Raw genomic sequence first — 114403 nt, 5'->3', positions numbered from 1 at the left:
TCTTGAAGGTCTGCGGGCTTGCGCGGTCTTGGCATGGTGTAAACCCTCATGCGTCATTTTGTGGACGTGGAAGTTATGGTTCCCCGCCGGCCCTGTATCCGGTCGCGAGAAACCTGTTCGCGGCCCCCCGCCCAGCTTGTGCTAGCCGTTAGAAAAACTTGCCAATTAGCATTGGGTGACCTCGACGCCGGTCCTGCTGGTGTCGCCGCTCTAGGCCAAGTCGCCCCCCCCCCCCGTCTCCGCCCTTCAGTGCGACGCGACCATCTCACGCCATGCAGCGTCAACGGCATCCCGCATCGCCTCGCGTAGGTCTGCGATAGCCTCGCGCTGTTCCTCTCCAATTGCGCGCGCTTCGTCAGGTAGACCGCCCTGGAGTTCAACCATCTCTTCAGCTTCGAGAACGATGCGCTCCTCCACCGCTTCTAGCGCGGCATCAACGCGGGCGTAGGCTTCCTCTCTGGTGATCGTCACTTGGAGCACTCCTGTGTGGGCGGGGCTGACTTCACAGCCAGTTGCCAGCCGTCGCCTTTGCCTGGGATCGCGCCCGGCTCAACGTCTTGAATGGCAACCCACAGAGCACCGCCGTGGGTGACGGCAGCGTTCCGCTTGTAGCCGAGCGCCCGCTGATAGACGCCAGAGTAGTGAAGTGCCCTGGATTCAAAGAACTTCACTCTGCTCTCGAAACCCGCCATGCGCTCTAGGATCGGGCCGAGCTTGCCCTCCACATACTCCCGGATAATCGCGGCTTGCGCACGGGCGTATTCAGTTTGGTCCATGCTTATGACTGCCTGTCTTGCGAGGCGGGGTGCAGCCTTATCGCCTCGGGCACACGCCCGGGGTCAATCGCTTCGAGGCGCTCAATGATCGGCGCCGCAGTCATCTCGACATATTCGCGGATGACGGCGGCAACTTCGTGGAGGACGTTTTGCGCCCCCGGTAAAAGCTGAATGCTCACGGCTTCTCCTTCACGCCTTGCCCCGCTTCGGCTTGGCTGCGGCGAAACAGGCTTGCGCAGCGTTGAGGTGCCCCAGGATGTGCGGTACCATCACAATAATGGGTTCATCGAGCCGAAAGCCGGCTGCCTTTGCTTTGCTCTGAAGCGTGACAGACAGCGCAAGGAACGTCTTGAGGTCGTCCACTTCTTGCCCGAACCGGCGCGTAAGGGATTCGGTGTAGCGCCCCATCACATCGTTGAGCTGGTCGCGCACCCGTTCGCGGTGTTCCCGTTCGATTGCCGCCTTGCCCTCCGCCGCCTTGCGCTCCTCCACTTCCGTAGCCCGCAGAGCCTCCGCGAGCGCATCGAGCTGCGAGTGTGAGATTGCCGGCGCTTGGCCTGCCGGCGTTGCCGCATGGGTCGAGCGTGCGGCCTCGTATTGCTTCGACGCCTCGGCCCGCGCCGCCTCCGCACGTTCAAGCGCTGCTTTCGCGCCGCTCAGCTCGGCGGGATCCGGCGGCACGCGCATCGCCTTGAGCAGCGTTTGCCAGTTTTCTTGCGTCGCCTCAGTCATCGCTCGGGCCTCGTTGTTCATGGGCCGAGGATACGCCCTCGCTCAGCGCGAAGAACGTAATGCGTCACGCAAAACTTCTGCGATCGCCCGCGTTAGACTCTCGAGGTCGTCACCGTCCGTAACGCCCAAAGCGCCAACATCAAAAAGGCGCTCGATCATGCCGTCATTCACCGGGAGAGGGACGATTTGGATTCCGTCGCGTTGCCGCTGCCGATAACGAGCTTGCCGCCGGGCGGCCGACGAGCGCTCCGCTTTCGCGATCTCAGAAACCTTCGCCAAATCGGTGGATGAGGATCGATCAGCCAAGCCGCATCTCCTGCGCCAGGCGGGCAACGCGATCGGCGAGGTCGAACAGGCAGCCCACGGTGGCGTCTGCCTCAGTCGCTGCCTCCCATCGATTTCTCAGTCCACATTGCCCCGCCTCAGTAGTCCGCACCCACAAAGGGGGTGCGGCAACTGCGGCACTGGGGCAGGCACGGTGCCCTGGTTGTGCCCCAGTAGAACTGCGGCAACTGCGGCAAGGGCTCATTGTCCATTCCCTTCATGGGGTGCTGAGGGCACATCCGTCACCGGTGCAAGGAACGGGTCTGGCTTGCCGGGGACGATGAACTTCTTAGCCATCCGCTTCTCGTCAAACCCATCAACTACCTTCAGGGCGCCGGACTTAAGCCACATGGCGAGGGACGCCTTCACGCGCTTCCTGTCCGCCGGGTTCTCCAGTTCCGCGCCGATCACTTCGGCAATCATGCGCCCGATCCAGGCCGGAGACTGCACCGCCTCGCGATAGCGCTCCGGCCCTTCCTTCTCACCAGCACGCCGCACAACCTCGTCCAGGTGCGTGACGGTGATGCCAGACGTCGGGTTGGGCAGGGTGAAGGGTGTAACGACGCCCACGTTGTCGCCGTTCGGCAGGTTGATCGAGGCGTGGGCAAACCACTGGGAAGCCTCGGCCCGTGGCGCATAATTCGCCTTGCCGTTTGTCGCGCGGAAGTAGCGCCAAGCCTCCTTGAGGCCGAAGGCGACCGCCTCGTCTTCCGTCATCGGGTTGAGGGCCCTAGCGGCGCGGGCCGCATTCACAAGTGCGCTGGCACCGCGGGATGCCTCCACCGTCGCCTCTACACCCCGCAGCTTGGTCGTGTGATGCACCAAGTGAACAGCGCACCCCGCATCGTTCGCGACGCGCGCCCACTCTTTCGCCACCAGGTCGATCTGGCCGTTGTCGTTCTCGTTGACGTAGTGGGTCGAGACGAACGGATCGACGACCAGGACGTCCACCTTCAACCGCTTCACCTCGGCAACAATCTGATCCGTAAAGAGGCGCACGATCTTGGCGCCGGTGCGGTCAGCGGTGGCGATGCGGCACGGCATGTCGAAACCGTTGTCCACGACGAGGCCGTCCACATCGCCCTTGATGCCGAAGTGGACGCACGAGGCTTCCAGGCGGCGGTTCAGCTCATCCTGGTCTTCCTCGAGGTTCCACAGCCACACCCGCAGCGGCGTCGGTATAGCGTCGTGCAGGAGCTGGCGGCCCGTCGCCATTGCCAGCGCCTCGGTGGCACCGGTGAGAGCTGACTTGCCGACGCCGCCGGGCGCAACCGTCACCGTCACCTTGCCGCGCTGTAGTAAGCGGCCGTAGAGGAACTGACGTGCAGGCATGGTCAGCAGGTTCTGTCGCTTCCAAGGCGTGCCAACAATGCTCTTTCCCGCGGCGGCAGTGGGCTGCCCACCCGCCCGCCCCGCCGTAGCGGGGCGATTGACTTCGACCTTTTCCATGTCGGGCTGCTTCACGGCGCCACCTCATGGTGGCCGCACCAGTTTTCTCGGAGGACGACCGGCCACACGGCGCCTCTATCGAGAGCAGCCTGTAAGCAGATCGGCGCCCGTTTCCGGCATTCGCCAAACCGGTTTTTGGGAGTGAGCCTGCCGACAAGGTGAGCCGGAATTATCTCCGGGGCAAACCAGCGGCAATTCGTGCAGCAGGGAGACGTGCTCATTCCATCGCCTCCGCAAGAACACCGGCCATTGCCGTGCAGGCCGCGCCGAAGTAAAAAGACGGTGCTTGCCGCACATTGATATCGTCTGCGACGCCTCCGGATGCCGGTCCGGGGGCGTTTCGCATGTCAGGAGGCTTTCTCATTCGGCCTCCGGTCTTTGCCGCGGATCTCGACTCCCCAGCTGTCCAGGCGCAGTTTGAAGGCTTCCTGGCTCGCGTAGAGCGCGGCATCGGCGTGGCAGTCGAACTCGCGGTGAAGGAGGCCGTAATCGTCGACCACGACCCACGTGTCGGGGCGATCTTTCAGCCGTCCGATTTCGATCTGAACTGCATCCATCACAACGCCCTCGCGCGGATCAGTTGCGCCTCACGGATCGCCTGGCACGCCTGCTGGGCCGTCAGCCCGAAGTCTTTGCGCAGAGCCGGAACGATCGGCCGAGGGAGTGCGTCCTGAGGCGTGGTCGCGAGCCAGCGGGCCGCCCCGTCTACGGCAGCGACAGCCGCCGAGGGGTGGTCGCCAAATCGAGACTCTGGGCTTGCGCAGTCGTCTGTTGCGGCGGTCGCTGAGTTGCCGCCTGCACCCGGCGCCGGGCATTCCTCCTTTGCCGTCATCATTCGGCACTCTCCGTAGCCAAGCTCTTGGCGAAGGCGACCATGAACGTGGCATCCAGAAGTTCGAGATCCGGGACGTTGGCGATGATGTGGTCCGCGCGGCGGCGAATCTCGTCGAGGTCCTGCGGCCGGTAGGTGCATAGGCGCCAGAGCGCATCGGCCTCGAACTCATGAGCCCGCTTCTGCGCAGCTATCCGCGCTTCCTCCTCCAGCTTCACGGCCGGATCGGTGCGGCGCCGCTCGAATGTCTTGCGGTTCTCGAATTCGGCGAAACGGTCGCATGCTTCGTCTTCGAGAACGCGGATCGTGCTGTCCACCATCACGCCACCTCGGCGTTGCGGCGGGCCACGCGCTGCGCCACCCACTGCTCGATCTCGGAAACCACGAAACTCTTGCGGCCCGGCACGATCTCGACGGGTCGCGGAAACTTTGGCTCCTTCAACAGCTCGTAGAAGGTGCTTCGGCCGACGCCGATCATCTTGTGCGCCTCTTTCAGCGGCACAACGATCGGTCGCAAGGTCTCTGAATGATGGTCCATGACTGCCCTTTTGTGTCCGTGGGACAGTCGCAAACCTGCTTGGACGCGCCCGACTCGTCACGGGCATTCAAATCGGGATTTCGTTACCTGCCGCCAGCCTCCAGCCGCGCCAGCCGCTCGCGCTCGCGCTCGTGAAGGTCTTCTAGTATTCCCGGCCAACGCTTGTTGAAAACCGCCACCCGATCCTTCAGCGCCTCTATGTCTATGTTCCCATACTCTGGTCGGCCCGCCATAGCAGCATAGGCATCCTTCGAACTGAGGCCGCATTGACCGCGAAGATGGTAGTAATCGAGGCCAATACTAAACCAGCGCTCGTGAGGCAGTCCTTTGCGCTCTCCTCGTTTCCGAGGCGGAGCGGTGAGCGCATCGGCGATTGCGTCCCGCAGCTCCGGCACCATCGGATCGCCGCGAAGGATCGCTTCGGCTGCCTTCTCGCGCGCCCTTTCGAAGTCGCGGCGCGTAAGCTCGTGCCGGATCATAGATGCGTAGATGCGGGCGCTGTTCTCGTCCGGCGTCCGGCTCACGATGCGCCCCCACAGAACGCGGCCCATCCATCCATCAGCGCCCGTCGCTTGGCGAAGAAGTCCGACCGGGCATAGGCCCGCTCCACCTTGTCGCCCACCGCGTGTGCCAGCGCGGCCTCGGCGACTTCCCACGGCGCATCGGAACACTCCTGCGCCCACGTGCGGAAGCTGGTTCTGAAGCCGTGCACATCCGCGTTGAACCCCAGCCCCTTGATGAGCTTGGAGAGCGTCATGTCGCTGATGACGAGGCCGCGGGCGGAGGGGAACACAAGCTCGGAGCCGTTGCCCGCGTCCGCGGCCAGATCGATTATGGCGATGGCACGGTCGGAAAGCGGGATGCGGTGCGTCCGACTCGACTTCATGCGTTCGGGCGGAACAGTCCAGACGCGGGCCTTGCGGTCCATCTCCTCCCATCGGGCGCCGCGCACCTCGCCGGATCGGCTCGCGGTCAGCACCAGGAACTCCAGGGCCAGCTTCGTGGTGGAGTGTGCCCCCGACGCATGGACGGCGGCAACGCAGTCCTTCACGTCCGCGTAGGGCAGCGCCTTCCGATGGTTCTTGCCGGCCTCCATCCGAGGAAGTGCGAGGGCCTGCGGCGTCGCCGGGTTGTCGTCCCGAAGCCCTTCGGCGATGCACCACTTGAACACCGCCGACGTGCGGAAGGACAGCTTGCGGCCGATCTCCGGCGTTGCCGCGCGAGCGGCGAGGATGGCCTGTCGGATGTCGGCCGACGTGACGTCCCGCACGGACGCCTCGCCGAACCGCGGGAAGGTCCACTTCTCGTGTGATGCAAGGAAGGCGTCGCGATCGCGCTGGTTCTTCCACGTCGGCGCCAACTCCTCATGAGCGCGTCGGGTCGCTTCGGCGAAGGTGACGGGTTTTGCCTTGCGCCGTTCGGCGAGGGGGTCGATGCCTTCTCGGGTCGCGCGCTTGTTGTCGAGCGCGGCGTCGCGAGCCTCGGCGAGGGAAACCAGCGGCCATGAGCCGAGGCCGATTTCACGTCGCCGTTGTGCGACGATGATCCGTTGCACCCACGCCTTGCGCCCGGCCTTGTCCACCTTCAGGAACAAGCCGCAGCCGGTTCCGTCGTGGTACTTGCCCGGCACTCGCGCGGCCTTCACGGTCGCCACCGTGAGCCGCCCGCCGCCTCGGTGCACCATATCCCCCATCCCCCAATCTATCCCCCAACGCGGGCCGGATAGGTGTGGACGATGATGGATGAAAGCGGACGGCGCAAGGTGACTACGCGCGGAAACCCCTAATTTTCGTGGACGCTTGTGGGCGAAGATGGCCAAGCATGGACGCGGGTTCTATTCCTGTCGGGTGCGCCATCTTACAATCACCCCCGCAAAACGCCTCTAATGCCTTAAAAGGCATGGCGATTTTGGGTGTTCGAAGTCCTTCCCCGCGGCGGTAGGCAATCCGCTCCGAAAACGCCAATCTTAGCACCGTTCGCTTCAGTGCCAGGCTGTCGGGAGCCCATAATTTCCAAGGGTTTGAGAGAAACGATAGCGCGAGTTCGAACGACTCCTCAAAGGTACGTCGCGGCTTCGCTGTTTCGGCAAGCCGTTCGGCGACCACCGCCTGCTCTCGCTGGAGCTTGGCGATTCGTTGCTCGTAGGCCTTCGCGACGCTTGTGTTTGCGGTGTCGACAATCCGGTCTAGCAACTGATCGATCTGCTTTTCAAGATCGGCGAGCTTCGCCTTGATCGACGCCGTGGCCTGGCTGGCCTGCGCCAGCCGTGCGTCCCACGCGTCCTTGAACATGGCGCGCGCCACCGCGACGAGATTCTCGGCCGGACGCAACGCGTGCAGCAGCGCCTCGAAGTCCCCTTCGAGATCGGCGCGGGCGATGGATTTGCGATAGCTTGCGCAGCCCTTTGTCGAGCACAGATAGTAGGGGTAGCGTTTCGTCTTTCCTTTGGACCAGCAGGCTGTCAGCGGGCGCTCGCAATCATCACAGAGGATGAAGCCCCGCAGCGGAAAATCCGCGTTGATGTCCTTCCGCGCGGGCGCTTTCGCCCCCTCCTTCAGCCGTGCCTGAATCCGCTCGAAAGTCGCGAAGCTGATCAGCCCCTCGTGCTTGCCGGGTCGAAGGGAGACGTCCCAGTTCCGTACATCGATGTAGCCGGCGTAGACGACACGGGTCAGAAGCTCATAGACGCGCTGATTGCGGATCAGCCCGCCCGGCATGTCTTTCGGGTAGTCCGGCTGCGCTTCAAGGAAGCGCTTGACCTCCACCTGTGTCTCGAAACGGCCTGATGCGAACCCTTCAAGAGCCTCTGTGAGGATTGACGCGCAGGGCTCATCGCGCACCAGCAAGTTGCCGTGGCCCGCGGTGCGGGCGTAGCGATACCCGACGGGCGCCTGGAATACCCAGTAGCCGTTCAGGGTCCGTGCCCGCATGCGGTTGATTGTCTGCTCGCCGTTTTTCTGCCGCTGATGCTGCGACACCGACGCGAGCAGATTCTCGACCAGGATGGAGTCGGAGTCTTCGCCGAACTCGATCGAAGGGCTCTGCAGGACCCCACCCGCCGCGCCGATCGCGCTGCGGAGCTGAAGGTGGGCATCGAGCCCGCGAGCGAGCCTGGAGATATCGTCGATGATCACGACATGCGGCTCGGCGCGATTGCGGTCGAGGAACGCCAGCATCTCACGCATGCCGGGTCGGTCGATCATGCTGCCGGACATGTCGTCTTTGAAGACGTGCTTGACCTGATAGCCCTTGTAACGGGCGAACTCGCGGCAGCGCGTTTCCTGGGAGGACAGACCATCGCCGCGCGTGGTCTGCTTAGCGCTAGAGACCCGGCAATAGATGACGGCAAAGGCGTATTGAGTATTGGTTTGAAGCAGTTGGACGTTCATCTACACGGTCTCCTTTTCTTGGGCGTTTCTGACCCCGCATTTTACCAGATCGCCGGAATCGCTGCGAATTTTTCCGTCTTCGACCTGTTGAAGCGGATGCACGCCGAAGCCGAGGTCGACGAAGGCGACGATGATCGACCAGAGCGCTTCCAGAAACTGCCCCTTCTGCGCCTCGGTGAGGTCTGAGCCTTCAAGCAGCGCGGCGTAGCGCGCGACATCGAACTCGGCCCGCCGCGCCGCGGCTTGCACCGTCAGCCCGTCGAGAACCTCGATCGCCTCGTTGTCTGTTGTCTTGCCCGCCATGGCGCACACCTCCTTCCATACTGATCGCAGGCGTCATGTGTACGGGCGCGCCAACGAAAAAGCGGGCGCTTTCCAGGAAAGCGGCCCGCTGATTTGCTTCGAATTGTAGTTTTTATTGCTGAGATTGTCAAGAACAAATAAAGAACATCATTTGCGTCGACTGCTCCGTGTGTTTGGCGAGCGACGGGTTGGCGTCGCCGATTCCGGCCTCTCTTCTTCCTCCTCGTGATCGATCAGTTCGTCATAGTCGAAGTCGTACGGGATCACCGGCAGATCGGGCCCAGGCCGGCGCACGGAAAGGATCAGAAGGATAAGGAGCGCCAGCGGCAGCGCGTCCACCGCGATGGCGACACCCCAGGCGAACGGGACCTTCTCGGCATAGCGCATCACCGCCGCTGACCGATCGAGCGGTTCATATGCGGTTACCTCCACCGGCGCGGAGAGATCGAGCCCGCCGGTGGTCGCGTTGCGCAGGCGGCTGAAAATTTGTTCGACCTGCGGAATGCGGCTCGTGGTGGCGAAGCCCGCCATGAGCGATTGTGCATTCAGACCTTCCGCGGCGCGAAGCCCGTTGGAGGCCGCGTTGATCGCGGCGCCGAAATTGTCCTCGTCGCCACGCAAGTTCGCACGGCGTGCCCGCTCGATCTGCTCGCGAACCTGGGCGAGCAGGGTCGGCCGGCGGGCGAGGCTGGTGTCGAACTCCTGCGCCTGCGCCTGAAAAGATCGCGCGACTTGTTCCAGACCGCGGGTCACCGTGCCTGAGCCTGGCGTCCCCGACAGACACCCCTCGCGCACCTCACAAGAGATCAGCCCGTCAATTGCGGTTTGCGCCTGCACCAGCTCCCCGCGAAGGGCTCGATCTCTTTCGCTCTTTTCCGCAAGGGATGAAGCTGCGGCCGTGAGATCGTTCAGCGTCTGGTATCGATGGTGCTGAAGCGCCGTGGCGCCGCCGATGGCCGTTGCCATGAACAGACTCGAAGTCAGCACGTGGGCGACCACGAGCCCGCAGCCCGACGCAAGAAGCCAGCTGTGCTTCGGCCGGTTCTCGGGCGACCTCGCAGCGGTGGCAAGCAGAACATGCCAGGCCCCGGCCAGCGTTAAGGCAAGTGCCACGGCGAGGGCCAACGGGATGATCCACGCGCTCATGCCGCCTTCGCTGCCGAGCACATGTCTTAAGCCGAAGAAGGACGTCAGACCGATCATGCCGCCGACCCCGGCGGCAAGGCGTTGGAAGTTGCCGAGGTTCATCGCATCGATGAGGCGGTTCGCCTCATCGTTCGAAGCTGGACCCGCGGAGAGGTCCAGCCGCTCGACTATGGCTTTGGTTTGCCTATCTCGTGGCCGCCCACCGCGGGGCAGCCGGGGCAATTCATTCATCACGTTCTCCTCCTGGTTCATTGGTGATGGACGGAGTCCTACGGGAGGAGACGGCGACCGCCGGGCGCCTGCTGGGAAGCCGCTGGGAGACTCCTGCGCACCGCATGTGCGTCGGCGGCAATGTCGCAATAAAGCGCGATCAGGCGCAGACGCGGAATGATCCGGCAGTGTGTGCGTGGCAGAAGACCGCTTTCGTCGGCGGCAAGAAAATCGGACATCCACCGGTTTTCTGGATCAGGGAAAATGTGGTGAATGTGCGGGAGTTCGAGGACGCGCCCGCTCGGCCAGAACACTTGAGCTTCGTAGAGAAACACCAGCGTCAAGGCGTCGAGCCATGGAACGCGGGCGATTCCCTTTGCTTTTGCCGGGCGCCAGATCCGCTCGACATAGATTTCAAAGTCGCGGATTTCCCAGTCCGCGAGAACAACATAGTGTTTCATGATGCGCCTCCTTGCGCTGACCACACCGGATTCCGGGCGGAGTCCCGGCTTTTCGGTTGGCGCGCTTGGCGCTTTTCAGGAGGCAAGAAGAGGGTAGAACCGCTGCAAGATGGTTCCAAGACGGCTCAGCGCGAAGTAAGTCGAATTCGACGCGAACGGCTTCTCTCGAAGCGCTAAGCGGTTGATTTTCCGCCTGTCGCGAGTTGGGGGTTTAGCGGAGGGGCGAGTGGCACTGATCGAAGGCATCCGCATTGCGGACGACTCAAGCCAGAGAATTGTCCGCGGTTTTGCCTACGGCGAGCCGATGACCGGCCTTGCCAAAGAGGCCGGGGTCTCCCGCAAGAGCGTCATTTCGATCACCTTGGCGCTTCGTCCGAGGCTCCTTGCGCCACCATTCTTTCGGTGGCACAGCCCCGGCGATCTCTTCAGCACCCATCGCCTCAACTACGAAGAGGTCGTCACGCGTGCCGTCTACGGCGTGATCTCGCTTTGCTACGAGAACAAGCGATGCCGGTCGAACTTCGTGCAGGGCCGTCGGCAGGACCGCATCTGCCGCGGATGCCCGATCACGGCCATATTCGAAGACGAGGAGGCACTTCGCCATGCCGTCGACTTCAACGACACGATCGCCGATTTTTATCGGCGGCTTGGGATTGGTGGCGAACGGGGCGAGGACCGCACCCTCATCATGAAACAGCGGTGGTCGCATACGATGATCGTCGGACGCGCGATGACTGCCTCGGGCGAACTCGAACCTACGATCCCGCAATCCGGCGAAGGGCCGTCGCACGATGCAGCAAAGCTGCACGAGGTTCTGATCGAGGAGCTCAGACAAGATCCGCTGCAGATTTCGCTGACCTGAGACCCCGACTTTCCCGGAAAGCGCCCGGCCTCGGCGCTTGGTGCTGAGAGGATGCGAGCCTCAACACCAATGTGGAGGCTTTTGCGAATGCTTCAGACACCTCAAACCAAGCACAAGCTCGGCTTGGCGGGTGCCAGTCAGCCGGCCGGCTCGCCGTTCCTCGACCCGCAGCTCATGCTCGCGCAGCAGGCGCAGATGCGCCCCAAGCGCGGACGGACCATCATGCTGTGGGTCGTCGTGGCGGTGGTCGCACTACAGGTGGTCGGCCCCGATGACATCAAGCCGTCGAAGATTGCAGGCGGTGCGGCGGGTGACTTCTACGGCGGGATCATGCACGCCGACAACGAGAAGAACCTCGATCTTGCCGAGCAGATTCCCGTGGCCGAGGCCCGTGGCGGGCTGGAGCGATCTCAGGCGCAATGGAACGGCATCTGTGCCGCTTCCATGTTCCTCGACCCGCAACTCGCCATGTACTGCCAGGCAATGGCGAACGCCTACTTCAATGAGACCCTGCCGAACGCGCGCACCTATCGCAAACGCTATGGGGAGGGCCTCTGATGCGCTCGATCAGCTCTTTTGCAAAAGAGATCCATGGTGCGGACGCCGGCAGTAAGCCGGCGTTCGACAAAGCGGTTGAAGGCCGCTACAGGCCGCTCGGAATCGACAGCGGCGGAGAGGCGCAGGGGGCCGGCTGGGCTTCCATGCGCGGCGACGGGCAGCGCCTTTCCGATATCCGCGCATCTTCGAAGCGCCGCTACAGGGGCTTCGATTTCAGTCTATGAGCATCACATCAAACTTTCCGCGCGGCACGCTGCCGCCCGGTCAGGCGACGCCCACCGCGACAGCGCGGTGGGCTTTTCCTCATGAGGTCGCAGCGCATCGCTATCAGGACGGCGATATCTGGCTCGGCGTCCTTCCGATTCCGCACGCGGACGCATTGATTGTCATTCAGCGCCTCGGTGAACTGAAGCAGACGCTGGCGGCCATTCAGAACCTCGACCCCGCTTGGCTCGACAACGTATCCCGCCAGCTCGACGCGCATGTGTCGGCGCTGGAGGAGACCGACGAGATCGACATCGGCATCGATGACGATCGCCACATGGTGACTGACGGCGGCACCCGCGGGGGTAAAGGCACATCGCGGATCATCCCGAACCTTTGCCTCTATCCGGGCTCTGTGATCTGCATCGACCCGAAGGGCGAGAACGCGAAGATCACCGCGTCCCGTCGGGGCATGGGCTCAAAACACTGCGACGGCCTCGGCCAGACGGTGGCGGTGCTCGACCCCTACGACACCACCAAATTGCCGGACGGCTACAAGGCATCCTGGAATCCGCTCGACACCCTGGACCCGGCCGACCCGCAGATGATCGACCGGGCGACGTCCATCGTCGAGGCGCTGATCGTGCGCACCAACCCGGAGCACGCACACTTCGACGACTCCGCCCGGAGCCTCATCAAGGGCATCCTGCTCTATGTGTGCGTCGCCTACGCGGGACGGCCGGACCGCAATCTGATCACGGTCTACGACCTCCTCACCCGCGGGGCCTGGGCGCAGCTCCAGGCCGACCAGGACGCACACGGCGCATCGGAGCATGATCCCGACGCGTTCACCTACCTTCTCTACCTCATGAAGCGGCGGGAGGAGTTCGGCGGCATCATCTCGGCCGCGGCCTCCATGGTGCTCGACATGGGTGACCGGGAGCGCGGCAGCGTCCTCTCCACCGCACGGCTCAGCCTGGAGTTCATCGAGCGCCCCGCGATGCGCGAGGTGCTGCGCACGTCGAGCTTCGACATGGACAGCATCAAGACCGACAAGAAAGGCGTGACGCTCTATCTCTGCCTGCCGCCGCAGCGGATGAACGACTGCGGGCGTTGGCTTCGGCTTGTTATCAACGCATGCCTCAACCGCATGTACGAGATCGACGCCGAGCCCGCCACCGGCAAGCCGGTGCTCTTCTTGCTGGAAGAATTCGCCAGCCTCAAACACATGGCGATCATCGAGCACGCCGCGGGATATGCGGCAGGCTTCGGTGTAAAACTCTGGGTGATCGTCCAGGACATCCCGCAGCTGAAGCGCTACTACAAGGAAGGCTGGGAGACCTTCCTCGGCAACGCCGGCGTGGTCGAAGGCTTCGCCAACTCAGACGAGACGTCACTCGGCTTCTTCTCGAAAAAGCTCGGCGAGGCGGAAGTGGTGCAGCGCGTGCAGAACGTCAGCACCAATTTCACCGCGACCACGAACGAGCCGGCGGCGTTCCAGCACGTCCAGGGACTCTTGCAGTCGCGCTCGCCAATGGCCCTGATGACGGGCCCACTCAGCTTCATGACCGACCAGTCGTCGCACGGCCAGAGCGCCAGCACCTCTACCTCGGCCAACGAGCAGGTGCAGAAGGCGCCGCTGCTACTCCCCGACGAGATCGAGCGGCACTTCCGGCGCGAGGCGATGACGGCGCTGGTCACGATCAAGGGCGAACGACCGATCGCGCTCCGGCGAAAGAACTTCTTCGACGATCCAACGTTCGCCGGTCTCTACGACCCGATCCGCGAGCCGTTCTTTACCAACGCGGAGGCGCTCGCGGCCGCCGAGAATAACCGCAAGGCGTTTGCCGACCACCGCAGGCGCGTGATCGATAACGCAGAGCTCTTTGCCGACGAACTCAAGAAGATCTTGGCAAAGGCGTCACGCTCTCAAGGGTGACGCCCCTCGCTTGGCCGCGGTTTAATCGCTGCCACCGGCTCCATCACCGAAGAAGCCGCCGCATCAACTAACCGTGCGGCGGCTTCTTTCATTTTTTAAAGAGACAGGGTTTCTAATGCTGCGCTGTTATCGGTACGCGTAAAGCGTCCCGATAAGGCGATGTCTGCGGCCCCAGCAGCGGCGGCGAAAACTTCTGGTGTGAATTTATAGGAAACGCCCAGCGGCAACGGCTGACCACGTTCGAGTACGAAAGGGGCGCGCGCGAGATCGGCTTCTATCCGCTCTTTCGGAATCAGGAGATGGGTCAGGCATTGCTTGCGTGGCGACCAAACAGCAGGAGATGAGAAAAGCCTTGCATCAATGTCGCGACGGCAGAGCGCGTCAATCATCGGCACAATTCCCAGCCTGAAACGGCTGTGCGCAGCGGTGTTGTATATTCGCTCCAAGGCCAAACCGTCACGCGTCGTGTCGTATGAAACGATCATGTGACCATCTGGGCCGGCAAGACGGGCCAGGTGAGTCAACGAGCCTCTCAAAACGTCGTGCGCTTCGTCGACGGTGGGGTCAGTGATGAGATTGCTGATCGTCGCCCCAATGCAAAGCACGCTGCCTGGAGTAACAGGCCAGGGCCGAGCCGCGTTCATGAAATCAGCGGCAAGCGCCGAGACCTTCAAGCCAGGGAAAGCATCAGCCACTGTGGCGCGCCCCGCCTCAGCGTGCTCGGGCCATAGATCGTTGGCGGTATAACTCGTTGGTCGTAGTTCTCTAACCAAAGGGACAGTCTTCGCCCTGACCGCAGACGCGGTGCCGCAGCCGAGCTCGATCATGTGTCCGCCCATGCCGACAGTCTCGGCGACGTCTGGGGCGACGTCCTGGATCAACCGCGCTTCATCATCGGTGACGTGATAAGCGTCGTCGTCCAGCACATCGTCGAATCCACGGAACAAATATTTGAGAAGCTGCCCAGTCGGATCACCCGAGGCGGCCGAAGCTAAATCGGCTTCAAATCCGGCGGGAAGTACATCGATTGGGAACGGTGCGTCTCTGACAAGAAGTTGGGTCATGCGCCCTCCGCGACGAACGGTTTCGCACGCTTCCAGGCGGCGAAGAAAAAGTTACGGAAGGCCTCATGAATACGGGGGCTGTCGATAACGGATACCCAAACGTCATTTTCCTTGAACTCGATGATCCCCGTCTTGTTGCCATAGAGGTAAAATGGGATATCTGAAAAACTTTCGGTGTCGATGCATCGATATTCGACATCACCGTATGACGCGGAGGCGTTTTTATCGCCTTCCCGAATGATCGACTTCATGGTGAAGTTGTTCAATTCGCTCATGCGGTCGTGATGTTCTTTGGCCTTGGGACCAAGCCATTTCAGGAAGACAGCATCATCCACGCCGCTGATCAGGATCGAGCCGCCGCTCGCCCGCACGGTCTCGTAGATGTCGTCGTAGAAGGCCCAGAAGCCGCTTTGTCCTTTGAATTCTCGGATGTTGGAGCGGCGGAGCCGTGCTCCGCCTTCGATGAACTCGACGCCCTGATGCTCAAGCCACCCCTGGATATCTCGAAGCCGCGCGGCTGGAATTGCGGCCTTGCCACCGAAGTAAGAGTAGACCGTTCCTTCCGGGATACTTAGCGCGGCGGCGATTTCCTTGCGGCTGCGGCCTATAAGACCGAGCGCGGCATCAATTTGGTTAAGTTCAATCATAGTAAGTTTTAATAAAAATTATGATAATACGTCTATTATTCTGATTTATTAATCTAATTTTAACTCTTTGTCTATAAATATCTATCCTGTTGCTGTTATGAAAATTGTTTCACCGCCGCAATATTTTAAATTCGAGAGGATAATTTGATGGACTATATGGAATGCAAAGCACTGTCCGAGATCGCTGAACTCAATACGCAACTCGCGCTGGCGTGTTTTATCGCCGAGATGCGAGCTGGAAAAAGTATCGAGACATCGAGATCAACATGGATGGCGTGCTTGTTGAGCGCGTCGGCATGGGATCAGTTCTTCGACGCATACGATATTTGTATGTCGGAATGTCCGGACGAATGGAAAAACCCCGGATACGCAAAAGCTGCATAACCGGACCAAGCCCATACTTTAAATCATAAGGAGACTACACATGAAATTATCTACGAACTACAGACCAGAGCGATTGCTGAAGCAAGTCATCAGCAGCGCTCATGCCCACATTGATTCGACCGCATACCTCTTACGAGAGGCGTCGATCGATGCCGGAATTGCGGCGGGGCAGCTATCATCAAGCCTGGAACTCCTCGATCAGGCCACTTCGAATGATGCGGATGACCATTCCCAGGAGCAGATCACTCGCCAGCTTCTCGTTCACACACAACAGCAGGTGAACGGGACAACCGACCTACTTAGGGAAGCGTCAATGGATGCAGGCATCGCCGCCGCCGAGCTCTCAGCTGCGATGAAGATTGTCGACGGGACGCCACCATTCGCGGCCGCTCAGAAAACCGGAACCTGATCCCAAAGAGTGCCCCACTCCTTGCGGCTGGCGACAAACTCGCTGGCCGTTTTTTTGTGCGCTATCAGGAGCCATAGGACGACGCAGCTAGGCCACGAGATCGAACGTCAGGACACGGAAATTACGGCGAAGCCACGAGCCGCAAGATGTGTGCTGTACTACAGCACCCTCTTGGCAAGGGGGCCCGCTGGCGCGCCCCCGTTGCATCCCCCCGGCCCATGGCTCCGTCAGAGCATTGAGCTCTGGCCAGAGCTAGCAGACTGTATAGCCGGTCAATCCCTGGCAGGGCTTGGAGACGTCCCTCTCCACCTGCACCGAACGATGGACGAGGCGTCTGGCCGCTCAACTGCGATTTGCGAGGGAGCCTCCGCGCTCCCCCGAAGATCCCCATGGCGATTTCCTCGAAAACGAAGGAGACGTCTCTCTCCCTGCACTCCATCGATCAAACGGCATTCCTGCCCCGCCGATCCCTGACGCTTTCATGGAGACCGGCCCTACGCAGCCTGGACCAGTGCCAATCCGCCAGCGACACTACCGCACGTACTTTCGAGCCCCTGACCCCGCAGGAGAGAAGAGGATCGAACGCCGTGCCACTGGACAACGAAAAAGCTACCTATATTGGTGAGCCGACAAACCCGTGTCTGTAGGAAGAGAGACTGAAATCCAACCTGAAACCGCACGTTGCGAGAGAATGTGCCGAATTTGGAGTGAGAACACCAAGCCAGAGCTTGTTGTTTGTCGCCTTCTGCATATGTTCAGCTATCAGACTTCTTTGAGCCAGCAACTCACAAAAACCGTGAACCAAACTCGAGTACGTGATAAGTATATGCTATGACGCAAAAAAGCCTCCATTTTGATGTCAGTACAGGGCTCAAAAGAGTACTCGGTCAAGAGCTAATAACCGATGATGAAGTCGCCATCTTTGAGCTGGTCAAGAATTCCTTCGATGCTGGTGCAACCGAAGTAAAAATATTGTTCGACGAAGATCTGATCGTTGTTGCAGACAATGGCTCTGGTATGTCTTACGACGATCTCATCAATCGATGGCTTTTCGTTGCATATTCAGCCAAGCGTGATGCATCCGAAGACGACTTTCGTGACCGCATTGCGAATCGGACGCATTATGCCGGCAGTAAGGGGATTGGCCGTTTCTCCACGGACCGTCTCGGCGAGGACATCGTCCTTCAAACCAAATTAAAAGGGCGAGAAGAGCGAATACATAGGCTTGAAATTAATTGGGCACTTTTTGACCAAAATATAAAGGCAAAATTTGAATCAATACCTGTTATGTACGAAGAACGAAACGAGTTCGAAGTCCTCAATCATCTTAAATCATTCAAGGAATCTTTAGTCAGCGGCACAATCATTGAGATTAAAAATTTGCGTTTTGAATGGAACAGAGATGAAATTAAGAATCTCAAATCCTCATTAGCTAAGCTCATCAATCCGTTTGGTTCGGATGTGGACGAATTCTCGATAGATATTATTGCTCCACACGAAGAAGATAGAGATCATGAGGCTCGACTTAGAGCAAAATCAAAAGGAGTTCCCCTATCGAGCCGTGACATCATTAATGGAAAAGTCGGAAATTTCATATTTAGCGACTTACAAGAGAAGACTACTTTTCTTATAGTAGAAATTATCGATGATAAAATTGAAAGCGCGCTAACAGACCGCGGAGAATTAATATACAAAATTCGTGAACCCAATCCATATCCCGATTTAGAGGGTTCTGGATTTAGATGCGAGATGTACTATTTAAACCATTCAGCCAAACTAACATTCGCTCGACGTGTTGGATTGCCATCGGTTCAGTTTGGTTCGGTTTTTTTATTTCGAAATGGGTTTAGAGTCTATCCGGTTGGCGAAGATGGTGACGACTGGTTCGGGTTTGCAAGAAGAAAACAGCAAGGCCATAGCCGCTATCTTGGCACGCGCGAGGTAATAGGCCGCATCGACGTCTATGGTGACAATGAAGATTTTCAAGAGTCTTCAAGTCGCAACCAAGGATTAATTGATACGCCGGCGGTCAGGCAACTTCAGAAGTGTGTCATGGACCATTGTCTAAGGCGTCTGGAAAAATATGTTGTTCCGGTTTCTTGGGTAGATAAAGCGGAGGCGGAAACTAACGATTTATCACGATTGCTCACTGATCCGGGGCGAGCCAGAGTATCGGCGGCGGTCGCTGCACTCGTAGATAATGATGACGTAGAACTTATTGATTTTAGCCGTCGGTTGGTGGGCCTTCTCAACGAGCGCTCGTCGCAGTTCGAGAGTAGCCTAGTCGATCTTCGAACGATCGCTGGCAAAGTCGGTGACAGAGAATTTCTTAAGGGTATTGATCAGGCCGAAAAGCGGTTTGAAGAACTAAGAACATCTGAATCAGAAGCCAGAAAGGTCGCTGACCGGCAGCGGGAGATTGCTCTAAGAGCTACCGAGCGTGCTGCAGTTGCTGAGGCCGCTGTCGAAGTCGAAAGGCGTAGATCTCACTTCCTTGAAGCTGCAGTCAATTTAGACACAGCCACAATCGTCAATCTACATCATCAGGTGACTATCTACTCTGTCGACATCAATCAGCAGATCGAAAATCTCATCACCGACACTCAAGGGCAGGAGACCGTTCCCCGCGAGGCCCTGCTTCAAGCTCTAGAGCAGATCGCTTTCTTAAATAGAAAAGTTCAAGCGGTTGCCAGATTCGCGACGAAGGCGAATTTCCAACTTGATTCTGAGAAGATTGAAGCTGATTTAGCATCGTTCATTGAAGAGTATATTGATGGTATTGCTAGAGGCGCTGGTGGTGCGCGTTTACGGGTTGTCGTTGAAAATGATCATCCTGAGTTTAGGAAACGTTTTAATCCAATCGACGTGTCAATTGTCGTGGACAATCTTGTCAGTAATGCGCGACGCGCGAAGGCATCGGAGATTCGGTTCACGCTGCGTCAAAGTGCGAGTAAAGGGTTGCTGATCAACGTCTCTGACAATGGACGAGGTTTTGCGAAGGGTGTCGATAGAGGTAGAATTTTCGAAATGGGCTATACCACAACGCATGGCTCTGGCCTTGGTCTTTACCATGTTCGGCAGGTACTTGGTCAGATGGGCGGAAGTATCGATGTTGTTAATGAACACCCGATGTCAGGAGTCGGCTTCTCGATTATTATCGCAAAATCTGGGAATAAAAAATGAGGTTAGATTTTAATGTTTTGTGGGTTGATGACCAGCCGGACAGGATCGACGCGCAAATCAGGGCGATAAAGAATGCTATGCGCGATGAGGGGTTCGAATTTTGTGCGACGAAATGCAATTCGGTTCCTGAAGTTCGTGAAAAGGTTGCCGACAACATATTTTGCGATGAGATAGACCTTGTTCTTGTGGACTGGGATTTAGGTTCCGGTGTTCAGGGGCAAGACGCTATTCGAGAAATCAGAGAGCGAATTCCTTATAAGGATGTAGTATTTTATTCAGCTATGACCGAAGCTCACGAGCTCCGAAAACTCGTTTTCGATAATAATCTGGAGGGTATCTTTTGCGTTCGCAGAGCTGATTTAGTCGATGAAGTGGTGGGTGTTTTTGAATCTTTAGTAAAAAAGGTTCTAGATTTGGATCATACCCGTGGAATTGTAATGGGTGCGACGAGTGATATAGACCTTTTAGCGGGTCAATGTTTAAGTGCATTACACCAAGCCCTCGATGAACGAGGGAAGGCAGCCTTCATCGCTGACGCCCTTCAGAGGGTATCAAACAAAGTTAAAGAAATGAATGAGCGCTCGGAGGCACTACATATATCGTCTGACTTCGTAGAACTTTTGAAGTCACATATGCTATTTACCGCCAACGATAGACTTCGGATGCTTAGCGCCATGCTTAAGACACATAGCAGTGGGAGCGGGTATCGTGATGCCGTTACGGCTTATATCAACAACGTGGTTCCGAGAAGAAACAATCTCGGTCATCAGGTGCTAAATCCGAAGAGCCAGCAATTGTCTGATGTAGTGGAGGACAATGCCTCAATTACAGTGGACGATATGCGAGAACTTCGTTGCACAATTCTTGACCTACGCAGTCAATTTCGAGAGCTTCATACGATCCTGACTCGAGTGGGCACTACATGATTTTTCTTGGCTACATATTTTCTGCGCAATGTCGAGCAAAGCAATGCCAAAGACCTCTGCGACAACAGGAGGAACAGCGTTTGCGACCTGGGTGAAGCGGGGAACTTCGTATTTTCTTCGTTCGCCACCGGTTGTATATTTCCCTTTGAACGAAAACCAGTCGGGAAAGCTCTGCAGCCTAGCATTTTCACGTACGGTTAGTGCTCTGGGCTCAGAATAATGCAGAAGATCATCGGGCATGCTCGTGATAGTAGGAGATGGGCGATCAGGATCAAGGACTCGAATAGCTTTCTTCTTTATACCAAGTTGACCCTTTAATTCTCCATCAATTACTGTATTTAGCCGACCAATCCGATGGCTATGTTCAATAATAATTTCAAATCGCTTTGCGATTTCATTTGAGTGCCTTGCCAATCGCAAACTATCAATCGTTGCGCAATCTGTAGACAGATATTTTTGATAGGATGTGGTGGAGTGCGTGGGGCATATCTCCATAAATCCCTTTGTTTCTTTAGACGCACGGATCCCACCCTTACTTATTTCTAAGCTAGAGAGCGCCTCTTTCGCAGTAACCGGATTGCGAAGATTGTTTCTCCGCAAAAATGTCGGAACTACGTCGTCAATAATGTGAAAGGGATTTTCTGCATTGAGGCCTTTTCGATGTGCGATCAGAAAAAAACGCGTACGTGCTTGCGGTACACCAAATTCGGATACGTTATAGAGTTTTTGATAAACGTCATAATCCAAAGACAGACGCTCGGCCAGCGCTAAAGAATAGTTTTTTACGGAAGATTTTTTGGTGAAATCAGAGGTGAACCCACGAACATTCTCAATTAGTATAGCATTTGGCTTCAATATATTAACGAGATCCAAATAGCGCTCGAACAACTTATTCCGTGGATCGTGATGCAGCCGCCTTCCAGCAGACGAAAAACCCTGGCAGGGAGGCCCACCTGCTATTAAGTCTACTTTTCCGCGAAGATCTAAAAGCTCGTCGCGGTATTCTGAAATTATTTCATCTATATCATGCGCTCTCTTTTCAAGCCATTTAGGCCATTTAAAGCTACTTGAGTATCGGCCTTCGATGAGGTTGTGCTTATATGTTGAGAATGCATCATCGTTTTTCTCGATAGCAAAAGAACATTGCCATCCTGCACGCATTAAGCCTAGGGATAACCCTCCGCAGCCTGCAAAGATATCGATAAATAATTTTGGTGCAGTGTTGTTCTCCATAGAAATACTATGCCTTAGTTCGACAGCTAGCGCCAGGCTAAATTTTTTTGAAAAAAGGTAGGTGGCGCGTCGGAGCGTCCGGGCTGTCTTTGCCTCTTTTTTAATTAGGGGCTGCCGCCCCCCTGCCGTCAAGGCAACCTGCAGCAAGCTGCAGGCGTGACCGGCGGTCTCCCCAACCTTCCTCCTCCTCGTTCCTCGTCGTCGTGCAGGCCGGGTGATCCCCCTCCGCCGGCCACGGCCTTGACGGCATCCCCCCGCTCATTGGCGCGGACCTAGTCCCTGTTGCAGGCGCAACCGGTTTTTAGATTAGGAAAGGAAAGACCAATGACGACAGACGTTTACGAGAAGATCACCACGCAAATCATTACCGAACTCGAGAAAGGCGTACGGCCCTGGCATCAACCCTGGGCGGCCGGGCATCTGGCGGGGCCAGTGAGCCGCCCCGTGCGGAGTAACGGCGAGCCCTATAGCGGAATCAACATCCTGGGCCTTTGGGTTACGGCCATGCAGAAGGGGTACGGTGCACCGATCTGGATGACCTTCAACCAAGCTAAGGTGCTTGGTGCATCGGTCCGCAAGGGCGAGAAGGGTGCGCTGGTGGTCTATGCCGGTGCGATCACCCGCTCAGAGACCAACGAGAAAGGCGAAGACCAAGAGCGGGATATCCCGTTTCTAAAGGGCTACACCGTGTTCAATGTCGAGCAGATCGATGGGCTGCCGGCGCACTACACTGCGTCACATCCGGTGCGGCTCAACGAGGACGAGCGGATTGCAGCCGCTGAAGCGTTTTTTGCCGCGACCGGCGCCGTTTTGGCGCATGGCGGGAGTGGCGCGCATTACACGCCCGCATTGGACCGGATCCAAATGCCCGACTTCGCGGCTTTTCGAAATGCCGGGGCCTACTACGCTACCCTCGCTCATGAGACAACGCACTGGACCGGACACAAGAGCCGGCTCGATCGGAATCTCGGCGGCTCTCGATTTGGCAGTCAGGCGTACGCGATGGAAGAACTTGTCGCGGAGCTCGGCGCGGCGTTTCTATGTGCCGATCTCGGCCTCGAGCCTCAGATCGAAGAGGATCATGCGCCGTATATCAGCAACTGGCTTGAGGATTTAAAGTCCGACAAGCGGGCAATCTTCACCGCGGCCAGTCAGGCGCAGAAGGCCGCCGATTTTCTGCATGGCCTTCTGCCCCGCACCAACGAAGACCCTGCCGAACCGCTTTGCGAAGCCGCTGCATGAATTGATTGACGGTAGCGCCGCTGCGCGGCGCTACCTGTTACATCTCAGGGCCTGAGCGTTCGGCGTCCTCGCAGGCAATCCCCTTGCGCTGTGTGGCTTCTTTCTGACCGGCGGCGCGGCGTTGTTCGGTGAGAATGCTGACGCGGCTTTCCCTCTGGCGCTTCAGCCGCGCCGCGTCCTCGCGTTTTCCGCGCTCCGCGCGGGCGTTCGCATTAAGGATCGCGGTGACAGACCCGTATAGTCGGTCACCAAGATCGGTGATCGAATATTCGGCCGGGTTGATGGGGCAAGGGCGGATACCCATCGCTCAAAGCTCCTGTTCCAGGCTTGGACTGCGTAGCTGACGGTGCCGCCGCGCCTCCTCCAGCACGCTCTCGCGCTTTGCATGCGCCTTAAAACCGCGAGAGGGTTCGCCGGTCCCCCTCGTCAGCCGTTCATCCGCGCCTTCGCTGTAGGCGCCAAGTCGGCTGAGTGCATTTTGCTCGCGCTCCGGCCGACGATCGGCATCTTGCTTTGACCATCGCCGCATCGCCCGATCGACCCGGCTGTTCGCTTCATCGTATGCGCGGCCGAGTGCCATGCCGCGCTGATCCCTGAGATCGCGCTCGTATGAGGCTGCCGCATGTGGGCTGACCCGTGCCACTTCTTTGACTTCGCGGTCCTCCAACGCTTCCCGCTTCTCCACCGCCGCCTCATGAAACCTGGACAAGACGCCCATCGCCTCGGCCCGAGCCTCATCCTTGGCAACGGATGGCCGGCCTTCCGGCCAGAATACCAACGGCGCCTGAAACCCCTTGCGGTCCCATTCGTGTTGCCTCTCGATTTTCTCCAGATACGCCGTCAGGCGGTACTCGGTGACCGCCTCTTTGCGGTCGAGTGGCGCTCGTCTGGTTTCAATAGGAGGGGCCGTTTTCAGCGTCACGCGCGTTCTCCTTTTGATTTGAATGGCTGGCGTGATCAAGCTCGTGGCGGGGTCGCTCGACCTCGCGACCAGACCAGACGGCATAGGTCGCGACATCTTCGCGGAGTGAGCTCATCTCTTCGTGTTGCAGCGCGCGAATTGCCTTTATCTCCGTTTGTAGCGCGCGGCGTTCGTTAAGCTGGGAGACGCCGAGCGCTTCACGCTCAACACGGTCGCGCCGCTCTGCATCCTTTGCTTCGCGCTCGTTCAAAACCTGGGTCTCGCGATGACGGCCGCTGACCCGGTCCCATAAGCCGCGCACGCCGGGCCGGAAGCGCGCAGCGCGCGCGCTGACTTCCCCCTTCCACCGGGCATCTTGCCGGGCGACGAGATCGTCGCGCTCGGCGACATGCCGCTCCTTCAGTTGCGCTGCCTTGAAGCGAACGGTGGCTGCGCTCCGCTCGATATTTCGCCGAACGTCGGCAACGTATTGCCGAAGCACCGGCGTCATCCGGTCGGCAATGTTCCGCTTCGCCTCATCGACGCCGGGAAGTGCCTCCGGATCACCAACCCGCGCCCTGACCTCCTTGGTCTTCACACCCGACCACCGAGCAAGCGCATAGACTTCACCGCGATAGTCTACAGCGACGGCACCACGGCGGTCTCCTCGCGCCAGAACAAGGCCTCTCTCTGCGAGTGCAGCCTTCAGGCTTTCCGCATTGTCGCTGGCCGCCCAGCACGTCGCGAACATCCGCTTTAGCGCCTTGGCATCCTGACCGACACGCTTGGCTTGCTGCCATTCCGCCCGGCTGAAGGTCGCCGGGTCGCGCTCTGCAGGATCGCGAAGACCTGCCGGCATCGACCAGCCGTGGTGCAGGAAGAGCTCACGCGAGACGTCCTGCATCTTGCGCTTGGTGTAGGGCAGATTGATCGCCGTCATCGTGTCAGCGTTGATCCTGGACCAGACCGCGTGCGCGTGGCGCCGCCCTTCCTTCTCATGAATGACGATGGCGCGGGGTTGGCCAGTAAGGCCGAGCTTGTGCTCGACGAAGTCGGCCGCTGCGAGGAGATCCTCCGGCTCCACTGTCGCCCGTTCCGGCGGGTTGAGGCTGAGGGAGAAGAGGAACTGGCGGCAGCGCGTCCCCTTCGAGATCGCCAGCGTTTCTCGCATCGCCTCTGCCAGGGTCGCCGCAGAGAAGCCGCGCAACTCGTGCACACTCACATGGTCGTTGTCGCGGTCATTGAGGAGATGCCGCGCAAGCTGGACCGCGCCAGCCCGTTGATTGCCCTTCAGGATCATAGGCACTCTCCTCGAAGGCCGAGCGCCTGGAGGAGATGCTGACGCATGTCCTGGACCGCCCGGCAGGCTAACCGGACCTCTTCTTCCGTTTCGATGGAGAGAGGCAGTGCGCCAAGATGCGCGAGGCGGGCGATCTGATTTAGGTTGTTCGCGATGCGCGACTGACCGAGCGCGGCCAACACACGACCGAGTGCAGCGTGATCTTTGACCGGCGCGCGCCCTTGGGTGCGGCGCGGTGTCAGATCACCACCGAACAGCCGCTCCCGAATATAGGTTCCCAGCGGCATGCCGCCGGCCGCGCATTCGAGCCGTTCGCGCTCCTCCACACTGAGGCGCAGCGAGAAAGGGGCGGCAGATGTCGCCCGCTGCCGCTTCGCAGCCGCGCTCTTCATGAAACTCTGGCGCGCATTCATGGCCGGACCTCCGTCCCGGCCGCCTTGTCGATCGCTGACAGATCAAGATGGCGAAGCTGCGCTTCCCAGTTTGCGAGCTCTTCGAAGACGGCATCGAGATCGGGCAATTCTCCGCCGTCCGGGACCGAATCCAGGTTCGATCCTTTTCCGGCCAGGCGCACCAAATCTTTCAACTCCATCACCATTGTTCCGCCGGGCAGCTTAGCGTGGCGCGCTAGCGGTCAGCGCGGCGGGCTCTTCTTCGCGTCTGCGGCGGTGATGGCCGGCCAGTGCGCGGCTTCCTCGCGGGTGATGGCGGTGACATCGGCGGCCACTTCGGCCGTTAGCGTGACCTTGTCGTAGGCTTCGCCGCGGGGGCCGTCCGGGCGGTTCATGCGGGGGTGCCGGGTCCAGATCCGGGTGAGGGCGTCCACCTCGCTGTCACTGAGGTCCAGAAGGGGTTGGAGTGCGGCGGCAATGGTTTGCGGCGCGGCGAGCATTTCCGGCTGAAACACGTCAACACAGCGCGTGCCCAGCCGGGGCCGCACCCTGCGCCAGCTTTGCTGGCAATTGACCCAGCGCTGGGCCGTATTGCGCTCATTGCCCGTCACCTGGCCCGGCCACAGCGCAAGGCTGGAGCGCACCGCGGCTTCCGGGGGGCGATAAAGGAAGATGTAGCGCGCATCCGGCCACAACCTGTCGATCAGAGGCACCGCACGGACCTGCAGGAGATCCGGCGTCTTGTCGATCCAGGTGGTGTCGGCAGGGTCCGCCTGCGACGAGTAAAGCTGGTTGGTGAGAGCGCGGAATGCGTCCAGCACCGTGTCCGGCGCACCCTCTTCGTGCAGGATCGAATTTGCGTTGAATTCGCCCGCGGCAATCCGGTTCAGCGGTCCGGCAAACAGGTAGATGAAGTGCCCTTCAGGCCCGTACCCGCCAAAACGCTTGAGCCGGGCGATGGCGTTTGCCATGGCGGTCGTGCCCGATCGCGGGAACCCCAGGATGAACAGTGGACCCAAAGCCAAAGCCTTTCCGCGCCGTGCCATTGCCGTGCTTGAGGCCCGGAAGGCGCGATCCGGACCGGCAGGCTGGGCCTTCATGCCACAGGGAAAGCGCACATGCTGCTGCAATCTGCTAGTCTTGGCCGATATGCTGCGCTGAGTGCAGCGGAAGGTCCCTGATGCCACGCCACCTCGAAACCCTCCGCCTGATTGAAGACGTTGCCCGCGCGGGGTCCATCCGCAAGGCGGCGGACGATCTCAACCTCACGTCCTCCGCACTCACCCGGCGCATCCAGCGGTTCGAGGAGGAATTCGGGGCGCAGGTGTTCGAGCGGTTGCCACGGGGGGTGCGGCTCAACGCGGCAGGCGAACTTCTGGTCCATCATTACCGGATGCAGCGGTCCGATTTCGAGCGCGTGCAGCGCCAGGTGGCGGACCTTTCGGGCGTGCGGCGGGGGCATGTGTCGATTGCGTGCAGCCAGGCGGTTCAGCCCTATTTTCTGCCGCGGCAGATTGCGCGCTACCGGGCGCTCCACCCCGGCGTGACATTCTCGGTGCATGTGCGCGACCGGGCGTCGGCGGAAAAGGACCTCGTCACCTTTTCCAGCGATCTGGCGCTGGTGTTCGAGCCGCTGCATCTGGCCGATTTCGAGGTGATCGCCAGTGTGCCGCAACCGGTCTACGCAATGATGGCGGAGGACCACCCGCTTGCCCGCCACACCGCCGTCCGGCTGCGCGATTGTCTGGCCGGCCCCTATGTCATGCCCACTTCGCCGCTTGGCGTGCGCCACCTCATCGGGCTTGCGGCCGCCAAGATCAGCGGCGTGCCAAAGCCGGTGGTGGAGTGCGACAGTTTCGAGCTGGCGCGCCATTATGTGCTGGAGGAGCAGGCGGTCGGTTTTCAGATCCCCATCGGCCTCGACACCGGGCGCCGCGACGGTCTCGCCATCCGCCCGGTCAGCCAGCGCGATATTTCGGCCGGGCATCTCCTTTTGGGGCAGATGCGCCGGCGGGCGCTGCCTGTGGCCTCCGCGCAGTTTGCATTGCAGCTGACCACCGCGCTTGCCGCCATGGAGGTGGAAGCAGCCGAGGCGCTTTCGGCCTGAGCGGGTTCTGGCGCGGGCGCTGCGCCGGATGCAGCGGGGCGCGCCGAACACGGCAGCAGCGCACAGCACCGATTGGCCGGTAGGATCGGCACAGACCACGCCAGGACAATGCCGATGCCAATCCTTCAAGCAGAACCCGATCCGCTCGACTTTGACCCCGCCCGCACCGCGCTCATCGTCATCGACATGCAGCGCGATTTTCTGGAGCCGGGCGGCTTCGGCGAGATGCTTGGAAACGACGTGAGCCTCCTGCAAGCCGCCGTGGGGCCATGCGCCGCGGCCCTTGCATCCGCGCGGGCGGCCGGCATGATGGTGGTCCACACCCGCGAGGGCCACCGGCCGGACCTGTCGGACGCACCGCCGCAGAAGCTTTCCCGCGGCGCGCCAGCCAAGCGGATTGGCGATGCCGGGCCGATGGGCCGCATCCTCATCCGCGGCGAGGCTGGCCACGACATTGTGCCGCAGCTTGCGCCAGAGGCCGGCGAAGTGGTGCTGGACAAGCCCGGCAAGGGCGCCTTCCATCAGACCGATCTTGCGCAAATTCTCGCAAACCGCAGCATCGACACGCTGATCGTCTGCGGCGTCACCACCGAAGTGTGCGTCCACACCACTATCCGCGAGGGCAACGACCGCGGCTACCGCTGCGTGGCGCTGGGCGACGCCTGCGCCAGCTACTTCCCGGAATTTCACCGGGTGGGCCTTGAGATGATCAAGGCGCAAGGGGGAATTTTCGGCTGGGTGACCTCGACCGGCGCGTTCACGGCCTCGCTCGGCTGACGGAGCGACCGAACCGCTGCACTGAATGCAGCGGTTAGATGCGAAATTAGCAGAAGACAGCAGCGGCAGGCACATGCTTGCTGGCCCGAGTGATGCAGGCACAGGCCTGACAGATTCCCGCTCGGAGACCACATCATGCACCGCAAGCCGCTATCGTCCGCCATCGCTGCCGGTTTCACACGTCGCCGCTTCCTGCAGACCACGGCCGCCGCTGGCGCGTTCGCCACCCTTGGCGCCCGCGCAGCGTTTGCCGCCGATCTCACCATCGGCTTCATCTATGTCGGCCCGAAGGATGATTACGGCTACAACCAGGCCCACGCCGAGGGCGCGGCCGCGGTGAAGGCAATGGATGGCGTCACCGTCATCGAGGAAGAGAACGTTCCCGAGACGGTGGACGTCCAGAACACCATGAAGTCGATGATCGAGTTCGACGGGGCGTCGCTCCTGTTCCCGACCTCGTTCGGCTACTTCGACCCGCACATCCTCAAGGTCGCGCCCGAATACCCCAACGTGCGTTTCGAGCATTGCGGCGGCCTGTGGCAGGCGGGCGTCCACCCGGAAAACACCGGCTCCTATTTCGGCTATATCGGCATGGGCCAGTACCTGAACGGCATTGCGGCCGGTCACGCGACAAAGACCAAGAAGATCGGCTTCGTCGCCGCCAAGCCGATCCCGCAGGTGCTCCTCAACATCAACTCGTTCCTGCTGGGTGCCCGCGCGGTGGACCCCGAAATCACCTGCCAGGTGATCTTCACCGGCGAGTGGTCGCTGGCGGTCAAGGAGGCCGAAGCCGTCAATGCGCTGGCCGACCAGGGCGCCGACGTCATCACCTGCCACGTCGATGGCCCCAAGGTGGTGGTGGAAACCGCTGCGGCGCGCGACTGCTTCGTCTGCGGCTACCACACCGACCAGAGCCCGCTGGCGCCCGAAAAATACCTCACCGGCGCCGAGTGGAACTGGTCCAAGGTCTACACCGACATGGTGGGCAAGACGCTTGCGGGCGAGCCGATCGACAACTTCGTGCGCGGCGGCCTTGCGGACGGCTTCGTCAAGATGAGCCCGCTCGGCCCCGCCGTCAGCGACGCGGCGCGCAAGCAGTTCGAGGCCGTCAAGGCCGAGATCATGAAGGGCGGGTTCTCGGTCATCAAGGGGCCGCTGAAGTCCAACACCGGCGCTGTGGTTGCCGAGGAAGGCCAGGCCTTCGCCGAAGACGACGTGACGCTGGAGAGCATGGACTACCTCGTCGAAGGCGTCATCGGCTCCACCTCCTAAGGCCCCCCGATGACCGCCATTGCCGCAACGCCATCCGCCCCGCCAGTCTGGCTGGGGCGGCTTGCCCGCCGGGCCGAGGCGGTCGTCATCCCGGTCGGCGCGCTCCTTGTGGGGCTCGCCGCCTTCTCGCTGTTCCTGATTCTGGTCGGCAAGCCGCCGGTCACCTTTTTCCAGCTGGTCGCCAAAGCCGGCTTCGGCACCTCTTTCTCGTGGACCAACACGCTTTCCCGCACGGCGCCGCTGCTTCTGGCGGCGCTCTGCGTCGCGCTTCCGGCGCGGCTCGGGCTGGTGGTGATCGGCGGGGAGGGGGCCATCGTGCTCGGCGGCGTCGCGGCCGGGGCGATCGGTGCTGCGCTCACCGGCTTTCCGGCCATCATCGGCATTGCGTTCATGCTGGTTGCAGGCGCGGTCATCGGCGGGCTGTGGATCGGCGCGGTCGGCTATCTCCGCCATGCCCGCGGCGTCAACGAGACGATCTCTTCGCTGCTGATGGCCTATATCGCCATCGCGTTGATGAATCATCTCGTCGAAGGCCCGCTGCGCGACCCCGCCAGCCTCAACAAGCCCTCCACCGCGCCGCTCGATGCCGCGCTTCGCATCGGCGATATTCCGGGCCTCGGCGTCCACTGGGGCCTTGCCGCTGGCGTTCTCGCCTGCATCGCCGCATGGGTGCTGATCGAGTTCACCACCACGGGCTTTGCCGCCCGCATTGCCGGCGGCAACGTGCGCGCGGCCGAAATTCAGGGCCTGCCGGTCGGCCGTCTCATCATCGGCTTCTGCGCGCTGGCCGGGGCCTGTGCGGGGCTCGCGGGCGCGTTCGAGGTTGCGGCGGTGCACGGCTCGGCCAACGGCTCGCTGGCGGCGGGCTACGGCTACACCGGCATTCTCATTGCGTTCGTGGCACGGCAGAACCCGCTCGCGATCATCCCCGTGGCGATCCTCCTTGCCGGCTTCGAGGCGTCCTCCGGCCTTGTCCAGCGGCGGATGGACGTGCCGGACGCCACCGTCCTCGTCCTCCAGGGCTTCGTCCTCATCTCCATCCTCGCGTCCGAAACCCTCTACGGCCGCTTCAAGATCTTCGATCCGGCGCGCTGGGGCGGGGAGGCGCGGCCATGACCGAACTCGGCCTCTGGGGCGTGCCGCTCGCGATGCTGGGCGGCGCCATCCGCGTCTCCACGCCTTTCCTGTTCGTGTCGCTGGGCGAATGCCTCACCGAGCGCTCCGGCCGCATCAACCTCGGCCTTGAAGGCACGCTCGTGTTCGGCGCAATGTCCGGCTACGCGGTCGCCTACCTTACCGGCTCGGCGTGGGCCGGTGTCGGCGCCGCGGCGGTGGCGGGCATCCTGTTCGGCCTCGTCCACGGGCTTCTCTGCTCGCTGCCGCGGGTCAACGACATTGCCATCGGCATCGCGCTGATGCTGACCGGCATGGGCCTCGCCTTCTATTTCGGCAAGCCGTACATTCAGCCCGTCGCGCCGGACCTGCCGGCGATCCCGCTCGGCTGGTGGTCGGACCAGAGCCAGGTGCAGGCGGCGCTGCGCGTCAACGTCCTCTTCGTCATCGGCGCGGTTCTGGCCGTTGCCATGGCGTGGATGTTCAGGAACACCCGCATCGGCCTCACCATCCGCGTCGTCGGTGATTCGGCCGATGCGGCCCGCGCGCTCGGCATCGGCCCGCGCCGGGTGCGCATCCTCTCCACCGCCGCGGGCGGTGCGCTCGCCGGCATCGGCGGCGCCTACCTCTCGCTCTATTATCCGGGCTCGTGGACGGAGGGTATCTCGTCCGGCCAGGGGCTGATGGCGGTGGCGCTGGTCATCTTCGCGCGCTGGAGCCCGATCAACTGTTTCTGGGCAGCGCTCCTCTTCGGCGGCGCGGGCGCGCTTGGCCCCGCGCTCCAGTCCGTCGGCGTCTCGGAAGGCTACTACCTCTTCTACGCCGCGCCTTACGTCCTCACGCTCGGCCTCCTCGTCGCCACCTCCTCGCGCACCCGCGCTTTGACCGGCGCACCGGGCGAACTCTCGATCACGAAATAGGAGCAACATCCATGAACGGTCTCGGTGGTCTCAACAAATCGCCCAACGGCGTCGTGATCGGCCTCGTCCAGCTCAAGCTCCCGCTTATCGAGACGCCGGCACAGCTCGCCGCGCAGGCGGACCGGATCGTGGAGATGGTCGGCAAGGCGCGCCGCAACCTCGGCACCATGGACCTTGTCGTCTTCCCCGAATACGCGCTCCAGGGCCTGTCGATGAACACTGCCGACGAGCTGATGGTGACCATGGACGGCCCGGAGGTCGCGGCCTTCAAACAGGCCTGCATCGACAACGCCATCTGGGGCTGTTTCTCGATCATGGAGAAGAACCCCGGCGGCTACCCCTACAACACCGGCATCATCATCGACGATCACGGCGAGGTGAAGCTCTACTACCGCAAGCTCCACCCCTGGGTGCCGGTGGAGCCGTGGGAGCCCGGCGACATTGGCATTCCGGTGATCGACGGCCCCAACGGCTGCAAGCTGTCGCTGATCATCTGCCACGACGGGATGTTCCCCGAAATGGCGCGGGAATGCGCCTACAAGGGCGCCGAGATCATGCTGCGCACGGCCGGCTACACCGCGCCGATCCGCCAGTCCTGGCGCTTCACCAACCAGGCCAACTCGTTCCAGAACCTGATGGTGACGGCCAACGTGTGCATGTGCGGCTCCGATGGCACGTTCGATTCCATGGGCGAGGGCATGATCGTCGACTTCGACGGCACGGTGATCGCCCACGGCGAGACCGGCCGGCCCGACGAGATCATCACCGCCGAAGTGCGCCCCGATCTGGTGCGCGAGGCGCGCGCCAACTGGGGCGTCGAAAACAACATCTACCAGCTCGGCCATCGCGGCTTCACGGCGGTGAAGGGCGGCGCGCAGGACTGTCCCTACACCTTCATGGAAGACATGGTGGCAGGCCGCTACCGCGTGCCGTGGGAAGATGAGGTGAAGGTGACCGACGGCACCAGCTGCGGTTTTGATGCGCCGACCCGCACCTACGCCGGCCCCCTCAAGGAAGCCGCCGAATGAGCCTTGCCGCCACAACAGCAACGGTGGCCTCCACCCCCTACGCGTGGCCGTGGAACGGCGACCTGCGGCCGGAGAACACCGTCCTCATCGTCATCGACATGCAGACCGACTTCTGCGGCGAGGGCGGTTACGTCGATGCCATGGGCTACGACATCGGCCTCACCCGCGCCCCCATCGAACCCATCGCCCGCGTCCTCGCAGCCTTCCGCGACAAGGGCTATCACGTCTTCCACACCCGCGAGGGTCACCGGCCCGACCTCGCCGACCTTCCGCCCAACAAGCGCTGGCGCTCGCGCCAGATCGGCGCCGGCATCGGCGACCCCGGCCCGTGCGGCAAGATCCTGGTGCGCGGCGAACCCGGCTGGGAGATCATCCCCGAGCTTGCCCCCTTCGAGGGCGAACCCATCATCGACAAGCCCGGCAAGGGCTCCTTCTGCGCAACCGACCTTGAGCTGATGCTCCGAACGCGCGGCATCGACAATATCGTCCTCACCGGCATCACCACGGACGTGTGCGTCCACACCACCATGCGCGAGGCCAACGACCGCGGCTTCGAGTGCCTGATCCTGGAAGATTGCTGCGCCGCCACGGACCCCGGCAACCACGCCGCCGCCATCAAGATGGTGACGATGCAAGGCGGCGTCTTCGGCGCTGTCGCCAACGCCGAAACCCTGATCAAGGCCCTCCCATGACAGACGTTGCCAAGGGGCACGGCCGGGGTGCAGCCGCGTCAAGGGCGGCCCTCTCGGGCCGGGCGAAGCCTTCACCCTTGATGCGGTTGCGGCCCGGCCCAAGCTGGCGTCAGGGTCTCAGGACAGCCGGTCGCGCAGCGGCTGGATGCCCTGAACCCCTGCCAGGTGGCGAACCGGGGGAGCGCGAGGGGGAACTCCCTCGCATCTTCTGGAAAACAAAGCCGGCGCAACGCGCCGTCCCTCGCAATCGAGGGCGCTCGGAATGACCCCATCGCAAGAGCGGAGCGACAAGGGCGCGCTGGGCCTTGAAACTCTGGGGATGACCATGCGCTTCGGCGCCTTCACGGCACTGGATGACGTGTCGATCAAGGTGCCCGCCGGATCGTTCCACGCCCTTTTGGGGGAAAATGGCGCCGGCAAGTCGACGCTCGTCAAATGCATCATGGGCTTTTACCAGCCCACACGGGGCCAGTTAATGGTTGCCGGCAAGGAGGTCACCACCACGGACCCGCGGGCCGCCCACGCGCAGGGCCTTGGCATGGTTTACCAGCACTTCACGCTGGTCCCGTCGCTGACCGCGGCGGAAAACCTTGTGATTGCGCGAGAGGTGCAGCCCGCCGTGATCGACTGGCGCAAGGAGCGCGCCGCCCTCACCGAGTTCATGGCGACGATGCCGTTCGACGTCCCGCTGGACGTGCCGGTGGCAAGGCTTGCTGCGGGCGAGAAGCAAAAGCTCGAAATCCTCAAGCAGCTCCACCTCGGCCGGCGCTTTCTCATACTGGACGAGCCCACCTCCGTGCTGACCCCCCAGGAGGCCGACGAAGTGCTTGGCCTCGTGCGGGACCTGACCCGCGCCGGTGAGATCACCGTCCTGATGATCACCCACAAGTTTCGCGAGGTGACTGCATTCGCCGACGATGTTTCGGTGCTGCGGCGGGGCCGCCATGCGGGTGGCGGCGCTGTCGCGTCGCTGGACCACGAGGGGATGGCGGCCATGATGGTCGGCGCCGAAGTGCCCGATGAGCCGGTCCGCCGCTCGGCGCGCGAACCCGGCGCCGAGGTGCTGCAACTGACCGGCGCGAAGGCGGGGAGCCGCTCAGGCCTTGGCAAGCTCGACATCGGGTCGCTCACGGTCTGCGCCGGCGAGATTGTCGGCGTTGCCGGGGTCTCCGGCAACGGGCAGGGGGAACTTGTGGAGGTTCTGGCCGGGCAGCGGGCGCTGGATGCCGGCACCATCGCAGTGGAGGGCGCGCCCTTTGGCGGAACGCGCGAGGAAACTCGCCGCCTCGGCGTGCGCACGCTGCCGGAAGAACCGCTGCGCAATGCCTGCGCGCCGCGGATGTCGGTGGCCGAAAACATCGCCTTCCGCGCGTTCGACGTGGGCAAGGACGGCCCGCGCTTCTGGCTGCGCAAGGGCGAGATTGCCCGCCGCGGCGCTGACCTCATCGCGAAGTTCAAGGTGAAGACGGCATCGCCCGATGCGCCCATTGCCTCTTTGTCGGGCGGCAACGTGCAGCGGGCGGTGCTGGCGCGCGAACTGTCGGGTGACGTGAAGGTGCTCATCGTCGCCAACCCCTGCTTCGGCCTCGATTTCTCGGCGGTTGCCGAAATTCGCGCGCGGATCGTTGCAGCACGCGAGGCGGGGGCGGGCGTTCTCCTCATCTCGGAGGATCTGGACGAGATCATGGCGCTGGCGGACCGGATTCTCGTCATGAGCGAGGGGCGGATTACCTACGAGGTGCCGGCCGCCGCAGCGGACGTGGCCGAAATCGGCCGCCATATGGGCGGTCATGTCTGAGCCTGCCGGCGCTTTGTGCCGGCAGGCTCAAGCCGCGCTTCAGTCCTTGCTGCTGGCAATGTAGGCGGCAAAGGCGTCCGCGTAGCGCGGGTCCCAGCGCGACAGGGCGGAGCGGTTCTGGGTGATGTCGCCGGCTGCCCAGGCGATCCGCTTTTCATCCAGCGCGCGGTCCACGTCGTTGTCCGGGCAAAGGATGTAGAAATCGCCTTCGGCAAGCCGCTCCATCATGAAGGCGGCGGTCTCATCCGGCGTCCAGGCCGCATCGGGCTTCTCGGTCCGCTCGCCCTTCGTCAGCTCCGTATAGACGAAACCCGGAATCAGAAGATGCGCGGACAGCGGTTTGCCGCTGCCCCGCAGCTCGTGCGCGAGCGCTTCGGAAAATGCCTTCACGCCGGCCTTGGCCACGTTGTAGGCCGGATCGCCGGGCGGTGTGGTGATGCCCTGCTTGGAGCCGGTGTTGATCACGAGGCCCGGCCTGCCGCGCTCGATCATGCCGGGGACGAACACCTGCGTGCCGTGGATGACGCCCCAGAGGTTCACATCCAGAATGCGCGCCCAGTTGTCCGCCGGGCCGAACATCGCGCTGCCGGGCTGAATGCCGGCGTTGTTCATCAGTATGTCGGTGCCACCGAAGCGATCCCGCACGGCGGTCTCAAGCGCTTCGACATCCGCCTTCCGGCTCACATCGGTTTCCAGCGTGAACACGGCATCCGCCCCTTGCGGCGACGCTTCGGCAAGGGTTTTCGCGGCTGCCGCAAGCCGGTCTGCGCCAAGGTCTGCAATGCAGACGGTCATGTTGCGTTTTGCAAACTGGGTGGCCGCGGCAAGGCCGATCCCTGCGGCCCCGCCTGTAACGACGGCAACCGAGCCTTTGGTGAGTATCGAATCCAGCATGAAAACTCCTGTCGAGCCGGCACCGGGGCCGGTTGCGAGCGCCGCTGTGCGCTTTTCTGTTGCGGGGCGGTACCGGAGGCATCGTCCCGAACCGCCACAGCACAGGGACTCGCCGGATCCGTCAACACCCGCTCACAGAGCGCACCCGACCGGGCCCCGCTCCGGATTTCGTGCACAGCCTTCGGGATGGCGAAAATTTTGAAATATTGAAAGATTTGACATTCGCTTGCTCTGTGATGATTAATTCTAAGGCATGAACGGGGTTTGCTGCATGAAACGGATTGCCTTGGTCCTGGCCTCCATCTGCTTTGCGGGCAGCGCCCACGCGGCGGACCCGCTGCTGGAGAGTGCAGCGGCCTTCACCGGCCAGATCTTCCATCTCAGCACCGGTGTGCCCGGCGTCGTCATCGCCGCTGTCCGGGACGGTGAAAGCGCCGTCTACGGTTTCGGCGAAACCGAGAAGGGCAACGGCACGGAGCCGGATGCGGACACGCGCATTGCCGTGGCGTCGATCACCAAGTCGTTCACCGGTCTCGTCATGGCCAGCCTGGTGGCGGACGGGACGATTGCGCTCACAGATCCCGCAGGCCCCCACGTCAAGCTCGTGGACGCCTTGCCGGAACGCGATGGTCACACCATTCGCTTCGTGGATCTCGCCACCCATGCAAGCGGCCTTGGCCGCGAGCTGGAGCCCGTACCCGGCGCGGAGAAATACACCGATGCCGCCTTTGCCGCGAACCTTGTGGACGGCGCGCTGCTGTTTGCCCCCGGCACCGGAATTTCCTATTCCAACATCGGCTTTGACGTTCTGGGCATGGCGCTTTCGGGGGCCGCCGGCATGCCCTACGCGGACCTGATGCAGGCGAGGGTGCTGGACCCTCTGGGCTTGAGCGCCACGGGCTACAACGTGCCGCGCGGTGAGAACGCCTTCACCGGGTACGACTGGAACGGTAACGCGATGGCGGTCGAACAACCCATTTCCAATCGCTTCGGTGCGTCGTCGCTGACCACCACACCGCGGGACATGGTCGGCTATCTTGAGTGGAATCTCGACCGGTTCGGCGTCGAGGGCGCCGAGGCGCGTGCGATCAGCCACGCTGCGCACCTCATCCGCGACGGGCTGGACCCGGTCTTCGGGCTCGACGAGTCCGGCCGGATGGATGCCATGGGTCTGGGGTGGGTCATCATGATGCCGGAGGGCAACCGGCCGCTGATCATCCAGAAGGCAGGCGGCACCAACGGGATATTCAGCTACATCGCGTTCGCGCCCACCCGTGGGGTCGGCGTTTTCATGGCCATCAACCAGTTCGATTTCGCCGCGGGAATGGAGATGGCAACCGTTGCGAACGATTTGATCGCGGCGCTTGCCCCGCGTTGAAGGAGCGGCCGGAGCGGTGACCATCTCGCGCTACCCGCGTCCATTCGCAAAATACCGGCCCTGCATTAGGAATTTCTACCGGCCAGTTGGTCTTTTATCTAAATTAAAAAGCTGGCCGCTTTGATGATGAGTCATATCAGACGTGCGCGATATTTGCGGTGTGAAGCATACGGTTTGCGTTGCATTTGGATGCAACTCAGGCTTCAACACCTTCCAGTGATGAGCTCCATTGCACTTTCTTTTCGTTGCGTTGGAAGTGGGAGCCAATGGTTGAGGACTTATGAATTCTAGCGCTATCCGCGAGGCCTCCCGGCTTCTGAGCGACCAGTTCGATGCCGTGCTGACGGATTGGATCGATACCCAGAAGGACGAAGGCGTTCGCCGCGCTGATCTGTTTTCCGAGGCCGAGGGCCGGCAGCAGACGGGTCATCTCCTGCGCGCCATTGCCAACGGCATCAAACGCGCAGCGTCGGGCGCACAGCTTGATTTCAACGACGAAGACTGGGCCGACCTCCGGCGGGATCTCGAATCCATCACCAACGAGCGGATCGACCGCGGTGTCACGCCGACGGAGATGGCCTCGTTCGTGCTGGCGCTGAAGCGGCCCATCTTCGAGCGGCTGAAGGGGACCTACGCCGACGACCCGGTGGAGCTGACCGAGCAGATCACCCTTTATTCGCGGGTAATCGACGCGTTTGCGCTCCACACGACCGAGGTGTTCGTGACCGGCCGCGAGGCGATCATCCGCCGCCAGCAGGCGGAGCTGATGGAGCTGTCCACCCCGGTCATCCAGCTGTGGGACGGCATCTTGACACTCCCGCTGATCGGGACGCTCGATTCCGGCCGTGCCCAGGACGTGATGGAGAACCTTCTGGAATCCATCGTTCGGCATCAGGCCGCGATGGTGATTGTCGACATTACCGGCGTGCAGACGGTGGACACCCAGGTGGCCCAGCATCTGTTGCGCACGGCGTCTGCGGTTCGCCTGATGGGCGCGGAGTGCATCATCAGCGGCATCAGCCCGCGCATTGCACAGACCATGGTGCAGCTGGGCGTGGAGGTGGACGACATCGTCACCCGGCCCAGCATCCAGGGCGCGCTGCTCTACGCCTTCGGCCGCAGCGGGCTCACCGTCGTGGATGGTCCGAAGCTCGGCAAACCGCGCAATGGCTGAGGCATATTCGATCTTCGTGGTCGAAGAGATCCTTCTCGTTTCGATCCACGACGATATCACCGATACCGACATCACCGACCTGCAGGACCGCCTGTCCGAAGACATCGTCCGCATGAACGCGCGCGGCGTCATCATCGACATTTCCGGTCTGGACGTTGTCGACACATTTGTCGGCCGCATCCTGGGGCAGCTGGCGAAGGTTGCAAAAATTCTGGCAGCCGTTCCCTATGTGGTGGGGATGCGGCCGGCCGTTGCGATGACGCTGGTGGAACTCGGGATGAACCTTGGTGACATGCGCACCGCCCTTTCCGTCAACCACGCGATGCAACATCTTCGTTCCGAGCAGTGACCGCGCAGCCGGCCGGCGTTCTGTTCGGATCGATCCCGCTTGAGACGGACCGGGACGTGGCGCGTGCCCGCAAGTCGGTTTCCAACGCCATGGACACTCTGGGCTCGCGTGCGAGCCGGAAGACGAGATTCGTCACCGCCGTCAGCGAGATTGCCCGGAACGCTGTCATGCATGGCGGTGGCGGCACGTTGACCGTATATGTCGACAGCGCCAAGCCGCGTGTGATGATTGTCTGCACCGACCGCGGGCCGGGGATTGCGAACGTCGACCGTGCCATGGAAGACGGCTACAGCACCGCGGGCAGCATGGGGCGCGGCCTTGGTGGCGCCAGACGGCTGGTCGAGAGTTTTTCGCTGGACAGTGTGGCCGGCCAGGGAACGACGGTAACAATGGTCGGGATTCCATAATGCGTTTGGGCGCTTGGTTTGACGTCAAGGAGAAGAGTGCGGTCATGGAGGCGCGGCGCCGCACCCGCGCCGTCGCGCTCGACCTCGGGCTCGATGCCTCGGACGCAGAACGCGCCGCCATCGTCACCACCGAAGTTGCGACCAACATGGTCCGCCATGCCGGCGGCGGCCGCCTTCTGGTGAGCCCGGCAGCATGGGCCGGGCCTCGGACGCTTGCCATCGTCGCCATCGACAAGGGCAACGGCATCGAGAACATCGACCGGATGATGACCGACGGTGTCTCCACCGGCGGCTCGGCCGGCATCGGGCTCGGCGCCATCGAACGCCAGTCCGATGACCTCGACATTCTCACCCGTGCCGGGGAGGGGACCATCATCACCGCGCAGATCCGCGCCCGTGGTGAGGCCTACACCGCCCGTCCGCTGGATGTCGCCGTTCTAACGCTGAACCACCCCGGCCAGGCGGTTTGCGGGGACGGCTGGTCCGTCCGCCCGCGGGGTTCGGCCACCGACATTCTGGTCTGTGACGGCCTTGGTCATGGTCCCGAAGCGATGCGCGCGGCTGAAGGCGCAATGGCAGCCTTCGAACGGGGTGAAGGGTCTCCGCAGGTACTTCTGGCGAGGGTCTCCGAAGCGATCACCGACACCCGCGGCGCGGTGGCGATGGCCGCGGCGGTGGACAATGAAGGCGAGACCCTCACCTACGCCGGGGTTGGCAACATCAGCGGCCTGGTGTGCGCCGTGCGCACGCCAATCCGCCGCCTGGCCTCGCGCGACGGGCGCCTTGGCGCACCCCAGCGCTCGAGCGTGCACGAGGAGACCGTGGCGTTCGGCGCCGGAGACGTGCTGATCCTCCACTCCGATGGCGTGCGGACACTGCGCAACCTCGCCGACCGGCCTGAACTGATGTTTCGCCGCCCGCTCACCATTGCGGCTGCCATCATCGGCGAATACGAGCGCGGCTCAGACGATGCATGCATCATGGTTGCGAAACGCGCAGCACAAAAGACAGCAGGCGACTGACCCCGGATGCCCACGCGACTGATCACGATAAGGCTGGAATCGGACAAGGATATTCCGCGCGTGCGCCAGGTCGGGCGCGCCGTGACCGAGGTTCTGGGCTTTGCGACGTTCAGTCAGACGCGGATCGTGACGGCGATGCTCGAACTTGCCCGCAACGCGATCGTCCATGGCGGCGGCGGGCGGGTGGTTCTTGCGCTGGTGGAAAAGAACCATTTCGTGGCCTTGCTCGTGACGGTCAGCGACACCGGGCCCGGCGTGCAGCATCTTGAAGACGTGCTGAGCGGTGTTGCCGCGCCAAGTGCGACGGGCCTTGGCCTCGGCCTGCGGGGCGCCCACCGGATCGCAGATACGTTCGAGATTCACAGCACCGCCGACGGGACCGAGATTGACGTCACCTTCCAGTCCGCAAACAAGGGCAACGAGCTCTCGGCGCTGGTCAGCGCGGCAACCGACAGCCTTGCCAGCCTCAACAAGGCGGACCCGACTGAAGCGCTGGTCCAGCAGAATCGCGAGCTGATGCTGGCCTTGCAGGAACGCGATCTCCTGATCCGCGAGGTGCACCATCGCACCCGCAACAATCTGGCACTGATCGGCAGCCTCGTGCGGCTGTCGCAAAATGCGGCGACCCACGCGGAAACCAAGGACGCCTTGTCCGAACTCGGATTGCGGATGCAGGCGATCCTCGCGGTCCACGAGCAGCTGGAACGCGCCGAGGACGGCAAGCAGGTCAGCATCCTGCCATTCCTGCGCAACGTTGCGGACCGCTCGGCCGCAGCATTCAGCGGCACTGCCAAGACAATCAACGTCAGCGTCGAGGGCGATGACCTGCCGCTGGCGGCTGGCGTTGCGGTGGATCTCGGCCTCATTCTGGCCGAACTCATGACCAATGCCATGAAGCACGCTTTCAATGACCGCGACGAAGGCACCGTCAGGATCAAGGTCGTGACCGAGCCGGACCACGAGATGCCCGACGCCTTCACCCTGGAGGTGTGGGACGACGGACCGGGGCTTCCGCCGGGCGTGGAACGGCCGGAACGCTCCAACTCACTCGGCTGGCGGATGATCCGCGCCATGGCGTCGCGACATTCGGGGCGCATCACCGTGGATTCCGATGATGGTTTTCGGGTACGGATTATGTTCGCATCGGCCGGAACGGACTAGACCGATATTTTTCTCAGCCTCTCTGCAGGATTTCCCGAAATCGGAACTTTCTTGCGCACGGCCCTCTTCGTAATTGGGGCGAGATGGTTCGAGTTTGAAGCGGTCTACCCGAGGGAAACTGCGCCCGGTGGTTCCCTGGTGAGAACGAACAACGGAGCTTCAGGCCTTGGACAACGATACCCGAATCAAGACCGGTGTGCCCGGCCTCGACAGCATCATGGGGGGCGGCCTGCCGGGCGCGCACCTTTATCTGCTGCGCGGTGCTGCCGGTACCGGCAAGACCACGCTGGCGCTTCAGTTCCTGCGTGAGGGCGTCGCCAACGGCGAATCTGTGCTCTACGTTTCGCTCTCCCAGTCGGAACAGGAACTGCGGCAGATCGCGCGGTCGCACGGGTGGGATCTCGAAGGGATCACCATCCAGTCGCTCATCAGCGGCGATGCGGCGTCCGAGTATACCGAGCAGACGATCTTCCAGACCTCGGACCTTCGGCTCGACCGGACCCGTGATGCGGTGGAAAAGCTGGTGCGAACGCTCAATCCGCACCGGGTCGTCTACGATTCGCTGCTGGAAGTGCGCCTTCTCGCGTCCGACAAGGACCGCTTCCGCCGGGAGGTGCTCGGCTTCAAGAACTTCCTTGCCGACGAGGACACCGCGGCGCTTCTGATCGACACCGAGCACAACCAGGACGACCTTTCCGACAACCAGCTGGAAAATATCGCGCACGGCTTGATCCGCCTCGAAAAGAATCTGCCGCAATATGGCTCGGCGCGCCGGCGCATCGAGATCAAGAAGATGCGCGGAACGCCCATTGCCGACGGCTACCACGACATGAGCATTCGCGAGGAGGCGGGCGTTACCGTCTACCCGCGGATCGTGCCGACCCTCGGCTACGAGCAGGGGCTCAGCGACAATCTCGTCCGGTCCGGTATTGCGGAACTGGACACGATGCTGGGCGGCGGGCTTGATCCGGGCACCACGTCGCTGTTTGTCGGCCAGTCGGGCACCGGCAAGTCGACCCTTGCCTCGCTCTATGTGGAGGCTGCACTGAAGCGGGGCGAAACCGTTGGCATGTTCCTGTTCGAGGAACGGCGGGAGACGTTTTTCCGCCGCTGCGAAGGTCTCGGCATCGAGCTGCGGCAATATCATGACTCCGGCAAACTCCTCCTGCGCGACTTCACGCCGACAGAGGTCTCGCCGGGCGAGTTTGCCTCCATCGCGCGCAAGGCAATCGACGATCTCAAGGTGGGCGTCATCGTCATCGACAGCTTCACCGGCTATCTGAGCTCGCTGCCGGAAAGCGCGGAAGCGGTCATCCAGATGCATTCCCTGCTGAAGTACATCGCGCGGCGCGGTGTTCTCACGATCCTGATCGTGGCGCAGCACGGTCTGCTCGGCCATGAGCAGTCGTCCGACCTCGATGTCAGCTATCTCGGCGATTCGGTTCTGCTTTTGCGGATGGCAGAGGCACCGGGCATAATCCGCCGGACGGTGACGGTGGTGAAAAAGCGCCACGGGCCGCATGACCTGAAAGTGCGCGAGCTGATCATCGACGGCAAGGGTGTGCGGATTGATTCGTTCAATCCGCCGCCGCCGACCGACGGCTCCGCAGTTCTGCAATGATGAACAGCCAGCGGGCATGAGTGACCTTGCAGACGCCTCCATCCTGTTTCTGATCCGCGCGCCCATCCGCAACGATGCGCAGATGATCGCCAAGGTGCTTGCACAGGACGGCATCGCTTCGGCCGAGATGGACGGCGGTGCTGACCCGCGCCTGTTTCAGGCCGGAACCGTCCTCGTGTGCACGCAGGAGGGCCTCACGGAGGAATTGCTGGAAACGCTGGATGCGGTGATCACCCGGCAGCCTGCATGGTCACGCTTTGCAATGGTTCTCCTGCTCGACGGCGATCAGGAGGCGGCCGCCGTCACCGCGCGGCTCTCCGGCCTTCTGGCCGACGGCATTGTCACCATTTTGCACCGGCCGGTCCGTCCGCTCGAATTTCGCACCGCGGTGCTCAATGCCACGCGCACCCGGCGCAAGCAGCTGGAGATGCGTGACCACCTGGAATTGCAGCTCGAACTGCGGCGTGAGCTGAACCACAGGGTGAAGAACACGGTCGCCACCTTCCACGCAATCTACCGCATGACGATGCGGCAGAGCGAAACGCTGGACGATTTCTCCGAAAAATTCTCAGGCCGATTGCGCGCCTTGTCCAAGGTTCATGAGCTTTTGTTCGATGCAGACAGGGCCGAGCCCGTGCTGCGGGAGCTGGTCGGTGCCATCGTCGCCCCCTACACCGGCGACGAGGGGCATATTGTCATCGAAGGCGATGCGGTGGCGATCGACCGGGAACATGCCTTGTCACTGGCGCTTGTCCTGAACGAGCTTGCCACCAACGCGGTGAAGTACGGGGCACTGTCCAAGGGCGGTGGCACCGTAAAGATTACCTGGCAGCAAGACCCGGTCGATTCGACGTTCATTGATTTGCAGTGGGAAGAAACAACCGGAAACAAAATCATCGCACCAGAGAAAGATGGTTACGGGGTTCGATTCATTCGCTCCGCGGTGGCGGCGCTCGCCGGAAATACCAGCTTCGACTATCGCTCTGATGGACTGTTCTTTGCGATGCGCGTTTCGATTGCAAATTCGTCATAAGCGATAAAGTTGGCAACAGACCCGAGCCGTCGCGCGTTAAACCATCTTGAGAGGTGGGGATCGATGCGAGTTCTGGTGGTGGAAGACAATGCGCTTGTCGCGATGATGGTGGTTGAGGAGCTTGAGGACGCCGGATTCGACGTTCTGGGCCCCGCGAATACTGCCGCTGACGCCATGAAGCTCGTTTCAGGCAAGGGGTGCGAGTGCGCCCTCGTCGATATCGACCTGGCGGACGGCCGCACCGGACCGGACATCGCTGCATCGCTGGTGAAAGACCATGGCGCGACTGCAATCTTCATGTCAGGCCAGCGCGACCTCGCGCTCGACTACACCGACTATGCCATCGGCCTGCTGCGCAAGCCGGTGGACCCGGCCGCCTTGGTCGAAACTTTGAAGGCCGTCGCAATGCTGCGCGCCGACGAGGCGCCAGAATGGCCGTCGGATTTCGAGCGATTCGTCGCCGCCTGACAGCGCAGACCCGGCTAACAAATGGGTCTTGTGCGGGGTCGCAGGGTCGGGCAATGCGGGGGCGCCACAAGCCCGAGGTGCCCGACCGATGCTCGACTTCATCCCTGAGACGCCGGTCTTGCTGGCCTACACGGCCGCCGTTATTGCGCTGACGCTCACGCCGGGGCCTGACATGACGTTGTTCCTGTCACAGACCGTCAGCCGCTCCCGCCTTGCCGGCGTTGCCGCCTATGCCGGAGCGGCCACCGGGCTGGTGTGCCACACGGTGTTTGTGGCGGTGGGTCTTTCGGCGCTGCTGCTCGCCTCGGCAACGGCCTTTACCGTCCTCAAGGTCGTCGGAGCGCTCTACCTCTTGTGGCTGGCGGTGGATGCCATCCGCAACGGATCGTCGTTTCACCTGTCAGCAGGCGAAAAGGCGCCGGGCTCGCTGTTGAAGGTCTATGCCAAGGGCCTCCTGATCAACCTTCTCAATCCCAAGATCATCGTCTTCTTCATCACGTTCCTGCCCCAGTTCGTCTCCCCGTCCGACCCGGACGCTGCGCCGAAACTACTCTTCCTGGGGGTGATGTTCGTTGTCGTCGCCACGCCGATCACCCTGACGATGATCGCGTTTGCCGGCAGCCTTGCCGCGCTCCTGAAGCGCAGCAGGGTTGCCACCCGCACGGTCGACTGGCTGTTTGCCACCGTGCTGGGCGGCTTTGCCATCAAGCTTCTGGCCACGCGGGCGGGTTGAGCGGCGGCCCCCGGCGGGGCCGCCGTCTGGTCAGACTCCGGAGCCGTCCGCGCCGCCATCGCTCGCAATGTTGTCGGCGGCGCCGCTGACGGCCTCCGGCGCGAAGCGGGCGGACATCACGTCCAGCAGGCGCTTGTTGAACGCGGCGGGGTCGGACGGGGCCTCGCCGTCGAGGATTTCGGCAGAGCCCAGCAGGAGCCACGCCGCATCGCCGATTTCGCTGGTCCCATCGCCATTGCCGGCGGTGGCGGCAAGGCGCTTGATGAGCGCGTGCTTGGGGTTCAGCTCCAGAACCGGCTTGCCGCCAAAGCCGCCGCCCTGGCCATGGCGCGACACGATCTTCTCCATCGCGCGGTCGTAGCCGCTGTCGGCCGCAACGAGGCAGGCGGGGCTGGTGTCGAGCCGGGAGGACGAGCGCACGTCAGACACGCGGTCCTCCAGCGCCTGTTTCACCAGCGCGGACAGTGCCGCCATGTCGCCCTCGTGGCCGGGCTCGGGCGGCTTGATGTCGCCATCGTCGGCGGGGATCTCGTCCAGCTCGGCGGACCCCTGCGTGACCGACTTGAAGGGTGTGCCATCGAAGCCCAGCGCCGTGCGGGTCCAGAACGCGTCCACCGGGTCGGAGAGGAGCAGCACCTCGATGCCGCGCGCGGCAAAGCCTTCAAGGTGGGGGGAGGCGGCCAGACGCTCGCGGTTCTCGCCGACGGCGTAGAAGATCGCCTTCTGGTTCTCCTTCATGTCCGCCTTGTACTCGGCGAGCGAGCGAGTGCCGTCCGGCGCCTTGGTGGTGCGGAAGCGGCAGAGGGCGTAAAGCTCGTCGCGCCGCTCGGTGTCCTCGTAGAGGCCTTCCTTCAGCACCGCGCCAAAGGCTTCCCAGACCTTTTCGTAGGTCTCGGCGTCCTTGCCCGCGAGCTTGGTCATCTCGGAGAGGATGCGCTTGGTGGTGGCGGTCTTGATCTGCGCCAGCATCGGGTTGTTCTGCAGCATCTCGCGCGAAAGGTTGAGCGGCAGGTCTTCGGAATCAACGAGGCCCCGCACGAAGCGCAGGTATGCCGGCAGCAGCGGCGCATCGTCGGTGATGAACACGCGGCGGACGTAGAGCTTTACCCGGCCCTTGCGGTCGGGCTCGAAGAGGTCGAACGGCGCCATCTCGGGCACGAACAGGAGGGAGGTGTACTCCTGCCGGCCTTCGGCGCGGGTGTGGATCGTCAGCGCCGGCTTGTCGAACGCGCCTGCGGTGAAGCGGTAGAACTCCTCGTACTCTTCCTCGCTGATCTCCGACTTCGGGCGGGCCCACAGCGCCTTGCCGTCGACAATCTCGCGGGTTTCGTCTTCGCCGGCCTTCGACACGACGATCGGCACCGGCACATGGGCCGAATGGTGCTTGATGAGGCGCTCGACCGTGTCCTCTTCGGAATACTCCGCGTGGTCTTCACGCAAGGTGAGGTGGACGGTGCTGCCGCGGGCAGGGGCGTTTTCGGCAGGCTCGATCACGAACTCGCCCGAGCCGTCGGAACGCCAGGTCCATGCCTCGTCAGCCCCGGCAGCACGGCTCGTCACCGCAACTTCGCTCGCCACCATGAAGGCGGAGTAGAAGCCGACGCCGAACTGGCCGATCAGCGCCTTGCCCTCGTCCTTTTCCTCCAGCGCCTTGCGAAACTTCTCGGTGCCCGAGCGGGCCATGGTGCCCAGATTCTCGATCAGCTCCTCGCGGCTCATCCCGATGCCGTTGTCGGCAATGGTGATGGTCTTTGCCTCGGGGTCGACGGTGATTGCGATCTTGAGGTCCGGGTCGCCGGCCATCAGCGCGGCGTCGGTGAGGGCGGCGTGACGCAGCTTCTCGCACGCGTCGGCCGCGTTGGAGATCAGCTCGCGAAGGAAGACATCCGGCGTCGAGTAGACCGAATGCACCATGAGGTGGAGCAGGCGTGCGACGTCGGCTTCGAAGGGGCGCGTTTCGGCAGTTTGTGTCATCGATCTTATTTTTTGCAGGTGATTGGGAATGGCCTAGAGATGCGCAGATCCGGCTCGTCATTCAAGACCGTTGCGTGGCGGGGCTTCAGCGTTCAGGGTTAGGCGGCTGACCAAACCGGCGGGAGAGCCCGCAATCTGACGGAGGCGCCATTGGCCGAGGGTGAAGAAGCAAGCCGGATCGTGCCGCTGCGGCCGAAGTCCGCCGCATCGCAGCAAGCCCCGGCTGCCAATCGTCCGCCGCCGCCGCTGGTGGCCTTCCAGCGGATCGAACTGGGGCAGATCCTGCGTGTGTATGGCCGCATGGTGGCGGCTGGCGAATGGCGCGACTATGCGCTCGACCATGGCCGCGAGCAGGCGGTGTTCTCCATCTACCGGCAGATGGGCGAGGTGCCGATGTACCGCGTCACCAAAACTCCGAAGCTTGCGCGCAAGCAGGGGGCTTACGCCGTGGTTTCGGCGCAGGGCATGGTCCTGAAGCGTGGGCACGACCTCGACGCTGTGCTGCGGGTCTTCGAGAAGAAGCGCCACCTCTCGGTCGTCGGCGACTAGCATGGGGCGGGTGATATGGGACTGGTTCGGACCTGGGCGCTTCTTGTCGCCATCGTGATGCCTGCGGCCGCGTCCGCCCAGGCGCCGGAGAAACCCGCGGGCGCTATCCGCTTTGCCACCTACAACGTGTCGCTCTACGGCAAGGCAGCGGGTGAGGTTGTCGCCCGGCTTGAAGGCGGGGCAGACCCTGCGGCCATGGCATCGGCCGAAATCATCCGCAAGCATGCGCCCGACGTTCTTCTCATTCAGGAGCTGGACCGGGACGATGCGGGCCGGGCGCTCTCCCTTTACGTGGACGGGTATCTTGGCGGCGCACAATACCCCCACAGGGTGCTGTTTCCGTCCAACACCGGCATTGCCAGCGGCGTCGACCTCAACAGCGATGGCGTGGTCGGCACCGAGGGGCGCGATTACGGCGAGGATGCGCTCGGCTACGGCCTTTATCCCGGTCAATACGCCTTCGCGCTGGTCTCCCGTCTTCCGCTGGGGCCGGTGCGCACATTCTCCAACCTCCTGTGGCGGGACATGCCGGGCAACCGCATTCCGCCCGAGCTTTCGAGCGAAGGGCAGGCGGTGCTGCCGCTGTCGTCCAAGACCCACGCACTGGTGCCGGTGGAGATCGGTGGCACAACGGTGTGGGTGGCGGCCGCGCACCCGACGCCGCCGCTTCCCGGCAACCGCCTCCTGCCGCCGCGAAATGCCGACGAGATCCGCCTGCTGGCCGACCTGCTGGACCCGGCCGCCAGCACCTACGCTGTGGATGACGCAGGCACTGCCGGGGGGCTCCCGGCGGGCAGCCTTGCGGTGGTGATGGGCGACCTCAACGCCGACCCCGCGGGCGGCAATTCGGTGGAGGGTGCCATCGCGCAGCTTCTGGACAATCCGCTGGTGACGGACCCGGTACCGGCTTCGGCGGCGCACGGGGCGAACACCGCAAAATTCAGGCGCGGGGCGATGCGGGTGGACTATGTGCTGCCATCGGCGGCGCTGCGCGTTGTGGGCGCTGGCGTTTACTGGCCTGAAGGCGACGAGACGCTGGACCGGGCGTCCGACCACCGTCTCGTTTATGTGGATGTGATGCTGCCCTGACGCCCTGGGGGGGATTGCTCAGACTGCCAGGGTGCGGCGCATCTGTTCGCGCAGTGCATCGATCGGGACAAGATCGCCCGCCTGGTCGCGCACATGCCAGAAGGTCCAGCCGTTGCAGCCGGCGGTGTTGCGCACCGCAGCCCCCACCTTGTGGATCGAGCCTTCGTGCTCGCCCGATGCGATGGAGCCGTCCACCCGGATCTGGGCACGGGGCCCGCGGGGGCCTGCGAACAGCTCGTCGCCGGGGCGCAGGTGCCCGGCCTCCACCAGCATCCCGAACGGAATGCGGGCGGGGCGGGGGCCGCAGCCGTCCTGCGTGAGGTCGGTTTCGGGCTCGACGGCCGCAATCCGCTCGCGGGCGAGCGCCACATAGGCCGGGTCCTGCTCGATGCCGATGAAGCGGCGGCCGAGCCGGGCCGCCACGGCCCCGGTGGTGCCTGTGCCGAAGAAGGGGTCCAGCACGACATCACCGGGCTTGGTGGAAGCGAGGATCAGACGGTTGAGCAGCGCTTCGGGCTTTTGCGTCGGGTGCTGCTTCTGGCCTTCCGCATCGCGCAGGCGTTCCGGGCCGGTGCACAGCGGCAGCGTCCAGTCGGAGCGGTGCTGGAGGTCGTCGTTGAAGGTCTTCATCGAGCGGTAGTTGAACGTGTAGTCCGTCCGTTTCTTGTCGGCGACGGCCCAGATCATCGTTTCGTGCGCGTTGGTGAAGCGACGGCCGCGGAAATTGGGCATGGGGTTGGTCTTCACCCATACCACGTCGTTCAGGACCCAGAACCCCACGTCCTGCAGCGCCGTGCCCACGCGAAAGATGTTGTGGTAGCTGCCGATCACCCACAGCGTGCCGTTGGGTTTCAGCGCGCGGCGCGCCAAAGCCAGCCACTCCCGGGTGAACTTGTCGTAGGCGGCGAAGCTTGCGAACTGGTCCCACTCATCGCTCACGCCCGCGACCTTGGTCTGGTTCGGGCGGTACAGCGTATCGTCGAGCTGGAGATTGTAGGGGGGGTCGGCGAACACGAGGTCGACCGAACGCGGTTCCACCTCGGCCAGCACGCTCAGCGCGTCGCCGCAGATGATTTCACCGGAGAGAGATGGCCGGAGCGGCTGAACCGCCCCGGCCGATTGTACGCTCATTGCGACGCATTACCCTTACGCAACCTGCATCAAGGTTGGTAAGCCGTCAGGGTAAAGCGCAGGTTAAGGCTTCCGACGAGAAAGCGTTTACCTTTCTTGCGGTTACGTTAACCAGTGCGCTCCGCTTCGAGCTTGGTCTGCCCGGCAAGGTCGGACAGGAGACCCGATGCGACCGCCACGCGGGAGATCGAGATCTTGCCGCCCTCGACAACCTCGTCCACCGCGCGCTCGGTGCGGGCAATGCTGCCCGCGCGCTCGGAAAGCCAGGCTTTGAGCCGCTCGTTGCCATTTCCCTGGCCGGCGTTGGTGGTGGAAAGCACCGAGATGGCGAGGCTGTTGTGCGCGTCCGCCAGTGCCCGGCGCGCCCGGTCGAGCGCGAGGCCGTCGTAGTAGTCGCCGACCGGGATCCCCCGGGCAATCTCGTCCAGCGCGTTGAAGCGGAACTGTTCGCCGACCGCGAACCACACGTCCGCCGCCTCGTAAAGGTCCACGCCGCAGCGCTGGCCGACGGTGACGATGTCGAGCCCGCCGGCGGCCATCGGCACCAGCGCAAGGCGGGTTGCCGCCGGGTCCGGCACGCCGTTGTCGCGCAGGTGATTGACGCGGTCGTTGAGCGCGGCCCGCTCGCTGTCCGGCAGGACGCTGGCGAAACGCTCGTCGCTGAGTTCATCCAGCCCCGCGCGGAACCGGCCCACTACCGCTTCCAGCCCGCCCTCGAACGATTCGTTGCGGATGAACCAGATGGTGGCATCCAGCAGCAGCGCGCGGATCTTGGCGTAAAGGTCGAGCTGAAGGTCGCCGGAGACGACGTTGTCCAGCGCATCCACCTCGCTGTTGAGGCCGAGGAGGTCGTAGGCGTCGCGGGCAGCGGCGTAGGCTCGCGCAATTTCCGGCACAGACGCGCCGGTCTGGTCGCCGACCCGGATGATGAAGGTCGGCCCGCCGCGGTTGATCATGGAGTTGGCGAGCATGGTGGAGATGATCTCGCGCCGCAGCCTGTGGCCCTCGATCTCGCCGGCAAAGCCGTCTGTCATCTCGTGGGGGAAGTAGCGGGTGAGCTCGCGCGACAGGTACGCATCGTCCGGCACGGTGGATTCCAGAATATCGTCGAACAGGACGATTTTCGCGTAGGCGAGGAGGACGCCGATCTCGGGCCGGGTCAGGCCCTCGCCGGTGGCGACGCGGTCGTCGAGCTCCGTGTTGCCGGGCAGGTCCTCGATTTCGCGGTCGAGCCCGCGAGGCTCCAGCACCTCCATCAGGCGGCGCTGATAGCCGGCGCTTTCGGTGTTCTGCCGCTTGGAGAGCGAGATGGCGAGCGTCTGCAGGTAGTTGTTGCGCAGGACGAGATCGGCCACGTCGTCGGTCATCTTCACCAGAAGCGTGTTGCGGTCTTCGCGCGTGAGCTTGCCGGTGCGCATGGCCTCGGCCAGCGCGATCTTGATGTTGACCTCAACGTCGGAGGTGTTGACGCCGGCGGAGTTGTCGATGGCGTCGGAGTTGATGCGTCCGCCATTCTTGGCGTAGGCGATGCGCCCCTTGTGGCTGACGCCGAGGTTGGCGCCTTCGCCGATCACCTTGGCGCGCACGTCGCCAGCGGTGATGCGGATTGCGTCGTTGGCACGGTCCCCGATCTCGAGGTTCGACTCGGCCGCCGAGCGCACATAGGTGCCGATGCCGCCGAACCAGAGGAGGTCGGCCGGCGCCTTGAGGATCGCGGAGAGCACATCGCTCGGCTTGAGCGGGCCGGGGGGGACGTCCAGTGCCGCCCGCGCTTCGGGCGACAGGGTGATCGACTTGGCGCTGCGCGAGAAGATCGCGCCGCCGGCCGATAGAAGCGAGCGGTTATAGTCCTGCCAGGACGAGCGGTTCATGTCGAACAGGCGCTTGCGCTCGGCAAAGCTGGTGGCGGCGTCGGGGTCCGGGTCGATGAAGATGTCGCGGTGGTCGAACGCGGCAATCAGCCGTGTGGTGGGCGACAGAAGCATCCCGTTGCCGAACACGTCACCGGACATGTCGCCGACGCCGACCACGGTGAACGGCTCCGACTGGATGTCGTGGTCCATCTCGCGGAAGTGGCGCTTCACGGCCTCCCAGGCACCGCGGGCGGTAATGCCCATGACCTTGTGGTCGTAGCCGGCCGAACCGCCGGAGGCGAACGCATCGTCCAGCCAGAAGCCGTGTTCCTGGCTGATGGCGTTGGCCGTGTCGGAGAAGGTGGCCGTGCCCTTGTCGGCGGCGACGACCAGGTAGGGGTCGTCCTCCTCGTAGCGGACCACGCGGTCGGGATGGCTGATGCGGTCGCCGTCGCGGTCATCGGTGATGGACAGGAGCGTGTTGATGAAGATCCGGTAGGCTGCGGTGCCTTCTTCGATGAAGGCTTCCCGGTTGGAGCGGTCCGGCAGCTTCTTGGGGAAGAAGCCGCCCTTGGCGCCCACCGGCACGATCACCGCATTCTTGACCTGCTGTGCCTTCACGAGACCCAGCACCTCGGTGCGGAAATCCTGCGGTCGGTCGGACCAGCGCAGGCCGCCGCGCGCAACCCGGCCGAAGCGCAGGTGCACGCCCTCAACGCGGGGCGAATAGACCCAGATTTCGCGGAACGGTGCCGGGCGCGGCAGGCCCGCGAGCTGATGCGGGTCGAACTTGAAGGCGAACGTGCTCACCGGATCGCCGTTCTCGTCCAGCTGGTAGACGTTGGTGCGCAGCGTGGACTCGATGAGGTTCTGGAGCCGGTGGACGATGGTGTCATCGGCCAGGCTGTCGATGTCCTGGTAGAGTTCTTCAAGCCCCCAGTGAATTTCCTTCTGCGCTTCGGCCCGCACGTCCTCGGTCTTGTCCGGGTCGAACCGCGCCTCGAAATATTCGACCAGCGCGTGCGCCACGTCGTGATGGCGGTTCAGCGTCTGGGCGATGAGGTCCTGGCCGTAGGGAATGGCGGTCTGGCGCAGGTAGCGCGACAGCGCCCGCAGAATTGCGATCTGCCGCCAGTCGAGCCCTGCGGTGAGGAGAAGGCCGTTGAACTCGTCGCTTTCGGCGGCCCCTTCCCACACGGCAATGAACAGGCTTTGCAGAAGCTCGGCGTGCCGCGTGATGTCGACGCCGCTGCCGACACCCAGCGCCAGCGTCATGTCGTGGATGTAGACGCCGTCTTCGTCGGTGGGGGTCTCGATGCGGAAGGTCCGCTCGTTGACCACCAGAAAACCCATGTTTTCAAGGATCGGCACGCGGGCCGACAGGAGGATCGGCGCCCCTCGGTGGTAGATCTTCAGCGAGCAGCGGTCCGCGGCATCGGTATCGCGGCGGAAAAAGAGGATTGCGGTAGGCGTTTCCTCGGTGATCCGCTCCAGAATGGTGATGTCACGCACCGCGCGCTCTGCGGTGTAGGTGGCGCGAAAGCTTTCGGAAAATGCGCCTGCCCAGGTGGCGACCTTGTGCCGGTCCACCCCGAGCTTGGGTGCCTTCAGCGCAGCGCGCAGAAGGTCGTCCTCGAAGGTGCGGATCATGGTGGAGATCCGGTCTTCCAGCTCGCGCACGTCCGGCGCGGGCGTGGTGCCCGAGCGGCGGCCGATGATGAGGTAGAGCCGGGTCAGCACGCCTTCGGGCATGTAGACGGTGCGCGCCGAGATGTGGCCGTCATACTCTTCGGCCATCAACGCTTCGATGTTTTCGCGCACGCTGGTGGTGAAGCGGTCGCGCGGAACGTAGATCAGCAGCGAGACGAAACGGTCGAACGGGTCGATGCGTGGCAGGACGCGCACCCGCGGCCGCTCCGAAAGCTGAAGGATCGAAAGGGCGAAGCGGCGCAGGAGCGGCCCGTCGATCTGGAACAGCTCGTCGCGCGGATACGTCTCCATGATGTTGACGAGCGCGTTGCCGGAGTGGCTGTCAGGGTTGAAGCCGAGCTCATGGATCGTTGCCTCCACCTTGCGGCGCAGGATCGGAATGTTGAGGACCGATTCGGTGTACGTCTCGGACGTGAAGAGGCCGACGATCCTGAGTTCGCCCGTCAGCACACCGTCCGCGTAGCGCTTCACACCCACATAATCGAGGTGGGCGTGGCGATGGACCCGGCTGCGCACGTTGGCCTTGGAGACGTAGACCGGCTCGCTGCGGCGCAGGAATGCACGCACTTCGGGGTTGAGCGTCACCAGCTCCTGGCCGCGGCGCAGGACCTTGATGTCCGGGTTGCGCAGGATGCCGAGGCCGGGCTCGTCGGCGGCAATCAGCTCGCCGTCTTCCACCGAACCGTCCAGCCGGTACTCCCGCATCCCGGTGAGGATGAACACCTGGCTCTCGATCAGCTCGAGGAAGGAAATCGCCTCGGCCAGTTCCTCGCGCGGGACGGGCGGGACGCTGTTGCGGAAACCGTCAATGGTCCGGGCGATCTTGGCGCGCATCTTCGGCCAGTCGGTCACTGCGGCATCCACGTCGTGGTAGACGTCGTTCAGCGTCCGCGACAGTGCCTCGCGATGGTCCTCGTCGTCGATGGCATCCACATGGATGTGGATAAAGCTCTCGTGGGCGTGGCCGTCGCCATGACGTGCCTCACCGTGGAAGCCTGCAAGGTTGCCCTCTTCGTCGCGTTCCACGGCGAAAATCGGGTGGACGACCAGATGGACCTCGATCGCCTGCGCGTGCAGCTCGTTCTTGAGTGAGCCGAACAGGAACGGCTTGTCGTCGTTGAGTGCCTCGATCACGGAGATGGCGTGGCCGCTCTCCGCATCGGTGATGTCCACCTCGTCGGGGGCCTTCACGCTGATGTTGGGCTCGCCGCCGTCGCGCTTTTGCAGGGACTGCCAGCCGCTTTCGGCCAGCCGCATCAGGTGGTCGACGGTGTAGTGCTGCAGGTCCTCGGCGGCGGCGTAACGGAACAACAGCTCGGCAAACGTCGCAAACGCGACGTCACCGCCGGCATTGCGCACCCTGTCGGCAAGCTCGCTCAGCTTGGCGTCCTTCGAGTCCGAAAAGTCCTCGAGCATTGTTCACTCCTCAGATCGCCGACGAGCTGACTATCGCCGTGCTTCGTTCTGGCGCATTCAAGACCTTCACGTCAGGGGGGGTCTAGCCATGGAAAATGAAGAAGCGGTGATTTCTCTCGATCTGCCACCGCAAACGCCACTGTCAGAAGAGACAGAGGCCTATTTCGCCAAATGCCAGGACAAGCTCGGCTTGGTCCCCAACGTCCTGCGCGCATACTCGTTCGATGAAAACAAGCTGCGCAAGTTTACCGATTTCTACAACGAGGTGATGCTCGCAGAATCGGATTTGTCGAAGCTGGAGCGGGAGATGATCGCCGTCGTCGTCTCCGCTGCCAACCGCTGTCATTATTGCCTCATCGCCCACGGCGCCACGGTCCGCGCGTTGTCCGGCGATGCTGCGCTGGGCGATACGCTTGCCGCAAATTACCGTGCCGCCAGCCTTTCCGCCCGCCACAGGGCCATGCTGGATTATGCGTGGACGCTGACCACCGCGCCGCACGATTGCGGTCCGGCCGAGGAAGCGAGCTTGCGCGAGGCCGGATTCGGCGACCGCGCGATCTGGGACATCGTTGCCGTTACGGGGTTTTTCAACATGACCAACCGCGTGGCCAGCGCCACGAAGATGCGGCCCAACGCGCAATATTACGCCATGGGACGCAAAAGCTGATGGACGGATCGAACGCCCGTCTGGCATTTCGCGGCCGGATCAACCATTAAATGATGGCACACGAAACAAATTAGTGGCGGGCGCCGGCAAGGTCCCGCCATCGCCGACAAGGGGAGTGCCGTCCGCGATGGAGTTCGAGCAGATTTTCGAGAATTTCCAGTACAACGACCTGCAGTGGTTCATCCCGGTTCTTGCAGGGCTCATCATCATCGTGCTGGGCCTTCTGGCCGGCCTTATCCGGGGAATGACGGCGGGCGTGATCGTTGCGCTGTTCTTCGGCGGACTGATGTCGCTGTCGCCGACGCTTCTGACCGCGTTGCAGCCGATCCGCGGCAACGTCGACCGGGTCGGCGCCGATGTCGCCCGCAGCGCGGCCGAACTGTCCACGCTCAACAACGAGGTCGTGGTCGATCTCGTCCGCGTGGTCACCACCATGCGCACCGCGCTGCAGGGGCTGACGCCGCTTCTGGAGGAGCCCGCGCCTGCACCCGCAACGGACGGCGACGCCGATCCGGACGGGACTGTCGTTGCCGCCGCGCCGGCGTTTGATCCGGAACTGGGCCTGCGCTTTGCCCAGAGCCTCGACGACACCGAAACGCGGCTGGATGCGGCCATCGACACCCTGTCGCGCGCCTCGACCGTGCGCGCCGAGCTTGACGCCAGCGTCCAGACGCTGGAAGCCGAGCTGCGCAGCAACGCCCGCTAATTTTCAGGAACGCCGCCATGGAACCCTTCAAAACGCTCACGTCGCCCGCAGCGCCGCTCGACATGATCAATGTCGACACGGACATGATCATCCCGAAGGACTACCTGAAGACGATCAAGCGGACGGGTCTGGGGGCCGGGCTCTTTGCGGAAATCTCGCGCAAGGACGACGGCACGCCCGACCCCGATTTCTCGCTCAACCAGCCCGCCTATGCGGGCGCCAATATTCTGGTGGCGGGTGACAATTTCGGCTGTGGCTCGTCGCGCGAACATGCGCCGTGGGCGCTGCTCGACCGGGGTATCCGCTGCGTCATCTCCACGTCGTTTGCCGATATCTTCTATCAGAACTGCTTCAAGAACGGGCTTCTGCCGATCAAGGTCACGCCCGATGAGCTGGAGCGGCTGATGGAGCACGCCAAGCGCGGCGCCAATGCCACGCTGACGGTGGATCTGCCGAGCCAGACCATCGTCGGCGACGATGGCGCACCCATCGAATTCGAGATCGACGCCTGGCTCAAGCACTGCCTCGTCAACGGTCTTGACGAGATTGCCCTCACCATGGCCAAGGCCGACCCCATCGCCGACCACGAGAAGAAGCTGGCCGACGCGCACCCCTGGGTCTGACCGGCGGGGGACGACCATCGCCCTGATGCGTTTTCCCGATTAAAAAAAGACGCACTGTAAAGCGTAAGGGTCCAGACCGGTTTCCATATCCTCGCGGCAATTTGGCGGGGGGCGGACACTATGACGGGTGAACTCATCGGGGAGCTCATCCTTTGGATCATTGCGGCGGTTATCGTCATCTTCGTCATCTACTGGGTGATGAACTGGCTCTACCGCCGCTCGACCAAAGAGACGGCATTCGTGCGGACCGGCTTTCTCGGCGAGAAGGTCGTGATCGACGGCGGCGCGTTCGTCTGGCCCATCATCCACGACATCACCCCCGTTTCCATGAGCACCCTGGCGCTCGATGTGTCGCGCGGCCGCGAACATGCGTTGATCACCAAGGACCGCATGCGCGTGGACGTGGAGGCGGAATTTTATGTCCGCGTCCGTCCGGAGCGGGCGGCGGTGTCGCGCGCAGCCTCCACGCTGGGCCGGCGGATGAGCGACCCGGAGCGGTTGCAGCCGCTTCTGGCCGGCAAGTTCGAGTCGGCGCTGCGGATTGCGGCGGCCGAAATGCCGATGGACGATATCCACGAGCAGCGCAGCCAGTATCTGCGCCGCGTGCGCGAGATTGCGCAGGAAACGCTCGAGCAGAACGGCCTTGAGCTGGAATCGGTCGCCATCAAGGACATCGACCAGACCGCGCTGGAATTCTTCAACCCGTCCAACAGGTTCGATGCCGAGGGCTTGACCGAGCTGATCCGCGAGATCGAGGGGCGCCGCACGCTGCGCAACGAGATCGAGCAGGCCTCGATGATCCGCATTCGCACGCGCAACCTGGAGGCGGAGAAGGAATCGCTCAACATCGAGCGCGACTCCGAAGAGGCGCGGCTGGAGCAGGAACGCGACGTCGAGTTCCGCCGTGCGCAGCAGCGCGCCGAGATTGCGCGTGAGCGCGCCGAGCGGGACACCGAGGCCGAGCGTGCGCAGATCACCGCGCGTGAGACCATCGAGCTTGCCAAGATTGCCAACGACCAGTCCATCGCCGAAGTGCGCATCCAGTCGGAACGGGAGATCCGCGAGCGCGAGATCCACCGCCAGCGCGCGGTGGACGGCGCGGAGATCGCCTCCCGCCAGGAGGTCGACACGGCCCGCATTGCGCAGGAGCGCGCGGTGTCGGAGGCGCGCATTGCTTCCGAAGAGGACGTTGAGGCGCGGGAGATTGCGCGCCGGCGCACGCTGGAAGGCGCCGAGATTGCTGCGCGCGAGGCCACCGACCGCGCCCGGATCGAGACCGAGCAGCAGACAAGGGCGCGCGAGATCGAGCGCACCCGCGCGCTGGAAGCGGCCGAGATTGCCGCCCGCGAAGACACCGAGAAGGCGCGCATCGCGCAGGACCGCGCCGTGGTGGAGGCGCGCATTGCCAGCGAGGAAGACACCCGCCGGCGCGAGATTGCCCGCAACCGCGCCCTGGACGAGGCCGAGATTTCGGCGCGCGAATCCATCGAAAAGATGCGCATTGCCGAAGCTGCCGACACCTCCGAGGAGCGCATCGCCAGCGACAAGCGCATCCGTGCGCTGGAGATCGAGCGCCAGCGCGCCATCGAGGAGGCGAACGAGGCGGCACAGCAGGCCATCGAGGCGGCGCGCATTGCCCGCGAAAAGGCCGTGTCCGCAAACCGGATCGCCGCCGACGAGGACACGAGGGCGCTGGAGATTGCGCGCAACCGTGCCATCGACGAAGCGCAGGTCCGTGCCGACGAAGCGGTGGATGCCGCGCGCATCGCCAAGGAAAAGATCATCGAGGCGGAGCGGATTTCGGCAGCGCAGGACACCCGCGAACGCGAAATTTCCAGAGAAGCTGCGGTGGAGGCGGCCGATATCCGCCGCCGCGAGGCCACCGAGCGCCAGCGGATCGAGATGGAGCTGGGACTGGAGATCGAGCGGATCGCCTCCCATCAGGAGCGCGAAGTGTCGGACATCGACCGCAAGCGGTCGGTGGAGGAGGCCGACGAGTCGCGGATCATCGAGCTGGCCGCCAAGCGGGTGGAGCGCGCTGATGCCGATGCGCGGGTCCGCCGCGCAGAAATCGAGGCGCAGCGCGATGTGTCCCGGTCCGACGTGGAACGCGAACGCATTCTGGACGCCGCCAAGCTGGAACGGCGGCGCGCCACCGAGCAGCTGGAGATTTCGCGGGTTCAGGCCCTTCGCGAGGCAGAAATTGCCTCCACCGAAGAGATCGAGCGCGCGCGCATTGCCTCCGAACGCGGGCTCGACGAGGCACGGATCGGCCACGAGACAGAACGCCGCCGCCGCGAGATCACCCGCGAGCGCGAGGTGGAGCTGGCCAACATGGAACGTGCCATCGCCCTTTACGCCAAGAGCCTTGAAGAGGCCGCGGCCAAGGTGGAGGCCGAAACGGCCCGCGCCCGTGCCGCCGAGGCCGAAGAGCGCGTCCTCACGGTGCGCGACACCGAGGCGGCCCAGCGCAAGAAGTCCATCGACGTGTTGATGGCCGAGAAGCTGGCGGAGGAGGCCAGATTTGCGGCCGACGCCGAGAAGGTCCGCGCGGCCGTGGAAGCCGAGGCGCAAAAGCTCATCAACGAGGCGGAAAACGTCCTCACCGAGCCCGCCCGCGCGTCGCTCTTCAAGCGCGGCCTCCTCACCCGGATCGAGGGGATCGTGGCCGCTTCCGTCAAGCCGATGGAGAAGATCTCCGACATCCGCATCGTCCAGATGGACGGGGCCGGCGGCGGCCAGGGCAATGGCGACGGCAGCAACCGCAGTGCCACCGACGAGGTGATCAACTCCGCGCTCAGATACCGCGTTCAGGCCCCGCTGGTGGACAGCCTCCTGTCCGAAATGGGCATCGAGGGCTCCAACCTTGCCAAGATGGGCGGCCTCATCCGCGAGGCATCCGACATGCAGCGCATTGCCAAGGACGTTGGTGGCAACAAGCCTTCCGGCTCGGGCGGAGACAAACCACCTGCCGACAACGCCCCCGCCGGGAAGGGCGAATAGATGGCGCGCGTCTACGTCTCCACGGTGCTGGACGCGCCGGCCGCCCGCGTCTGGGAGCGGGTGCGGGATTTCAACGCCCTGCCGCGCTGGCACCCGCGCATCCGCGAAAGCCGCATCGAGAACGGCGAACCGTCCGACAAGATCGGCTGCGTGCGCGACTTCCGCCTCCAGAACGGCGACCGCATCCGCGAAAAGCTGCTCGGCCTGTCCGATTACGACATGTTCTGCACCTACGCGATCCTCGAAAGCCCGATGCCGCTGACCGACTATGTGGCCACCTTGCGCATCACGCCCATCACCGACGGCGACCGCAGCTTTGCCGAATGGTCCGCCGACTTCGAGTGCGCGCCGGAGAACGAGGATGACCTCGTGAACGGCGTTGGCACCAACGTCTTCCAGGGCGGCTTCGACGCTCTCAAGCGCCATTTTACGCGCTGAGATGGTGAACGTCGTCCGCTCCACGGTGATCGACCAGCCCGTCGAGGCGGTGTGGGCCATCGTGCGCGACTTCAACGGCCACGACCGCTGGCACCCCGCCGTCGCCGACAGCGAGATGGAGCGCGGCGCGCCGACGGACCGCGTGTCAGGGGTCCGGCGCTTTCACCTCGTCGACGGCTCGGAGCTGCGCGAACAGCTCCTCACCCTGTCGGATGCCGACATGGAAATGACCTATTGCCTGCTGGACACCCCCGTGCCGCTCTTCAACTACGTCGCCCACGTGCGGCTTCTGCCCGTCACCGACGGGGACATGACCTTCTTCCACTGGCGTTCGCGGTTCGACACGCCGGCGGGGCGCGAAAAGGAGCTGGCCGCGATGGTGGGCGACAACATCTATGCAGCCGGCATGGAGGCGATCCGCGCAACGCTCGCCGGCACCGCCCCGGCCGCGCAATGAAGGGAATTGACCGATGCCGCTGACGGTGGAGACCTACCCGACGCTCTCCGAGGCGGCCCGCGCGTTTGCAGCGGCCCGCGCGGCTCGCTTCATGGGCGGCGGCACGATCCTGATGCGCGCCGTCAATGAGGCCGACCAGAGCTTCGACACGCTGATCCGCACCACGGACCGGGCGATGACCGAGATCCGCACCACCGGCAGCGCCGTGACGCTGGGCGCCGGCGTCACGATGGCTTCAATCGCCGCCTCGCGGGACACGGCGTTTCTGGCGCCGGTCGCGCGGCTGATCGGCGGGCCGCAGGTGCGCGCTGCCGCCACCGTCGCCGGCAACCTCTTCGCCGCCGCGCCCTATGGGGACCTCACCGCCGCTTTGATGGCGCTTGGCGCCACCGCCGAGATGACCGATGGGCGGCGGCAGAGCATCGACGACCTCATTCGCGGGGGACCGACCCGGTCGCTGGTTGCGGCCGTGCATGTGCCGGTGCCGCAGGGCGGGCTTCACTTCCGCAAGGTCTCGCGGATCAAGCCCAAGGGCGTGTCGGTGCTGTCCGTGGCGGCGGTGCTGCCGCGGCAGGGCGGGCGGATCGAGAATGCGCGGATCGTCTTCAACGGCATGGGCGCGCGCCCGGTGCGCGCGGAAGCTGCCGAGCGGGCGCTGAACGGCCAGGCGCTAGGTGCGTCCGCCATTGCCGCGGCCGCCGCCCACGCCGCCGAGGGGCTCAGCCCCCGCGACGACGCCATCGCCACCGCCTGGTACCGCCGCGAAGTTGCGGGCGTGCACCTTCGACGCCTTCTGGAGGACATCCGCTGATGGCGAAAAAGCCCGTCACCTTCACCCACAACGGCGAGGAAAAGGCAGCGTTCGTTTCGGACGGGCAGAACCTTCTCGACGTGCTGCGCCGCGGCGTCGGCGACCTCACGCCCAAGTATGGCTGCGCGCAGGGCACCTGCGGCGCCTGCACCGTCATCATCGACGGTGCGCCGCGCCTGTCCTGCCTCACTCTGGCCGAAACCGTCGAGGGCGCCGAGATCGACACGGTCGCCGGCCTTGCGGATGGCGCGCTGTCGCCCCTCCAGGACGCGTTCATGACCCATTTCGCGGCCCAGTGCGGCTATTGCACGGGGGGCATGCTGATGTCCGCCGCAGCGCTTCTGAAGCACAACCCGCGCCCCAGCCGGGAAGAGGTGGTGGAGGCCATCTCCGGCAACATCTGCCGTTGCACCGGCTACGAGGCGATCATCGAGGCCGTGCTCACCGCCGCCGCCAATGGCGGCCTCCGCCGGACGGGAGCCCGCTGATGCCCCTCGAATTTCGCAAGGAATATTTCGCCGACGAGCGGGATGACGACCTCAACGAGATCGGCAAGCCGACCCAGCGGCAGGACATGGTGGGACACGTCACCGGCCGCTCGCCGTTCTACGACGACCATTTGTTCGACGGTCTTTGCCACATCCGCTGCACCCGCTCGCCGCACCACCACGCGAAGATCCGCCGGATCGACACGTCCGCCGCAGAACGCATGCCGGGCGTGCGGAGAATCATCACCGGCAAGGACGTGCCCAACAACCTCAACACGCTCCTCTCGCTGCTCGACTTCGGGCTCGACGATGAGCCGCTGCTGGCCACCGAAAAGGTCTGCTACAAGGGCGACCCGGTCGCAGCCGTCGTCGCCGACACCGAGCGGCAGGCGCGGGAAGCCGCCGCCGCCGTGCGCGTCGACTACGAGGTGCTGCCCCACGTCCTCGACGTGGAAGAGGCGATCAAGCCCGGCGCGCCGTCTATCAGCAAGCCGTACCCCGGCAACCTCTTCGTCTACCATGGCAAGTACGACCACCAGAAGCTGCGCTTCGGCGACGTGGAGGCGGGCTTTCGCGAGGCCGATCACGTGATCGAGGGGCGCTACCAGATGAGCCCCATCGAGCAGGCGCCGATCGAGACCTGCGGCGCCATCGCTGCGCCCGAAACCAACGACCGCTTCGTCTGCTACACCTCCACGCAGGCGCTGTTCTTCTCGCTGGGTACCGCCGCCAAGCTGCTCGACATCTCGTCGGCGCGGTTGCACTTCATCGGCGGGACGGTGGGCGGCGGCTTCGGCGGCAAGGTGGACAGCCTGCACGAGCCGATGGCGATCCTCGGCACCATTCTCACCGGCCGGCCGTGCAAATACATGTTCGACCGGGCCGAGGAGATGCAGGTGGGCGCCCCCCGCGGCGCCGAACGCTGGTACATCACCGATGGCGTGATGAACGACGGCCGCCTCGTCGCCCGCAAACTCGTCGGCTACTTCGATGCCGGCGCCTACACGCGCCTTTCGTCCTACGCCATCATCAAGGGCGTCGGCCACCTGCCGGGGCCGTACACCATCCCCAACGTCTATTCGGATGTCTATTGCGTGTTCACCAACCGCACGCCAGCCACCGCCATGCGCGGCTTCGGCGTGACGGGCGTGGACTTCGCCATCGAGAGCCACATGGACGTGTGTGCCCGCGAGATCGGGCTCGACCCGGTCGCCTACCGGATCATCAATTCCTACCGCGACGGGGACATGAAGGCGCACCGCCGCGTTGCCAAGAACACCGCGCTCATCGAGTGCTGCCAGGTGGCGGCCGAGAAGGCGGGCGTGAAGCTGTCGCCGTCGCTGCTGGCGGCGTCCTCGCTGAAAGATGGCGGCGGCGTGCGTGGCGAGATCCCCAACTACACCGCCACCGACCAGCATGGCCGGGTGGAGGGCTACTCGTCCGGCTCGTACGCGCAAGGCGGGCAGTCGCGCGAACCGGTCGAGACCGGACGTGCGGCCCCGCCGCGACCGGGCCACGAGACCCCGCGGGCCCCGGCGCCCGCTGCGCGAACGGAACCCGCATCCCAAACGCCGGCTGCCGCGAGGCGTGACCCGCCGCCGCCTCCCGCAACGCCGCGGCCGCCGGAGCCGGCACCTGCGCCGGAGCGCGCTGCACCGCGCCGCGGCCCGCGCTTCTCGTCCATTTCGGGTCTACGCCGCCGCTGATCGGCGGGCAGGCCCTTGCCGCGGGGTGGGCCGCAGCTGCTAAGACGGGCTCCACACACCCGAGGAACCGTTGAATTGAACCCTGTGAGCGCGACCGAGTCTGCCCGCGATTCCGCCCGCGGCGTGACCCTGATGATCCTCGCCTCGCTCACCGTGCCGACGCTGGATGCCATCGCCAAGATCCTCGGCCGGGAGATGCCGCCGGTCGAGATCGGTGTCCTGCGCTACGGTTCGCAAACACTCATCCTGTTCATCCTCCTGGCCGTGCTGCGCCGGAAGGTGTTCACGCCGGCCGTGATGGGGTCCATCTGGCGGCTTGCCCTGTCGGGTTGTTTCATGGGAATCGCCTCGATCAGCCTTTACTGGTCGCTCCAGTACCTGCCGCTGGCCAACGCCATCGCGATTTTCTTCGTCGGCCCGCTCATCCTCACCCTGTTCGCTGCGATCTTCCTTGGCGAGAAGGTCGGCATCCACCGCATCAGCGCCGTGGTGGCGGGGCTGGTTGGCGCGCTGATTGTGATCCGCCCCAATTTTGCGCAGTTCGGTTGGCCCGCCGTCCTGCCGCTGATGGCCGCCACAGCATTTGCCGCCATGGTCACCACCGTGCGCGGGATGAAGGCCAACCTCGATGGCTTGCGGATCCAGACCCTCAGCGGCCTGTTCGCGACGCTGTTTCTGGCCGCGGTGATTGCCGGCGGCAACCTTGCCGGGGCCGAGTTCACATCGCTGGTGATGCCGTCGGCAAGCGCCTGGGCGCTGATCGGCCTCCTCGGCGTGACTGCCACCGGGGTGCAGATGATGATGACCTTCGCGGTGCGCCTGTCCGAGCAGAGCCTCCTTGCCCCGTTCCAGTATCTGGAAATCGTCGGCGCCACCGCCTTCGGCTACATCCTGTTCGACGAGTTTCCCGACGCGATCACCTGGGCCGGCACCGCAATCATCCTGTGCGCAGGGCTTTACGTCATCCACCGCGAGCGGCAGTTGAAGCGCGCCGAGGTAAACCGCATCACCCACCCCTGAACCGGCTGCGCACAGCATCAGACTGAGCGGATTGCGTTGCCGGGCGCAAAGCCCGATCCTCAAGGGCCATTTCCGGAGCACAGCGCCATGACCGTCCACAAGGGCAGAGGATTCGCCGCGATCAACTACCCGATCGGCATGAACCTGGGGGGCGACCCCAGCCAGGCGCTGGTCCACTCCAACCCCGATGGCAAGTTCATGGTAGCGCTGTCCTCCATCGACCTTGGGCAGGGCATGAAGTCGGTCACACGGCAGATTGCCGCTGAAACGCTGGGCGTGCCGGTGCAGGACGTTTACGTCGATACCGCCGACAGCGACACCGGCCCCCACTGCATGGGCTCCTTCGCCTCGCGCGGCACCCACCGCGTCGGCAACGCCGTCATTGCGGCAGCCAAGGAAGCCCGCGCGGTGATGCTGGAAGCCGCTGCCGAAGAGATGGAGGTGAATGCCGCCGATCTCGTCACCGACGGGAAGGGAAACATCCACGTCAAAGGCGCGCCGAGCCGCTCCATCACCACGGCAGCGGCCAGCGCGGCGGCCCAGTTCAAGCAGGGGCGCACCGTGTCGGGGCGGGGCATCTTCCTCATTCCCCTGTCGGCAGTGGACCCCGACACCGGCGAGATGGACCCGGTCACCTGTTACGCGCACGCTGCGCTTTTCGTGGACGTGGAGGTGGACGACGAGACCGGCGAAGTCACCGTCATGGAGATGAATTCCGCCTACGAGCTTGGCCGCGCGCTCAACCCGCGCCTTGTGGAGCAGCAGCTTGTGGGCGGGGCATGGATGGGGATGAGCCACGCCCTCTACGAGACCACGGAGCCGTTCTACCCGGATCGGCGCGAAGGCCCGGAAGATTTCAACACCTACCTCATGCCCGGACCGGGCGACATTGCGCCCCACAACATTGCCGTTCTGGAACGGCCTGCGCCGGACGGGCCGTTCGGGGGCAAGGGGCCGGGCGAAATGTGCGCCAACCCCGTGCTGCCGGCCATTGCCAACGCGGTGTTCGATGCGGTTGGCGTGAGGGTGTGCGATCTGCCGATTTCGCCGGACAAGATCCTCCGCGGCCTGCGCGACAATGGCGGCGCCCGCAAGCCAGCGCCGGGCCGGATGCCGTGACAGGCACCGTTGGGACAGCTCCGGAAACGGTAGGCTTTCGTGCCGGTTGAGCGTTCCGTCAGCGGGATTGACGGGCCGGACCGGCTCGCCGAGGCGCTGCGCGATGCGCAGTATCTTGCGGGCGAGGACCTGGCGACCGCGGCCTATCTCGCGCTGGCGCTCGGCAAGCCGCTGCTGCTCGAAGGCGCGCCGGGTGTCGGCAAGACCGAAGGGGCGAAGGCGCTCGCCTCGATCCTCGGGCGGCAGCTGGTGCGGCTCCAGTGCTTTGAGGGGATCGACGCGGGGGCGGCCCTTTACGAGTGGAATTATCCGCGCCAGATGCTGGCAATCCGGCAGGCGGGGGACAGCTACGTCAACATCTACGCTGACGATTTCCTTCTCGCCCGCCCCATGCTTCAGGCGCTCCAGCACGCCGCCGACACTGTCTTGCTGATTGACGAGATCGACAGGGCGGATCAGGAGTTCGAGGCGTTCCTTCTGGAATTCCTGTCCGATTTCTCCATCTCGATCCCCGAGCGCGGGACGGTGCGGGCCGAACGGCCGCCTGTGGTGGTGCTCACCTCCAACCGCACGCGCGAACTCCACGAGGCTCTGCGGCGCCGCTGCGTCTACCACTATATCGGCTACCCGGATGCAGCGCGCGAGGCGGACATCGTGATGATGCGCGCCTCCACGGTGGTGCGGCGCACCGCGGACCAGGTGGTGCGCGCGGTGACCGCGCTGCGCGACGAGCCGCTGGCCAAGGCGCCGGGCGTTGCCGAGACGGTGGAGTGGGCGGAGGCGGCGACCCTCCTCAACCAGCAGGGCGCCCCGTGGCCGCTGGCCTTCCGCCGCTCCATCGGCGTGGCGCTGAAAGACCAGGACGACATGCAGTTTCTGGACGGGCGGATCGACGCGATGCTGGCCGAGGCGGTGGGCTGATGGCGGTGGCCGGGGAGCAGGCGCGCCCCGGCGCGGCGCTGCCCCGTGCCGCGGTGCCCTTCGTCACCTTCGCAGCGCGGCTGCGTTCTCACGGCTTTCCCGTTGCGCCGGAGCAGACGCAGAGCTTTGTGGCTGGCGTCGGCCTTCTGGGACCGCGCAAGATGGCCGACATTCACCGGGCGGCTCGGGCAGTCTTCGCGCCGCCGCCTGAGCTTTGGGAAACGTTCGACGCTCTTTTTCGCGCGCATTTTCTGGGGCAGACCATCGCAGCCCCCGCCGAAAGCCTGGACGACGAGCGGGCCTTCGAGCCGGAGGACGGCGCGGCGGATCTCATCGAGCCGGAGGAGGAGACCGAAGCCGGCGAGGAGGCCACCGTTGCCGAAGCGCTGTCCGGGCGCACTTTTCCTCCGGCGAGCGAAAGCGATGCGCTGCGGCTGTTCCGGCGCCGGGCGCCGGAGCGGCTGCCGCGGCGCCTGTCCCGGCGCTGGCGCAGCCACCGCAGCGGCGGGCGGCCCCACCTGCGCCGGGCACTGCGCGATGCGGTGAAGCGCGATGGCGAAGTCGTCGTCCTGCCGCAGCTGAAGCGGCGGATGGCGCAGCGCCGCGTTCTTCTTTTGATCGACGTGTCCGCGTCCATGAAAGGGGGGACGGACCGCTCGCTGCGCCTTGCCCACACGCTCGTGCAGGCGGCGGACCGGTGCGAGGTCTTTACCGTCGGCACGCGGCTCACCCGGATCACGCGCGCGCTGCGCCACCGCCGCGAAGGGCCGGCGCTGGAGGCGGCCTCCGCATCGGTGGCGGACTGGGACGGCGGTACGCGCCTTGGCGATGCGCTGACCGCGTTTCTGGCCGTGCCGCGTTTTGCCGGGTTTGCGCGCTCGGCCTTTGTGGTGGTCCTGTCAGACGGGCTGGAGCGGGGCGAGCCCGATGCGCTGATTGCCGCCGTGTCGCGCCTGTCCCGCCTCTCCTTCGGCATCCTGTGGCTGTCGCCGCTCGCCGCCGACCCCGACTACACGCCCCAGACGGCGGCGATGGCCGCCATTGCGCCCATGGTCCGACGGATCGGCGACGGGGCTTCCACTGCCGCCATCACCCGCGAAATCCTTCACGTTGCGAGACATTCATGAGCGCTGAATTCCCGATCGTCGACGCCCACCACCACATCTGGCGCCGGGCGGACCTGCCCTGGCTCCTGGGGCCGACGCAGCCGCGCATCTTCGGCCCCTACGATGCCATCAAGCGCGACTACCTGATTGACGAATACCGCGAGGACGTGGCGGGGTCCGGCGTTGCAAAGTCGGTCTATGTACAGGCCAACTGGGCGCCCAACTGGTTTGCCGACGAGGCGCGCTGGGTGGCCGACGTGGCCGCGGAAACAGGCTGGCCGCACGCCATCGTCGCCTTCTGCGACATAACGCAGGACGATGCCCGCGCCGACCTCGACACCCTCGCCGGCAACACGCTGGTGCGCGGCATCCGCCACCAGATGCACCACCATCACAACCCGCTCTACCGCTTTGCCTCCGGACCGGACGTGGTGGGCAGCGCGGCCGTGATCCGCAACGTGCAGCGCCTTGCGGACTACGCCATGGTGTTCGAGCTGCAGATCTTCGCCGGGCAGGTCGATGCAGCGCTGCGGCTGGTGGACGAGTGCCCGGACGTGATTTTCGTCCTCCAGCACGCCGGCATGCCGGAAGACCTGACGGACGAGGGCAAGGCCGATTGGCGCGAGGCCATCGGCCGGCTTGCGAAGGCTCCCAACGTCCTTTGCAAGCTTTCAGGCTTCGGCACGTTCATTCACGCCAACGATCCGGCGCACATTGCGTGGACCGTGGCCGAATCGCTCGAAATGTTCGGGGCGACGCGGTGCCTTTACGGCTCCAACTTCCCCATCGAGAAGCTGTGGACCTCGTATGATGCGTTGATTGGTGCGGTCAAGGACGCGCTGGCGGATGCGCCGGACGAAACCGTCCGCGCCGTCTTCCACGACACCGCGGCCAAAGTCTACCGGCTTTGAATGGCGAGCCCCGCAGCCAGCGCTGTGGCCAGCACCGCCTCGTCCTCGCCATGGCCGCCGACGAACTGGACCGACAGGCCGCGGAAGGGGACGACCGCCACCGGCAGCCCGGCAACGTTGGCTGACAAGGTGAGGCGGATATTGGCGTTGGTGACCGGCTGCGAAACGCCGCCAAGCACAGCGGTCTCCGCATGGCGGTCCGCCGGTGCCATCGGCAGGGTGGGGCGCATCAGGACACGGCCCTTGGCGTGCGCCCGCAGCAGGTCGCGCGCCTTGGCGACGGTCTGCCGGGCTGCGGTGACCTGCGCGGCGCTGATGGTTTCGGCGTAGCGCAACGCGTCCGCGATGGTGGGGGGAAAGCCCGCGGGGGCGCGCGTCCAATCTTCAAGGTGGACGGCAAGGCCTTCGGCGCAGACGATGGTGGAGTGCGCGGTGGCCAGATCTTGATATGGCGGGTCGGTGCCGTTGTCGTACAGCGCGCCGAGGGCTTCGGCAATTTCGTTGAAGCGGGCAAACACCGCGGGCTCTGCGGCCGCGACGGCACTGGCGTCGAAATAAAGCGGAAGGGAAGCCGCGCCCGGCTGCCAGTCCGCCATCAGAACCGGGGCAGCATCGGCCAGCACGTCGGCGGACGCGGCAAGCAGCCCCGGCGCATCGAGTGTGGGCGACAGGGGGAGGATGCCATCCGCCGGCACGCGGCCGTGGCTTGCCTTGAGCGCAAAGAGATTGCAGTAGGCGGCGGGGATGCGCACGCTGCCGCCGGTGTCCGTGCCAAGGCCCACCTCGGCGCGGCCAGCGGCCACCGCGGCTGCCGAGCCGCCGCTGGAGCCGCCGACGGCGCGCCCGGAATGGCGCGGGTTGCTGACCCATGGCGTCATTGTGCCGAAGCCTGCAGCATCGGTGTGCGTGGTGCCGGCCACGGCGTAGCCCGCTGCCCGAAAGCGGGCGACGACTGCTGCATCCGCCGAAGCAATACGGTCCGCCCGCACAGGGAGCCCGGCGCCCTGCACGCATCCCTCAACTGCAATCATGTCCTTTACCGCAAGGCGGGGGGCATCCGGAGCCGGGAGGATTTCGACGAACGCGTCGTCACCGGCGCTCAAGCTGAACTGGCTTTCACGCCGCTCACTGGCCGACAAAGCGCGGATTGCGCTTGGCTGCGAAGGCACGGCGGCCTTCGGCGTAGTCGTCGCTGGCGTCGGCAAGGTCCACCAGCCGCCAGGCCTCGTCCATCAGCGTCGGTTCGGTGCCGTCGGCGACGGCCCGCAGCGCCACTTTTGCGGCGGCGATGGTGAGGGGGGCATTGTCGGTCAGCCGCTCGATCAGGCGGGCCATGGTTTCGTCCAGGGCGTCCTGCTCCACCAGCTCGTGCACGGCGCCGCTGGCAAACGCGCGGGTGGCGGGAAGGCGGCCGGCAGTGAGAAGCAACCAGCGCGCGGTGGCATCGCCGAAGGTGCGGGCAAGCCGGGCAACCCCGCGCGGATCGTAGCCGAGGCCGAGCCGGGCGGCCGGCACCATGAAGAAGGCGTCGTCGGACGCAATGCGCAGGTCGCAGCAGGACGCGAGCGCAGCGCCCGCGCCCACCACGGGGCCTTCGAGCCGCACCACGGTGGGCTGGCGGATCGCCTCGATGGCAAGGCAGGCGCGTTCCATCTGGTCGTCATAGGCACGGGCGCCGTCGCTCCCGGCACGTCCCGCCTCGAAGTCCGAAATGTCTGCGCCGGCGCTGAACACGTCACCATAGCCGCGAAACACCACGGCGCGGATTTCGGGGTCGCCGCTGGCTTCGGCTGCGAAGGCTTCCAGCTCGCGCCACATGCCCACCGAGATGGCGTTGCGGCGCTCCGGGTTGGTGAGCGTCGCAATGGCGACCTCTTCCTCAAGATCGACTTCCACGTGCGGGACATACCCGCCTTCGCTTGCGTCGAATTCCGCGACCATGGCCATCTCCCGCTCGTCTGAGCGACAGACTTAGGCGGCAGATGCCATGGGAGGCAAGGTGTGAGCGCTTTCGGGCGCAACGTGGCGCACACCGAGAACCGGCAGGTCCTGCGCTTCAAGCCGGGCAATTGTGGTGGCAAGGGGCTCGATGGCGGTTGCCATGTGAAAGCCGTTGGCGTGGAGAAAGCGCGTTTCGTCGAGCATCACGCCCACATGGCCTTTCCAGAATACCAGATCGCCGCGGGTGAGGGCGGAGGCGGCTGCATCGTGCCGCTCGCCAAGACCTTGCCACTGCATGTCGCTGTCGCGCGGGGCAAAACCGCCGGAAGCCTCGATGGCGAGCTGCAGGATGGCCGAACAGTCGATCCCGTTCCAGCTTTTGCCGCCCCACAGATAGGGCGTGCCGACAAAGGCTTCGGCAATGCGCACCCAGTCGCCGCGCGGTGGCTGGAGGGGGCCGATGTGCTGGCCGAGGACGTAGCCGGTGGTCGCCCCGTCGGCTGCAACGAGGCGGTGGAAGACGTCCTTGCCCGCAAGCGTTTCGGCCACCGTAACCCGTGCCGACAGGGGCAGGTGCCCCTGGAGCACAGCGCGAATGGACGGCCCGGCAAACACCAGCGCGTGAGGCACGCTGACCCTGTGCGTCGGCGCCATGGGGGCGCCAAGCACATGCGCGCGCACATAGCCGACATAGCCGTCCGACGCGCTCTGGACCCAGGCCCAGCCATCGACGGTCTCGAACACATCGACCGGCTCGCCGGACAGGAATTCGGTCTCGCGGTGCTCCGCGCCGGGCACACGGAAGACCGGTGCGATGGGTGCGCTGATGGCAAAGCGTTCCGGTGAAACGTAGCGCAGGGCCGAGGCGGTGGCGGCAAGGCGATCATCCGCAAGATCATCGCGGACGGCGTTGAGGCGGGGGTCGAGGGTCACGCGGTGTAGCGGACGCTGAGCCACTGGTAGAGTGCGCGGATCGACTGTGCCTCGCCGCCCTTGGGCCGACCGGGCCGCTCCTCCGCGTTCCACGAATAAACGTCGAAGTGGGCGTAGGCCTTGGCCTTGTCGACGAACCTGTCGAGGAAGAGGGCGGCCGTGGAGGCCCCCGCAAAGGGCTGCGACGAGATGTGATTGATGTCCGCAATGGGGGACTTCAGCCATGTGGCGTAGCGGTCCCAGAGGGGGAGCCGCCACACCGGGTCGTGGACGTCCTCGCCGGCAAGGCGGATGTCTTCGGCCAGCGCATCGGAGCGCGTGAAGAGGCCGGGGAGGTCGGGGCCGAGCGCGACGCGGGCAGCACCCGTGAGGGTCGCAAAGTCGATCAGGAGTTCCGGTTCGTCCTGGTCGGCAAGGGTGAGGACGTCGGCCAGCACCAGGCGGCCCTCGGCGTCGGTGTTGCCGATCTCCACCGAAAGGCCCTTGCGCGAGCGCAGCACGTCGCCGGGGCGGAAGGCGGCGCCGCCAATGGCGTTTTCGGCGGCGCCGATGAGAACGCGCAGACGGACGGGGAGGCCAGCGCTCATGACCATGGCGGCAAGGCCGAGGGCCTGCGCAGCGCCCCCCATGTCCTTTTTCATCAATGCCATGGAGTTGCCGGGCTTGATGTTGAGACCGCCGGTGTCGAACACCACGCCCTTGCCCACCAGCGTCAGCCGCGGCGCGTCTTCCTCGCCCCATGTCATGTCGATGAGGAGCGGGGGGCGGGGGGAGGCAGCGCCGACGGCGGCAATCATCGGGAAGCCGATTTCCAGCTCCTCGCCGTCGGTGATCTCGATCTTTGCGCCATGCTTGCGGCCGAGCGCCTGCGCCGCGTCCGCGAGTTCTGCCGGGCCGAGGTCGTTGGCGGGGGTGTTGACGAGGTCGCGGGTGAGGTAGACGGCGTCGGCGATGCGCCGAACGTCGTCGATGTCCACCGTATCGGGGGCGACGAGCTTGATCGTGCGCTTCTTGCCGGGGGCGTAATTGTCGAACCGGTAGAGGCCGAGGAGGAGGCCGAGGGCGGCTGCCGTGTGGTCGGCCCAGCCTTCGCCGAGCGTGAAGACCCCGTCGGTGTATTTGGCAAGGGCGGCACTGGCGAAGGGGTCCGGGTGTTCGCCAAGACCGATGAGCACCATGGCGAACCGGCCTGCATTGTCCGGAAGGGCCACCATCTGCCCGGCGCTGCCGTCGAACCCGTTGAGGCGCGCGAAACTGGCATGAATTTCGGACAGCCGGTCGACAAAGGCGCGCGCATCCTTGCGCAGGACGCCGTGGACCGGGGTGGAGCGTTCCACCTCATGGCGGCCGACAATCATGGGCGGATCTCCAGACTTCAGTGACGGATGGTGGTCAACCGCCCCACATTGCCTTGAGGCCGTACACCATGTCGAGCACCGGGCCGCCGGCTGCGACCAGCGCAACCACGACGGCCGCCACAAGAAGCGCCGTGACCATCGGCAGTTCGGTCATGACTTCGGCGCGAGGCGGTTTCCCGCCACGACGCGCCCTTGGCATGTCGGCCCCGTTTGCCATCTGATTGCGACCCTTGTCCGCCGGTTCCATCGCCATCGAACCTCACTGGCGCGTCTTGTCGTGAGGTTAACGCCGGCGCTCTTGAGCGTCTGGACAAGGAGAATAGCGGGTTACGGTAAACGGCTGGTGTGCGCGGTTCGCTCAAATTGCACGGATCTTCGGAAGGCGGGGACGGCGCTGCGCGCCGGCATTTCACTTGAAAGTGCGAGGGTGTTCCCCCTCGCGCTCCCCCGGTTCGCCACCTGGCAGGGGTTCAGGACAGATCAGCCGCTTCGCGCCTGCCTTGCCTGAACCCCTGATGCGAGCGTTTGCCGGGCTCGGACCGCGTCAAGGGTGAAGGCTTCGCCCGCCTTCGGCGCCCTTGACCCGGCCCGATCCCTCGTTGCGGCGAGGGGTCAGATCGACTGGTTGTAGGCGCCGACTTCGGGGTTTTCGCGCAGGACGTCGTCGACGGCCTTGAACATTGCGCGCATGTTTTCCTCGCTGGTGGGGCTTTCGACCACGACGACCAGCTCCGGCTTGTTGGAGGAGGCACGGACAAGGCCCCAGGTGCCGTCCTCGGCGACGACGCGCACGCCGTTGACAGTGATCAGCTCGGAAATCTTCTGGCCGGCGACCTGTTCGCCGGCCGCGTGCATATCCTTGAATCGCTGGACCACCTTGTCGATGACGCCGTATTTCAGCTCGTCGTCGCAGTGGGGGCTCATGGTGGGCGTCTGCCAGGTCTTCTGCAGGGCGCCGCGCAGCTCGGACATGGTCTTGTCCGGGTTGCGGTCGAGCATTTCGAGGATTGCGATGGCGGAGATGAGGCCATCGTCGTAGCCGCGGCCGATGGGTTCGTTGAAGAAGAAGTGGCCGGATTTCTCGAAGCCTGCGACGGCGCCAAGGTCGTTGACGCGGCGTTTGATGTAAGAGTGGCCGGTCTTGTAATAGTCGGTCTTGGCGCCGTTTTCGGCGAGCACGGGGTCGGTGTTGTAAAGGCCGGTGGACTTTACATCGACCACGAACTGCGAGCCGTGCTTGAGCTTGGAAAGGTCGCGCGCCAGCATCACGCCGACAATGTCGGCGAAGATTTCGGCGCCGGTCTCGTCGATCACGCCGCAGCGGTCGCCGTCACCGTCGAAGCCGAAGCCGACGTCGGCCTTGTGCTCCAGCACCGCGTCGCGGATGGCGTGGAGCATTTCCATGTCTTCGGGGTTGGGGTTGTAGCGCGGGAACGAGTGGTCGAGCTCTGCGTCCAGCGGGATCACCTCGATGCCGAGGCGCGCCAGCACTTTGGGAGCGAACGCGCCGGCGGTGCCGTTGCCGCATGCCGCGATGACCTTGAGGGGGCGCTTGATCTTCCGGTTCTTGACCAGATCGTCCATGTAGCGCTCGGCGAAACCGTCGACATAGTCGTAGGAGCCGCCGGCGGAGAGGTCGAACTCGCAGTTGAGGACGATCTCCTTCAGGCGGCCGATCTCGTCGGGCCCGAAGGTGCGGGGGCGGTCGGCGCCCATCTTCACGCCGGTCCAGCCGTTCTCGTTGTGGCTGGCGGTGACCATCGCAACGGCCGGCACGTTGAGCTCGAACTGGGCGAAGTAGGCCATGGGGGTGACGGAGAGGCCGATGTCGTGGACCTTGCAGCCGGCCGCCATCATGCCCTGGATAAGGGCCGTCTTGATGGAGGAGGAGTAGGAGCGGAAGTCGTGCCCGGTGACGATTTCCTTTGGCTTGCCGAGTTCGCCAAGCAGCGTGCCGATGCCCATGCCGAGCGCCTGGACGCCCATGAGGTTGAGTTCCTTGCCGAACAGCCAGCGCGCGTCGTACTCGCGAAAGCCGGTGGGTTTCACCATCGGCTCGGACTCGTACTCGTAGGTGTTGGGCGTCAGCTGCGGCTTGGGCTTAGGAAACATGAGGCGTTCTCCGGCAGGTTCTAAGGTCTTGCCTACCGTGTTTGGCGCGCTGACAAAAGTCTGCTGTTGGACGAAGGGCGGGCGGTCCGGCGCTATTTCGTGCCGAACATCCGGTCGCCGGCGTCGCCGAGGCCGGGAACAATGTAACCGTGATCGTCCAGCTTTTCGTCGATGGCGGCGGTCACGATCGGCACGTCCGGGTGGTGGCCGGTGAAATTGCTGACGCCCTCGGGCGCGGCCAGCAGGCAGACGAAGCGCATGTCGGTGGCGCCGGCTTCCTTGAGGCGGTCCACCGCGGCAATGGCGGAGTTGGCGGTGGCGAGCATCGGGTCGAGCACGATCACGCGGCGCTCGCCCATGTCGTCCGGGGCCTTGAAATAATATTCGACCGCCGAGAGGGTTTCGGGGTCGCGGTAGAGGCCGACGTGGGCAACGCGGGCGGAGGGCACGAGGTCGAGCATCCCGTCTAGAAGGCCCTCGCCGGCGCGGAGGATGGGGGCGAAGACGAGCTTCTTGCCGGCGAGCTGGGGCGCCTGCATCGGCATCAGCGGGGTGTCGATGTCGACCATTTCGAGTTCGAGGTCGCGGGTGGCCTCGTAGCACAGCAGCATCGCGATCTCGCGCAGGAGGCGGCGGAAGCCTGCGGTGGAGGTGTTCTTGTCGCGCATGATGGTCAGCTTGTGGCGGACCAGCGGATGCTCGATTACCGTGACGGACGGGGTCTCAGCCAAGTTCGTGTCTCCATCGCTTCAAACTAAGCCTGCGCGGGTGCGCAGACCGTGGCCTCTAGCAAGATCTCTGCCCGCCGAGGCTCAGAATACGGTTCCATCGCTGATGATGGGGATCGGCGGGCTCTTGTCGGCACGCTTTTCCGCCGCAAGCTGCCGGCCGGCGAGCCAGGTGCCCCCTTCGAGGATCGCCGCCAGCGGCAGGTCTTCGGCGCTGACGCCGAGCCTTTCGCGCACCAGCGGTGCGATGCGATTGAGGAGCGTGACGGTGGCGGCGCGCCACTCGACGATCAGCGGTTCGTCCACCGCGTGGGGTGTTTCGGCGGCCTTCGGGTCGCGCAGCAGGAGTGCGCCGCCGTCCACGAACAGGCCGCCATTGCGGTATTCGGCAAGGCCGGGGAGTGCGTCGAGGTCGGTGACGGTGACGCCGTGGACCAGCAGCGGCTCGATCAGCGACAGCGACAGCCAGGTGGAGAGCTTGTGGAACGGCACGAGGTCGCTGCCGGGCGTGCCATCGCCCAGCGCCGGATGGGCCCAGGTGTCGCCGAGCGGGATGCCGGCGAGCGTCAGGCGGCTCGGCCAGATGGGGCTGAGGCCTTCGAGTACGAAATCGAGGATTGCGGCGGCGGGGAGGGGGGCGTCGCCTGCCTCCGCGGCCAGAGCGTCGATGATGCCGCCGGGTCGGGGGTCGTCCTCGCTGGCGAAAAGGTCGGGGCTGGCGCGCAACGCTTCGGCAAGGCTGACGAGGAGCGCGCGGCGGCCATCAGCGCCGTCCAGCGGATTGTCCGGCGTGATCTGGAAGCCTGCCGCGAACTCCTCGACGGTGAGGCTTTCCAGTGCCTCCGCGTCGGCGCGCAGCGGGTCGGCGGGCACGGCGGAGAAGGCGCCGGCGACAAACATGCCGAGAGAGGCAAGGCCGAGCCCCTCGGAGCGGCCGATCCGCTGGCCGGTCGCCGCCTCGTGGTACTCCCAGCGCGGGCCGGCGCCGGCGTCCAAGAGCACGGAGGTGATCGCAAGGTCGCCCATGGCGCGGGCGGCTTCCTCGGGGGAGGACCATTCGCGCGCTGCGGCAATGCCGCCGAGCCGGTCCATGCCGCCCACTTCAAAATGGCGCCAGCGGGCGTGGAGCGGCACCTGGAGCGTCGGAAAACGCTCGCGGGTGAGGGCGGCCACGCGGTCGGCAAGGCGGGGGAGGGCAGCGGCGTCGTACGTGAAGTGCTCGGACTTGCCGTCTTCGATGAGGGCGAACAGGGCGGCGGTGCGGTCGCGCACCGCCTCCGCCGTCAGGATCGTCCGGGCCGCCTCGAGAGACGGGTCGTTCGCAGTGTCAGTCATTCAGGTTGCGGCCCTTCACAGCGCTGAGGTCGTCTGCGGCCCCCTCTTCGGAGTAGTAGCCGGCGGCCTTCTTGGCTTCCATCTCCACCTGTGCGTCGGCGGGGATGAGATCGTCGGGGATCGAAATGCGCTCGCGGATCTCGATGCCGGACCTTGTGACGGCGTCGTACTTCATGTTGCTCATGGAAACGAAGCGGTCGATCTTGGTGATGCCGAGCCAGTGCAGCGTGTCGGGCATCAGCTCCTGGAAGCGCGCGTCCTGCACGCCGGCAACGCACTCGGTGCGCTCGAAATATTCGGACGCCGTGTCGCCGCCTTCCTGCCGCTTGCGGGCATTGTAGACGAGGAATTTCGTGACTTCGCCCAGCGCCCGGCCTTCCTTGCGGTTGTAGACGATGAGGCCGACGCCGCCGTTCTGCGCCTCCTTGATGCACTCTTCGATGCCGTGGATCAGGTACGGCCGGCAGGTGCAGATGTCGGAGCCGAACACGTCGGAGCCGTTGCACTCGTCGTGGACACGGCAGGTGAGGCGGATCTCGGGCTTGGCCAGCGCCGCAGGGTCGCCGAAGATATAGACGGTGATCGACCCGATGGGCGGCAGGAAGGCGAGAAGGTCCGGCCGGGTGACGAGCTCGGGGAACATGCCGCCGGTCTGCTCGAACAGGACACGGCGCAGGCGCGTTTCTTCCACGCCAAAGCGCTCGGCAAGACCGGGCAGATACCACACCGGCTCAAGCGCTGCCTTGGTGACGGCAACGTCGCCCGACTGCTTCACGATCTTGCCGTCGGCCTCAAGACGGCCTTCGCGCACGGCATCCTTCAATTCGTTGAGGACGAGGTGCGCCTGCGTCACCGCAATTGTGGGCCGAATGTCGATGCCTTCGGCGATGAGGCCGGCGAACGCCTGCGTCGAGACGTGGCCCCACGGGTCCAGCGACACGATCTTCTGCGGGTCCTTCCACGAGGGGAAGGGGCCGATGTCGTGGGTGGGCGAGGTGTTGGTGAGGTCCGGCCGCTTGATCGGGTTGAGCGCGCCGGAGGTGACGGCGAGCGCGCGGTAGAGGCTGTAGGAGCCGCCGTGGGTGCCGATGGCGTTGCGGTCTGCCGCCTCGGTCACGGTGCCGACAATCGGCCCGCGCTCCTCAGGCGTATCCGCGCCCCAATGGAGCGGGAAGCGCACCTTCTTGCCGCTGCCCGGATGGCTGGTCAGCCTGATGTGGGTCTTTCTGTTGACGGTCTCGCTCACGCGGCCCTCCGAAAGTTGAACGCTGGCAAGACGCGCCAGCCGTTCGACCAAAGACGGGCAGATGGCATATTGCAGCCCGAAGTGCCAGCGCTTGAAGACACGTTATTGTTTACCATGAACCTGACGCACCTGGAGTTTTGCAACAGATTGTTCATTCTCAGGCGCAAGATTGCGCGGGACTGGCACAAGGCTGCCCCCCAATTGGCGACGATGGCTTTAAATATGGCAAACTGGCGCTAGGATGCTCAGATCATGAACACCCCGCTCCGTCGCCGCCAATCCGATATTTCGCCCGTTCCGTTTCCGGTTCTGATTGCAGACATCGGCGGCACGAATGTGCGCCTTGCGATCCTGTCCGATTCGCACAGCACGCTGCGCACATTTCCCACGGTGCAGACCGGCAGCTTTCCGGGCTTTGCCGCTGCAGCGACCGAGACCGTGCTGGACACCACCGCCATCATGCCCCGCTCACTGCTGATCGCCATTGCCGGGCCGATCACCAACGGGCCGATGAAGCTCACCAACGCAGACTGGGTGATCGACCTTCAGGCGATCATGGCCGACCTCAACCTCGAAACGGTTGTGGCGTTCAACGATTTCGAGGCGCTTTCGCTGGCGTTGCCTGCGCTCACCGCCGACCAGCTGATGCAGATCGGCGGGGGAGAGGCGCAGCCGCGGGCGCCGCGCGTGGTGATCGGTCCCGGAACCGGGCTCGGCGTTGCCGCACTTATTTATGGCGACCAGAGCTATACGCCGCTTGCCGGCGAAGGCGGCCACGTCAATTTCGGGCCGGAGACGGCGCGTGACTTTGCGATCTGGCCACACCTCGACCCTTTCCACGGGCGGATTTCGGGCGAAGCGCTCCTGTCCGGCAACGGACTGGCGCGGATCTACCGCGCAATCTGCGCGGCCGGCGGAGAGACCAGCGACTGCGCAAGGGGTGAGGACGTGACCGGCCGCGCCGACGCCGGCGATCCCGCCGCAGAAGAAGCCGTCGATCTGTTCCTGACCTATCTCGGCCGCCTTGCCGGCGATCTCGCCCTCATGTTTCTCGCCAAGGGGGGCGTCTACATTGCCGGCGGCATTGCACCGCGCCTTGCAGACAGGTTCGAGAAAAGCGGGTTTCGCGCTGCGTTCGAGGCAAAAGCGCCCCACGCCGGCCTGATTGCACAGATGCCGACCTATCTCGTCACGGAGCCGCGCCCGGCCGTGACCGGCCTTTCCACCTTCGCCATCATGCCGGAACGCTTCGCGCTCGACCTTGGCGCCCGGCGTCACGATCGCTGACGAAGAGACGGGTTTTCCACGCACCGGAGCCCGGCGCGGACATCCGCGGCTCTGTGGATAAACCGGCCTCCCGAAATTTATCCGGCGCAATATGCCGGGCGGGTGTTGTTGGGGCTTGCGTCCATACCGCAAACGGTCTATCCCGCCGTCACGCGGAGCGCGGGGCGCCTTTCAGGAAGGGCGCCGGACGCGGGTGTAGCTCAGGGGTAGAGCACAACCTTGCCAAGGTTGGGGTCGTGGGTTCGAATCCCATCGCCCGCTCCAATTCATTCAAGCCAATTAGTGCACCATCCAATGGACCGCGCTGAGCTTGCGAAACTTCATACGACTTGCAGTTCTGAAACTTCCGTCGATCCTCTCTGGTCGGCCGCATTGCGCTTGAGTCTGCCCGTTCGTCAACGGCGCTGCGCCTTGCGCACGTTCCTCGCGCGGCCCCAGCCCGTCTCATTCATTCAGTCGGTTGTCGTGCCGCGCCTGCATCCGTTGCGCTGATGCGGCGTCTGCGTCAGGCCGCCGGGTGGCGGTAGCCCTGACTGTCGAGCAGTGCACGGTAGCGATCGAACCGCTCTGCCAGCGGGGCCGCCTTCGGGGTGTCCGGCTCCACAATGATTTCCGCCGCCGGCTTGTCCCGCAGGCTGGCGAGGTCAGCCGCGCCGGCGGCAATGCGGGCCAAGCGCGCGGCCCCCAGAGGCGCGGCCAGCGGCGCCGTTGCACTGCGCGAGACGGGCCGGGCGAACAGGGTTGCAAGAAGTGACAGCCAGAACGCGTTTCTGGCGCCGCCGCCAACCGCAGTGAAGGCATCCGGCGTGAGGCCCGCGCGCGCCTGCGCCTCGACGCACTCCGCGATCTGAAACGCGATCCCCTCCAGCGTGGCGTAGGCAAGGGCGCTGCGATCGGTCCGTCCGGTGAGGCCGCCGATGATGGCCGCAGCGTCCGGCCTGTTGTGCGGCGTGCGAATGCCGCCCAGCGCGGGCGCGACGGTGGGGGCCTCGCCGATCCGCCCTTGCGCCGCGAAGGCTTCCGCCTCGGCTGCAAGTTCGGGCACGGGTGTGCGCGTGATGTCGGCCAGCCACTGGAACGTCGCCGTGGCGCTCATGACGACGGCCATCGACAGGTATGTGCCCGGAGCGGCATGGATCCCGGTCAGGATCGCGTCGTCTGGCGCGGGGCGGAAAGCGGCGTCGACTGCGCACACCACAGCGGAGGTGCCGATGGTGACCACCGTATCGCCGGGCGCTGCCGCACCGACACCCAGAGAGCATGCCATGTTGTCGCCCGCGCCGCCCGCAACCGGAATGCCGCTGCGCATCCCGAAGCGTGTGGCGAGCGATGCGCGCAGGCCGCCCCCGCTTTCGGCCGAGCCGATCAGCGGGGGAAGCTTTGCGGCCGACCAGCCGCACGCCGCGATCAGATCGTCGGACCATGCGCCGGTGCGATTGTCCATCAGGCAAGTGCCCGATGCGTCGCTGGCCTCGGTCGCGCGGGTGCCGGTCAGCCACAGGCGCACATAGTCCTTGGGTGACAGGAGGCAGTCGGTGGCCTCCAGCGCCTCCGGTTCGTGCGCTGCGAACCACAGGAGCTTCGGGCCGGGGAGGCCGGGGTCGGGCGTGCCGTTGGTGCGGTGGCCGATGTCAGGCTGGCGGCGCAGGAGTTCGGCGGATTCGGCAATGGCGCGCTGGTCGTTCCAGAGGGCAGCCGGGCGCACCGGCCTGTCGGCAGTGTCGATCATCACCGTGCCCAGCATCTGGCCGGAAAGGCCGATGCCGGCAACATCCGCTATCAGCACCGGGTGTGCGGCGGCGAGCGCATCGAGGCAGGTGGCGACGGCCTCGCACCATAAATCGGGCGCCTGTTCGGACCAGCCGGGATGGGGCGCGGACACACGGATCGGCTGACTGGCCTCGCCGCGCACGCTCTCGTTTTCATCCGCAATCACGGCCTTGACGCCGGAGGTGCCGATATCGATCCCGATCACGAGGCTCATGGGTTGTTCCTTGCAGCGCCGCCGTCCGGGTGGGGGGCCATGATGGCGGCGGCGGTGGCCTCGTCCGTCACGAAGGTGTCGACGACCCCGAGCTTGAGCACCGCCTTGATGATCGGCGCCTTGTGCAGCCCGCCGGAGGCCAGAATGACATTGGGGACGTTGCGCAGGTCGCCATAGTCGATGCCGATCAGGCGCTGGTTGATGGGGTGGTCGATGGGCGCACCATCGGCATCGAGCACGGTGCCGAGGAGGTCGCCCACCCCGCCGGCAGCTCGCAGGCTGTCCAGCGAAATATCGGACGGCAGGCCATCGCGGATCAGGAGCGCGCGATTGGAAAGGTCCCCCACCGCCATGGCGAGCGCATCCACCTGGCGGATCTTTTCCAGGACCTCGGTGAACACGTCCTGGCCCACAATGATGTCGCGCGATTGCTGCGAGCTGGCGTAAAGCGGCGCCGGAAAATAACTGTGGCGGGCATTGAAGAGGTCCGCCAGCCGCGTGGTGATCTCGAACGACGACACGTCCGACCCGCGCGTGGTGCCGCCCATGACGGAGACGATCTCAAGGTCCGGCCGCCCGATCGGCTCCACGTGCCGCGTGGCAATGTTGAGCGTGTTGCCCCAGGACATGCCGAAAAGCCGGATCTCGCGGTCGGCCAGAACGTGGGACAGGAGGTGTCCGAGCGCGGTGCCGACCATGGTGGCCACATCGTCCGCCCGTTCCGGCGCCGGCACGACGTGCACCTCGGCAAGCCCGAAAGCGGCCTTCAGGCCCGCTTCCAGCTCCAGGCAGGGGGCAAATGCGCTCGACAGGGTGATGCGGACAAGACCCGTGCGCCGCGCTTCGGCCAGCGCCTTGTTGACCCGCAGGCGCGTGACGCCAAGCTTTTCAGCAACCGCACCCTGCGTCAGACCCTCGACATAGTAGGCCCACGCAACCCTTGCCATGAAGCGCTCGTCTTCGTCGATATCGAGCGTCTTCGGCCCTCGGGGCATGGTTTATTTGACCGCGCCCATGGTGAGACCGCGCACGAGTTGCTTGGAGGCAATGAGAGCAAACACAATCACGGGAATCACAATCAATGTCGAGGTGGCCATGATCTTGCCGTAGGGGAGGCTGTAGCCCTCCATGAAGGACACTGCCATTGCCGGTGCAGTCTTGGCATCACTTCGTGTGAGAACAAGGGCAAACATCAGCTCGTTCCACGAAAAGATGAACGAGAAGATCGCGCTTACCGCCACGCCGGGCATGGCAAGCGGCAGGCAGATCTTGCGAAAGATGGTGAATTGCGATGCCCCTTCCAGCAAGGCTGCCTCGTCGAGGTCCTTGGGGATCGAGCGGAACTGGTCCGTACAGATCCAGATGACGATGGGAAGGTTGAAGGTCAGGTAGATGAGGATCAGCGCGATGTGGGTGTCGAGCAGCCCCAGCATCCGCACGATGAGGAAGAAGGGCAGCGCCAGCACCACCGGGGAGACCATCCGGTTGGTGATGAACCAGAACCAAAGGTCGGTCTTGCCGCGGAACTGGAACCTTGCGAGCGCGTAGGCGGCCGGTGTGCCGAGCGCCAGGGCAAGCAACGTGGTGCAGACCGCGACAATGAGCGAATTGATCAAGGTGGCGCTGACCGCATCTTCGAACAGCACTTCCACATAGTTGGCGAGCGTGGCGGTGAACGCCCAGGCCGGCGGCGACTGGAGCGCCACGATCTGGGTTTTGAGGCTGGTCGTCACCATCCAGTAGAACGGGAAGATGCAGAACAGGATGACGAGCGCCAGAAGCAGGATCTGACCCCAGGCGCCGCCACGGCTGCCGGGGTTGGCCGAGGTGCGGCGGCCGGCGGCAGCACGCGCCGGGGCGGGGGCCGGGGCAGGGGGCGCGCCGGCGCTCTGGGGCTCGCGCAGGGTGTCGGAGCTCATCGGTCCACCTCCCGGTAGAAGAAGCGGATGTAAAGGCGCGCCAGCACAATGGTGATGATAAGAAGGATCACCGCCTGCGCCGATGCAAGCCCCTGGTCGAACGCGCGGAAACCGACACGCTGGATCAGGAGCGAAATCAACTCGGTGGCAGAGCCGGGACCACCTCTGGTCATGGTGAACACCATGTCGAAGAGCTTGAGGACGTCCGCAGTGCGCAAGATCAGGAGCGCGGTCAGCGCGGGGAAGAGATAAGGAAGCTGGACGTGGCGCAGGATCGTCCACGGGCTTTTGGTTTCCAGCCGCGCCGCTTCCTCGATCTCGGACGGGACGGTGGTGAGACCGGCGAGCAGCACGAGCGTGCAGAACGGCGTCCACTGCCACACGTCCCAGAAGGCGATGGCGGCAAAGGCGAGATCAGGATCGCCGATCCAGTCATAAGGGCCGAGGCCGATCCAGCCGAGGATCTGGTTGATGACGCCATATTTGAGATTGAACATCACCTGGCCGAGGAGGCCGACCACCGCGTAGGTGGTCGCCATCGGAACCACCAGCGCAAGGCGGGTCAGCGTTTTCAGGTAGCCGAGGCCGGGCTTGTGCAAGATGAGCGCGATGCCGAGGCCGAGCGCAATCTGGATCGGCAATGCGATGGCCAGCAGCGTGAAGGTGCGGCCCATCGCATCCCAGAACGCGCCGTCTGTCAGGACTGTCGCGTAATTTTCAAAACCGATGAATTTTTCGCGGGCAAGCTTGGTGAGGTTGTAGTCGCGCAGGCTGGTCCACACCGCAAAGCCAAGGGGGACGATGCCGATGACCGCCAGCGAAATGACCGCCGGGCCCAGAAAAGCGAAAATGGTGCCGCGGGACACGCGACCGTAGACTTGCGTCATTGGCGCCCTCCGCGGGCCGTTCGGCGGACCTGTTCCGCCGGATCGAAGTGAAGGAACGGCGGGTGCCGCCGGAAGGAAAAGAATGGGCGGCGGCGTGCCGCCGCCCAAGTCGGGAGATGAGCCGGGCGCTGGGTGAGCCCGGCTCGGTTGTTGCGGTGTTACTGGGCGAGCGGCTTGTCGCCGTCATAATAGCCGGCGTCGTCCAGCACTTCTTCCATGCGGGTGCCGATTTCCTTGGAGCCTTCCTCGACCGACACGTCGCCGAGCATCATCTTGGTGCCCCACTCCTGCACGATCTCGGTGATTTCCGGCCACTCGGCGAACCGGGGACGGAATTCCGGCACACCGTCCTGCCAGGAAGCGACCAGCGGCTCGACGAAGGCGTACTCCTCGGCAACGCCGGGTTCCTTGTAGACCGACTGGCGGCCCGGGACGCCACCAAGCTCAAGGTAGGTCTTCGCGTTTTCCTTGGAGGTGAGGTACTGGATCATCAGCCAGGCCGCGGCCTTCTCGTCGTCGTCGGCCTGTTCGGCAACGGCAAGGGAGAAGCCGCCGAGAGCCGGCTTGCGGCCCGCCGGGCCTTCGGGCTCCGGTGCCACGCCAAGGCAGTCGACGATGGTGGACGTGTTGGGATCCTTCAGCGTCGAATAGAAGCTCGACCATTCGGTGAGGAACGCCACGTCGCCCTGCGCCAGTGCGTTGATCGCCTCGGCGTGGTCATAGGCGACAATGCCTTCGGGCATGTACTTCATCAGGTCCTGGCGGAACTGAAGGCCCTTCTGGCTGTCCTCGGAGTTGAGGTTGGACTTGAAGTCCGCGTCGAGGAACGAACCGCCGAACGGCCACAGGAAGCGGGCGAAACTGTCGGCCGACTGGGTCTCGTTGCGCTTGGACTGGAGGGCGTAGGCGTACTTGCCGTCCTTGGTGAGCTTGGGACCGTAGTCGTCCATCACCTCCTGCCAGGTCTTCGGCGGGCCGTCGTAGCCGGCTTCTTCCAGCATGCACTTGTTGTAGAACATCAGGCCGGAATAATTGTCGAACGGCAGGCCGTACTGGACGCCGTTCCAGGCGCCGAACGCTTCCATGATGAGCGGGAAGAAGTCGTCCATGTCGATGTTGGGATCGACCACGCCCGGGAACTCGGACTTGATCTCGTCGATGGGTGCGATCCAGCCATTCTCGGCAAAGTTGCCGATCCAGACGAGGTCGATCAGCGCGACGTCGAGGTCGCCGCCGGCGACGAAGTCGCGGACCTGCTCGCCCAGCGCATTCTCGTAGGGGAGCTTGATGAGGTTGACCTCGATGCCGGTGCGCGCGGTGAAGTCTTCCAGCATCTTCTCGCCGGCTTCATAGCCGGGGCGCAGCAGGAACACGGCGTCGACTGTAGTGCCGGCATAAGGTTTTGCCGCTTCTTCCAGCGACCAGTCCTGCGCCATCGCCGGTGCGGCGGTGAACGTGGCGGCGAGCGCAAGTGCGCTCACAGTGCTTTTGAAGTTCATAAAAGTCCTCCCTTCGGCGCCTCGCCCTGAGATGAACAAGGCTGCACACTTTTCTGCGGTGACCCGCAATTGACTAAAGTGTAATCGTAACGATACATTTGTAAAGCATCGAAGAGCGCATATTGCCGTAAAAAACGGCGAACGCGCCGGACTGGGAGGATGGCCATGGCCGATGTTCGGCTGTCGAACGTCGACAAGCATTACGGCGACGTGCAGGCGCTTCACGACATTTCGCTCGACATCAAGGATGGCGAGTTTGTGGTGTTCGTCGGCCCGTCCGGCTGCGGCAAGTCGACCCTCCTGCGCTCCATCGCAGGGCTCGAAGGCATCTCCGGCGGCACCATCGAGATTGGCGGCAAGGACGTGACAGCGGTTGCCCCGTCCGACCGCGGCGTTGCGATGGTGTTCCAGTCATATGCGCTGTACCCGCACATGTCGGTCCGTGACAACATGGAATTCGGCATGAAGATCAATGGCGTGGACAAGGCACAGCGAAGGGCGCGCGTCGCCGAGGCCGCGCGCGTGTTGCAGCTGGAGGACTATCTTTCCCGCAAGCCCGCGCATCTTTCGGGCGGTCAGCGGCAGCGCGTTGCCATCGGCCGCGCCATCGTGAAAGAGCCGGAAGTCTTCCTCTTCGACGAGCCGCTCTCCAACCTCGACGCCAAGCTGCGCATCCAGATGCGCGTCGAGCTGGAGGCGCTGCACTCCAAGCTGAAATCCACGATGATCTACGTCACCCACGACCAGGTGGAGGCGATGACGATGGCCGACACCATCGTGGTCCTGAACAAGGGCAGGGTGGAGCAGGTCGGCTCGCCGATGGATTTATACCATTCGCCCAAAAGCGCCTTCGTTGCCGATTTCATCGGCGCCCCGGCCATGAACTTCCTCGACATTGCGGTGGACGGCGGCGCGCTGCGCTACGCCGGAAGGCCCGTGCCCACAGGGCGCGACGTGCCGGAAGGCGCCCGGCGCCTCGGCATCCGGCCCGAGCACATCGGCCTCACCGCGCCGGGCGCCGGCATGTTCGACGCCAGCATCGACGTGAAGGAGGCTCTTGGCGGCGAGAGCTACCTCTACGCGACGCTGGATGGCGGCGAACGCATCGTCATCAAGACCGACGGCGATAATTCCACCCGGCACGGCGACCGCGTCGGCCTCGACCTGCCGCCCCAGCGCATCCACCTTTTCGGCGCCGACGGCGCGAACCTGACCCTCGGCTGACCCCATGCTCGACAAAGCAGACGACCTCACCGCCGCGGCCGTCGCCCGTTCGCGGGCCATCGCCGAGATTGCCGTCGGCAATGGCATCCTTGCGACCCTGCCGGACCTGCTCGGCCGCCATTTCAGCACCAGAGCCGTGGCGCTGGTGGCCGACGAGAACACGTACAGCGCCGCCGGAAAGGCCGCCGAGGCAGCCCTCACCGGCGCGGGCATCACCGTCCGCCGCATGGTGCTGCCGGCATCCCCGCGCCCCAAGCCGACCGCAGAGCTGGGCGACGAGATCGCCGCGTTCATCGCGAATGGCGAGACGCCGGTCTCGGTCGGCTCCGGCGTGATCCACGACGTCACCAAATACGCCGCCTTCCAGCGCGGTGTGCCTTATCTCTGTGTCGCGACTGCCGCATCCATGGACGGCTACTCTTCCGCCGGTGCGCCGCTGTCGGTGGCAGGCTTCAAGAAGACAATCCCCTGCCGCGCGCCACTGGCGATTTTGGCGGACATGGACATTGTGGCGAACGCCCCGGCTGCCATGTCCGGCTGGGGTTATGGCGACCTTGCGGGCAAGGTGCCTGCGGGCGGCGACTGGCTGGTTGCCGATGCGCTGGGCATCGAGCCGCTCGACGATGTGGCGTGGCCGCTGGTGCAGGACAACCTCGCCGGTTGGCTCTCCGCTCCCGCCGCCGTGAAGGCCGGCGACCCGGCCGCCATCGCGGACCTCTTCACCGGCCTCACCCTCTCGGGCCTCGCGATGGAATTCCACGGCACGTCGCGGCCCGCATCCGGCGCCGACCACCAGATCGCCCACATGTGGGAGATGGAAAATCTGACGCAGGACGGTGAGAGGGTCAGCCACGGCGCGTGCGTGTCCGTGGGCTGCATGACAGCGCTGCGCCTTTATGACTGGCTTCTTGGGCAAGACCTCACCGCGCTCGATGCCGAGGCCATTGTGGCAGCCGCACCGTCGATGACGGACAAGCGCGCCGAAATCGCAAGCCTCATGTCGTCAGCCATTGGCGAGCGCGCCGTGGTGGAAACCGAGGCGAAGGATCTTGGCGCCAACGCCCACCGCGCGCGCCTTGCCGACATCGCCGCCGCGTGGCCGGCCCTCTCGGCCCGACTGTCCGGCCGCATGATGCGCGCGCCCGAAATGGCCACGCTGCTGACCGAGGCAGGCGCGCCGGTGGAGGCGGCGGACATCGGCGTCGATACCGCGCATTTGCGCAAGACCATTCGCGCCGGGCGTTTCATCCGCTCACGCTACACCGTGCTCGACCTTCTGGAAGAATGCGGCCTTCTGGATGCCGCCATCGACGCCGTGGCGCCCGCCCGATGAGCGCCGCGGAGCTTGCACGGCGCGCCGCGGCCGAAATCAGCGCCGCCGTCGCCGGGCTCGACGACGCATCCGCCGCCGAGCTGGTGGATGCCATCGCGGCGGCAAAGCGGATTGTGGTGTATGGCGTCGGCCGCGAGGGGCTGATGATGCGCGCACTCGGCATGCGCCTTTATCATCTCGGCCTTGATGCGCACGTGGTGGGCGATATGGGCGCGCCGCCGGTGGGCGAGGGCGACCTGCTGCTGGTCAGCGCCGGGCCGGGCCACTTCTCAACCGTCGCCGCACTCGTTGGTGTTGCCAACGATGCTGGCGCAACCACCGCCGCAATCACCGCACAGCCGGGCGGCCGGGTGCCGCGGAGCACGGACATCGTGTTCGTCATCCCCGCGCAGACCATGGCGGATGACACACCTGGGGCCGGCGGCACATCGGTCCTCCCCATGGGTTCGCTCTATGAGGGCGCACAATATGTGGCCTTCGAGGTGCTGGTGCTGATGCTGCGCGAAAGGCTCGGTGTTGCGCCGGACCAGATGCGCGATCGGCACACCAACCTGGAGTAGGCCATGGCCGACTGGATGGACCGCTTCTCGCTCGCCGGCCGGCGCGCACTTGTGACCGGCGCCTCCCGCGGCATCGGCGCCGAGATCGCGCGCGTCTTCGCCGATGCCGGGGCCGACGTGGCGCTGGTCGGCCGCGACAGAGCGGCGCTTGAGGACACGGCCGATGCCGTCACCGCCAGCGGCCGCAAGGCACTGCCGATTGCGGGCGACCTCACCACCGCTGCAGGCGCCGATGCGGTGGCTGCGGAGGTGCTCGCTGCCTGGGGCACCATCGACATTCTGGTCAACTGCGCAGGGATCGCCCCGGTCGCCCCGGCGCTTGCGCTGACGGCTGAGGCGTTCGACGACACCATGGCCGTCAACGTGCGCGCGCCGTTTTTGCTGTCGCGCGCGTTGGCACCGCAGATGATCGCGCAACGCTGGGGCAAGATCATCAACATCTCATCGCAAACCGGCGTGATCGCGCTGGCGGACCATGCCGCCTATGCCGCCTCCAAGGGCGCGCTCAACGCGCTCACCAAGTCGCTGATGGCGGAGTGGGCGCCGCACAACATTCAGGTCAACGCCATCTGCCCGACGGTGGTGCTCACCGAAATGGGCCGCGAGATCTGGGGCCCTCCCGAAAAGGGCGAGCCAATGCTGGCGAAAACCCCGCTCGGCCGCTTCGGCGAGCCGGTGGAGATCGCCGACTGTGCGCTCTATCTGGCTTCTCCCGCGTCAGGCCTCGTCAATGGCGCACTCATCATGATCGAAGGCGGGTTCTCTTCCGTATGACACGCACCACCCCGCCGCCCCGCAACATCGACGCCGAGTGGATCACCGACCGTTACGAGGCCGTTCGCCCCCGCCTGCCCGCGGCGGATTTCGCCGGCATCGTCCCGCAGGCCGTGGCCGACCTTTCGGCGGTGGCGGACCGCTACGATGTGTTCGTGCTGGACGGTTTTGGCGTGCTCAATGTCGGCGCATCGGCAATTCCGGGTGCAGCGGCGCGGATGGCAGAGCTGCGCAACGCTGGCAAGCGGCTGATCGTGCTCACCAATTCGGCGTCGTACCCGGCCGCGGCCAGCGTCACGAAATATGACGGGCTCGGCTTTGACTTCACGGCCGCCGAGATCATCTCCAGCCGCGATATTGCGCTGGAGGCCATGGCGGACTTTCCGGCAGATACGATGTGGGGGGTCACGTCCGCGGGGGAGGGGTCGATGGCGAAGCTTCCCGGCAGGGCCGTTGCGCTGGGCGATGATGACACGGCGTACCGCGATGCGGACGCGATCCTGCTTCTGTCCGGCGACCAGTGGAGCACCGCGCGCCAGATGCGGCTGGCCGAGGCGCTTGCCCGGAAGCCGCGCCCGGTGGTGGTCGCCAACCCCGATCTTGTGGCCCCGCGCGAAACCGGCCCCAGCATCGAGCCCGGCTTCTGGGCGCACGACCTGGCCGACCAGCGGGATCTTCCCATGAATTTCTGCGGCAAGCCGTTCGGCCGGGCCTTTGACGCGGTGGTGGAGCGCGTTGCCGGCAACGTGCCGCGCGACCGCTTCGCCATGGTCGGCGACACGCTTCACACAGACATTCTGGGCGGCCGTGCAGCGGGCTTCGGCACGGTCCTCATTACGGCGCATGGCGTTTACGCCGGGAGGGATGCGGCGCCCTTCATTGCCGCCACGGGCATCGTGCCGGACCACGTGGCCGTCACGACCTGACCGGCGCACCCCTGCGGCTCCAGGTGCGGCCCCTGTCTCCACCACCCTGCGCGCGGTTGCGGCATTTTGCGCGTGGCGCCACTCTGCCCTGCCTGGCGTAGTGTCCAGTGTGCGCGATGGTGCATTTATTGGAATTATTCAAAAATCAGAGTGCAGGCTACAGTGCCGTTTCTGCTCCGGCATGAAACCTGTGGTGGAGAAATTGCCAGATGATTTGTTTTGAATAATTCAAAACCAAATATTCCACTGCGAAACTTGGAGTTATTCTACCGTTTTCTTGTGTTGACTTGAGGCTTTCTTGGCGCGATCACGGGTAAAGATATTAGGCCGATCCAGTCGGCTTTCGATGCGACGGATGTCGCGACGCCAAGGAGACCCCGATGAAGCTCACCCTGACCGCTGCGGCGATCGCACTCGTTTCGGTTGGTGCAGCCCACGCGGAGGGCCCGGCCCCCGCTGCCGTGCTGAACACCTACGCCGACATTGCCCACGCCGGCTACGAGGACGCTCTGCTGACCGGACAGGCGCTCGACGCCTCCATCGACGCATTGCTTGCTTCACCCAGCCAGGCCACGCTTCTGGCGGCTCGCGCTGCCTGGGTCGCGGCACGCGTGCCCTACCAGCAGACCGAGGTCTACCGCTTCGGCAACGCCATCGTCGACGACTGGGAAGGCAAGGTGAACGCCTGGCCGCTGGACGAAGGCCTGATCGACTACGTGGCGGCCGACTACGGCACCGAATCGGATGCCAATGCTCTTTACACCGTCAACGTGATTGCCAACCCGGTGATCAACGTGAACGGCGCAGAGGTTGATGCCACCGAGATCACCCCGACTTTGCTGTCCGATACGCTGCATGAGGCCGAGGAAGTCGAGGCGAACGTCGCGACCGGCTATCACGCCATCGAATTCCTGCTCTGGGGCCAGGACCTGAACGGCACCGACGCCGGCGCCGGGATGCGCGAGGCGTCCGACTTCGACACCGAAGACTGCACCAACGGCAATTGCGACCGCCGCGGCGCCTTTCTCAAGGCCGCATCCGAACTTCTGCTGAGCGACCTGGAAGACATGGTTGTCGCATGGGGTCCCGAGGGCGAAGCGCGCCAGGTGCTGCTGGACGATGAGCAGGCGGGGCTTGCCTCCATCCTCATCGGCATGGGGTCGCTCTCTTACGGCGAGCTGGCCGGCGAGCGCATGAAGCTCGGTCTCCTCCTGCACGATCCGGAGGAAGAGCACGACTGCTTCTCCGACAACACGCACAATTCGCACTACTTCGATGCCATCGGCATCCGCAACGTCTACACCGGCAGCTATCGCCGGATTGACGGCTCGATCGTCAGCGGTCCGTCCCTGTCGGACGTTGTTGCAGCAGACAATGCTGACCTCGACGACGAGATGCTGGCTGCGCTGGACGAGACCGTGGCCGCCATGGCAGCCATGAAGGCCCGGGCCGAGAGCATCGAGGCCTACGACCAGATGATCGGCGAAGGCAACGAAGAGGGCAATGCTGTGGTGCAGGCTGCCATTGACGGCCTCATCAACCAGACGCCGTCCATCGAGCGGGTGGTGGCCACTCTCGACCTCGGTGCGATCGAGATCGAAGGCTCCGACAGCCTCGACGCCCCGAACGCAGTCTTCCAGTAAAATCCCAGAACGCGGGGAATCGAGCGATGATCGTCTGTCACTGCAATGTCATCCTGCGGGCAGAAGTCGAGGATGCGGCCAGGCAAATTCTGGCGGCAGACCCCGGTGCTTCGCTCGAACCGCAGTCCATCTACCGCGCAATTCAGAAGCGCGGCCGCTGCTGCAGCTGTTTTCCTTCGGTTGCGCGGATCGTTTCTGAACTCCTCACTCAAGCAATGAATGAGGTTGACGGGGCGGCCATCCTTTCGGCATCACCGCTCAAATCTCTGGTGCCTAAGGACGGATAATGGACGGTAACCCCCGCGTTATTGAACGACTCAATCAAGCATTGTTTCTCGAGCTTGGGGCCGTCAATCAATATTGGCTGCACTACCGGCTCCTCGAAGACTGGGGCCTCGGCAAGCTCGCCAAGAAAGAGCGCGCCGAATCCATCGAAGAGATGCAGCATGCCGACCGCATAACGTCGCGCATCATCTTTCTCGGCGGTCACCCCAACTTGCAGACTCTGGCACCCCTGCGCATCGGAACCAATGTCAGCGAAGTGCTCGAAGCCGATCTGGCGGGCGAACACGACGCCCGCACAGCGTACCGCGACTCGCGCGAAATCTGCGCCCAGGAGCGCGACTATGTATCCAAGGAGCTCTTTGACCGGCTCCTGGAAGACGAGGAGGGTCACATTGACTTTTTGGAGACGCAAATCGCGCTCCTCAAGAAAATCGGCGAGGAGCGCTACTGCCTTCTCAACGCCGAGTCCGCGGACGAGGTCAGCTGACCGATCCGCGACGATATATGGCGGGGCCCTCGTGGTCCTCGCCATTGGCGCCGGCCTGTCCGTAACGGCCGCCGCCCTCGATCTTGAACCCAGCGACGCGCTGCCTTTCGGCACAAAGCGCAACGACCTTTCCGCAACGGACCTTGCGCGCGTTCAAAGCGTCACCCGGCCGACGAGCCGGTTCGATGCCGCCGAACCCTTCGAGGCAAAGCCCGGCGGTGCTGCCACCTCCACAGCGGCCACCGACGGCAATGCGTTCTCGCATCCGTCCGCCAACCTCACGTTCGAGGAGCGAGAGCCGTTCTTCGTCGGCAACGGCATCTTCAAGAAGCTGTGGGTGTCCTCGCCGTCGTCCACCGCGGCGTCCGATGGGCTCGGCCCGCTTTACAACGCCCGTGCGTGCCAGCGCTGCCACCTGAAGGACGGGCGGGGCCATCCGCCCCGCAGCGCGGACGATGACGCGACCTCCATGCTGATGCGCCTGTCGGTTCCGCCGCGCACGGCCGAGGACGAGGCGCGCCTTGCAAACTTCGACACCCTGCGCATCCCGGAACCGTCCTATGGCGGCCAGCTTCAGGACTTTGCCGTCCCCGGCCTTGCCGCCGAGGGCCGCTTCTCGATCAACTATGACGAGACCGAGATAGAGCTTGCAGGCGGCGAGACCGCATCGCTCCGCAAACCCGAAATCACCATCGAGGACCTTGCCTACGGCCCCATGGCGCCGGACGTGATGACCTCGCTGCGGATTGCGAACCCCATGATCGGGCTCGGGCTGCTGGACGCGATCCATCCGGCCGACATTCTGGCGCTGGCCGATCCGGACGATGCAGACGGCGACGGGATCTCGGGCAAGCCCTCGCTGGTGCGCGATCCGGAAACCGGGGCGCTCACCCTTGGCCGCTTTGGCTGGAAGGCATCGACGCCGAGCGTGAAGGTCCAGTCCGCGGAGGCGTTTTCGGGCGATATCGGCATCTCCACGCCGCTGGTGACGGACGCGTTCGGCGAGTGCTCCATCGCCCAGTCGGAATGCCGGGACCTGCCGAGCGGCGTTCAGCCGCGTCTGGGTGAGGTGGAGGCGCCGGATCCGATCCTGCCGCTGGTGGCGTTCTATTCCGCCAACCTCGCCGTGCCGGCCCGCCGCGACCTTGATGATCCCGAGGTGCTGGCCGGCAAGGCCGTGTTCTACAACACCGGCTGCGCCTCCTGCCACACGCCCAAGTTCGTGACCTCGCGCGATGCCGAGAACAGGGCGCAGCGGTTCCAGCTCATCTGGCCCTACACCGACATGCTGTTGCATGACATGGGCGAGGGCCTTGCCGATGGTCGCCCCGTCGGCAGCGCCAGCGGGCAGGAGTGGCGCACCGCGCCGCTGTGGGGCATCGGTCTCACCGAAACCGTCAACGGCCATACCAACTTTTTGCACGATGGGCGGGCGCGCAACCTTCTGGAGGCGATCCTGTGGCATGGTGGGGAAGCGCAGGCTGCGCGTGACAAGGTGGTGGCGCTGGACCCCGAAGCCCGCGCTGCTCTGATCCGGTATCTGGAGTCGCTTTGATGAAGACTGCCGTCCTCGCCGCAATGGTGGCACTCGCGGTCAGCCCGGCCTTGGCGCAGGAGGGGGGCGGACGCGCCTTCGCCCCCGCCGTCGCCGGGCTGATAGAGACCGTGATCGTGCCGCAATATGCGCGCTTTACCGAAGCGGCGAAGGCAGAGGCCGCCTTGGTGGCCGACCTTTGTGCCGCGCCGGACGAAGCGCGCCTTGCCGCAGCGCGCGACGGGTTTCTGGCGTCCCTCACCGCATTCAGCCAGGTGGAGATGTTCCGCTTCGGCCCGGCGCGGGAAGACAACCGGATCGATCGGCTGTTCTTCTGGCCGGACCGGCGGGGACGAGGCCTCCGCCAGATCCAGGGCCTGATTGCCGAGGCCGACGAGACCGCAGCCACAGCCGAGACGCTCAAGGTCAAGAGCGTGGCGGTGCAGGGCTTGCCGGCGCTGGAGTTCGTGCTGTTTGGCACGGGCGCAAAGGACCTTCTGGCGCCCGGCAGCTTCCGCTGCCGCTATGGCAGCGCCATTGCCGCAACCATTGTCGACGTTGCTGGTGCGCTGGAGGCAGACTGGCGCGGCCCGTTTGCGGCCCTGATGGAAGATGCCGGGCCGAACAATCCCGTCTACCGCAACCACGGCGAAGCGTTGCAGGACATCCTGCAGGCCGCGGCCGAACAGATCGAGATGGTGAAGGACCTGAAGCTCGGCGCCAGCATCGGCGACAGTCCCGACGATGCGCATCCCAAACGCATTCCGTTCTGGCGCTCGGGTGGCGCGCTGCCAGCCCTGGAGGGCAACGTGGCGGGCGTGGATGCGCTTCTGGCCCCGCCGCTCGTCGAAGTGCTGAATGCGGATGATGTGTGGCTGCAAAGCGTGCGCTTCGAGCTTGAGCTGGTGCACCGGACGCTGGCAGCGCTGATCGCGGATGGCCGCCCGTTCGGGGAACTAGCCACCGACGCTGAAGGCCACCGCCGCATGGCCTATGCCGCGCATCCCCTGGCTGGCGCCCATACCATTCTGGCCGTTCGCATTCCGGGCGAGCTGGGCTTCGTTGCCGGCTTCAACGCAATGGACGGCGACTGATGACAACCTCCCGGCGCGCCTTTCTGGCCGGCGCTGGCTCGCTTCTCCTGCCGGTGCCGGCGGCTCTTGCAGCCGAATTTGCCGGCGCGAACGAGCCGGCGTTCGTCACCGCCCGTCGCAACGCCGGCGGTGGCTTCGACATGGCGATCCTCGGCCCCCATGGCGAGGTGCTCTACAGCCACCGCATGGCCGCCCGCGGGCACTCCGCCGCGGTACGCGCGCAGCCACGCACGGCGGTGGTGTTCGCCCGCCGTCCGGGCAAGTTCGCCATTGCGGTGGATGTCGAGAGCCTGACGGTGGACGCGGTTTTCGCGCCCCCGCCGGACCGCCTGTTCGAGGGCCACGGCTTCTTCTCCGCCGACGGCAGGCTTCTGTTCGCGACAGAAAATGATTTCGACGCCGAACGCGGCGTCCTCGGCATCTACGATGCCACCGGCGGCTATGCCCGCGTCGGCGAATTTCCCACCTACGGCATCGGCCCGCACGAGGCGCTGCTCCTGCGCGACGGGCGGACCATTGCGGTGGCCAACGGCGGGATCATCACCCACCCCGACTATCCGCGCCAGAAGCTCAACCTGCCGGACATGGCGCCCAACTTCACGCTGATCGACATCGCAAGCGGCGACCTCATTGCCGAGGCGGCGCTGCCACACGACTATTATCAGCTGTCGCTGCGCCACATGGCGGAGGCGGCGCCCGGCGTGATCTGGTTCGGCGGCCAGTATGAGGGGCCGAAGACGGACCGCCTGTCGCTGGTCGGCACGTTCGACGCCAATCGCGGCCTCACCCTCAACGAGGCCGACCTCGATGCCATGGCCCGCCTGGACCGCTATGTGGGCTCGGTCGCCGTCACGCCCGATGGCGAGACGGTGATCACCACCAGCCCGCCCGGCGGCGTGTTTCTGGAATGGAATGCGGCCACCCGCCAGATGCGCAGGATGCACGTTGTGCCCGATGTTGCCGGCACCGCCTCCGCCCCCACAGGCTATGCGGTGACGAGCGGCACCGGCGTCTTCCGCCTGTCCGACGGCACAGGCACGCAAAGCGATGCCGCGTTCGACAACCATCTGGTGCCGATCCCGCCGCGCGCTGCCTGACACCCGGGCACGAAAAAGGGGCGACCTTGCAGCCGCCCCTTTTGCCGTTCGCGCGCGGGTTGGTTCTACCGGACCAGTACGTTGCGGAACTGCCAGGGGTCATCCATGTCGAGGTCCTCGGGGAAGAGGCCCGGACGGCCGTGGAGCGGCGTCCAGTCGGTGTAGAAACCGTTGACGGGGCCGAGGTACGGCATCTGCACTTCAAGGCAGCGCTCGTGGTCCATCTCGTCCGCCTCGACGATGCCGGCTTCCGGGTTTTCCAGCGCCCACACCATTCCGGCGAGGACGGCGGAGGTCACCTGAAGGCCGGTGGCGTTCTGGTATGGGGCAATGCGGCGGGTTTCTTCCACCGACAGCTGCGAACCGTACCAGTAGGCGTTCTTGTCGTGGCCGTAGAGAAGGACGCCCAGCTCGTCGATCCCGTCGACAATCTCGTTTTCGTCCAGCACATGCAGCACCGGCTGCGCCTTGCCGGCCTTGCCGAACATCTCGTGGAGCGACAGCACCGCGTCGTTGGCAGGGTGGTAGGCGTAGTGGCAGGTGGGGCGGTACTCGGGGTCGAGGCCCTCGCCGACGGTGTAGTAGTCGGCGATGGAGACGCTTTCATTGTGCGTCACCAGAAAGCCGTACTGCTCGCCGGGGGTGGGGCACCAGGTGCGAACGCGGGTCGCAGCGCCGGGCTGGAGGAGGAAGCGGGCGGCCTGGCAGCCCGAGCCGTCGGCCTGGGTTTCCATGTTGTCCGGCATCCACTTTTCGTGTGTGCCCCAGCCAAGCTCGGCCGGTTGCAGGCCTTCGGAAATGAAGCCTTCCACCGACCAAGTGTTCCAGAATGCGTCGAGCGGCTTGGGCTTCTTGGCGCGCTGGGTGTCGCGCTCGGCAATGTGCACGCCCTTGACGCCGAGGCGCTGCATCAGCCCGGCCCACTCTTCGCGGCTTTCCGGCTTGGGCCCCGTGTCGCCAAGGTCGTCCTTAAGGTTTACAAGGGCCTGCTTGACGAACCAGGAGACCATGCCGGGGTTGGCACCGCAGCAGGACACAGCGGTTGTGCCGCCGGGGTTCGCGCGCTTTTCGGCACGGGCGGTCTCGCGCAGGTGGTAGTTGGTGCGGGTGGCATTGGTGGCGTTCTTGTCGAAGTAGAAACCCGGCCAGGGCTCGACCACGGTGTCGATGTAAAGGACACCGAGTTCGCGCATCAGGCGCATCAGGTCCACCGAGCCGGTGTCGACCGAAAGGTTCACGCAGAAGCCCTGACCCTCACCCTCGGTGAGGAGCGGTGTCAGCACGTCGCGATAATTGTCCTTGGTGATGGCGATCTGCTTGAATGCGACGCCGTGCTCGTCCAGCAGTGCCTTGTCGGCATCCGACGGGTCGATGACCACCATGCGGCTCTTGTCGAAGGTGAAGTGACGCTCGATCAGCGGCAGCGTTCCCCGTCCGATGGAGCCGAACCCGATCATGACGATCGGTCCTGTGATGGTCCCATGGTTCGGCCAGTCGGTCATTCGTGCTTCCTTTCGCGTGATGTCCATTCCCGTCACTTAGTGCGGTGACGCTCGGAAAGGAAATCCGTGCAGGAGGATGTGCACCGGATCGGATCGCAAGAAGCGCTTTGGCTTTACAATCGTATGACGTTGGAAGGGCCATCGGGGGAAATGGGCGAGGGCAGGCGGGCGGCATTGGCCCCCGATGCCCGCACCAGAGCGCCGGGAAACGAACGCACCACCGGATTGCCTTCCAGCCGGTCGCTCGGGAAGGGGCCGATGACATTCTTCTGGCCGTTGGCGCTGGCCAGAAACAGCGCACCCTCCGCGGTGATCATCACGTCGTTGGCGGGCATGGTGTCGTCCACATGGGCAAGGCCGATGGATACGGAGACGGGCTTGCCCTCGAACTTGAGGATGGTGTTGGCGGCAGCCTGGATCCGCTCCGCGACGGTGTATGCGTTGGCGGCGCTGGTATAAGGCAGGAGAATGCCGAACCGGTCTTCGCCGAGCGGGGCGCACACGTCGGAATCGCGAATACAATCGCGCAGCTGCCGGGCAACGGCGGCCTTGAAGCGGACCCAGTCGGCCGGCGGCGTGCGCTCGTACATGGCCTCACCGTCGTCCAGCGCAACCAGCAGGTAGGCATAGTGGACGCCGTAGCGCTCATGGAGGCGCTCGTGATGCTCGATCTGTGAGCGCAGCAGGCTGTCGCGCACGGTCTGCGTGAGACTGAAGAAAAGCTGCTCGTCATCTTGCCGGCGTTTGGCGTCGGATCTGGCAAGCTCGTTGCCGACGAGGATGCCGAACAGGAAAGTGAGCGTCGGCATCCATACCAGGAAGCCTATGAGGCTGAGGAGGGTCGGGCCTGCAAGAAAACCGCCGGACGGGACAGCCAGCGCACACACCACCAGTGGCGAGGCGGCGGCGAGCAGCAGCACGGCGCGCCGTCTGGTGCGCAAACCCAGCCTGTTGCAGGCGAGGCGAACGCCAGCGCCCACCAAGGCCGCAAGGACGATGGCGCCAAGCCCGATGGGTACGGCGGGGCCGCCAAGTTCCAGTTGCATGGCAAGGGGGAGCGGCACGGCAGCCAGCGCCCCGAGCGGTCCGCCAAAGAAACTTGCCACCAGAATGATGCAGATATGCCCGTCGATCGCGAAGGGGGCCACGCCGGACGGGGTGAACATGACTGCCAGCGATCCGGCGCCGCCGATAAGGCCGATCAGCACATTGCGCCGCCGACCCGCCGCCACCCTGTCGAACAGGAAACCGGCAGCAAGCGAGCCGATAATAACGATCGCAAAGGGGTTCAGGAGGTTCGGAAGGACGCTTGCAACACTGGACACCGCGGCACCGCTCTGAACGGGAGAATTTTCGGGTTCAGAGTGAAACGCATGGCTTGCACGAGCCTATCCATACCGTTCCGGCATGACAGCCCGCTGCGTTGCGGGCCGGGCAGATATGGTCAGCCGGTGCCGACGGACTTGATGTCCCGCCGCGGGTCGACTGCCTTGCTGTAGGGCGGATCGGGGATCGACTTGTGGGCGGCGCAAAGTGCTTCGGACCAGCGGTTGCGCACGCTGTTGAAGTAGGTGTCGTCTTCGGTGATGCGCACGTTGACGGCGGTTCGGAGCTTGTCGCGCGGCAGGATCATCGCGTCCACCGGCAGGCCCACCGCAAGGTTGGAGCGCATGGTCGAGTCCATTGAGATCAGTGCGATCTTCAGCGCCTCATCCAGCGGGGTATCGAAGTTGATCGAACGATCGAGGATCGGTTTGCCGTATTTGTGCTCGCCGATCTGCGCGTAGGGGGTGTCCTCGGTGGTTTCGAGGAAGTTGCCGGCACGGTAGACCATGAAGAGGCGCAACCGCCGGTCGCCGATCTGGCCGGCCACCAGCAGCGAACAGTCGAACTGGCCGCCATCTTCGGCCAGCGCCGCGGCGTCCCTGTCGCGGACCGTGTGCACCGCACGGCCGACAAACTGCGCCATCTCGAACATGGAGGGAACGGTGTACACCGTCTGCAATTCGCCCGTCGGGGAGGGGAGGCCATCCTGAAGATGGCTGATGACGGCCTGGGTCACCGCAAGGTTGCCGGCGGTGGCGATGGCAATCACCCGCTCGCCCGGAACTTCGAAAACCTGGAGTTTGCGGAAGGTGGCGATGTTGTCGACGCCGGCGTTGGTGCGGGTGTCGCCGACCATCACCAGCCCGTCCCGCAAGAGAAGGCCCATGCAGTATGTCATTGATGCTCCACCGGCTTGATCTTTCGCGCCCGGGCAATGGGCGGTTGGCCGCTATTGAAACGCAGTCCAGCCGGCCAGTTCCGGGTACGCCCGTTACTGGGACTGTGACTGAGAAGACTGGGTCTGGGATTGCGACCCTGTGTTACCCGGCCGTCGCCCGCCGGGATCCATGGTGACGTTGACGTCCAGCGTCTCGCCCGCGCCGCCATACGTGGCACCGCGCACCGGCGACGCGCCGAAATGGTCGAGCCCGATGGCAACGCGGACATAGGTGTCATCGGTGCTGCCGCCGGCGGTGGGGTCGAAGCCGACCCAGCCGAGGTCTTCGATATGAATTTCGGCCCAGGCGTGGCCTGCATGCTCGTCCCGCGCCTGACCGGAAGCGAACTGGTAACCGGAGACATAGCGTGCCGGCAGGCCGACGGCGCGGGCCGTGGCCAGAATGATGTGCGTCAGATCCTGGCACACGCCTTCGCCGGCAATCAGCGCGTCGCTGGCGTGGGTGGCGACGTTGGTGGACCCTGTCACGAACTTCACACGCTCGTTGATGAGGCCGTTCAGCCGGTGTGCGGTGTCGAGCAGGCCGCTGGCGCCGTTGCGCGCCTCTTCGCCCAGCGCGACGATTTCGGGCGAGGGAAGGGTGAGGTCGGTCTCGCGCAGGAACACCGGCAGGGGCAGGCGTTCACGCGTGCCGGAAATCACGCCGTTGGTGCTGGAGGTGTCCACCGTGCCGGTTGCGGTGACCACAAGGTCCTCGTTTGCGCCCACGGGGGTGGTGAAGGTGTGGTTGACGTTGCCGAACGCATCCTCGAACCGGCGCAGCGGCGCGTCGCCGCTCACCGTGATGCGCCAGTCCCGGATCGACTGGCTGTCGGAGTTGCAGGGTGTCAGGCGCAACACCTCGATCACCGAAACGGGTGCAAGGTCGTAGCGATACCGCGTCTCGTGTTCGATCATGAGCCGCATGGTGTTCCCCCAAAGGTCGTCCGTCCACTCGCAAGGCTAGCGCCGACTGACGACCCCGTCGCGTTGCCGGAGGCAACGCGCTGTGGATATGCAGCAGCAATCCTGCACGTGGCTTATGTTGGCGCACATGCGCGATAAATGCGCAACTGGCATTTATGCCGACCCGGTGCGCAGTCAGCGCAGATACTGCTCCTCGATGGCAGCGCCGAGCGCGTTGTTCTCCGCAACGGTGCGCACCAGAAACTCGTGCAGCCCTTCGCGGTAGATCGCATCGATCGACTGGTTGGCAAGCCTTGCGTGCATGGCGCGGGCCGCGCGCTGGGCCGGGCCGTGGCGGCCATAATCGCCGGCGAGCTGGTCCAGAAAACGGCTGGCATTGTCCGAGCACGACGCGATGGAGCGCGGCAGCTCGGGCCGCAGGATCAGCAGTTCCGCAACCCGCCAGGGCCGCAGCGCCTCGCGAAACACCCACTGGTAGGCCGACAGCGCAGAGGCGGCGCGCAGGATCGACGACCACTGGAAATAGTCGAGGCCGCCGCCCACCGTGTCGCCCTCGGGCAAAAGCACATGATATTTCACATCGAGGATGCGGGCCGTGGCATCGGACCGCTCGATGAAGGTGCCGAGGCGGAAGAAGCAGTGCGCATCCGTGCGCAACATGGTGCGGTAGGTGGAGCCGTCGAACCTGAGGCAGGTTTCCTTGACGAACGACAAGAACTCGGTGAGCTGGCGCGGGCTCATCGAATCCACCGAATAGCGGCGCATTTCCAGCCAGCCGTCGTTGATGGCCTCCCACATCTCGCGGGTGAGCGCCGTGCGCACCGAGCGGGCGGAGCGGCGCGCAACGTCGAGGCAGGAGCGGATCGAGGACGAGTTTTCCGGGCTGAACGCCAGCCAGTCGATCACGTTGCGCCGGTTGGCCTCGTCATAGCGCTCGGAGAACGCGGCGCCGGAGCCGGTGGCAAGGACGGCCGATTCCCACTCGTTGGTGGTGCCGCCGTAGGAGGTCGGCATGGCGGACAGGCGCGAGGCGACATCCAGAATGCGCGCGGTATTTTCAGCGCGCTCGGTATAGCGGGCGAGCCAGAACAGGTCCGCGGCGACGCGTGACAGAAGCATCAGGCGATCTCCCCGAAAGTGAAGCGTTTTGTCAGGTTCATCGGCCGAGCACCCACGTATCCTTGGTGCCGCCACCCTGACTTGAGTTCACCACGAGAGAGCCTTCCTTGAGTGCAACCCGGGTGAGCCCGCCCGGGATGGTCTTGATGCCGTTGGAGCCCATCAGCACGAACGGGCGCAGGTCCACGTGGCGGGGCGCGACGCCTTCGCCGACGAACGTGGGGCAGGTGGAGAGCGCCAGCGTCGGCTGGGCGATGAACTCGTCGGGATCCGCAATCAGCTTGGCGCGGAACGCCTCGATCTCTTCCTTGGTGGCGCGCGGGCCGACCAGCATCCCGTAACCGCCGGAGCCGGACACCATCTTCACCACCAGTTCGGGGAGGTGTTCGAGCACGTATTTCAGCACATCGGGTTCGCGGCAGCGGTAGGTCGGCACGTTCTGGAGGATCGGTTCTTCGCCAAGGTAGAACTTAACGATTTCCGGCATGTAGGTGTAGACGGCCTTGTCGTCCGCCACGCCGGTGCCCATGGCGTTGGCGACGGCCACGTTGCCGGCGCGGTAGGCCGCAATCAGCCCCGGCACACCGAGCACCGAATCGGGACGGAAGGCGAGGGGGTCGAGATAATCGTCATCGAGGCGGCGGTAGATCACGTCGACCTGCCGCGGTCCTTCCGTGGTGCGCATGAAGACGTGGTTGTCGCGCACGAAAAGGTCGCGTCCTTCCACCAGCTCCACGCCCAGCCGGTCGGCCAGAAAGGAGTGCTCGTAAAAGGCGCTGTTGAAGGAGCCCGGCGTGAGGATCACCACGTTGGGATCGCGCGGGGCACCGGCCGGCGCCAGCGACTGGAGCGTGGACAGGAGCTCGTCGGGATATTGCTCGACCGGCTCGATCTTGTGGTCGTTGAAGAGGTCCGGGAAGAGACGCATCGTCACCTCCCGATTTTCCAGCATGTAGGAGACGCCGGAGGGGGTGCGCAGGTTGTCTTCCAGCACATAGAACGTGTCGGCGTCCACGCGCACCACGTCGATCCCGCACACCGGCGTATAGACGCCGTGCGGGACCTTCACGCCGAACATTTCGGGCCGGTAGTAGGTGTTCTGGTAGATCAGCTCTTCGGGGATCAGTCCGGCCTTGAGGATCTTGCCCTCGTTATAGATGTCCCCGAGGAAGAGGTTGAGTGCCCGGACGCGCTGCTCAAGCCCTTTGGAGAGCTTGGTCCACTCGTCGCTGGTGATCACGCGCGGCACGATGTCGAATGGGATGATCCGTTCTTCGGCATCGTTCTCGCCGTAGACGGCGAAAGTGATGCCAATGCGGCGGAACAGCATTTCCGCCTCCCGGGCGCGCGCGCGCAACTGGTCTGGCGGAGAATTTTCTAACCACTCGCCAATTCTGGCGTAGCCGTCGCGGGTTACGCCCTTGGCGCTCATCTCGTCGAAAAAGTGTGTCATCTCTGCTCAAACATGCTCTTCATTTCGACGGTGACCAGTGCGAGGTGGGAAATCAAGCCCGATGTCTGCTGCATCGAGAGGCAGTCGGTGGCGCGCGTTTTAACCGAAGGCGGTTAAGCTTCCGCTCTCGGACCATGTTTCGGGCCGCCTGCGGTGCTGCGCAGACGTACGGGGGCGCCGGTCTTCCCATCGGCAAAATTGGCGCGCCCCGCATTTTCCGGGCGCAGCTGTGCGGCCCGGAGGCTTGTCACGCCGGCGCGGCGCATTCTCGGGTGGCATGCTCCACACGGAGACATTAATGAGGTTGCTGGCGCCGCCAGATGCGGCCGCAGCTTTCCTGACCGGTTCCGTCGTGCCCCATTGCGTTACACCCGCCGCGGCCTGCCGGGTCGCCCAACCCATCCGCACAACAGGCGTTGCTGCGCCATGAAGGCCGTGCTCCTGGCCGGTGGGCTCGGCACACGCATCAGTGAGGAAACCTCGGTGCGCCCCAAGCCGATGGTCGAGATCGGCGGCCGCCCGATCCTGTGGCACATCATGAAGATCTATTCGCACTACGGGGTGAACGACTTCATTATATGCTGCGGTTACAAGGGCTACATCATCAAGGAATACTTCTCCAACTACTTCATGCACATGTCCGACGTAACCTTTGACATGCGCAGCAACGAGATCATCTACCACGAGCGCCGTGCCGAACCGTGGCGTGTGACGCTGATCGACACCGGCCAGCTCACCATGACCGGCGGGCGCCTGCGCCGCGTTGCCGACGCCATTGGCGACGAGCCGTTCTGCTTCACCTACGGCGATGGCGTTGCCGATGTGGACGTTGCCCGTCAGGTCGCCTTCCACAAGGCGCACGGAAAGCTGGCCACCGTGATGGCCGTTACCCCGCCCGGCCGCTACGGTGCGATGGAGCTGGGGGCGAAGGGGAGCGTCCGCCGCTTCATGGAAAAGCCGCGCGGGGAAAGCGGGCGCATCAATGGTGGCTTCTTCGTGCTGTCGCCGGGCGTGATGGATTATATCGACGATGATTCCACCGCCTGGGAGGCGGAGCCAATGGCGCGCCTTGCCGCCGAGGGGGAGCTTGTCGCCTATGAGCACAACGGCTTCTGGCAGCCCATGGATACGCTGCGCGAAAAGAACCGGCTGGACGACCTCTGGAACACCGATCGGGCGGCATGGCGGGTATGGGATACCAAGAGCGCTTCGTAGGCCGCAGGGTTCTGGTCACCGGACACACCGGTTTCAAGGGAAGCTGGCTTTCACTCTGGCTGGCGCGCTGCGGTGCATCGGTGTCCGGCCTTGCGCTGGACCCGCCCACCGTGCCGTCTCTGTTCGCGCTGGCGTCCGTTGCCAGCAGGCTCGCCGCCGACCACCGCGTCGACATTCGTGACAGCACCGCGACCGAGGCCGCCATCCGCGACGCCGCGCCGGAGGTGGTGTTCCACCTCGCAGCCCAGCCGCTGGTGCCAGAAGGCTACGCGCACCCGCGCGAGAATTTTGCAACCAACGTGATGGGCACGGCCAATGTGCTCACCGCGGCGGCGGCGTCGGGCAGCGTCAAGGCGATCGTCTGCGTCACCACCGACAAGGTCTATCACAACGCAGAGTCGGTGCACCCGTACCGCGAGTGCGACCGGCTCGGCGGCCTCGACCCCTATTCCAGCTCCAAGGCGGCGGCAGAACTGGTCGCGGCATCGCTGCGCCACAGCCTCGATACCGATGCGCGGATTGCCACGGCGCGGGCTGGCAACATGATCGGTGGCGGCGATTTTGCGGGCAGCCGTCTGGTGCCGGACGCAATGCGCGCGTTTGCAGCGGGTGCGCCGCTGGTGTTGCGCCGGCCGGATGCCGTGCGCCCCTTTCTTCATGTGCTGGACGGGCTTGCCGGCTACCTCCGCCTTGCCGCAGCGTTGCTGGACGCGGTGGAGAACTCGGACGGCGCCTGGAATTTCGGCCCTGCGCCGGGCGACGACCTCACCGTCGGTGCCGTTGCCGAGCGCCTTGCCAGGGGATGGGGCGACGGCGCCGCGGTTGCCGCCGCCCCGGCAAGTTCCGCTGTTCACGAGGCCGGCATCCTCCGCCTCGACAGCACCAAGGCCCGCCTTGGCCTCGGATGGACGCCGGTGTGGGGCCTCGATCGCGCGCTGGACGAAACACTGGCGTGGTACCGCGCATGGCACGGCGGCGCGCCAATGGCCGAAATCACCCTGCGCCAGTTGGCGGCATTCGAGGCTGCTGCCGGCGGGGAAGGGGCGCCATGAGCCTCTTCACCTGCCACACGACCGCCATTGCCGGAGTGGTCATTGTGGAGCGGCATCCGCACGGTGATGCGCGCGGCACGTTCGAGCGGATCTACGAGCCCGGCGCGCTCCCCCTCGAAACCATCGCGCAGGTCAACCACAGCGTCACGCGGACGGCGGGGACGATCCGCGGCCTGCACTTTCAGCGGGCGCCCCGCGGGGAGACCCGGCTCGTGTCGTGTCTTGCCGGCCGCATCTTCGATGTGGCGGTGGATCTGCGCGCAGGGTCGCCCACGTACGGCCAGCATGTCAGCGCAGAGCTGTCGGCAGAGAACCACCGTGCCTTGCTGGTGCCCGAAGGCTGCGCCCACGGCTTTCAGGCGCTGACGCCGGATTGCCAGCTTCTGTATCTGCACAGCGTTCCCTATGCGCCGGACGCGGAAGGGGGTGTCCACCACGCCTCGCCCACATTGGGCATAGGCTGGCCGCTGGCGCCGCATTCGGTTTCGGCGCGCGATCACGCGCTCCCCGTTCTGGACGACAGTTTCCGCCCGCTGGGTGAGGACACAAGGTGAACTGCCGCCATTGCAGTGCGCCGCTCACCCGCAATTTCGTCGATCTGGGCACAGCGCCGCCCTCCAATGCCTATCTCAACGCCGCCGATCTCGGCGCGGGGGAGATGCATCTTCCGCTGAGGGTCAGGGTCTGCGACGGGTGCTGGCTGGTCCAGACCGAGGATTTTGCCGCAGCCGCCACGCTGTTTGGCGCCGACTACGCCTATTTCAGCGCAACCTCCGCATCGTGGCTGGCCCATGCCCGGCGCTTGGTGGCCGACATGGTGGCAAGGTTCAACCTTGGCGCGGGCTCTGTTGTGGTGGAGGTGGCGGCCAACGACGGCTACCTCCTCCAGTACGTGGCCGCACGGGGGATCCCCTGCTACGGCATCGAGCCTGCGGCCGGCACCGCCGCCGTCGCGCGGGGCCTGGGCCTCGAGATTCTGGGCGCATTCTTCAACCACGCGCTGGGGCGCAAGCTGGCGGCGGAGGGCCGCACCGCAGACCTCATCGTCGCCAACAACGTGCTGGCCCATGTGCCGGACATCAACGATTTCGCAAAAGGTTTTGCCGCGCTGCTGAAGCCGGGCGGCGTTGCCATCTTCGAATTTCCGCACCTCCTGCAACTCATCGAGCATGCGCAGTTCGATACGATCTACCACGAGCATTTCAGCTATCTGTCGCTGGCGGTCGTCACCCGCATTTTCGCGCTCGCTGGCCTCACGGTGTTCGATGCGGCCGAGCTGCCCACCCATGGCGGGTCGCTGCGGGTGTTTGCGGCACTTGCCGGCAGTGCCCGTCAGGTCACAAGCGCCCCGGCCCGGATCATCGCCGCAGAGCGGGCCGCCGGCCTGTGCGACGGCGCTGTCTACGATGCCTTTCAGGCGCGGGCGGAGGCCGTGAAGAACGGTTTTCTGGGGACGCTTCTATCGATGCGTGCAAACGGCCTCGGCGTTGCGGCATACGGGGCCGCAGCCAAGGGCAACACGCTTCTCAACTTTGCCGGCGTGCGCGGCGACCTCATTGAGTTCGTGGTCGACCGTAGCCCCGGAAAGGTCGGGCGCTATATGCCCGGCAGCCGCATTCCCATTGTTGCGGAGGACGTCTTGCGCCAACGGCGGCCTGATCGCATCGTGATTCTGCCTTGGAATATTGCGGGCGAGATTGCACGGCAGCTTGAATATACGCGCGACTGGGGTGCCCGCTTCATGACGGCCGTCCCCGAAATACGAGAGTTCTGAAGATGAGTATCGAGGTCGATCCGACCGCCGAAATTTCCCCGCTTGCCGATATCGAGCCCAGCCGGCGCGGAACGCGCGTGGTGGTCGGGCCGGACAGCGTGATCGACAGTTTCGTGAAGATCAAACCGGCCGGCGGCATGGGCGACGTGCTGATCGGCGCCCGCACCGTGATCAACGCCGGCTGCGTGATCTACAGCGGCAACGGCGTCAGCATCGGCAACGACGTTGCGGTGGCCGCCAACTGCGTGTTCGCTTCGGTCAATCATGAGTATCACGACAAGAGCAGGCTCATCCGCGAGCAGGGCTTTTTGCCCTCGCGCGGCGGCATTGTGGTGGAAGACGACGTGTGGCTCGGTGCAGGGGTAATCCTGCTCGACGGCGCGGTCGTGCGCAAAGGGGCCGTGGTGGCCGCCGGCTCGCTGGTGCGCGGCGAGGTTCCGTCCTACGGTGTGGCAGCGGGCGATCCGCTGACGGTGAAAACATGGCGGCAGTAGAAGCGACAGTCTTCGGTGCGACCGGCTTCATCGGCCGGGCGGTGAGTGAAGCGCTGCGGGCGCAGGGACTTTACGTGTGGTGCCCGACCCGCGCGGACATTGCCTCCGGCGCCGGGATGGACCGTTCGCTCGGCCATGTGGTCTACGCGATCGGCCTCACCGGCAATTTCCGCACCATGCCGGTGGAAACGGTGGAAGCCCATGCGGCCATGCTCGCCCGCGTGCTCCACGGTACCAGGTGGGACAGCTTTCTGGCGCTCTCCTCCACGCGGGTCTATGGCGCAAGAGGAGACAGGCCCGCCCGCGAAGGTGACCCGATCACCCTCGTCCCCAGCGCCGACAGCCTTTACGACCTTTCCAAGCTTCTGGGTGATGCGCTCGTGCTCTCGCATCCGTCGCCGACGGCACGGGTGGCGCGGCTGTCCAATGTGTTCGGGGAGGGGATGCACCCGTCCACCTTCCTCGCGTCCATCTTGAACGAGGCGGCCTCCGGCGACGTCACCCTGCGCGAAGACCCCGCATCCGCCAAGGACTACGTGCCGCTCGCCTTCGCGGCCGGCCGGTTGACCGACATTGTGCTGTCAGGTCGCGAACGCATCTACAACGTGGCCAGCGGGGCGCCGCTCAGCCACGAGGATGTTGCCGAGCTTCTGGCCGAAACACTCGGCATAACAATTTCCTACGCACCGGGGGCCCCGCTGCGCCGCCTGGCCGAAATCGACACGGGCCGCCTGACGGGAGAATTCGGCAGCATGACGCGCCGGGTGGAAGCCGAACTGACCGACTTTTTCCGCGCAAGGCTCCGACCCGCCAGGTGACCGACGACGATCCGGCCGGAGCCTTCCGCAAGGCGCGTGCGCAGACCATTGAAAGCTACCCTGAAGACGCGGCGTTTCAGGCCCTTTCTGCGGACTGGATGAAGGCAGCGTACGGGCGCCGCTACATGTACAACTGGGAGGCGTTCGGCCGCCCGGTGATCCAGCTTCCGGCAGACATGATGGCGCTGTCCGAAATCATCTGGATGGTGAAGCCCGATCTCATCGTCGAAACGGGTATCGCGCACGGCGGCTCGGTGGTGCACTCCGCAGCGCAGCTGGCCCTTCTCGACCTTGCCGACGCCACCGCAAAGGGCGAACTTCTCGACCCGCTCCACCCCAAACGCCGCGTGGTGGCGGTGGACATCGACATTCGTGCCCACAACCGCGCCGCGCTGGAAGCCCATCCGCTCAAGCCCCGCATCACGCTGATCGAAGGTTCCAGCGTTGATGCCGGTGTGATTGCCGAGGTTCATGCGTTGGCGCGGGGCGCGAACAGGGTGATGGTCTGCCTCGACAGCAACCACACCCACGACCATGTGCTGGCCGAGCTGTGCGCCTACGCCCCGCTCACCTCCCGCGATGCCCACTGCGTGGTGTTCGACACCATCATCGAGGCGCTGCCGAGAGATTTTTTCCCCGCCCGTCCGTGGAACCCCGGCGACAGCCCCCGAACCGCAATCGACGCCTACATGGCGCGTTGCGCGCGCGACGGTCTTACCGGCGTTGACGGGGCGCCTCTCGCCTTCGTGCCGGACCGCGCAATCGAGGAAAAACTGATCCTGACGGCAGCACCCGGCGGATTCCTGCGCCGCACCTGAGGGCGTGCCGGCGACGGGCGGCCGGATCGAAAATCCGGCCGCAACGGCCCCCACATGGCGGCGCCGAAACCTCAGAAGAGGAAGTCGCTTGCGCTCAGCGATGCGGCGCTGGTGTCCAGAAGCTCGATGGACGCGCCTTCGGTATCGCCGTCGTCGTCGAGGTCTTCCTGCTCGATAACTCCATCCTGATCGAGGTCGAGGTAGATGGTGGCGCTGGTGCCGGTCTGCTGCACGATGAGCTGGTTGAACACGATCGGGCTGCCGCCGTTCTCGTCTCGCAGATCGGTGAGGTCGATCGTGTCCATGCCGAACTGGAAGAGGGTGATCGTGTCGCGCCCAAAGGCGCCCTCGAAGAGGAACACGTCCTCGCCGCCGCCGCCGTCCAGCGTGTCGAAGCCGGTGCCGCCATCAAGCGTGTCATCGCCAACGTTGCCGGTCAGCTCGTCGTCATCGTCACCGCCGAACAAGACATCGTCACCGCTTTGGCCGGCGAGCTGATCCTCGCCGCTGCCGCCATTCAGCTCATCGTCGCCATTCTGGCCAGACAGCTTGTCGTCCCCGCCGTCGCCGCTCAGCGTATCGGCGCCGTCGCCGCCTTGCAGCGTGTCGCTGCCGGCTTTCGCATTCAGCCGGTCATCGCCGCCCTCGCCGTAAAGCCGGTTGTCGCCGCCGGTGCCATTCACGATATTGTCGATCGCGTTGCCGGTTCCGTCGATATTTCCGCTGCCGAGGAGCCGCAGATACTCCACGTTGTCACCGATGGTGAAGGACGATGACGCGCGGACCCGGTCGACCCCGCCAGCAGCGCCGCCGACCGCTTCCTCCACAAGGCTGCTCGCAAAATCGACGTTGTAGGTGTCGTCGCCAAGCCCGCCGTCGAGCTGGTCTCCACCATCGGTATCTGTGAGCGTATCCTCGCCGCTCCCGCCCAGAAGCGTGTCGATGCCGCCGGCACCGTCAAGCGCATTGAAGCCGCTGTTGCCGATGATGAGGTTGTTGCCGGCGTTGCCGGTGCCCGAGAGGTTGGTTGCGCCAAGGAGTTCGAGGTTTTCGAGGGACGCGCTCAGTGTGTAGCTGCGGGTGGAGGCGACCGTGTCGTCGCCCGCACTGTCGATGATCTGGTCGCCCAGCTCGTCCACCAGGTAGCGGTCATCGCCGCTGCCGCCGTTCATCGTATCGTTGCCGGCGCCGCCATCCAGCGTGTCGTTGCCGGTGCCGCCGTACAGCGTGTCGGTGCCGTCGCCGCCATGAAGGCCGTCATTGCCGGATCCGCCGTCGAGATAGTCGTTGCCTGTGTCGCCGTTCAGGCTGTCGTTGTCGACGTTGCCGTAGAGAAAGTCGGCGCCGCTTCCGCCGTTCAGCGTGTCGTTGCTTTCGCCGCCATACAGCGTGTCGTTGCCGTCGTCACCATACAGAACGTCCTGATAGCTCTGCGTGGTTGAAGTCGTGACCTGAGCGCCATCGCCGTCACCGTACAGAAGGTCGTTATCGGTGCCGCCGTACAGGGTGTCCTGATCGCGGCCGCCGATCAGCGTGTCGCTTCCGCTGTCGCCGAAAAGGAGGTCGTTGCGTTGATTCCCAAAAACCAGATCATTCCCGACACCGCCGCTTAGCGTGTCGTTTGAATCGAGGACTTCATTCGAATTGAAGCCGCTAAACTCAGCGCTGTTGCCGTGGATCGTGTCATTGCCCGATCCGCCGTCGATCGAGTCGCCGCCATTCCCACCGCTGAGCAAGTCGTTACCATCGCCTCCGTAGATGCGATCGGTCGCGTTGTCGAATGTGGTTCCTTCAGGATCCGAACTCTGCCAGCCATGTCCGCCGTAGATCGTATCGTTGCCCCCCGCACCATAGATCGTATCTCCCCCAAGGTTTCCAATCATGCGGTTGCCGACACTGTTTCCGGTTAGCGAATCACTGTTGCCGCCGCCGGTAACATTTTCGACTTCAGTAACAATACCATTAGAGCCTCTGAAATTGAAGTAATTTGTTGTTAGATTAACTATCGCGCTGAAAGATGCGGTTTCGAATGATATTGTGTCGTTGCCGCCGCCACCGTTGACAGTATCGGAACCGCCTGCTGTCAACTGGATGAGGTCGTTTCCGTTGCCGCCGGAAAGGAAATCATTACCGCCATCCGCGGTCAGGTCTCTGACCCAGTCGTCACCTTCTCCACCGTAAAGAAGGTCGGAGCCTTCGTTGCCAGAGAGTGTGTCATTTCCCCCTTGACCGTAAAGCTCGTCGTTGCCCGACCCGCCGTAAATATCGTCATTGCCATCGCGACCGTAGACCGTATCATTGCCGCCATTAGCATAAACACTGTCATTGCCGCCAAGGGCATCGATAATTTCGCCATTGACTGTGCCTACGAGCACGTCTGCACTATTTGTTCCAGTTATCACTACATTCCCACCAATTTAAATTGTTTAATTCAAAAATAATTCACACAACGCAAATAAACGTCAACATTATATAACGAGATTTTATATTTAAAATTCTATTTTTCATTTTTGAAATTTCGTACTTGGCGTGGTTTGTGAAACGAGCTTTCATGCCGAAGATTTTTTCAAGAACTGAAATTTCCGCGAAAACTGCCCGGCGGTTTGCCAAATTGCGGTAGAACGCACAGAAATTGAAGCAATGCGGATAGTCCGGTTCTCACCGATTTGCGGTGAGCTGGCGGGCTTCTATGGTCTTTGACGGCCACTTCGATGCATGTGATCAACATCCGAGCAATGCACCGAACAACGCGAACCACGCCATGACCCGTATCCCGCCTGCCATCATCGCCGACCTTCCCGCACTCACGGCGTTGCGGCGGGATCTTCATGCCCATCCGGAGCTTGGCTTCGAAGAGACGCGGACCAGCGCCATTGTCGCCGAGATGCTGGCGGAGGAAGGCATTCAGGTGCACCGGGGCCTTGGGGGGACGGGGGTCGTCGGCACGCTTCAGGTGGGGAACGGAACGCGGCGGATCGGGCTGCGCGCGGATATGGATGCACTGGCGATGCCGGAAACGGTGGCGCGGTCCTACCAGTCCACGGTGCCGGGAAAGATGCATGCCTGCGGACATGACGGGCACACCACCATGCTTCTGGGGGCGGCGCGTCATCTGGCCCGTGCGCGCAACTTTTCCGGGACCGTCCATTTCATCTTCCAGCCTGCGGAGGAGGGGCGCGGCGGCGCGAGGAAGATGGTCGAGGACGGGCTGTTCGAGCAGTTTCCGTGCGATGCCGTGTACGGCCTTCACAACATGCCGGGATTGAGTGTGGACGAGATTGCCGTAGTGGAGGGGCCGCAACTGGCCTCCTCCGACAGCTGGCGGCTGACCTTCAGGGGTGTCGGCACTCACGGCGCCAAGCCGCATCTCGGGCGTGACCCGATCACGGCTGCCGGCACTTTTCTGGCCGCGTTGCAGACGATTCCCGGCCGGGTGGTGGACCCGCTGCAGCCGGCGGTGGTCAGCGCCTGTTCGCTGCAGGCTGGCGACCCGCGGGCGCTCAACGTGATCCCCGACGTTGTGGAGATCGGCGGCACCGCGCGCGCCTATACGCCCGAAGTGCGCGACCAGCTGGAGGCCGAGATCGGCCGGCTGGCCCGCGGCACGGCGGAGATGTTCGGCATTGAAGCCGAATACGATTTCATCCGCCGAATTGCGCCCGTGGTGAACGATGCGGATGCCACCGCCCGCGCAATGAAGGCGGCAGAGGCGGTGGTGGGCGACAAGGTCGCG

General features: G+C 64.4%; 111 protein-coding genes, 1 tRNA gene and 1 pseudogene (2 of these 113 cut by a window edge). 64 read left to right on the top strand and 49 right to left on the bottom strand.

Features of this window, described 5'->3' with window-relative positions:
• The 16 genes from RDV64_RS01615 to RDV64_RS01540 form a co-directional block, all read right to left on the bottom strand.
• On the bottom strand, positions 1-50 hold the 5' portion of the coding sequence (locus tag RDV64_RS01615) for a hypothetical protein (protein WP_309197549.1). 337 nt of this gene lie to the left of the window's left edge; the window shows 50 of its 387 coding nt (coding positions 1-50); its start codon is at positions 48-50; the stop codon falls past the left edge of the window.
• A gap of 196 nt (positions 51-246) precedes the next feature.
• Positions 247-471 carry a hypothetical protein gene (locus RDV64_RS01610; protein ID WP_309197548.1) on the bottom strand — a complete coding sequence of 75 codons (225 nt, stop codon included), beginning with the start codon at positions 469-471 and terminating at the stop codon, positions 247-249.
• Positions 468-776, bottom strand: coding sequence for a hypothetical protein (locus RDV64_RS01605; RefSeq protein WP_309197547.1), 309 nt, complete (start codon positions 774-776; stop codon positions 468-470). The genes RDV64_RS01610 and RDV64_RS01605 overlap by 4 nt, the downstream gene beginning before the upstream one ends.
• A 2-nt stretch (positions 777-778) precedes the next feature.
• Complete coding sequence (locus RDV64_RS01600) at positions 779-955, bottom strand: hypothetical protein (protein ID WP_309197546.1); 177 nt, start codon at positions 953-955, stop codon at positions 779-781.
• Positions 956-965: 10 nt separating this feature from the next.
• Positions 966-1529: a hypothetical protein gene (locus RDV64_RS01595; RefSeq protein WP_309197545.1), complete on the bottom strand. Its 564-nt coding sequence runs from the start codon at positions 1527-1529 to the stop codon at positions 966-968.
• A 21-nt stretch (positions 1530-1550) separates the two neighbouring features.
• Positions 1551-1814, bottom strand: coding sequence for a hypothetical protein (locus RDV64_RS01590; protein WP_309197544.1), 264 nt, complete (start codon positions 1812-1814; stop codon positions 1551-1553).
• Positions 1815-2033: 219 nt separating this feature from the next.
• Positions 2034-3296 carry an AAA family ATPase gene (locus RDV64_RS01585; RefSeq protein WP_309197543.1) on the bottom strand — a complete coding sequence of 421 codons (1263 nt, stop codon included), beginning with the start codon at positions 3294-3296 and terminating at the stop codon, positions 2034-2036.
• 332 nt (positions 3297-3628) lie between these two features.
• On the bottom strand, positions 3629-3838 hold the full coding sequence (locus RDV64_RS01580) for a hypothetical protein (RefSeq protein WP_309197542.1): 210 nt from the start codon (positions 3836-3838) through the stop codon (positions 3629-3631).
• Between the two features lie 274 nt (positions 3839-4112).
• Positions 4113-4433, bottom strand: a complete 321-nt coding sequence (locus RDV64_RS01575) for a hypothetical protein (RefSeq protein ID WP_309197541.1) — start codon at positions 4431-4433, stop codon at positions 4113-4115.
• On the bottom strand, positions 4433-4651 hold the full coding sequence (locus RDV64_RS01570; RefSeq protein ID WP_309197540.1) for an AlpA family phage regulatory protein: 219 nt from the start codon (positions 4649-4651) through the stop codon (positions 4433-4435). Before RDV64_RS01570 ends, RDV64_RS01575 begins: the two co-directional genes overlap by 1 nt.
• Before the next feature lie 83 nt (positions 4652-4734).
• On the bottom strand, positions 4735-5175 hold the full coding sequence (locus tag RDV64_RS01565; protein ID WP_309197539.1) for a hypothetical protein: 441 nt from the start codon (positions 5173-5175) through the stop codon (positions 4735-4737).
• Positions 5172-6305, bottom strand: a complete 1134-nt coding sequence (locus tag RDV64_RS01560; protein ID WP_309197538.1) for an integrase arm-type DNA-binding domain-containing protein — start codon at positions 6303-6305, stop codon at positions 5172-5174. Before RDV64_RS01560 ends, RDV64_RS01565 begins: the two co-directional genes overlap by 4 nt.
• A gap of 112 nt (positions 6306-6417) precedes the next feature.
• The gene (locus RDV64_RS01555; RefSeq protein ID WP_309197537.1) at positions 6418-8040 is read right to left on the bottom strand and encodes a recombinase family protein; all 1623 of its coding nucleotides are present in this window, start codon (positions 8038-8040) and stop codon (positions 6418-6420) included.
• The gene (locus RDV64_RS01550) at positions 8041-8343 is read right to left on the bottom strand and encodes a hypothetical protein (RefSeq protein WP_309197536.1); all 303 of its coding nucleotides are present in this window, start codon (positions 8341-8343) and stop codon (positions 8041-8043) included. It lies immediately after the preceding gene.
• Between the two features lie 147 nt (positions 8344-8490).
• Entirely contained in the window at positions 8491-9720 is a 1230-nt protein-coding gene (locus RDV64_RS01545; protein ID WP_309197535.1) for a hypothetical protein, read from the bottom strand.
• A 38-nt stretch (positions 9721-9758) separates the two neighbouring features.
• Positions 9759-10160, bottom strand: a complete 402-nt coding sequence (locus RDV64_RS01540) for a hypothetical protein (protein WP_309197534.1) — start codon at positions 10158-10160, stop codon at positions 9759-9761.
• A gap of 181 nt (positions 10161-10341) precedes the next feature.
• Here RDV64_RS01540 and RDV64_RS01535 point away from each other — a divergent pair, with 181 nt between their 5' ends.
• From RDV64_RS01535 to RDV64_RS01520, 4 genes are all read left to right on the top strand, one after another.
• Positions 10342-11022, top strand: a complete 681-nt coding sequence (locus RDV64_RS01535) for a hypothetical protein (protein ID WP_309197533.1) — start codon at positions 10342-10344, stop codon at positions 11020-11022.
• Positions 11023-11109: 87 nt separating this feature from the next.
• The gene (locus tag RDV64_RS01530; protein ID WP_309197532.1) at positions 11110-11580 is read left to right on the top strand and encodes a hypothetical protein; all 471 of its coding nucleotides are present in this window, start codon (positions 11110-11112) and stop codon (positions 11578-11580) included.
• Positions 11580-11804 (top strand): hypothetical protein, encoded by a 225-nt coding sequence (locus tag RDV64_RS01525; protein WP_309197531.1) that lies wholly within the window; start codon positions 11580-11582, stop codon positions 11802-11804. Before RDV64_RS01530 ends, RDV64_RS01525 begins: the two co-directional genes overlap by 1 nt.
• Positions 11801-13723 (top strand): type IV secretory system conjugative DNA transfer family protein, encoded by a 1923-nt coding sequence (locus RDV64_RS01520; protein ID WP_309197530.1) that lies wholly within the window; start codon positions 11801-11803, stop codon positions 13721-13723. The genes RDV64_RS01525 and RDV64_RS01520 overlap by 4 nt, the downstream gene beginning before the upstream one ends.
• Positions 13724-13818: 95 nt before the next feature.
• Here RDV64_RS01520 and RDV64_RS01515 read toward each other — a convergent pair whose 3' ends face one another.
• Both RDV64_RS01515 and RDV64_RS01510 read right to left on the bottom strand, forming a co-directional pair.
• A complete protein-coding gene (locus RDV64_RS01515) occupies positions 13819-14787 on the bottom strand; it encodes an L-histidine N(alpha)-methyltransferase (protein WP_309197529.1) in 969 nt (322 codons plus the stop codon).
• Positions 14784-15434, bottom strand: coding sequence for a TetR/AcrR family transcriptional regulator (locus tag RDV64_RS01510; protein WP_309197528.1), 651 nt, complete (start codon positions 15432-15434; stop codon positions 14784-14786). The genes RDV64_RS01515 and RDV64_RS01510 overlap by 4 nt, the downstream gene beginning before the upstream one ends.
• A gap of 147 nt (positions 15435-15581) precedes the next feature.
• Between RDV64_RS01510 and RDV64_RS01505 the strand changes: the two genes are divergently transcribed.
• The 4 genes from RDV64_RS01505 (at position 15582) to RDV64_RS01490 (ending at position 20336) form a co-directional block, all read left to right on the top strand.
• Positions 15582-15818, top strand: a complete 237-nt coding sequence (locus RDV64_RS01505) for a hypothetical protein (RefSeq protein WP_309197527.1) — start codon at positions 15582-15584, stop codon at positions 15816-15818.
• A gap of 40 nt (positions 15819-15858) precedes the next feature.
• Complete coding sequence (locus tag RDV64_RS01500) at positions 15859-16227, top strand: hypothetical protein (RefSeq protein ID WP_309197526.1); 369 nt, start codon at positions 15859-15861, stop codon at positions 16225-16227.
• Positions 16228-17058: 831 nt separating this feature from the next.
• Positions 17059-19410, top strand: coding sequence for a sensor histidine kinase (locus RDV64_RS01495; protein WP_309197525.1), 2352 nt, complete (start codon positions 17059-17061; stop codon positions 19408-19410).
• Positions 19407-20336: a hypothetical protein gene (locus RDV64_RS01490; RefSeq protein ID WP_309197524.1), complete on the top strand. Its 930-nt coding sequence runs from the start codon at positions 19407-19409 to the stop codon at positions 20334-20336. The genes RDV64_RS01495 and RDV64_RS01490 overlap by 4 nt, the downstream gene beginning before the upstream one ends.
• Here RDV64_RS01490 and RDV64_RS01485 read toward each other — a convergent pair.
• Positions 20280-21701 carry a DNA cytosine methyltransferase gene (locus tag RDV64_RS01485; RefSeq protein ID WP_309197523.1) on the bottom strand — a complete coding sequence of 474 codons (1422 nt, stop codon included), beginning with the start codon at positions 21699-21701 and terminating at the stop codon, positions 20280-20282. The genes RDV64_RS01490 and RDV64_RS01485 overlap by 57 nt on opposite strands.
• A 192-nt stretch (positions 21702-21893) precedes the next feature.
• Here RDV64_RS01485 and RDV64_RS01480 point away from each other — a divergent pair, with 192 nt between their 5' ends.
• Complete coding sequence (locus tag RDV64_RS01480; RefSeq protein WP_309197522.1) at positions 21894-22811, top strand: zincin-like metallopeptidase domain-containing protein; 918 nt, start codon at positions 21894-21896, stop codon at positions 22809-22811.
• A gap of 37 nt (positions 22812-22848) precedes the next feature.
• On the opposite strand, the gene RDV64_RS01475 is transcribed toward RDV64_RS01480, so the two are convergent.
• The 6 genes from RDV64_RS01475 to RDV64_RS01450 are packed head-to-tail and all read right to left on the bottom strand — an operon-like array spanning position 22849 to position 26450.
• Positions 22849-23115: a hypothetical protein gene (locus RDV64_RS01475; protein ID WP_309197521.1), complete on the bottom strand. Its 267-nt coding sequence runs from the start codon at positions 23113-23115 to the stop codon at positions 22849-22851.
• Positions 23116-23118: 3 nt separating this feature from the next.
• On the bottom strand, positions 23119-23733 hold the full coding sequence (locus RDV64_RS01470; protein ID WP_309197520.1) for a hypothetical protein: 615 nt from the start codon (positions 23731-23733) through the stop codon (positions 23119-23121).
• On the bottom strand, positions 23705-25012 hold the full coding sequence (locus tag RDV64_RS01465) for a relaxase/mobilization nuclease domain-containing protein (protein WP_309197519.1): 1308 nt from the start codon (positions 25010-25012) through the stop codon (positions 23705-23707). The genes RDV64_RS01470 and RDV64_RS01465 overlap by 29 nt, the downstream gene beginning before the upstream one ends.
• On the bottom strand, positions 25009-25425 hold the full coding sequence (gene mobC / locus RDV64_RS01460; RefSeq protein WP_309197518.1) for a plasmid mobilization relaxosome protein MobC: 417 nt from the start codon (positions 25423-25425) through the stop codon (positions 25009-25011). The genes RDV64_RS01465 and mobC overlap by 4 nt, the downstream gene beginning before the upstream one ends.
• Positions 25422-25604, bottom strand: coding sequence for a hypothetical protein (locus tag RDV64_RS01455; RefSeq protein ID WP_309197517.1), 183 nt, complete (start codon positions 25602-25604; stop codon positions 25422-25424). Before RDV64_RS01455 ends, mobC begins: the two co-directional genes overlap by 4 nt.
• 42 nt (positions 25605-25646) lie before the next feature.
• Positions 25647-26450 carry a sulfotransferase gene (locus RDV64_RS01450; RefSeq protein WP_309197516.1) on the bottom strand — a complete coding sequence of 268 codons (804 nt, stop codon included), beginning with the start codon at positions 26448-26450 and terminating at the stop codon, positions 25647-25649.
• Positions 26451-26584: 134 nt separating this feature from the next.
• Here RDV64_RS01450 and RDV64_RS01445 point away from each other — a divergent pair, with 134 nt between their 5' ends.
• The 8 genes from RDV64_RS01445 to RDV64_RS01410 all read left to right on the top strand — a co-directional run bounded on the left by RDV64_RS01445 (position 26585) and on the right by RDV64_RS01410 (position 35111).
• Positions 26585-27511: a LysR family transcriptional regulator gene (locus tag RDV64_RS01445; RefSeq protein WP_309197515.1), complete on the top strand. Its 927-nt coding sequence runs from the start codon at positions 26585-26587 to the stop codon at positions 27509-27511.
• Positions 27512-27625: 114 nt separating this feature from the next.
• A complete protein-coding gene (locus RDV64_RS01440) occupies positions 27626-28288 on the top strand; it encodes a cysteine hydrolase (protein WP_309197514.1) in 663 nt (220 codons plus the stop codon).
• Positions 28289-28423: 135 nt separating this feature from the next.
• Positions 28424-29560 (top strand): BMP family ABC transporter substrate-binding protein, encoded by a 1137-nt coding sequence (locus RDV64_RS01435; protein ID WP_309197513.1) that lies wholly within the window; start codon positions 28424-28426, stop codon positions 29558-29560.
• 9 nt (positions 29561-29569) lie between these two features.
• The gene (locus tag RDV64_RS01430; protein WP_309197512.1) at positions 29570-30676 is read left to right on the top strand and encodes an ABC transporter permease; all 1107 of its coding nucleotides are present in this window, start codon (positions 29570-29572) and stop codon (positions 30674-30676) included.
• Positions 30673-31593 (top strand): ABC transporter permease, encoded by a 921-nt coding sequence (locus RDV64_RS01425; protein WP_309197511.1) that lies wholly within the window; start codon positions 30673-30675, stop codon positions 31591-31593. The genes RDV64_RS01430 and RDV64_RS01425 overlap by 4 nt, the downstream gene beginning before the upstream one ends.
• Positions 31594-31604: 11 nt before the next feature.
• Entirely contained in the window at positions 31605-32621 is a 1017-nt protein-coding gene (locus RDV64_RS01420) for a formamidase (RefSeq protein WP_309197510.1), read from the top strand.
• Positions 32618-33313: an isochorismatase family cysteine hydrolase gene (locus tag RDV64_RS01415; RefSeq protein WP_309197509.1), complete on the top strand. Its 696-nt coding sequence runs from the start codon at positions 32618-32620 to the stop codon at positions 33311-33313. Before RDV64_RS01420 ends, RDV64_RS01415 begins: the two co-directional genes overlap by 4 nt.
• Positions 33314-33575: 262 nt before the next feature.
• Positions 33576-35111: an ABC transporter ATP-binding protein gene (locus RDV64_RS01410; protein ID WP_309197508.1), complete on the top strand. Its 1536-nt coding sequence runs from the start codon at positions 33576-33578 to the stop codon at positions 35109-35111.
• A 39-nt stretch (positions 35112-35150) separates the two neighbouring features.
• On the opposite strand, the gene RDV64_RS01405 is transcribed toward RDV64_RS01410, so the two are convergent.
• Entirely contained in the window at positions 35151-36005 is an 855-nt protein-coding gene (locus RDV64_RS01405; protein WP_309197507.1) for an SDR family NAD(P)-dependent oxidoreductase, read from the bottom strand.
• Positions 36006-36276: 271 nt separating this feature from the next.
• Between RDV64_RS01405 and ampH the strand changes: the two genes are divergently transcribed.
• From ampH to RDV64_RS01355, 10 genes and pseudogenes are all read left to right on the top strand, one after another.
• Entirely contained in the window at positions 36277-37383 is a 1107-nt protein-coding gene (gene ampH / locus RDV64_RS01400) for a D-alanyl-D-alanine-carboxypeptidase/endopeptidase AmpH (protein WP_309197506.1), read from the top strand.
• Between the two features lie 280 nt (positions 37384-37663).
• On the top strand, positions 37664-38557 hold the full coding sequence (locus tag RDV64_RS01395) for an STAS domain-containing protein (RefSeq protein ID WP_309197505.1): 894 nt from the start codon (positions 37664-37666) through the stop codon (positions 38555-38557).
• Positions 38550-38906 (top strand): STAS domain-containing protein, encoded by a 357-nt coding sequence (locus RDV64_RS01390; protein ID WP_309197504.1) that lies wholly within the window; start codon positions 38550-38552, stop codon positions 38904-38906. The genes RDV64_RS01395 and RDV64_RS01390 overlap by 8 nt, the downstream gene beginning before the upstream one ends.
• Complete coding sequence (locus RDV64_RS01385; protein ID WP_309197503.1) at positions 38903-39313, top strand: ATP-binding protein; 411 nt, start codon at positions 38903-38905, stop codon at positions 39311-39313. The genes RDV64_RS01390 and RDV64_RS01385 overlap by 4 nt, the downstream gene beginning before the upstream one ends.
• Positions 39313-40335 (top strand): SpoIIE family protein phosphatase, encoded by a 1023-nt coding sequence (locus RDV64_RS01380; protein ID WP_309197502.1) that lies wholly within the window; start codon positions 39313-39315, stop codon positions 40333-40335. The genes RDV64_RS01385 and RDV64_RS01380 overlap by 1 nt, the downstream gene beginning before the upstream one ends.
• 6 nt (positions 40336-40341) lie before the next feature.
• A complete protein-coding gene (locus tag RDV64_RS01375) occupies positions 40342-41496 on the top strand; it encodes an ATP-binding protein (protein WP_309197501.1) in 1155 nt (384 codons plus the stop codon).
• Between the two features lie 163 nt (positions 41497-41659).
• Positions 41660-43117: pseudogene (locus RDV64_RS01370) on the top strand (ATPase domain-containing protein); the annotation flags it as partial.
• Positions 43118-43133: 16 nt separating this feature from the next.
• On the top strand, positions 43134-44150 hold the full coding sequence (locus RDV64_RS01365) for a sensor histidine kinase (RefSeq protein WP_309197500.1): 1017 nt from the start codon (positions 43134-43136) through the stop codon (positions 44148-44150).
• Positions 44151-44213: 63 nt separating this feature from the next.
• Positions 44214-44618 (top strand): response regulator, encoded by a 405-nt coding sequence (locus RDV64_RS01360; protein WP_309197499.1) that lies wholly within the window; start codon positions 44214-44216, stop codon positions 44616-44618.
• A gap of 88 nt (positions 44619-44706) precedes the next feature.
• Complete coding sequence (locus RDV64_RS01355; protein WP_309197498.1) at positions 44707-45351, top strand: LysE family translocator; 645 nt, start codon at positions 44707-44709, stop codon at positions 45349-45351.
• A 30-nt stretch (positions 45352-45381) separates the two neighbouring features.
• Here the strand turns inward: RDV64_RS01355 and htpG are convergent, their stop codons facing one another.
• The gene (gene htpG / locus RDV64_RS01350; protein WP_309197497.1) at positions 45382-47325 is read right to left on the bottom strand and encodes a molecular chaperone HtpG; all 1944 of its coding nucleotides are present in this window, start codon (positions 47323-47325) and stop codon (positions 45382-45384) included.
• A gap of 150 nt (positions 47326-47475) precedes the next feature.
• Between htpG and RDV64_RS01345 the strand changes: the two genes are divergently transcribed.
• Both RDV64_RS01345 and RDV64_RS01340 read left to right on the top strand, forming a co-directional pair.
• Positions 47476-47874, top strand: a complete 399-nt coding sequence (locus RDV64_RS01345; RefSeq protein WP_309197496.1) for a DUF2794 domain-containing protein — start codon at positions 47476-47478, stop codon at positions 47872-47874.
• Positions 47875-47889: 15 nt separating this feature from the next.
• Positions 47890-48963 (top strand): endonuclease/exonuclease/phosphatase family protein, encoded by a 1074-nt coding sequence (locus tag RDV64_RS01340; protein WP_309197495.1) that lies wholly within the window; start codon positions 47890-47892, stop codon positions 48961-48963.
• Between the two features lie 18 nt (positions 48964-48981).
• Here RDV64_RS01340 and RDV64_RS01335 read toward each other — a convergent pair whose 3' ends face one another.
• Positions 48982-50094 (bottom strand): site-specific DNA-methyltransferase, encoded by a 1113-nt coding sequence (locus RDV64_RS01335; protein ID WP_309197494.1) that lies wholly within the window; start codon positions 50092-50094, stop codon positions 48982-48984.
• Positions 50095-50201: 107 nt separating this feature from the next.
• Positions 50202-55073, bottom strand: a complete 4872-nt coding sequence (locus RDV64_RS01330) for an NAD-glutamate dehydrogenase (protein ID WP_309197493.1) — start codon at positions 55071-55073, stop codon at positions 50202-50204.
• Between the two features lie 88 nt (positions 55074-55161).
• Here RDV64_RS01330 and RDV64_RS01325 point away from each other — a divergent pair, with 88 nt between their 5' ends.
• The 14 genes from RDV64_RS01325 to RDV64_RS01260 all read left to right on the top strand — a co-directional run bounded on the left by RDV64_RS01325 (position 55162) and on the right by RDV64_RS01260 (position 69049).
• Complete coding sequence (locus RDV64_RS01325; RefSeq protein WP_309197492.1) at positions 55162-55740, top strand: peroxidase-related enzyme; 579 nt, start codon at positions 55162-55164, stop codon at positions 55738-55740.
• A gap of 127 nt (positions 55741-55867) precedes the next feature.
• Positions 55868-56446, top strand: a complete 579-nt coding sequence (locus RDV64_RS01320; RefSeq protein ID WP_309197491.1) for a hypothetical protein — start codon at positions 55868-55870, stop codon at positions 56444-56446.
• A 17-nt stretch (positions 56447-56463) separates the two neighbouring features.
• Positions 56464-57069, top strand: coding sequence for a 3-isopropylmalate dehydratase small subunit (gene leuD / locus RDV64_RS01315; RefSeq protein WP_309197490.1), 606 nt, complete (start codon positions 56464-56466; stop codon positions 57067-57069).
• Between the two features lie 120 nt (positions 57070-57189).
• Positions 57190-60072, top strand: a complete 2883-nt coding sequence (locus RDV64_RS01310) for a flotillin domain-containing protein (protein ID WP_309197489.1) — start codon at positions 57190-57192, stop codon at positions 60070-60072.
• Positions 60073-60510, top strand: coding sequence for an SRPBCC family protein (locus RDV64_RS01305; RefSeq protein WP_309197488.1), 438 nt, complete (start codon positions 60073-60075; stop codon positions 60508-60510). It abuts the gene before it with no gap.
• 1 nt (position 60511) lies between these two features.
• Positions 60512-60967, top strand: coding sequence for an SRPBCC family protein (locus RDV64_RS01300; RefSeq protein ID WP_309197487.1), 456 nt, complete (start codon positions 60512-60514; stop codon positions 60965-60967).
• 13 nt (positions 60968-60980) lie between these two features.
• Positions 60981-61778 (top strand): FAD binding domain-containing protein, encoded by a 798-nt coding sequence (locus tag RDV64_RS01295; protein WP_309197486.1) that lies wholly within the window; start codon positions 60981-60983, stop codon positions 61776-61778.
• Complete coding sequence (locus tag RDV64_RS01290; protein WP_309197485.1) at positions 61778-62266, top strand: 2Fe-2S iron-sulfur cluster-binding protein; 489 nt, start codon at positions 61778-61780, stop codon at positions 62264-62266. The genes RDV64_RS01295 and RDV64_RS01290 overlap by 1 nt, the downstream gene beginning before the upstream one ends.
• Complete coding sequence (locus RDV64_RS01285; RefSeq protein ID WP_309197484.1) at positions 62266-63972, top strand: molybdopterin cofactor-binding domain-containing protein; 1707 nt, start codon at positions 62266-62268, stop codon at positions 63970-63972. Before RDV64_RS01290 ends, RDV64_RS01285 begins: the two co-directional genes overlap by 1 nt.
• 84 nt (positions 63973-64056) lie before the next feature.
• Positions 64057-64992, top strand: a complete 936-nt coding sequence (locus RDV64_RS01280) for a DMT family transporter (protein WP_309197483.1) — start codon at positions 64057-64059, stop codon at positions 64990-64992.
• Positions 64993-65079: 87 nt separating this feature from the next.
• Complete coding sequence (locus RDV64_RS01275) at positions 65080-66111, top strand: molybdopterin cofactor-binding domain-containing protein (protein ID WP_309197482.1); 1032 nt, start codon at positions 65080-65082, stop codon at positions 66109-66111.
• Positions 66112-66150: 39 nt separating this feature from the next.
• Positions 66151-67032, top strand: a complete 882-nt coding sequence (locus RDV64_RS01270; RefSeq protein WP_309197481.1) for a MoxR family ATPase — start codon at positions 66151-66153, stop codon at positions 67030-67032.
• On the top strand, positions 67032-68159 hold the full coding sequence (locus RDV64_RS01265) for a VWA domain-containing protein (RefSeq protein ID WP_309197480.1): 1128 nt from the start codon (positions 67032-67034) through the stop codon (positions 68157-68159). Before RDV64_RS01270 ends, RDV64_RS01265 begins: the two co-directional genes overlap by 1 nt.
• Positions 68156-69049: an amidohydrolase family protein gene (locus tag RDV64_RS01260; RefSeq protein WP_309197479.1), complete on the top strand. Its 894-nt coding sequence runs from the start codon at positions 68156-68158 to the stop codon at positions 69047-69049. The genes RDV64_RS01265 and RDV64_RS01260 overlap by 4 nt, the downstream gene beginning before the upstream one ends.
• Here the strand turns inward: RDV64_RS01260 and RDV64_RS01255 are convergent.
• The 8 genes from RDV64_RS01255 to RDV64_RS01220 form a co-directional block, all read right to left on the bottom strand.
• Positions 69037-70152 carry an amidase family protein gene (locus tag RDV64_RS01255; protein WP_309197478.1) on the bottom strand — a complete coding sequence of 372 codons (1116 nt, stop codon included), beginning with the start codon at positions 70150-70152 and terminating at the stop codon, positions 69037-69039. The genes RDV64_RS01260 and RDV64_RS01255 overlap by 13 nt on opposite strands.
• Before the next feature lie 22 nt (positions 70153-70174).
• Entirely contained in the window at positions 70175-70990 is an 816-nt protein-coding gene (locus RDV64_RS01250; RefSeq protein ID WP_309197477.1) for an enoyl-CoA hydratase-related protein, read from the bottom strand.
• Positions 70991-71020: 30 nt separating this feature from the next.
• Positions 71021-71923, bottom strand: coding sequence for an NlpC/P60 family protein (locus tag RDV64_RS01245; RefSeq protein ID WP_309197476.1), 903 nt, complete (start codon positions 71921-71923; stop codon positions 71021-71023).
• Positions 71920-73281 (bottom strand): leucyl aminopeptidase family protein, encoded by a 1362-nt coding sequence (locus tag RDV64_RS01240; protein WP_309197475.1) that lies wholly within the window; start codon positions 73279-73281, stop codon positions 71920-71922. Before RDV64_RS01240 ends, RDV64_RS01245 begins: the two co-directional genes overlap by 4 nt.
• A gap of 612 nt (positions 73282-73893) precedes the next feature.
• The gene (locus tag RDV64_RS01235) at positions 73894-75393 is read right to left on the bottom strand and encodes a phosphomannomutase/phosphoglucomutase (RefSeq protein ID WP_309197474.1); all 1500 of its coding nucleotides are present in this window, start codon (positions 75391-75393) and stop codon (positions 73894-73896) included.
• Between the two features lie 92 nt (positions 75394-75485).
• Complete coding sequence (gene upp, locus RDV64_RS01230) at positions 75486-76124, bottom strand: uracil phosphoribosyltransferase (RefSeq protein WP_309197473.1); 639 nt, start codon at positions 76122-76124, stop codon at positions 75486-75488.
• Positions 76125-76205: 81 nt separating this feature from the next.
• Positions 76206-77456 (bottom strand): URC4/urg3 family protein, encoded by a 1251-nt coding sequence (locus RDV64_RS01225; protein ID WP_309197472.1) that lies wholly within the window; start codon positions 77454-77456, stop codon positions 76206-76208.
• The gene (locus RDV64_RS01220; RefSeq protein WP_309197471.1) at positions 77449-78702 is read right to left on the bottom strand and encodes a GTP cyclohydrolase II; all 1254 of its coding nucleotides are present in this window, start codon (positions 78700-78702) and stop codon (positions 77449-77451) included. The genes RDV64_RS01225 and RDV64_RS01220 overlap by 8 nt, the downstream gene beginning before the upstream one ends.
• A gap of 252 nt (positions 78703-78954) precedes the next feature.
• On the opposite strand from RDV64_RS01220, the gene glk reads away from it, so the two are divergent.
• Positions 78955-79989, top strand: a complete 1035-nt coding sequence (glk, locus tag RDV64_RS01215) for a glucokinase (RefSeq protein ID WP_309197470.1) — start codon at positions 78955-78957, stop codon at positions 79987-79989.
• 189 nt (positions 79990-80178) lie between these two features.
• A tRNA-Gly gene (locus RDV64_RS01210) sits at positions 80179-80253 on the top strand.
• Positions 80254-80494: 241 nt separating this feature from the next.
• Here the strand turns inward: RDV64_RS01210 and xylB are convergent.
• The 5 genes from xylB to RDV64_RS01185 form a co-directional block, all read right to left on the bottom strand.
• Positions 80495-81973, bottom strand: a complete 1479-nt coding sequence (gene xylB / locus RDV64_RS01205; protein ID WP_309197469.1) for a xylulokinase — start codon at positions 81971-81973, stop codon at positions 80495-80497.
• Complete coding sequence (locus tag RDV64_RS01200) at positions 81970-82968, bottom strand: sugar-binding transcriptional regulator (protein ID WP_309197468.1); 999 nt, start codon at positions 82966-82968, stop codon at positions 81970-81972. The genes xylB and RDV64_RS01200 overlap by 4 nt, the downstream gene beginning before the upstream one ends.
• 3 nt (positions 82969-82971) lie before the next feature.
• Positions 82972-83892 (bottom strand): carbohydrate ABC transporter permease, encoded by a 921-nt coding sequence (locus RDV64_RS01195; protein ID WP_309197467.1) that lies wholly within the window; start codon positions 83890-83892, stop codon positions 82972-82974.
• Positions 83889-84779 (bottom strand): sugar ABC transporter permease, encoded by an 891-nt coding sequence (locus tag RDV64_RS01190; protein WP_309197466.1) that lies wholly within the window; start codon positions 84777-84779, stop codon positions 83889-83891. The genes RDV64_RS01195 and RDV64_RS01190 overlap by 4 nt, the downstream gene beginning before the upstream one ends.
• Positions 84780-84937: 158 nt before the next feature.
• Positions 84938-86278, bottom strand: a complete 1341-nt coding sequence (locus RDV64_RS01185; protein ID WP_309197465.1) for a sugar ABC transporter substrate-binding protein — start codon at positions 86276-86278, stop codon at positions 84938-84940.
• 165 nt (positions 86279-86443) lie between these two features.
• On the opposite strand from RDV64_RS01185, the gene RDV64_RS01180 reads away from it, so the two are divergent.
• The 11 genes from RDV64_RS01180 (at position 86444) to RDV64_RS01130 (ending at position 97235) form a co-directional block, all read left to right on the top strand.
• Positions 86444-87502 (top strand): sn-glycerol-3-phosphate ABC transporter ATP-binding protein UgpC, encoded by a 1059-nt coding sequence (locus RDV64_RS01180; RefSeq protein ID WP_309197464.1) that lies wholly within the window; start codon positions 86444-86446, stop codon positions 87500-87502.
• A gap of 4 nt (positions 87503-87506) precedes the next feature.
• Complete coding sequence (locus RDV64_RS01175) at positions 87507-88835, top strand: sn-glycerol-1-phosphate dehydrogenase (RefSeq protein WP_309197463.1); 1329 nt, start codon at positions 87507-87509, stop codon at positions 88833-88835.
• Positions 88832-89395, top strand: a complete 564-nt coding sequence (locus RDV64_RS01170; RefSeq protein ID WP_309197462.1) for an SIS domain-containing protein — start codon at positions 88832-88834, stop codon at positions 89393-89395. The genes RDV64_RS01175 and RDV64_RS01170 overlap by 4 nt, the downstream gene beginning before the upstream one ends.
• Positions 89396-89398: 3 nt before the next feature.
• Positions 89399-90169: an SDR family NAD(P)-dependent oxidoreductase gene (locus RDV64_RS01165; RefSeq protein WP_309197461.1), complete on the top strand. Its 771-nt coding sequence runs from the start codon at positions 89399-89401 to the stop codon at positions 90167-90169.
• Positions 90166-91095, top strand: coding sequence for an HAD hydrolase-like protein (locus RDV64_RS01160; protein WP_309197460.1), 930 nt, complete (start codon positions 90166-90168; stop codon positions 91093-91095). The genes RDV64_RS01165 and RDV64_RS01160 overlap by 4 nt, the downstream gene beginning before the upstream one ends.
• A 380-nt stretch (positions 91096-91475) precedes the next feature.
• On the top strand, positions 91476-92738 hold the full coding sequence (locus RDV64_RS01155; RefSeq protein WP_309197459.1) for an imelysin family protein: 1263 nt from the start codon (positions 91476-91478) through the stop codon (positions 92736-92738).
• A 26-nt stretch (positions 92739-92764) separates the two neighbouring features.
• Entirely contained in the window at positions 92765-93025 is a 261-nt protein-coding gene (locus tag RDV64_RS01150) for a (2Fe-2S)-binding protein (protein WP_309197458.1), read from the top strand.
• On the top strand, positions 93025-93510 hold the full coding sequence (bfr, locus tag RDV64_RS01145) for a bacterioferritin (protein ID WP_309197457.1): 486 nt from the start codon (positions 93025-93027) through the stop codon (positions 93508-93510). Before RDV64_RS01150 ends, bfr begins: the two co-directional genes overlap by 1 nt.
• 31 nt (positions 93511-93541) lie before the next feature.
• Positions 93542-95065, top strand: coding sequence for a di-heme oxidoredictase family protein (locus RDV64_RS01140; RefSeq protein ID WP_375143785.1), 1524 nt, complete (start codon positions 93542-93544; stop codon positions 95063-95065).
• Positions 95065-96138: an imelysin family protein gene (locus RDV64_RS01135; RefSeq protein WP_309197456.1), complete on the top strand. Its 1074-nt coding sequence runs from the start codon at positions 95065-95067 to the stop codon at positions 96136-96138. Before RDV64_RS01140 ends, RDV64_RS01135 begins: the two co-directional genes overlap by 1 nt.
• On the top strand, positions 96138-97235 hold the full coding sequence (locus tag RDV64_RS01130) for a DUF1513 domain-containing protein (RefSeq protein WP_309197455.1): 1098 nt from the start codon (positions 96138-96140) through the stop codon (positions 97233-97235). The genes RDV64_RS01135 and RDV64_RS01130 overlap by 1 nt, the downstream gene beginning before the upstream one ends.
• A 65-nt stretch (positions 97236-97300) precedes the next feature.
• Here RDV64_RS01130 and RDV64_RS01125 read toward each other — a convergent pair whose 3' ends face one another.
• From RDV64_RS01125 to RDV64_RS01100, 6 genes are all read right to left on the bottom strand, one after another.
• On the bottom strand, positions 97301-98737 hold the full coding sequence (locus RDV64_RS01125) for a homospermidine synthase (protein WP_309197454.1): 1437 nt from the start codon (positions 98735-98737) through the stop codon (positions 97301-97303).
• Between the two features lie 113 nt (positions 98738-98850).
• On the bottom strand, positions 98851-100062 hold the full coding sequence (locus tag RDV64_RS01120) for a diguanylate cyclase domain-containing protein (RefSeq protein ID WP_309197453.1): 1212 nt from the start codon (positions 100060-100062) through the stop codon (positions 98851-98853).
• A gap of 119 nt (positions 100063-100181) precedes the next feature.
• Complete coding sequence (locus tag RDV64_RS01115; RefSeq protein ID WP_309197452.1) at positions 100182-100961, bottom strand: peptidase; 780 nt, start codon at positions 100959-100961, stop codon at positions 100182-100184.
• A gap of 93 nt (positions 100962-101054) precedes the next feature.
• Positions 101055-101927 (bottom strand): transglutaminase family protein, encoded by an 873-nt coding sequence (locus RDV64_RS01110; RefSeq protein ID WP_309197451.1) that lies wholly within the window; start codon positions 101925-101927, stop codon positions 101055-101057.
• A gap of 174 nt (positions 101928-102101) precedes the next feature.
• A complete protein-coding gene (locus RDV64_RS01105) occupies positions 102102-103046 on the bottom strand; it encodes an alpha-E domain-containing protein (RefSeq protein WP_309197450.1) in 945 nt (314 codons plus the stop codon).
• Positions 103047-103083: 37 nt separating this feature from the next.
• Positions 103084-104499, bottom strand: a complete 1416-nt coding sequence (locus tag RDV64_RS01100) for a circularly permuted type 2 ATP-grasp protein (protein WP_309197449.1) — start codon at positions 104497-104499, stop codon at positions 103084-103086.
• Positions 104500-104925: 426 nt separating this feature from the next.
• Between RDV64_RS01100 and rfbF the strand changes: the two genes are divergently transcribed.
• The 7 genes from rfbF to RDV64_RS01065 are packed head-to-tail and all read left to right on the top strand — an operon-like array spanning position 104926 to position 110670.
• Positions 104926-105714 carry a glucose-1-phosphate cytidylyltransferase gene (gene rfbF, locus RDV64_RS01095; RefSeq protein WP_309197448.1) on the top strand — a complete coding sequence of 263 codons (789 nt, stop codon included), beginning with the start codon at positions 104926-104928 and terminating at the stop codon, positions 105712-105714.
• Positions 105690-106766: a CDP-glucose 4,6-dehydratase gene (rfbG, locus tag RDV64_RS01090; protein ID WP_309197447.1), complete on the top strand. Its 1077-nt coding sequence runs from the start codon at positions 105690-105692 to the stop codon at positions 106764-106766. The genes rfbF and rfbG overlap by 25 nt, the downstream gene beginning before the upstream one ends.
• Positions 106763-107320 carry a dTDP-4-dehydrorhamnose 3,5-epimerase family protein gene (locus RDV64_RS01085; RefSeq protein WP_309197446.1) on the top strand — a complete coding sequence of 186 codons (558 nt, stop codon included), beginning with the start codon at positions 106763-106765 and terminating at the stop codon, positions 107318-107320. Before rfbG ends, RDV64_RS01085 begins: the two co-directional genes overlap by 4 nt.
• Positions 107317-108540, top strand: coding sequence for a class I SAM-dependent methyltransferase (locus RDV64_RS01080; RefSeq protein WP_309197445.1), 1224 nt, complete (start codon positions 107317-107319; stop codon positions 108538-108540). Before RDV64_RS01085 ends, RDV64_RS01080 begins: the two co-directional genes overlap by 4 nt.
• 2 nt (positions 108541-108542) lie before the next feature.
• Positions 108543-109034, top strand: coding sequence for an acyltransferase (locus RDV64_RS01075; protein ID WP_309197444.1), 492 nt, complete (start codon positions 108543-108545; stop codon positions 109032-109034).
• Entirely contained in the window at positions 109022-109852 is an 831-nt protein-coding gene (locus tag RDV64_RS01070; protein WP_309197443.1) for an NAD(P)-dependent oxidoreductase, read from the top strand. Before RDV64_RS01075 ends, RDV64_RS01070 begins: the two co-directional genes overlap by 13 nt.
• Positions 109849-110670, top strand: coding sequence for a CmcI family methyltransferase (locus RDV64_RS01065; protein ID WP_309197442.1), 822 nt, complete (start codon positions 109849-109851; stop codon positions 110668-110670). Before RDV64_RS01070 ends, RDV64_RS01065 begins: the two co-directional genes overlap by 4 nt.
• A 71-nt stretch (positions 110671-110741) precedes the next feature.
• Here RDV64_RS01065 and RDV64_RS01060 read toward each other — a convergent pair whose 3' ends face one another.
• Positions 110742-113045, bottom strand: coding sequence for a calcium-binding protein (locus RDV64_RS01060; RefSeq protein WP_309197441.1), 2304 nt, complete (start codon positions 113043-113045; stop codon positions 110742-110744).
• Positions 113046-113431: 386 nt separating this feature from the next.
• Between RDV64_RS01060 and RDV64_RS01055 the strand changes: the two genes are divergently transcribed.
• Positions 113432-114403, top strand: partial view of a M20 aminoacylase family protein gene (locus RDV64_RS01055; RefSeq protein ID WP_309197440.1) — the 5' portion only. Its footprint extends 213 nt past the window's final position; 972 of the gene's 1185 nt are visible here — the first part of the coding sequence; it begins with the start codon at positions 113432-113434; its stop codon lies off the right edge, out of view.

The organism is Acuticoccus sp. MNP-M23, from assembly GCF_031195445.1.
In the GTDB taxonomy this organism is placed as follows: domain Bacteria; phylum Pseudomonadota; class Alphaproteobacteria; order Rhizobiales; family Amorphaceae; genus Acuticoccus.
The sequence above is the reverse complement of the archived record's forward strand: the minus strand, read 5'-3'. Positions and strand labels throughout refer to the sequence as shown.

Excerpts from the sequence above, each read along its gene's own strand:
- RDV64_RS01605 (WP_309197547.1), bottom strand. The coding sequence starts at position 776 with ATGGACCAAACTGAATACGCCCGTGCGCAAGCCGCGATTATCCGGGAG.
- RDV64_RS01595 (WP_309197545.1), bottom strand. The coding sequence starts at position 1,529 with ATGAACAACGAGGCCCGAGCGATGACTGAGGCGACGCAAGAAAACTGG.
- RDV64_RS01580 (WP_309197542.1), bottom strand. The coding sequence starts at position 3,838 with ATGGATGCAGTTCAGATCGAAATCGGACGGCTGAAAGATCGCCCCGAC.
- RDV64_RS01575 (WP_309197541.1), bottom strand. The coding sequence starts at position 4,433 with ATGGTGGACAGCACGATCCGCGTTCTCGAAGACGAAGCATGCGACCGT.
- RDV64_RS01570 (WP_309197540.1), bottom strand. The coding sequence starts at position 4,651 with ATGGACCATCATTCAGAGACCTTGCGACCGATCGTTGTGCCGCTGAAA.
- RDV64_RS01555 (WP_309197537.1), bottom strand. The coding sequence starts at position 8,040 with ATGAACGTCCAACTGCTTCAAACCAATACTCAATACGCCTTTGCCGTC.
- RDV64_RS01550 (WP_309197536.1), bottom strand. The coding sequence starts at position 8,343 with ATGGCGGGCAAGACAACAGACAACGAGGCGATCGAGGTTCTCGACGGG.
- RDV64_RS01545 (WP_309197535.1), bottom strand. The coding sequence starts at position 9,720 with ATGAATGAATTGCCCCGGCTGCCCCGCGGTGGGCGGCCACGAGATAGG.
- RDV64_RS01540 (WP_309197534.1), bottom strand. The coding sequence starts at position 10,160 with ATGAAACACTATGTTGTTCTCGCGGACTGGGAAATCCGCGACTTTGAA.
- RDV64_RS01530 (WP_309197532.1), top strand. The coding sequence starts at position 11,110 with ATGCTTCAGACACCTCAAACCAAGCACAAGCTCGGCTTGGCGGGTGCC.
- RDV64_RS01525 (WP_309197531.1), top strand. The coding sequence starts at position 11,580 with ATGCGCTCGATCAGCTCTTTTGCAAAAGAGATCCATGGTGCGGACGCC.
- RDV64_RS01520 (WP_309197530.1), top strand. The coding sequence starts at position 11,801 with ATGAGCATCACATCAAACTTTCCGCGCGGCACGCTGCCGCCCGGTCAG.
- RDV64_RS01515 (WP_309197529.1), bottom strand. The coding sequence starts at position 14,787 with ATGACCCAACTTCTTGTCAGAGACGCACCGTTCCCAATCGATGTACTT.
- RDV64_RS01510 (WP_309197528.1), bottom strand. The coding sequence starts at position 15,434 with ATGATTGAACTTAACCAAATTGATGCCGCGCTCGGTCTTATAGGCCGC.
- RDV64_RS01505 (WP_309197527.1), top strand. The coding sequence starts at position 15,582 with ATGGACTATATGGAATGCAAAGCACTGTCCGAGATCGCTGAACTCAAT.
- RDV64_RS01500 (WP_309197526.1), top strand. The coding sequence starts at position 15,859 with ATGAAATTATCTACGAACTACAGACCAGAGCGATTGCTGAAGCAAGTC.
- RDV64_RS01495 (WP_309197525.1), top strand. The coding sequence starts at position 17,059 with ATGACGCAAAAAAGCCTCCATTTTGATGTCAGTACAGGGCTCAAAAGA.
- RDV64_RS01490 (WP_309197524.1), top strand. The coding sequence starts at position 19,407 with ATGAGGTTAGATTTTAATGTTTTGTGGGTTGATGACCAGCCGGACAGG.
- RDV64_RS01480 (WP_309197522.1), top strand. The coding sequence starts at position 21,894 with ATGACGACAGACGTTTACGAGAAGATCACCACGCAAATCATTACCGAA.
- RDV64_RS01475 (WP_309197521.1), bottom strand. The coding sequence starts at position 23,115 with ATGGGTATCCGCCCTTGCCCCATCAACCCGGCCGAATATTCGATCACC.
- RDV64_RS01465 (WP_309197519.1), bottom strand. The coding sequence starts at position 25,012 with ATGATCCTGAAGGGCAATCAACGGGCTGGCGCGGTCCAGCTTGCGCGG.
- mobC (WP_309197518.1), bottom strand. The coding sequence starts at position 25,425 with ATGAATGCGCGCCAGAGTTTCATGAAGAGCGCGGCTGCGAAGCGGCAG.
- RDV64_RS01455 (WP_309197517.1), bottom strand. The coding sequence starts at position 25,604 with ATGGAGTTGAAAGATTTGGTGCGCCTGGCCGGAAAAGGATCGAACCTG.
- RDV64_RS01450 (WP_309197516.1), bottom strand. The coding sequence starts at position 26,450 with ATGGCACGGCGCGGAAAGGCTTTGGCTTTGGGTCCACTGTTCATCCTG.
- RDV64_RS01445 (WP_309197515.1), top strand. The coding sequence starts at position 26,585 with ATGCCACGCCACCTCGAAACCCTCCGCCTGATTGAAGACGTTGCCCGC.
- RDV64_RS01440 (WP_309197514.1), top strand. The coding sequence starts at position 27,626 with ATGCCAATCCTTCAAGCAGAACCCGATCCGCTCGACTTTGACCCCGCC.
- RDV64_RS01435 (WP_309197513.1), top strand. The coding sequence starts at position 28,424 with ATGCACCGCAAGCCGCTATCGTCCGCCATCGCTGCCGGTTTCACACGT.
- RDV64_RS01430 (WP_309197512.1), top strand. The coding sequence starts at position 29,570 with ATGACCGCCATTGCCGCAACGCCATCCGCCCCGCCAGTCTGGCTGGGG.
- RDV64_RS01425 (WP_309197511.1), top strand. The coding sequence starts at position 30,673 with ATGACCGAACTCGGCCTCTGGGGCGTGCCGCTCGCGATGCTGGGCGGC.
- RDV64_RS01420 (WP_309197510.1), top strand. The coding sequence starts at position 31,605 with ATGAACGGTCTCGGTGGTCTCAACAAATCGCCCAACGGCGTCGTGATC.
- RDV64_RS01415 (WP_309197509.1), top strand. The coding sequence starts at position 32,618 with ATGAGCCTTGCCGCCACAACAGCAACGGTGGCCTCCACCCCCTACGCG.
- RDV64_RS01410 (WP_309197508.1), top strand. The coding sequence starts at position 33,576 with ATGACCCCATCGCAAGAGCGGAGCGACAAGGGCGCGCTGGGCCTTGAA.
- RDV64_RS01405 (WP_309197507.1), bottom strand. The coding sequence starts at position 36,005 with ATGCTGGATTCGATACTCACCAAAGGCTCGGTTGCCGTCGTTACAGGC.
- ampH (WP_309197506.1), top strand. The coding sequence starts at position 36,277 with ATGAAACGGATTGCCTTGGTCCTGGCCTCCATCTGCTTTGCGGGCAGC.
- RDV64_RS01395 (WP_309197505.1), top strand. The coding sequence starts at position 37,664 with ATGAATTCTAGCGCTATCCGCGAGGCCTCCCGGCTTCTGAGCGACCAG.
- RDV64_RS01390 (WP_309197504.1), top strand. The coding sequence starts at position 38,550 with ATGGCTGAGGCATATTCGATCTTCGTGGTCGAAGAGATCCTTCTCGTT.
- RDV64_RS01380 (WP_309197502.1), top strand. The coding sequence starts at position 39,313 with ATGCGTTTGGGCGCTTGGTTTGACGTCAAGGAGAAGAGTGCGGTCATG.
- RDV64_RS01375 (WP_309197501.1), top strand. The coding sequence starts at position 40,342 with ATGCCCACGCGACTGATCACGATAAGGCTGGAATCGGACAAGGATATT.
- RDV64_RS01365 (WP_309197500.1), top strand. The coding sequence starts at position 43,134 with ATGAGTGACCTTGCAGACGCCTCCATCCTGTTTCTGATCCGCGCGCCC.
- RDV64_RS01360 (WP_309197499.1), top strand. The coding sequence starts at position 44,214 with ATGCGAGTTCTGGTGGTGGAAGACAATGCGCTTGTCGCGATGATGGTG.
- RDV64_RS01355 (WP_309197498.1), top strand. The coding sequence starts at position 44,707 with ATGCTCGACTTCATCCCTGAGACGCCGGTCTTGCTGGCCTACACGGCC.
- htpG (WP_309197497.1), bottom strand. The coding sequence starts at position 47,325 with ATGACACAAACTGCCGAAACGCGCCCCTTCGAAGCCGACGTCGCACGC.
- RDV64_RS01340 (WP_309197495.1), top strand. The coding sequence starts at position 47,890 with ATGGGACTGGTTCGGACCTGGGCGCTTCTTGTCGCCATCGTGATGCCT.
- RDV64_RS01335 (WP_309197494.1), bottom strand. The coding sequence starts at position 50,094 with ATGAGCGTACAATCGGCCGGGGCGGTTCAGCCGCTCCGGCCATCTCTC.
- RDV64_RS01330 (WP_309197493.1), bottom strand. The coding sequence starts at position 55,073 with ATGCTCGAGGACTTTTCGGACTCGAAGGACGCCAAGCTGAGCGAGCTT.
- RDV64_RS01325 (WP_309197492.1), top strand. The coding sequence starts at position 55,162 with ATGGAAAATGAAGAAGCGGTGATTTCTCTCGATCTGCCACCGCAAACG.
- RDV64_RS01320 (WP_309197491.1), top strand. The coding sequence starts at position 55,868 with ATGGAGTTCGAGCAGATTTTCGAGAATTTCCAGTACAACGACCTGCAG.
- leuD (WP_309197490.1), top strand. The coding sequence starts at position 56,464 with ATGGAACCCTTCAAAACGCTCACGTCGCCCGCAGCGCCGCTCGACATG.
- RDV64_RS01310 (WP_309197489.1), top strand. The coding sequence starts at position 57,190 with ATGACGGGTGAACTCATCGGGGAGCTCATCCTTTGGATCATTGCGGCG.
- RDV64_RS01305 (WP_309197488.1), top strand. The coding sequence starts at position 60,073 with ATGGCGCGCGTCTACGTCTCCACGGTGCTGGACGCGCCGGCCGCCCGC.
- RDV64_RS01300 (WP_309197487.1), top strand. The coding sequence starts at position 60,512 with ATGGTGAACGTCGTCCGCTCCACGGTGATCGACCAGCCCGTCGAGGCG.
- RDV64_RS01295 (WP_309197486.1), top strand. The coding sequence starts at position 60,981 with ATGCCGCTGACGGTGGAGACCTACCCGACGCTCTCCGAGGCGGCCCGC.
- RDV64_RS01290 (WP_309197485.1), top strand. The coding sequence starts at position 61,778 with ATGGCGAAAAAGCCCGTCACCTTCACCCACAACGGCGAGGAAAAGGCA.
- RDV64_RS01285 (WP_309197484.1), top strand. The coding sequence starts at position 62,266 with ATGCCCCTCGAATTTCGCAAGGAATATTTCGCCGACGAGCGGGATGAC.
- RDV64_RS01275 (WP_309197482.1), top strand. The coding sequence starts at position 65,080 with ATGACCGTCCACAAGGGCAGAGGATTCGCCGCGATCAACTACCCGATC.
- RDV64_RS01265 (WP_309197480.1), top strand. The coding sequence starts at position 67,032 with ATGGCGGTGGCCGGGGAGCAGGCGCGCCCCGGCGCGGCGCTGCCCCGT.
- RDV64_RS01260 (WP_309197479.1), top strand. The coding sequence starts at position 68,156 with ATGAGCGCTGAATTCCCGATCGTCGACGCCCACCACCACATCTGGCGC.
- RDV64_RS01250 (WP_309197477.1), bottom strand. The coding sequence starts at position 70,990 with ATGGTCGCGGAATTCGACGCAAGCGAAGGCGGGTATGTCCCGCACGTG.
- RDV64_RS01240 (WP_309197475.1), bottom strand. The coding sequence starts at position 73,281 with ATGATTGTCGGCCGCCATGAGGTGGAACGCTCCACCCCGGTCCACGGC.
- RDV64_RS01235 (WP_309197474.1), bottom strand. The coding sequence starts at position 75,393 with ATGTTTCCTAAGCCCAAGCCGCAGCTGACGCCCAACACCTACGAGTAC.
- RDV64_RS01225 (WP_309197472.1), bottom strand. The coding sequence starts at position 77,456 with ATGACTGACACTGCGAACGACCCGTCTCTCGAGGCGGCCCGGACGATC.
- glk (WP_309197470.1), top strand. The coding sequence starts at position 78,955 with ATGAACACCCCGCTCCGTCGCCGCCAATCCGATATTTCGCCCGTTCCG.
- xylB (WP_309197469.1), bottom strand. The coding sequence starts at position 81,973 with ATGAGCCTCGTGATCGGGATCGATATCGGCACCTCCGGCGTCAAGGCC.
- RDV64_RS01200 (WP_309197468.1), bottom strand. The coding sequence starts at position 82,968 with ATGCCCCGAGGGCCGAAGACGCTCGATATCGACGAAGACGAGCGCTTC.
- RDV64_RS01195 (WP_309197467.1), bottom strand. The coding sequence starts at position 83,892 with ATGAGCTCCGACACCCTGCGCGAGCCCCAGAGCGCCGGCGCGCCCCCT.
- RDV64_RS01190 (WP_309197466.1), bottom strand. The coding sequence starts at position 84,779 with ATGACGCAAGTCTACGGTCGCGTGTCCCGCGGCACCATTTTCGCTTTT.
- RDV64_RS01185 (WP_309197465.1), bottom strand. The coding sequence starts at position 86,278 with ATGAACTTCAAAAGCACTGTGAGCGCACTTGCGCTCGCCGCCACGTTC.
- RDV64_RS01180 (WP_309197464.1), top strand. The coding sequence starts at position 86,444 with ATGGCCGATGTTCGGCTGTCGAACGTCGACAAGCATTACGGCGACGTG.
- RDV64_RS01175 (WP_309197463.1), top strand. The coding sequence starts at position 87,507 with ATGCTCGACAAAGCAGACGACCTCACCGCCGCGGCCGTCGCCCGTTCG.
- RDV64_RS01170 (WP_309197462.1), top strand. The coding sequence starts at position 88,832 with ATGAGCGCCGCGGAGCTTGCACGGCGCGCCGCGGCCGAAATCAGCGCC.
- RDV64_RS01165 (WP_309197461.1), top strand. The coding sequence starts at position 89,399 with ATGGCCGACTGGATGGACCGCTTCTCGCTCGCCGGCCGGCGCGCACTT.
- RDV64_RS01160 (WP_309197460.1), top strand. The coding sequence starts at position 90,166 with ATGACACGCACCACCCCGCCGCCCCGCAACATCGACGCCGAGTGGATC.
- RDV64_RS01155 (WP_309197459.1), top strand. The coding sequence starts at position 91,476 with ATGAAGCTCACCCTGACCGCTGCGGCGATCGCACTCGTTTCGGTTGGT.
- RDV64_RS01150 (WP_309197458.1), top strand. The coding sequence starts at position 92,765 with ATGATCGTCTGTCACTGCAATGTCATCCTGCGGGCAGAAGTCGAGGAT.
- bfr (WP_309197457.1), top strand. The coding sequence starts at position 93,025 with ATGGACGGTAACCCCCGCGTTATTGAACGACTCAATCAAGCATTGTTT.
- RDV64_RS01135 (WP_309197456.1), top strand. The coding sequence starts at position 95,065 with ATGAAGACTGCCGTCCTCGCCGCAATGGTGGCACTCGCGGTCAGCCCG.
- RDV64_RS01130 (WP_309197455.1), top strand. The coding sequence starts at position 96,138 with ATGACAACCTCCCGGCGCGCCTTTCTGGCCGGCGCTGGCTCGCTTCTC.
- RDV64_RS01125 (WP_309197454.1), bottom strand. The coding sequence starts at position 98,737 with ATGACCGACTGGCCGAACCATGGGACCATCACAGGACCGATCGTCATG.
- RDV64_RS01115 (WP_309197452.1), bottom strand. The coding sequence starts at position 100,961 with ATGACATACTGCATGGGCCTTCTCTTGCGGGACGGGCTGGTGATGGTC.
- RDV64_RS01110 (WP_309197451.1), bottom strand. The coding sequence starts at position 101,927 with ATGCGGCTCATGATCGAACACGAGACGCGGTATCGCTACGACCTTGCA.
- RDV64_RS01105 (WP_309197450.1), bottom strand. The coding sequence starts at position 103,046 with ATGCTTCTGTCACGCGTCGCCGCGGACCTGTTCTGGCTCGCCCGCTAT.
- RDV64_RS01100 (WP_309197449.1), bottom strand. The coding sequence starts at position 104,499 with ATGACACACTTTTTCGACGAGATGAGCGCCAAGGGCGTAACCCGCGAC.
- rfbF (WP_309197448.1), top strand. The coding sequence starts at position 104,926 with ATGAAGGCCGTGCTCCTGGCCGGTGGGCTCGGCACACGCATCAGTGAG.
- rfbG (WP_309197447.1), top strand. The coding sequence starts at position 105,690 with ATGGGATACCAAGAGCGCTTCGTAGGCCGCAGGGTTCTGGTCACCGGA.
- RDV64_RS01085 (WP_309197446.1), top strand. The coding sequence starts at position 106,763 with ATGAGCCTCTTCACCTGCCACACGACCGCCATTGCCGGAGTGGTCATT.
- RDV64_RS01075 (WP_309197444.1), top strand. The coding sequence starts at position 108,543 with ATGAGTATCGAGGTCGATCCGACCGCCGAAATTTCCCCGCTTGCCGAT.
- RDV64_RS01070 (WP_309197443.1), top strand. The coding sequence starts at position 109,022 with ATGGCGGCAGTAGAAGCGACAGTCTTCGGTGCGACCGGCTTCATCGGC.